Here is a 115343-nt window from a genome sequence, read left to right as displayed (position 1 = left end):
GATTTTGTACGCACTGGATAAAATGGTGGGCGGCACCAACAAAGCCACGCTGGACCAGCAGACTTTGCCAGGCGGGCACCGGATCGATCAACACCTGTCCCTGCCGCTCCTGCTGCCAGTCACGCATATCGGTAATCTGAATCAGCGATCCGTCGCACACGGCCGTCACCGATTCACGCTGGCTACCGGCACGGCGGTGCATGCTGGTGGTAATGCGCGTGTTACCGGCGGCAAAATAGTGCTCAGCATAGCGCATCGCCCCCTGCTCATTGCTGTCGATAAACCCCTGCAGCAGGTCCGCCTGTCCGCCCCCCAGCCAGAGCGCGGTATCCACCAGGTGGAGATAGTCATCCAGCAGAGTAAAGAGGGTATCCTGCGGACCGATGCTGTTACTGCGATGCTTATCTATCCGTAGCGAGGCGGCATGGCCCATCTCTGCCTTCAGCTGCTGGTAACGTGGCGCAAAACGGCGATTAAAAGCCACCATCAGCCTACGCTTGCGCCGTTCTGCCAGCTCTACCAGCTCTTCCGCCTGGCTCAGGGTGGCTGCCAGCGGCTTATCGACACAGACATCTTTATCTGCCAGCAGCAGCGCTTTCACCACTTCATAGTGGCTGGCGGTGCTGCTGTGGACAAATACCGCATCACAATCGGCCGCCAGCGCCTCCAGCCGGGCGTAATAAGGCATCCGGTAGCTGTCACACAACGGCTGCGCTTTAAGCTGATTCGGTGAAAATGCCCCAACCAGTTGCCAGCTTTCCGCCTGGCTTAATACCGGCAACCAGGCTTTTTGCGCGATACCGCCCAGCCCGACCACACCAATTCGTAACACCATTTTCAGACTCCTTTTTCTGGCAGCTGAGCCTGCGCTAAGCGTGCTCTGTTTGTTATGTTTGTGTCTTTAAGGTCCACGGCGATCGGGCGTCCATTCGCGCCAGGTCAGTGCAGTCAGGACATGATCCTGCCAGCGTCCGTCGATCAACAGATAATCTTTGGCGTAGCCCTCTTTTTCAAAGCCGAGGCGCGCCAGCAGATTACCGCTGCGCTGATTATGGGGCATATAGTTCGCCATGATGCGATGAATATGCTGCTGACGCTGAATATAGCGAATCGCGCTCTGTAGCGCTTCGTACATCAGCCCCTGCCCCTGCCACTTCTCGCCCAGCGAATAACCGAGATAGCAGGCATGGAAGGATCCGCGCAGCACGTTACTGAAGTTCGCTACGCCGCGCACTTCCGTTTCTTCCGGATCCAGCAGGATAAAATAGAAGGCCGATCCCTGCTTGTGCATATCGTTGATCAGCCCCAGGCGCGCCTGCCAACCCGAAGGATAACAGTGACTCTCATCGCGCACCGGTTCCCAGGGCTTGAGAAACAGCCGGTTTTCCGCATAGTAATCGGCCAGACGCCAGGCATCACGTTCGTGAACCAAACGCACCACCAGCCGGTCAGTGGTTAATCGCACCCTGGGCGCGGCAGAACGATAGCCAAACATCAATTTCTCCTGAAATCCATGGCTGAAAAAAGAGAGTAGCGTGCGAGCCGCTCAGGTTCGCTCTTATTCACTATAACTGTCCCCTGCGCTGCGGTAAAACGTTACGCTTTACTGTTGTCTGCGTGGCGGGAACTGTCACGTCGGGTAACGAAGTTTGCCCACCCGGGGGATCTCTTCCATACTTTCCGCTAGTCCGGAAAACCACGTTAGTCAGTCGCACGCGGCGGTCGCCGGGATGACGCTGACTCAACTTATAAGGAGAAGCGGGATGAAACTTTATATCTATGATCACTGCCCTTTCTGTGTAAAGGCGCGCATGATTTTTGGTCTGAAAAATATGCCCGTTGAACTGGTGGTGATGCTCAATGATGACCATGACACGCCGGAACGGCTGGTCGGGCAGAAAGTCGCCCCTGTCCTGCAGAAAAAGGATGGCAGCGCGATGGCGGAAAGTCTGGATATCGTGCGTTACGTCGATAACCTGGATGGCCAGCCTTTGCTCACCGGTAAAACTAACCCGGCGATTACCGACTGGTTGCGCAATATCAACGGCTATGTCAATAAACTGCTGCTGCCACGTATTGCTGATGCGTCATTTGCTGAATTTGCCACGCCGCAAGCGCGCGACTATTTCCGCCAGAAAAAAGAGGCCAGCATCGGTGATTTTTACGAGCTGAAACAGCATGCCGCGGGACTGATTAAAAACGTCAGCGGCGATTTGCGCCAGCTTGACAAGCTGATCGTGAAACCCAACGGAGTGAACGGTGAACTCTCTGAGGATGATATTCATCTTTTCCCGCTTTTGCGCTCGTTAACTCTGGTCGCCGGTATCGACTGGCCCAGCAAGGTGACGGAATATCGTGACAATATGGCGAAACAGACGCAGGTCAATCTGCTGTCGTCGATTGCGATATAACAGGATCGTCTGGCCGTTATGCAGCAATGTGCCCTTTCTCATTTTTCCGCCTGGTGACACCTGGCTGTCACTCAGGCAAGCTATAGCCTTTGACAGGATTGTTCAGGCTTTAGAGGAATCATGAAAAAGTTTTTTTCCGGGCTTCTGGCCCTGACAGGCATATTGTTGCTGACTGGCTGTAATCAGCTGACCCAGTACACCGTCACGGAACAGGAAGTCAACCAGGCGCTGCAGAAGCGCATCAATTATCAGAAAGATGTTGGCGTGGCGGGACTGGTTAACGCCCATATCGTTCTCAGCGAGCTGAACAGCCAGATTGGCCGCGAAGCGCCTGGCGAAGTGACCTTGTCCGGCAAGGCGCAGGTGAATGTCAGTTCGCTGTTTGGACCGCAGCAGGCGGAAATGCTGCTGAAGATGAAAGCGCAGCCTGAGTTCAATCAGCAACAGGGTGCCATCTATCTGCGCGGTCTGGAGATTGTGGATGCGCAGGTGGTGCCGGAAAAAATGCAGCCGGTACTGCAAACCCTGACGCCTTACCTCAATCAGTCGCTGAAAAGCTACTTCAACCAAAACCCGGCCTATCTGCTGAGCGAAGATCGCAGCAAAACCGAAGCGCTGGCGAAGAAATTAGCCAAAGGGCTGGAAGTGAAACCCGGCCAGCTGATTATCCATTTCACCGATTGAGCTGCCTTTTACCGCGCCGCTGGCGCGGTTTTCAGTCGCAGGCGATAAAAATCGAGTGCAAACGGTTGCCTGAATGCTTATGCTTGGTACCCGGCCAAAACGTGCCATTCGTTTCCTTTCAAGCCGGAGCACCACTGATGACTGCACAACCCCAGCAACTGACCATCCGCCGCCCTGACGACTGGCATATCCATCTGCGTGACGATGATATGCTGCAAGCCGTTTTGCCTTACACCAGCGCGGTAAACGGTCGTGCTATCGTGATGCCCAACCTGGTGCCGCCGGTAACCAGCGTCGCGGCGGCTGAAGCTTATCGCCAGCGTATTCTGGCAGCCCTGCCCGCCGGCCAGCGCTTTACGCCGCTGATGACCTGCTATCTGACCGATTCACTGGCTGCGGATGAAGTGGAAGCGGGCTTCCGGCGCGGCGTCTTTACTGCAGCGAAACTTTATCCGGCTCATGCCACCACCAATTCCAGTCATGGCGTTACCAGCATCCAGACGATCGCCAGCGTGCTGGAGCGGATGCAAAAAATCGGCATGCCGCTGCTGATTCATGGTGAAGTAACTGACGCTCATATTGATATTTTCGATCGTGAAGCGCGCTTTATTGAGACGGTAATGGACCCGCTGCGTAAACAGTTCCCGGAACTGAAAGTGGTGTTTGAACATATCACTACCCGGGAAGCGGCGGAGTATGTAAAAGAAGCGAATGACCTGCTTGGCGCGACCATTACCCCGCAGCATCTGATGTTTAACCGCAACCATATGCTGGTCGGCGGCGTACGTCCGCATCTTTATTGCCTGCCGATACTGAAACGCAATGTGCATCAGGAGGCGCTACGCAACATCATTGCCTCCGGACACCCGCGCTTTTTTCTCGGCACTGACACGGCGCCGCATCTGCGCCAGCGTAAAGAAGCGAGCTGTGGCTGTGCTGGCGTGTTTAACGCCCCCTCCTCACTGCCGGCCTACGCGACAGTGTTTGAAGAAATGAACGCGCTGCAGCATTTCGAGACTTTCTGTTCGGAAAATGGCCCACGTTTTTATGGCCTGCCGCTCAATGAGGACACCATCACGCTGGTGCGCGAGCCCTGGACAGTAGAAGAAGCCATCAGGGTGGGTAACGATACGCTGGTTCCTTTCCTGGCTGGCGAAACCCTGAACTGGCGCGTACAAGCCTGATTCGTTATTTTGCTTGCCTCCGGACCACTTATACTGTACATATAAACAGTATGATTACCGGAGGCTATTATGCGTGTCGAAGTTACCGTTGCCAAATCCAGACCCCTTCCTGCAGGTGCCATTGAAGCCTTAAGCCAGGAACTTGCCAGACGCATCGATAAAAAATTTCCTGAAAGCGAAAACCGCGTCAGCGTCAGGTATGCCAGCGCCAATAACCTGACGGTGATGGGCGGTAGCAAAGAGATCCGCGATCAGGTCAGCGACATTCTCCAGGAAACCTGGGAGAGCGCTGATGACTGGTTTATTACCGATTAACCGCCACTGTGCTGTTTTGCCGGGTGTCGCCATCCGGCTTTTTTGTTTTTATCTTCTCTTGCCATTGCAGGCACCTGCATCCAGACTCTGTTCAACGTATCCCGATAAGAATAATCCCTCTGCTGAACAGGAGATGTTTCTATGACCACTGAAAAACCGGAAGAGGCCATGACCTTTGGTGAGCTTCTGGCGCTGATAAGCGAACAGCAGCGCCGTCTGGTAGCGCTGGAACACGCGTTTACCGGCGTCACCGCGGCACTTGATTCAGATGCCCATCAGGCGCTGCTGCAACAGTTGCAGCGGGCTGCACAGAATCAGGACCACGACGCGCTGCTGCGGCAGCAGTTTTCCCGCCTGGCCACGGTGATAGAAAAACAAGCTGGTCGCGACGCTTCACCGCAAACGTAAGTTTTTACTTATCACGCTAATGCTTTCAACGCTTAGCGTGCTTCAACCTTTTTCTACCTGATTTTTCCTCCTTCTCTGATAGCATTTTTCTTCCCTCTTTATTACCTTTTTATGTCATTATGGTTTGCAGCCAGATTTTTTTATCTGTTAAAAGCGCGATTTTAAACGCATTAATGTTACAGTTTTGCTGCTCTGAATGCTTTTTATCTAATGTCCGGCCTGTCACATGTTATAATAAGTCCGCTCTTTGAAGAAAAAGCCGCATTGAACCTCGACATGCACTTCGTTTAACGAGTAATAAGGAGGTTATAATGGACAGAAATAAAGGTGTCATCCAGACCTATCCGCTGGTGGGCTGGGATATCAGTACTGTTGACAGTTATGACGCCATGATGATCCGCCTGCATTCTCTTTCCTCGCAGGATCAAAAAGAAGAAGATGCCGACGTCGGCCCTACTTACTGGCTGACAACGGATGTTGCGAGACAGTTTATTTCTATTCTTGAAGCTGGCATCGCGAAAATAGAGTCTACCGATCTGCTCGATCGAGATAAACAGAAGCATTAAATTGCATGTTGATGAAGGCACCCCAACGGGTGCCTTTTTCATAGGGACATTATTTTGCTATGCTGCTGATTGATATGACGGTTCCAGGAGTTCAGGCGCAATGATTTATGATCTGATTGTGGTAGGCAGCGGCTCTGTGGGCGCAGCGGCCGGTTTTTATGCCACACAGGCTGGCTTAGATGTCTTAATGATTGACAGTGCTCATCCCCCTCACCAACAGGGGACGCACCACGGAGAAACGCGCCTGATTCGTCATGCCTATGGCGAAGGCGAACGCTATGTCCCGCTGGTATTGCGGGCCCAGACGCTCTGGGATGAACTGGAGCAGCTGAGCGGTGAACGCATTATGCACCGCAGCGGCGTACTCAATCTCGCCCCGATTGGCTCCTCCTTTATTCAGAATGTGATCGACAGCGCCCGCCGCTGGCAGCTCAACGTGCAGATTCTGCAGGCAGATGAAGCGCGTAAGCGCTGGCCTGAGTTTAACGTGCCGGAGGGGTATATCGGCGTGTTTGAGCCGCAATCGGGCTATCTGAAATGTGAGCAGGCGGTACGCAGCTGGATCCAGCTGGCGGAACAAGCGGGCTGCGCCCAGCTGTTTAACTGTCCGGTGACGCATATCGCGCGTGAAGGCGAACTGCAGCAGGTCACAACCCTGGATGGCGTCTATCAGGCACGTAAACTGTTGATCAGCGCCGGTACCTGGGTAAGCCGTTTGGTTGCCGATCTGCCGGTGACACCGGTACGTAAAGTTTTTGCCTGGTATCAGGCGGACGGCCGCTACAGCGAAAATAATCAGTTTCCGGGGTTCACCGTGGAAATGCCTGACGGCGCGCATTTTTATGGTTTTCCGGCAGAAAATAATGCGCTGAAAGTGGGTCGTCATGATGGCGGGCAGATAATAACCCGTCCTGAAGATCGTAAACCTTTTGGTGCGATTGCGGCCGACGGCGGTGAAGCTTTTGCGTTCTTACGTCAGTTTATGCCCGGCATTGGCGTCTGCCTGCATGGCGAGGCCTGCAGCTATGATAATACCCCCGATGAAGACTTTATTATCGATACCTTACCGGATGATGCGAATCGCCTGTTGATTAGCGGCCTGAGCGGGCATGGATTTAAATTCGCCAGCGTGCTGGGAGAAATTGCCGCGCAATTTGCGCAGGATAAACCTGCGGCTTTTAATCTGGCCCCCTTCTCGCTTGCGCGTTTTTCCCGCTGATGTTTGATAAGCGCCGTGTCTGAGGCGGTGCTTGCTTACACTGATTGACACTACATAACACAGACTGAATTTAATTACGGTTGTTGCTCCCCCGCCGTCTGTTTTTGTTTTATTTTTAATGCCGCTGTTACTGCCATTCAATTTTACTGAAATAAGCCGCGTTTGTTCAGCAAATATTTCTTGTGGGAGAGTATTTATTTATAGAAAAGTAAGCATGATTGCTTTTCTGTATCATAATGTAGATGCTCAATAACTCTTATTTAAGTGAAGCTGAATGGTATGGCATGGCGTAACTCTTCGCAAACATATGGACATATTTCACTTTTACTGCACTGGCTGATGGCACTGGCGGTCTACGGGATGTTTGCCCTGGGCTTATGGATGGTCGGTCTCGGCTATTATGACAGCTGGTATCACAACGCCCCGGAAATACATAAAAGTTTTGGGGTGTTGCTGTTTGCACTGCTTATCCTGCGTCTTATCTGGCGCATTATTTCCCCTCCGCCAGGGGCGTTAGCCAGCTATACGCCGCTGGTTCGCTACAGTGCCACAGCTATGCACTGGCTACTTTATGCTCTGCTGTTCGCCATTCTGATTAGCGGTTATCTCATCTCTACCGCTGATGGACAGCCCATTTCAGTATTTGGCTGGTTTAACGTGCCCGCAGTGTTCACCGGTGCCGGCGCTCAGGCCGATCTGGCAGGCGACATTCATCGCTGGCTCGCCTGGGCGGTGGTGATCCTGTCACTGCTGCATACTCTGGCCGCCCTGAAACATCACTTTATCGATCGCGACATTACCCTGAAAAGGATGCTGGGTCATCGCATCCCTTAACTTATGAAAGGAAAGAACCATGTTAAGAAAGAGCTTACTCGCCCTGACCGTCACTACCCTGCTGATGGGTTCTTTGTCGGCTCAGGCCGCTGACTATAAAATCGATAAGCAAGGTCAGCATGCCTTCATTCAGTTCCGTATTCAGCATCTTGGTTACAGCTGGATTTACGGCACCTTTAAAGACTTTGATGGCAGCTTTACCTTTGATGAAAATAATCCTTCAGCGGATAAAGTGAATGTCACCATCAACACTAACAGCATCGATACCAATCATGCGGAACGCGATAAGCATCTGCGCAGCGCTGATTTCCTGAACGTCAGCCAATATCCCCAGGCCACCTTCAAGTCGACCTCAGTGAGAAAAGATGACGATGAACTGGATATTACCGGCGATTTAACGCTGAACGGTGTCACCAAACCGGTGAGACTGGAAGCGAAACTGCTGGGCCAGGGGAAAGATCCCTGGGGCGGTTACCGTGCTGGTTTTGAAGCGGAAGGCGATATTATGCTGAAGGACTTTAATATCACCAAAGATCTCGGCCCTGCGTCACAAAAAGTGAAACTGATGATCTCAGTGGAGGGCATACGTCAGTAACAGCGCGACTTAACGCGCCTGAAGGGGAGCTTCAGGCGCGTCAGATTATTTTTTCAGCGGTGCCGGAATGGTCATCGCCAACAGGCCGCGCGATTTATTAAAAATCTTGTTGCCGTTTTCTCTGCCGGCCCGACGGGCACGCTGCTCTTCCGGCGGCAGCGCCGCTTCTTCCATACAGAGCGGGCTACAGCAGTGCTGATATTTTTCGGCACATGCCGGACACTGAATAAACAGCAGATGGCAACCGTCGTTCACACAATTAACGTGTGTATCGCAGGGCGTGCCGCACTGATGGCAGTGTGCCAGTACATCATCGGAAATGCGTTCGCCCATGCGCTCATCAAACACAAAGTTCTTGCCTTTAAAGCGTACCGGTAAACCCTGTTCACGCGCCCGGCGGGCATACTCGATGATTCCCCCTTCCACGTGATACACATTTTCGAAGCCGTTATGGCGCATCCAGGCACTCGCTTTCTCACAGCGAATACCGCCGGTGCAGTACATGACAATCTTCTTATCTTTTTGCGCCTGCAGCATCTCAACGGCCATAGGCAGCTGATCGCGGAAGGTGTCCGCCGGGATCTCCATGGCGTTTTCGAAATGGCCCACTTCATATTCATAGTGGTTGCGCATATCAACAAATACCGCGTCGGGATCGTCCAGCATGGCGTTAACTTCTGCCGCTTTCAGATAGTCACCGACTTTGCTGGCATCAAACTGCGCATCTTCAATTCCATCCGCCACAATGCGATCGCGCACTTTCAGGCGCAACACCCAGAAAGATTTTCCGTCATCATCCAGCGCGATATTCATGCGCAGATTATCCAGCGCCGGATCAAAGCCGTAGAGGAAGGCTTTCATCTCCTCATACCGGCTGGCAGGCACGCTGACCTGGGCGTTAATTCCCTCGTGCGCCACATAAACGCGGCCAAACACCTTGAGTCTGGTTAAACCAAGGTAGAGCGCGTCACGAAAAGCTTTGGGATCGGCAATCTGAAAATACTTGTAAAAAGAGACTGTGGTGCGCGGCTCGGTTTCAGCCAGCATGCGCGCCTTCAGCTCTTTATTGGAAACAAGGTTATGTAACACTGGCATGGTGTTCGTTCCTGTTATCAATAAGAAATTTTTGCGCGCACATGATACCTGATTCCGTCGCGATGCAAAGCGCCACAGGAAAAATGTTACCAATCGCACAAATTAGCTGGCTGGATCTGGCGTTCTCTGCAAGGCTGTAAGATTGCCCATGTATGGTAAACCAAGGAGAAATCATGAGTCTGTTGTTCTCACCCCTGTCATTAGGCGAGCTGACGCTGGAAAACCGCATTATTATTGCGCCGATGTGTCAGTATTCCGCAGAGCAAGGTTGTGCAACCTCCTGGCATCGCATTCATCTTGGTCAGCTGGCCCTCTCTGGCGCAGGCCTGCTGATTGCTGAAGCCACAGCCGTTGAGGCAGAAGGTCGTATCACACCGCATGATCTGGGCCTCTATGATGATGACTGTGAACAGGCGCTTGCCGAAGTCGTCAGAGATATCCGAGAGTGGAGCAACATCCCGCTGGGTATCCAGCTGGCCCATGCCGGACGTAAAGCCTCCTGCGACGTTCCCTGGCGCGGCGGCAAAAATCTGTCACCGGAACAGGGTGGCTGGCTGACCTCTGCACCTTCTGCGGTTCCCTTTTCCGATTCCGATACGCAGCCCATCGCCCTGACTGAAGCGCGTATTGCGGAAATCAAAACGGCCTTTGTTGAGACCGCCCGCCGCGCTGACCGTCTCGGCTTTGATCTGGTGGAGATTCATGCGGCTCATGGCTACCTGCTGCACCAGTTCCTGTCACCGCTGTCCAATAAGCGCACAGACAGCTGGGGAGGATCGCTGGAAAACCGTATGCGTCTGGTGCTGGAGATCTATCAGGAAGTGCGGCGCGTTTTCCCTCGTCACAAAGCGGTAGGCGTGCGCATTTCCGCTACCGACTGGGCGCAGGGCGGCTGGGACATTGAACAGTCTATTGAACTCAGCAAAGCGCTGGATGCGCTGGGCTGCGACTATATCCATGTCTCCAGCGGCGGCCTCTCTACCGCGCAACAGATCAAAGTCGGCGCTAACTATCAGGTGCCTTTTGCCACCGCGATTAAAAAAGCGGTGAAGACACCGGTGATTGCCGTGGGTCTGATCACTGCAGCACAACAGGCAGAATCGATCCTGCAACAACAGGAAGCGGACGCCGTCGCTCTGGCGCGAGCCATGTTATGGGATCCCCACTGGCCCTGGCATGCAGCCGCCGAGATGGGGGCGCAGATACAGGGCCCGAAACAGTACTGGCGCAGCGAGCCGCACGGGGTAAAAGGGATTTTTAAATCCTGAACATAAGCCGCCTGTTACGGCAGGCGGCTTCACTATTATTTAAGCCCGGACCAAAAGCTGGCACAATAGAGCGCTATCAATGGAATATGCGCGCCCTACGCGCCAAGCAGGATACTGCCATCTCTTATGACCCAGCTGCCTCAATTTAGTCGTGAACTCCTCCATCCCCGCTTCTGGTTAACCTGGCTGGGCATTATCGTGCTTTACCTGCTGGTATTATTGCCTTATCCGCTGCTCTCTGTGCTGGGCTGTAGCCTGGGGCGTCTGGCGATGCGCTTTATGAAGCGCCGCGTTGAGATTGCGCGGCGTAACCTGGAGCTCTGTTTTCCTGAGATGCCGGGCAGTGAGCGTGAATCAATGGTGAAGCACAACTTCGAGTCCGTGGGCATGGGGCTGATTGAAACCGGCATGGCCTGGTTCTGGCCCGACTGGCGCATCCACAAATGGTGCCGCGCCAGTGGTCTGGAACATATTGCGCAAGCGCGTCAGGAACAACGCGGCGTGCTGCTCATCGGCATGCACTTTTTAACCCTGGAGCTGGGCGCGCGTATTTTCGGCCTGCATAATCCAGGCATCGGGGTTTATCGTCCTAATGACAATAAGCTGATCGACTGGCTGCAAACCCGTGGACGTATGCGTTCCAATAAAAGCATGCTGGATCGCAAAGATTTGAAGGGCATGATCCGTGCTCTCAAAGGCGGAGAGATTATCTGGTATGCCCCCGATCACGATTACGGCCCGCGCAGCAGCGTGTTTGCCCCCTTCTTCGCGGTTGATAAGGCGGCAACAACCGTCGGCAGTTATCTGTTAATCCGCAGCGCAAAACCTGCGGTGATCCCCTTTGTACCGCGTCGCCTGCCACATGGCAGAGGGTATGAGCTGACCATCCTGCCCGATGTAAGCGCTACCATGCCGCTGGACAGCGAGCTGGCGACCGCCACGCGTATGAATCAGGTGGTAGAAGAAGGTGTCTTGCTGGCACCGGAACAGTATATGTGGCTGCATCGCCGTTTTAAAACCCGCCCGGAAGGCGAGCCTTCGCGCTATTAATCACAGCGCCGGATAACATCCTCTGTCCGGCGCTATCCAAACTGCCTGAAAATACTACTTTTCTTGTTGTGCCTGATAAATCTCCTGCATGTCGCCTCAGCCAGACCGCTTATTTCACTGGCTTTAACAGGACCTTGTTCACCATACCAGTCATTATTATCGGTAAATAATGCATTGCAGCCAGATTAAAATAAAGCGGTGCTAATGAAAATAAAGTAAAACTCTATAAAGCATTAACAGATCTAACTCTATTTCTTGTCATTTTCGTTTCTTCAGTCACTTAGCGTCAAAATGCACCTTCATTGTTGATATATTAAATTATGAGCAACTGGACCGGATATTTTCTCTTGCCAGGGCTTTTCTTAATTCATTTAGCCCAATAGATGCCGCAATCTGAACAATCCAGGAAATTTAACTTAATTAACAAGGAATTGTCCGAGCCATAAGTCGTTATATAACTTTTTAAAATTTATTTATGCTTTTTTAGATTATTATGGAATTTGAATAAAAGCAGCGATGTGGGTAGCTTCAGCATTGTCAGCCAGTTAACTGACTTAAAAAAATAAAAAAGATTACACACAGCGCAAATCTCGCAGGAACTCCTAACATGAATAAAGGTATCTATTATTATGTAACAATCGGCACCGATCAGGATAATTACCATTATCTTCACCGTAAAGAATGTAAAAAAATGCCCGAAAAGGAGGAAGTAATCTTTATCGGCACTCTCTACAATCTCAATCAGGCCTTATCGATCGCCCGCATTAATTTTAAAAAGGTCAAACCCTGTATCAAATGCTGCATTCGCTACTCCGCGCCGGTTATCAGGGAAACGGTTAAGCCGGTTCTGCATTTCCCGCAGAAAATGCATTGATGCTGCCGGGCGGGAAAAGGAGCTTCCCGCTGGTCACTCAGACTTTCCTCGCCAGATTTTTTACCCCTTTCAATTTTCGACTATCCTTCTCTGGAATCCCGTTAAACAGGCAAGGAGAGAACAGATGAGCATGTACAGTACCCTGGAAGAAGCCATTGAAGCTGCGCGTGAGGAATTTCTGGCCAATCATCCGGAGATGGAAGAAGAGGATGCCGCTGTCAGCCACTTTGGCCTGCAGAAATATGTGATGCAGGATGGCGATATCATGTGGCAGGCGGAGTTTTATGCTGATGAGAATGAACCGGGTGAATTTCATCCGGTACGTACTGGCGAAGCCGCGCAGGCGATTTGGGAAGGCAATTTTGACGAGCTAGAACTGCGTCAGGAATGGCTACCGGAAAATACGCTGCACGAATGGGATGAGGGAGAGTTTCAACTGGAGCCGCCCATTGATACCGAGGAAGGAGAAACCGCTGCCGCCGAATGGGATGATGACAACAGTGATTCCGATCGCTGGGCCTGATCCTTATTCATAAGGACCGTGTTGAGCATCCACCGGTAACAGCAACGTATCGATGACCAGCGACAGCGGCAAATCAAGGATAGTCAGGAACCGCCACGCGCTGTCGCGCACGTCCCACTGTACGCCCGGATAATACTGATTGTCGTATCCCTGTCCGGGCACGGTGCGGCTGATAATACTGCCGCAGCCACTCAGTAACAGGATGCTGCCGACAAACAGGCTGATTTTCAGAAAAGATTTCACGACATCGACTCGTTACAGGACTGATGCCATTTTACCCGCGCGTCAGTCTGACAATCCAGACGTTTCTGTCTGGTACAGAAACGGATAAGAGAAAAAAAGCGGCATCTCTGCCGCTTTTTCTTTTATTGCTGGTGAGAAAGCGCCAGCGGATTGAGTTTCAGCTTCTGATAGCTTTCTACCCACATATGATACTTATCCGCCTGCTCCCACAGGCGCGTATGGACGCGCGCCAGTACCACCGGGTCGCTGATCAGTTGCAGACGCTGCTCCCGATTCAGTTTTTCCGGCGACTCGCTGAGCGCCTGATCCACACGGCGATCGCGTGCATTATCCAGCAGCGGGCTTTGCTTATGACGCGAGGTCGCCATAGCCGTGGCCAGCGCGTTAAAGGCCGGATGGAACAAGGCGTGCATAAAGCCGTTTTTCAACGCACGCGCCCGGTTCTGCTCGAGATAGCGATCGGTATCCAGCAACTCCTGCGGCGGTTCATACTCTTCCGGTATCAGGAACAGATTAGCCCGCCTGCTTTTCAGACCAATGGTCGCACGACTCGAAATTACCGAGACAAAGGGCGACAGAATCAGCGAGAAGACAATCGGCGACAGCCACCAGAGGAAGTTAAGATCCAGCAGACCCATCCCGATGGCCCACACCAGGCCAAGCAGCATTTGCGAGCCATGGCGGGCAAAGGCTTCGCTCCAGGGCGTCGCATCATCATCGCGCTGCGGCGAATTCCACACCACTTCCCAGCCAAGGAACGCGCTGACCACAAAAACGGTATGGAACAGCATACGTACCGGCGCCAGCAGCACGGAAAAGAGCATTTCCAGCAGCAGCGAGGCGAACAGACGTAGCGGTCCGCCGTAGGCTTTGGAACCTTTAAACCAGATCAGCACCACGCTGAGCAGTTTAGGCAGGAACAGCAGCACCAGCGTGGTTGAGAACAGCGCAATCGCCAGCTCAGGTCGCCACTGCGGCCACACCGGGAACAGCTGACGCGGCTGCAGGAAGTACTGCGGCTCCATCAACGTATGCACCACCTGCAGCGCGGTAGAAAGCGCGAGGAACATAAACCACAGCGGTGCCGACAGATAAGACATCACTCCGGTAAGGAACACCGCACGGTGTACCGGGTGCATCCCTTTCACCAGAAACAGGCGGAAGTTCATCAGGTTGCCGTGACACCAGCGGCGGTCACGCTTCAGCTCATCCAGCAGGTTTGGCGGCAGTTCCTCATAAGAGCCCGGCAGATCGTAGGCAATCCAGACGCCCCAGCCGGCACGACGCATCAGCGCCGCTTCAACAAAGTCGTGTGACAGGATCGAACCGGCAAAGGAGCCTTCCCCTGGCAGCGGTGCCAGCGCACAGTGCTCAATAAAGGGCTTCACGCGAATAATGGCATTGTGTCCCCAGTAGTGGGATTCCCCGAGCTGCCAGAAGTGCAGACCGGCGGTAAACAAAGGACCATATACGCGCGTGGCGAACTGCTGACAACGGGCGTAAAGCGTATCCATTCCCGACGCTTTCGGCGAAGACTGGATAATACCGGCGTTGGGGTTGGCTTCCATCATGCGCACCAGACCGGTCAGACACTCCCCGCTCATCACGCTGTCCGCATCCAGCACCACCATATAGCTGTACTGGCTGCCCCAGCGACGACAGAAGTCATCGATGTTGCCGCTTTTACGCTTCACGCGACGGCGACGACGGCGGTAGAAAATTTTACCGGCTCCGCCTACATCACGCACCAGTTCCATCCAGGCCTTCTGCTCGGCGACTGCGATATCGGCATCGTAACTGTCGCTGAGAATATAGACGTCAAAATGTTCGCTGTTACCGGTCCGTTTTACCGATTCCCAGGTCGCCCGCAGGCCAGCAAACACCCGCTCCACATCTTCGTTACAGATGGGCATGATCAGCGCGGTGCGATGTTCCGGGTTTAGCGGCTCATTTCCGGCAGTGGAATAAGAGATGCTGTACTTATCGCGGCCAATCAGCAGCTGCAGGAAGCCCATCAGCGCCGTCCAGAAGCCAGCAGATACCCAGCAAAACAGGATGGCGAACAGGAACAGGATGCCGGTCTGCAGGATATAGGGCAGAATCTGCAGGAAAGATTGCTGCCAGTTCTGGTTGATCATCGCCATCGGATCAAGCAGCGTCCAGCCCTGGTAAGGCAGGATGGTTTTCATGTACCAGGTGGCCACTACCGTCTGGAACAGCGTCAGGATCAGCAGGATATAGCGGCGCAGCGAGCCGACGTGACGCCATTTCTCTTCGCTCCGCTGCTCCTCGGCCGAGGCGTAGCGCGGCGCAGATTTCTTCCCGCGCAGCGAATCCCAGGCGCGCACCAGTGGGTTAGTGCGCCACTCTTCCGGAAACATCAGCGAACGCTTCACCGGCGGCATCGCTTTCAGCGTGGTACGGTCAAGATCATCTTTGGCAAACTGCTCCCCGTCCGCCACTGAGTCTGGCCAGGCCAGCGCTACGCGCGAGGAAACCGATTTTAACGGTGCATCATCGGCGCGCTCGCTGGCCGCTTTATCCTGACCCAGCACATCATGCAGCGCATGAAACGCCTGCGCATTGGCCAGCGAGGCGCTGAGTCGGGTTTTACCTGCCGCATCCAGCGGCAGGGCTTCAACATAATTTTGAGGTGTTAATGTAAGATTATTCATTGGCAGGTAACTGATAGCTCCAGGTTTCCGTCAATGTTTTGTTGTCACTGGCCAGGGCGGCCCGCATTTCGGTGGCCTGCTTGTTATCTTTCACACGCAGACGCAGCACCAGACGCCACCCTTTGGTTACCGGGTTATAGCGCACGCTCTGTTCCACCACTTCGCCATTGTCGCCCACGCTGACCTGCGGCGTCACCTGGCTGTTCTCCGGCATTTCACTCATCGCCTTGCCGACAAAATCAACGGTAAAGGCGATAGTGCCGTCAGGCTGACGTACAAGATTAGACTGTTTGACATCGCCTGCCGAACGCAGGGTGTTTTTCACCCAGGCGGTATCGTCCGAGTGCAGGTTCGCTTCGTCACGGCTGAAGTGCAGGCGATAGTTAAAACTCATCTCCTTGCCCGGTTCCGGCAGATTTTCCGGCGTCCAGAAAGCCACGATATTATCGTTGGTTTCATCTGCCGTAGGAATTTCTACCAGTTCAACGCGCCCTTTGCCCCAGTCACCCACCGGCTCAACCCAACCGCCCGGGCGCAGATCGTAACGATCATCCAGATCCTGATAGTGGCTGAATTCGCGATCGCGCTGCAGCAGACCAAAGCCTTTGGGACTTTCGATGGTAAAGGTGCTGACCGCCAGGTGACGCGGGTTATTCAGTGGACGCCAGATCCACTCGCCGTTACCGTTATGAATTGAAAGGCCATCAGAGTCATGCAGCGACTGACGGAAATTCATTACCGACGACGGCTGGTTAGATCCAAACAGGAACATACTGGTCAGCGGCGCGACGCCCAGCTTGCCCACTTTGTCACGCAAATAGACGCGCGACTGGACATCCACCGTGGTGGCTTTGCCCGGATGGATAACAAAACGGTAAGCGCCAGCTGCGCGCGGCGAGTCGAGCAGCGCATAGATCACCAGCTGCTTCTGCTGAGGTTTCGGCCGTTCAATCCAGAACTCTTTGAAACGCGGGAACTCTTCGCCACTGGGCAGCGCGGTGTCAATCGCCAGGCCACGGGCAGAGAGACCATATACCTGGCCTGCGCCTATAACACGAAAATAGCTGGCGCCCAGGAAGCTGGCGATTTCGTCATCTTTATCCTTCTTATTCAGCGGATAAAGCACTTTAAAGCCGGCGAAGCCGAGATTTTTCACCGCTTCCGCGTCGTGGCTGACGTTACCAAAGTTGAAATAGTCGGGGCTGTATTTGATTTCACGCACCGTAGTGGCCGTCACCTCGTTGATTTTGACCGGCGTGTCAAAATACATCCCCTGATGATAGAACTCGAGCTTGTAAGGCGTGCGCAGCTTGCTCCAGTACGCTTTATCGTGGTTAAACTGGATCTGCTGGTAGTCGGCAAATTTCATTTCACGAAACTGAGAGGGTAAATTGCTTTTTGGCGCTTCGAAACTCTTACCTGCCAGTGCTTTGGCTTGTTTTGCCACATCATCGATGTTAAACGCCCAGCTGTTATTTGCATATAATGCAACCAGAACTGCCGCGCCAACCCAGCGCATTTTTACCAGTCCGGTTTTATATTTCACTTTATTCAGCACATCCCCCCCTTTCGTGTGCTCGGATCAAACCTGATTATCTTAAAGGATAATTCCGTGTTCCGACAGCGTACACAGAAGATTGTTCCCTTACAGCTCAACTCCTGAGCGCCCTTTTCAGATAATTAAACGATCCGGATACAACTGATAGTATACCTTGCCGTCAGCTTGTAGAATCCTCTGCACGCATCGGCGGGTTTCAGGGTGAAACCGTGTGTAAGGTACTGATTACTGGAAATTTATGAGTACAATAAAAACTGACCGCGAATACTTTCTCGACTCGATCCGGGCTTATTTGATGCTTTTAGGCGTGCCCTTTCATGTTTCCCTGATCTATTCCAGCCAGCGCTGGGCCGTTAACAGCAGTGACCCGTCGCTCTGGCTGACGGTACTGAATGACTTTATTCATGCTTTTCGCATGCAGGTGTTTTTTGTCATTTCCGGTTACTTCTCCTACATGCTCTATCTGCGTTATCAGCCGCAGCGCTGGCTGAAAGTGCGTCTTGAGCGCGTCGGTATCCCCTTGCTTACCGCGGTGCCGCTCATCACGCTGCCGCAGTTTTTTATGCTAAAGGAGTGGTCGCAAAAAATTGGCGACTGGAGCAGTTTCACCCTCTATCAAAAATATAATACCCTGATGTGGGAGTTGATCTCCCATCTGTGGTTCTTGCTGGTGCTGGTGCTGCTTACTGTGCTGGGCAGAGTCACCTTCCGCTGGCTGCGTGACCAGCATCACCACAGAGATTATGCCCGGGTTGGCTGGGGCAAAGTGGCACTGGCGCTGCTGGGTTGGGCCCTGCTCTGGTGCCTGTTCCGCCGCCTGATTTTTATCTTTCTGCCCGCGTGGCTGATGGATGGTCTGTTCAGCATCGCCGTGTTGCAGACCCTGTTTTATCTGCCCTTTTTCATGCTGGGGGCGCTGGCCTGGAAACATCCGGCGCTTAAAACGTTGTTTGTGCGTTTTAATCCGCTGATGTTCGGCGGCGCGCTGATTATGTTTTTCATCTACATGGCAAACCAGCGTTTCAGCAGTGGCGAAGGCTGGCTCTATGAACTCGACGCGCTGATCACCACGCTGATGGGGCTCTGTATGTTGAATGTCTGTTTCTGCTTTGGTCATAAGTGGCTGAACTCGCATTCACCCCGCATTATCTATTTAGTCAACGCCTCGCTGTTTATCTACCTGGTGCACCATCCACTGACGCTGCTGTATGGCATTTTCATTACGCCCCATATCGCCAGCAATACGCTGGGCTTTTTCGCTGGCCTGGTGCTGATCTTCGCGCTGGCTTTTGCTCTGTATGAGATTCATTTGCGCATTCCGCTGCTGAAATTCCTCTTTTCCGGCAAAATCAACCGCCAGTAAGCGCAGGCGGTCAGTCTCGCCGGGCTGACCGCCTTACAGCAGCCACTCCACCGGCAGCCGCCACACCAGCCTGACCAGCAGCCGCTGCCACAGGGTGCAGCGCGGCTCATGTTTATGCACCACCTCGCCCGCTTCGCCGGGAAATTCAACCCAGTTGACCCGCCCCCATTTATCCAGCCGCAAAGCCCAGGCGCGATCGCGCAGCGACTGGCTAAAGCGCTGATGCATCTCCTGCGCCAGCTCCTCGCTCTCGATCACCAGGCCCATTTCCGTATTCAGTTGCGCTGAACGGGGATCAAAATTAAACGAGCCGATAAACAGCTTATCGCCATCCACGGTAAAGGTTTTCGCATGCAAGCTGGAACCGGAGTTACCGGTGAGTCCCCGGTCGTGCGGCGCCTCGTTAATGCTAAACTGCGGCTTCAGTTCATAGAGCGCAATGCCGTGCCGCAGCAGCTTTTTACGCCATTTGGCATAACCGGCATGCACTACGGCCACATCATTGGCCGCCAGCGAGTTGGTCAGAATCGCGATATCGACACCGTTACGCCGCAAAGCGAGCAGCTGAGCTACCCCGGCGCGCGTCGGAACGAAATAGGCTGAGATGATATCGAACTGGCGTTGCGGCTTGCCAATCACCTCCAGCATCCGCTGCGGCAGCAAACTGCCGCGCCGCGCTTTGCCCAGGCCTTTGCGCGGATCGTCACTCAGTAAACGCGTTTTCGCCCAGGTCATATTCAGGGTACCGCTGGCCAGCTGACTGACAAAATGGGTATCTTCCAGCCGCTGCATATAGCGCAGTACCGGCTCGCTATGTTGCCACGCCTCCGGCAGGCGCACTGCTTCGCGGGGATCGCCGTTGCTCTCCACCACGGTTTGCAACGGCGCGACTGCCTTGCTGTGCCAGTAGCGCTCGAAATCATCAGAGACTTCCTGAACCACCGGGCCAATCGCCAGCACATCAAGATCGGCAAACAGCGGCTCGTCTCCCGTGCCGAAATATTCATCACCGATGTTCCGCCCGCCAACCAGCGTGGCGACGCCATCCACGGTGAAACTCTTGTTGTGCATCCGGCGGTTCAGGCGGGCGAAATCGGTGAGATAGCCCAACGCGCGCAACATGCGGAAGGAGAAAGGATTAAACAGCCTGATAGCAATATTGGGGTGGCGATTCATCTCCGCCAGGGTTTCATCCAGCCCCGGCGTATTATTGTCATCCAGCAGTAGCCGGACTTTAACGCCCCGGGTGGCGGCCTCCAGCAGCGCACTAAACAGCAGACGACCCGACATATCGTTTTGCCAGATGTAATACTGTATATCGATAGTACGCTCAGCCAGGCCAATGAGCAGATAGCGCGCCGCAAAAGCATCCAGGCCATCGTTCAGCGGATGAATACCGCTCAGCCCGGGATGACAGGCGGTACGCGCTTTCACCGCCTGGCTCAGCCAGTCCGGTGTCAGTGCCTGCTGATTAAAATCCAAAGCTTCTGTCATTCCCGTTCCCTGTTTCAGTCTCGCTTTTTTATTATTTCTCGTCCCGCGCCTGCGGGCTATACGACCCTTCCGAGTGTGGCCTTTTCACCAGCAAACGTTCATAGAGCGCGAAGGTCTCCTCATCAAAGCAGACAAACCACACCTGCTGCGGCCATTCGCTCTGCTGCAGCATCGCCAGTACCGTTGTAAAAGCAATCTCTGCCGCCTGTGCCTTAGGATAACCGTAAATCCCGGTGCTGATGGAAGGGAAAGCCACGCTGGCAAACTGATGTTCCCGGGCGCGCAGCAGGCTATTGCGATACGCACTGGCCAGCAGCTGCGCTTCGCCCTGCAGCCCCCCGCGCCAGACAGGTCCCGGGGTGTGGATCACGGCGCGCGCCCTGAGATTGCCCGCTTCCGTCACGACCGCGTCACCCACCGCGCACTCCCCCCGTTCAGCCACCACTCTGCGACAGGCGGCGAGCAGTGCGGGACCAGCGGCACGATGAATCGCGCCATCTACCCCACCGCCGCCCATCAGGGAGGGGTTGGCTGCATTCACAATGGCATCCACCTGCAAACGTGTGATATCGCCACGCACAATACGAATACGGTTTGTCATCCGTTTCTCCTTCTGCAAAACGTTGCTGACGGCGTTTGTTCATGGCGGGAATGTCCGCTCTGCTTTTTAGTCTAGACTTAGCGGGACATTCTGTGTCCGGCGATCGCCCGGAAGGAGAGGAAAATGAACCATCAGCCCCTTACCGCCAGACCGCAACGCTATCACCCGCGCCTGTTCCGCAGTTTTTTTCAGGGCAGCTTCCCCTGCTCTACTGCGCGCCGCGCGGAAGGGAAACGGCTGGATATGGTGATCAGCAGCGGACACGATATGTTACTGGACAAAGATTATGCTGCGCTGGCAGATCGGCATTTACTGACGGCGCGCGATGGCGCGCGCTGGTATTTGATTGAGAAAAATCCGGGTGAATATCAGTGGGAGACGTTTCTGCCGATGATTCATGCCGCCGAACGCCACGGTATGGAGATCATCTGGGAGCTGGCCCATTTTGGTTATCCCGATCATCTGAATATCTGGAAAGCCGCTTTCGTCGACCATTTTGAGCGTTTTGCCCGCACCATGGCACAACTGATGCGCGATGAGGGCGTGACGCACCCCTTCTTTACGCCAGTTAATCAGATTTCTTTCTGGTCATGGGCAGGCGCGGATGTGGCCTGGCTGAACCCCAACAGCGCTCAGCGCGGTAAAGAGCTGAAGCGGCAGCTGGTGCGCGCCTCGCTGGCCGCGATGGCGGCGATCCGTGAAGTTTTTCCCGATGCGCGTTTCGTATTAACCGATCCTCTGGTTCAGGTGGCGACCCATCCGCAAAATCCTGACAGCAAACCCTGGGCGGATGCGCAGCATCAGGCGCAGTTTGAGGCCTGGGACATGCTGGCGGGCAGGCAGGCTCCTGAACTGGGGGGACAGGAAGCGAATCTGGATATTATTGGCCTCAACTATTATCCGGATAACCACTGGTTCTTCCCTGACGAGACGCTGGAGGAGGATCATCCGGCACGGCTGCCATTACACAAATTACTGGAGCAATACTGGCAACGTTATAGCCGCCCGATGCTGCTGGCGGAAACCGGTGCCGAGGGGGAAGCGCGCGCGCCCTGGCTGCGAAAAGTCAGTGATGAGGTGTCGCTGGCCCTGAATGCCGGCATTGCCATAGAAGGTATTTCGCTCTATCCGGTGGTGGAATACCCGGCCTGGGCGGACGATCGGCGTTTGCCCGGCGCGCTGTTTGGACTGGGCGATCCTAACGGCAATCGCCCGTTACATGAGGCGCTGGCGCTGGAGTTGCGCAGCCAGCAGATAAAAATGCAGGACCGCTATCAGGAGCGTTGAGAAGGCGGCGCCTGCAGAGGGCAGGTGTACACATCCAGCTCTGCGTCGCTGGCGTGACGCACATCGGTCAGCCAGGTGATGGTGAACAGGAACACGACGCCAATCAGACAGGCGGAGAGTAATCCGATAATCGCGATTAAGAGGTCATCTCTGGCTTCCATCGATATCTCCTTGCGGGTGTACGGCTCCATGATCCGACAGTCAGCCCATCCATAGGGTCAGCATCAGAACGCCGATTATAAGCGTCCCGGCACGGGCTGCAAGCACCAGCAAGGGAAAACGCCTGTGAAGTCGATCAGTTAACTACCCTGCCAGCCGCCGCCCAGTGCGCGATAGAGATCGATCTGCGCCTGCAGTAAGTTGTTTTTCACGGCGACCAGATTCAGCCGGGTGCTGAACAAGGTGCGCTGGGCATCGAGTTCATCCAGATAGGAAGCATAGCCGTTCTGGTAGCGGTTATGGGCGATGCGTAACGCTTCGGCGACAAACTGTTCCTGCTTTTGCAGTTCCGCCAGCTGCTCTTCGCCGTGCCGGATAGCATCTACTGCCGTATTCACCTCGGAAAAGGCATTGCGTACCACCCGCTCGTAACCGTAGAGCGCCTGATTGCGCGCAGCCATGGCGACATCCACCTGTGCTGTGAGCGCTTCGCGGTTAAAGAGCGGTGCCAGCACGCTGCCGCCGATGCTCCAGAGACGAAACGGATTATCCACCAGCTGATGCAGGACGGAACTTTGCAAGGTACCGCTGGCGGTCAGATTGAGCGAAGGCAGCAGCTGCGCCCGTGATGAAGCGAGCGACGCATCGGCCGCGATCAGCTGACGTTGCGCCTGAACAATGTCAGGGCGCCGATCCAGCAGCTGCGAAGGCAGCAATGCCGGTAACTGATGCGGCATAATCTGATCAAAACCGGGGCTGCGGGCGATGTTGCGCGGGTTCATGCCTACCAGAACGCTCAACGCATTTTCCTGTTCAGCGATCTGATGTTCCAGCTGCGGCACCTGCGCTTTCGCCGTCTGATACTCGGAAGCCGCCTGCATCCACTCCAGGCGCGAGGTATAGCCGGTCTGGAACTGGCGCTCCGCCAGACGCAATGAATTTTCCCGTGTTTCCAGCGTCGCGCGCGTCACGCGCAGCTGTTCATCCAGCGCGCAGAGATTGAGATAACCGGAGGCCACGGAGCTGGCAATGGTCAGTTCCGCAGCGGCGGCGGCCGCCTGCTGCGCCGCCAGCGAAGCCCGGGCGGCATCGACGCTGCTGCTGCGGGCTCCCCAGAGATCAACATCGTAATTCGCCTGCAGCAGTCCCTGAAAAACCGCGGTTTCATAAGGCTGGCCGGTAGCGGCGGAAAGCGTACGTTCACGGGTTGCGGCGACACCCGCACTCAGCGCGGGGAAATCATCGCCGCGCGTGGCACGTAAGCGGGCACGATACTCATCCACCCGCGCCCGCGCCGTAAGAATATCCGGGTTATGGCGCAGCGCCTGCTCCACCAGCTGGCTCAGGGCCGGATCGCGGAAGGCGCGCCACCAGTTCGCTTCTGGCGCAGCCCCCGGCCCCGCCTGATTACGCCATGCAGGGGGGATCGGCAGTGAAGAAGGCGCTTTTTCCACATGGGTCACGCAGCCGCTGAGGGTCAGGAGCAGCAACATCGTCATCAGCGCTGGCCGACTCATGGCGCATCCCCGGCATTTATCGCTGAAGAAGTATCAATATGCACCTGCACTGACATACCGGGGCGCAGCAATGCCTGCTCTGACGAGGTAATTTTGATCCGCACCGGAATACGCTGGGCGATTTTCACAAAGTTGCCGGTGGCATTATCGGGCGAAATGGCGCTGAATTCCGACCCCGCCGCTGGCGAGATATACTCCACGCTGCCGGTAAATTCTCTGCCGTTCAACGCATCGACGGTAAATCTCACCGGCAGGCCCGGTCGCACCCAGGCCATCTGCGTCTCTTTCAGGTTAGCGATCACCCATTTGCTGTCGGGCACAATAGAAGTGAGGCGCGTCCCGGCGGTGACATAAGCGCCCTTACGTACCGAAAGCTGCCCCAGCTGGCCGGTTTCGGGGGCAAGAATACGTGTATTCGCCAGATCAATCTCCGCCAGCTCCAGCGCGGCTCGGGCGCTTTCTACATCTCCTTCCAGCGCGGCGCGATTCACTGTTACCGTTTGCAGATTCTGCTGTGATACCGCCAGCGTCGCCTCCGCCTGACGCACCTGCGCCTGCGCCTGCGCATTGGCGGCGCGTGCGGCATCGCGCTCGCGGACAGAGAGTGAACCATCTGCCGTCAGATTTTCGACCCGTTTCAGGTCAAGACTGCTTTTTAACGCCTGCGCTCTGGCATTCTCAATGGCCGCTTTGTTGCTCAGAATGGTGGCTTCGGCACTGCGCCGCTGTTGCAGATTGTTGTTAAGCGCCGCCTGTTTCATCGCCAGCTGCGCCTGCGCCTGATGCACGCGCTGACGGTAGATACGATCGTCAATCGTCATCAGCAGCTCCCCTTTTTTCACCGGCTGCAGGTCGATCACCTTAACCTCGGTCAGATAACCATTGACCTGCGGGCTGATAAAGGTCACCTGGCCGCGCACATAGGCATTTTCTGTGCTCTGTACCGCGCTGGTAAAGGGCCACAGCTGCCAGGCATAAAGAATGACCAATATGCCAACGATGGCGATGCCGCTGCCGACAATAATCGACAACATCTGTCGCCGCCTGATGCGTTTGCGTTCTGCTGTCTGGTTTTCATCCTGCTGACTCATTGTTGCTCCGTTGTGGTGACTGAAGTGGCTGCCTGCGGAGGTGTGGCCGGATTAAGACGTGCCTGACGCCAGTCAAGAAAGCGTCGGCGACCCAGGCGCCACAGCACCCACATCAGCGTGATGCTGGCTAAACTGGCAGTCAGTAAATAGGTATCGTTATAAGCAAGAATGTTAGCCTGCTGCGTCGCCACCTGCTGCAGCTGCGCCGTGCTCTGCGCACTCAGCAGAGCAGGATCGCTGAGCTGACTGTTGAACAGCGCGCTGTACTGGTTAAGGCGTTCTGTGACGTTGGGATTCAACAGCGACAGTTGATCGGCCAGCTGGCTGGAGTGATATTTTTCCCGCACCACCTGGAAGGTGCCGAGGATCGCGGCTCCAATCAGACCCCCCAGGTTCTGACTGATGCCAAACAGCACCACAAAACTTACCAGATTCTTCGGCTGGGTTACCACGGTGCCGATATTCAGCAGCAACGCGGGCGTCAGGAAAAAGGTACTGCTGAAGCCGAGCAGAAACTGGCTCAGGTACATGTTATTGCCACGGGTGAGAGGACTGGAATGGGCATCCATCAGTGAGGCGACAACGATAATCGCCAGCGAGGTGACAATCGGCCAGTTAAAATGGTCGCGCCTGAGGGTCAGCGCACTCACTATCATGCCCGTCAGAACGCCGGTAATAATCGCCAGCGCCAGGCCACGCATCTGATCGTTCTGCAGACCAAGCTGCTGTAAAAAGCCCACCGCACCGGTATTCTGCTCCGCGAGGACGATACGTATCATGATCATCACAATGCCCAGGCGCACCATCGAGCCGCTGCTGAGCCAGCGTGTATTGATCAGGGGATTCTGCCGGTTGTGTTCCACCAGCACGGCAGCCACAATCAATACCAGCGCAATCATCAGACAGATACCAAGCCACGGGGTGGTAAACCACCAGTCGATACGTCCCAGCGACAGCACACCGCAGAGCAGCCCCAGCCCCGGTGCCATCAGGATAAAGGTTACAAAATCGAGTTTTTCGAAGGCTTTAACGCGATCTCCGGGCGGTAATTTCAGCATCAGCACGCAGCCCAGTGCAATCAACGCCAGCCCCAGTTCAAACAGATAGAGCCCGCGCCACTCCTCCAGCTGCAGCAACTCGGTAGAAAAGAGACGCGCCAGCGGGATCGCCAGTTGCGAGGCGGTCAGGCCAATCACCAGCGCCTTCAGCCGGTGCTGCGCGGGCCAGGCCTGAATTTGATAATAGATGCCGAGCGAGCTGAGCGCCGCCGCCGCCATCCCGTGCGCGGTACGCACAATAATCGCCGACTGCAGGTCGTTGGAAAAGATGTGAAAGAAGGCCAACAGCGTGTAGAGCACCAGAAAGGCTTCGGTAAACAGGCGCAGGCCAAACTGCTGGCGGAATTTCACCAGCAGCAGATTAATCGAGATATTCCCCATCACATAGACCGCCGGCAGCCAGGCGATCTCACTGGAATAGGCGGCGAAGGTGCCCTGCAGATTCATCAGATTGGCGCTGACCAGCGCGTTGCTCAGCGCACCGGTCAGGGAAATGAGCAGGCCCGTGAGCCCGAAGGCGATACGTTTCGGTGTCGGATGTAAGGGCGTTGAGGGCGAGCCGGGCAGCATCGGTTTTTCATGCGGCAGCCACTCGCGGGGTGCGTAAGGATTACGTTTCGCCACCGTTTATACCGTCCCGAGAGAAGTTAACAGCTGCTGCAGTACCCGTCGGGTTACTGCCAGATCGTCGGGATTAATCTGGCTGAGCAATTCGTTGCGCAAGGCGTCTGCCTGCGCTTCCACCTCACCGAAGGCTACATTGCCCGCCTCCGTTAAGACCAGCAGACGCTTGCGGCGGTCATCTGCCGGCTGAACGCGCATCAGCAACCCATTTTTCACCAGGCGGTCTACCAGCGTCACGACGCTGGCTTCTTCCAGCCCGAGCAGCTGCGCCAGCGCCTTTTGCGTCAGGGGAGCCGGCTCATTAGCCAGCGTGGCGATTGCCATCCAGCTGCTCATGCTCAGCCCGCTCTCTTTCAGACGACGGTTAATCGCCAGGCGCCAGGCATGGGCAGTTAAATGAAGCAGACGGGAAAAATGTTGCGATTGCGGCATCAAAACATAGCGCTCTAATGGTTAGATATCTAACTAAATAGTGCTGGTATTATACGCATTAAAAAATAGCAGGGAAAAGGGGTTCCGCCAGGGAATTTTTCCTCTCTCCTGGCTTACGCTTGCCCGCAACGCCGGGAAATGTTAGACCTTTCCTGTTCGCTGCAAGAGAAGCTGCAAAAGTTATGATAACCACGCCTCAAAGCTGGATCGACCTGCGCCGCGACAGCGCCAGCGGTATTGAAGCCATTCGCGCCCACTTTACCGGTCATGCTTATGACCCGCACTGGCATGACAGTTATCTGATCGGCGTGACGGAACAGGGTATCCAGCAGTTTCATTCCCGTCGTCGGCAACATCGCAGCCGTCCCGGTACGGTGTTCATGCTGGAACCGGAAGAACTCCATGATGGGGACGCCATTGACGCCTGCGGCTTTACCTACCGCATGCTCTACTTTTCACAGGCGTATGTGCAACAGCAGCTCAGCGAGCTTTTTGCTGCTGCCCCGGCGGGCCAGGAGTTGCACTTTGCCGCCACGCTACAGCAGGATGATCAGCTGGCGCATGCCGTCTGGAACTGCTTCGATGACCTCTGGCAGGATGAAGTGACGATGGTAAAAGAAGCGGCGCTGGATCGCCTGTTTCTGCTGCTCAGCCAGCATCCGCTGTGGCGTAACAGCGCCCCGTCCTTTCGCCCTGATAAGGCTCTGGCGCAGCGGGCGCGCGACTGGCTGATAGCACATCACACGGCGAATCCGGGTCTGCAGGCCATGTCTCAGGCGCTGGATGTCGATCGTTTCCGTCTGTCGCGGGAATTTCAGGCGGCGTATGGCCTGCCTCCCCACGCCTGGCTGATTCAGCTGCGGCTATGTCAGGCCCGACGTTTACTGGCACAGGGCCAGCCACCTGCCGATGTTGCTGCACAGCTCGGCTTTGCCGATCAAAGTCATCTTGGCCGCTGGTTTAAGCGTGCCTGTCATCTCACCCCTGCCCGTTATCAGCTCGCCTGCACAAATCTTCCAGACCCGCGCTAAACGTTTCGCCATGATACGATTTTTGCACGGAGAAATGGCGATGCAGGAACAACGATGTGTGATGATTTTGAATGAAGACTTAGCGCCCGGCAAAGCGGCGAATGCTGCGGCAGTGATTGCGCTGACCCTTGGCCAGCGCCATCCGGGCTTTGTTGGCGAGCCGCTGTATGATGCCGGGCAGCGTGACTATCCGGGTCTGATCCCGGTGGGTATTCCGGTACTGGCAGCCAGTCAGGCGGAATTCAGCGCGCTGCGCGATCGCTGCGATGGTGAAGCGTTTGACCTTATTCTGTTCCCGGAAGAGGGTCAGACAACAACGGATTATCAGGCTTTCAGCGCAGCCATGCGTCAGTTGCCGGGCGAAGCCTGGCGCCTGCTGGGGCTGGCGATCGTCGGCGAGAAAAAAGCGCTGCGTAAACTGACGGCCAGACTGCGTTTGTACGGTCAGTAAGCAAAACCGGGACCGCCAGCGTCAACTGGTCAGCAAAAGCGCTTTTGACGTCTGTTCCCCCTTAGCGATAGCGCGCCCACCCACGGGCGCGCTACTCCCGGTTGCCGCCCCGTTCTGATACGCAACACAGCCCTCTCCAAAGCCGTTCATATGGCCTCCTCTGGATCCTCCCCGCACAATACTGAGGATGCGCTGGCGTAACTCCCTATTTCCTTTGCTTATTTATGCGCCTGAAGCACATCTGCAGGCACCTTTACTACAACAGCAAAAAAATAATCAACAGTAACTTGTACAACTTTTCACGCTGTTCATAACAATCTGAAGCAGTTATAACTATATGTATATAAAGGATTAGCACAAAATGATCATGAAAATATTGTACATGTTTAACAGTTTTGTATAGCTTTATGCCCCATGAATCCTGTAAAGATTCTGTAACGAATGACGTCATTGCGTCGCCTCTGAAGGTGTTGTGGATTTCCACCTTCAGAGGTCATTTTTTATCCTGACAATGATCAGTGCCTGACCTGGTTCTTCTCCTGCACTTCACGCTGGCTTCCGGCGGCGTTGCCCGGTAACATCGGTGACGATTTTCATCTCCTTCATTTTTCTCTGCCTTTACCGTGCAGAGAGCGAAAATAAAAAGAGCCTGCAACAATCTATGAGTCATTCAAACGACGTCACTACGCATGAGCCCGTGGATAGTGAACTGAGTGTGGGACGCGTATTGCGTTCGCCTGCACTGCTCACCCGTGAATGTCTGGCCGGTGTCATTACTGCGCTGGCCCTGATCCCGGAAGTGATCTCCTTTTCTGTTATCGCCGGTGTTGATCCTAAGGTGAGCCTGATCGCCTCCGTGGTGTTGTGTCTGACATTATCGATTCTGGGCGGCCGCCCGGCGATGGTGACCGCCGCTGCGGGTTCGGTCGCGCTGGTTATCGGTCCCATGGTGCATGTTTATGGTGTTGAATATATTTTGCCCGCGGTCGTGATGGGTGGCGTTATTCAGATAGTCTTTGGTCTCGCTGGCCTGGCGCGCATGATGCGTTATATCCCCCGCTCGGTGATGCTGGGCTTTGTGAATGCGCTTGGAGTGTTGATCTTCTTTGCTCAGGTCCCCCATGTCTGGGGACAGTCCGGTCTGGTGTGGGGACTCTTTGCCGTGACGCTGGCGATTGTCTTGTTGCTGCCGCGCGTGCTGAAAAGCGTGCCCTCGCCGCTGGTGGCGATTGTGGTGGTGACCGCCGTGGCGTTACTGATGGGTTATCCGGTGCCAGACGTCGGCGATGAAGGCCCGATGAGCGCGGGTCTGCCGGGCTTCACCCAGCTGTTGGTTCCGTTAAATCTGGCTACCTTACAGATTATCTGGCCAACCGCCCTGAGTATCGCCTTTGTCGGGCTGATGGAGTCGCTGCTGACGGCGAAACTGGTGGATGATCTTACTGATACCCCTTCCAGTAAGCGTCGCGAATCCTGGGGGCTGGGCATCGCAAATATCTTTGCCGGTTTTTATGGCGGCATTGCCGGTTGCGCAATGATCGGCCAGACCATTGTAAATGTTGAACTGGGCAAAGCGCGTACCCGGGTTTCTACCGTGGCTGCCGCGCTGGTTCTGCTTCTGCTGGTGACCGGGTTGAGCCAGATTATGGCAAAAATCCCGATGGTAGTGCTGGCGGGGATCATGATGGTGGTAGCGGTGAAAACCGTCAACTGGCATAGCCTGCAGCCCGCCACCCTGAAACGCATGCCCTGGTCCGAAACTTTTGTGATGGTGCTGACCGTTGCTGTCACCGTCTGGACCAGTAATCTGGCCCTGGGCGTGCTGGCGGGCGTGATTATCGCCATGGTTCTTTTTGCCCGCCGCGTTGCGCATGTGATCCACGCGGAACGCCAGTTGAGTGAGGATGGCGAGCAGGTGCGCTATAACGTTCGTGGTCCGCTGTTCTTTGCCAGCAGCAACGATCTTTTTGAGCATTTTGATTACGCCCATGACCCGAAGCAGGTGATCATCGATCTCACCCATGCGCAAATCTGGGATGCTTCTACCGTTGCCGCCCTGGATGCAATTGAACACCGCTATCAGCGTTATGGCGCAACCGTTAAGATTGAAGGCCTCGACCTGCGCAGCACCGACTTTCACCGTCGTCTGACGGGTAATTTAGGCTAAGCGCTACAGCCTGCGTCAGCAATGACGCAGGCGGGCTTCCTGCCCCTGTTTTCTGTCGCCATCCAGTTATAAAAAGCATTCCCCTGCAGCGCCCTGTTTAGTTTGCTGCAGAGGGACTGTCTGTTTCTTACTCTTTAAGTATGTTGTAATTAAACAACGCTGTTTTTAAGCTGCAAGATCACTTTTTGCCGCGATAAAGGCACAATCATCACAGTTTCGGCAAAAAGATGACCGTTTTTTATTTAAAGCGCAGCTGAACGCTCAGTACGATAATACCTGGTAAAATGAAGCCCGATCTGAGACCAATATAATCATTTACGTCGTATTTTACGCCGTGATAAATGTAGGGCGCAAAGCCAATACCCGTCGCTTTTTTCAGGTCGTGATAGGCACCGCTGTCGCCGCAATGGGAAAAGGTATCAAAAAAGAACTCGCCCGTATAAGCATAGAGTCCTTCAAAGCTCCACTTTTTATACTCCCCCCACTTTTTACCCAGAGCAAAAAGCATACAACGATTGCCTTCGCTGTTTTTCAGCGTCCCCAGCGACAAACTGTAATCTGAGTCTTGATCCATCCGGCGCTCGATAGCAATAAATTCATTCTTGAAATATTGCGTGAATTTTTTATCCGAGCCATAAGGATGATAAACAAAAGAAGCCGTATGCAGTGAATAGAGGTCCAGTTCATCAGCAGAAGCCCGGGAGAAAAAGCCTGGTCCACAAAGTATGCATAGCGTGACAAACGCCCTGAAATGATTCCTCACAGTGCCCCCGACCTTAATGAATGTTATTGTGTCTTTCCTTTCAGTTTGATGCAGCTGCTGTTAACCGACAGGTTACAGAGGATAATCCCAACCTGAGGAGCAGATGATAGAATTATGCGTTTCCCTGAAATAAACTGGTCTGCAGATGTCAGGTTTGCAGATAATAAAGCGAGGTTTTAAAAAGCACAAATGAAGTTTACATCGATTTATCTTTACTGATTTCCCTGCGCTTAATGGCACTATTCCGAAATAATGTTTATTTCTTTCAGCAAAAAGCAGTACGCACCAAACTTTTTTTTAAGAATAAATAAGAAGACAAGGGCTGACTGCGGGAAAAACCGCGCGCATAGCGCTGACGCGGGAAAAGAATGTTTAGTCAGGACCAGGCAAGCTGCATCAGCCATCTGTTAATATTTCTTTATCAAAAAGCCGCTCTCCGGTAGTAAACCGCTATCAAAAGAGACCAGACGTTAGCGCAGCCGCCACTTGTTGCATAGTCTCAGCACGCAGGAATGCGTGAGCAGGAAAGAGAAAGCACAAATACCCGGCTTCAGAACAGAGATCAGAACTGATGACATGGTCTGCAGCGGTCAGCGATGGCCGCAGGCCATCGCCTCTGATTTCAACCGGTTCAACAGGGAGTGGAACTTCCTATTTTGCCGACAGCACCCGTATTACCGCTTCGTAATATTTATCTTCCAGCTTATCATTCCTGTCCCGTCGCTCCTGAGACAGACGCCGGACAATGGTCTCCTGACTGACAGAGCCACCTTCACGATGGATGTTAAACACCGCATCGCCGAGAATAGTACAGAGCGCAGCGTAATTTTCTTCCGTATTAAATGCATCAAAATGGTCGCTCATCTAGCCCTCCTGTTAGCCACCTCCTCTAAGCCTGGTACAGCTCCTGAATCAGGACAGAGAAAATTGTGCTAAAAGTCACATATTTTCGGCCAGGCCAATGCAAAGGGTTATTTTTTGGCCGTTTTGTCCGCTGACATCTGCTTCGACAGACAGGAAGCGACAGTAAGAGCTGTTCCACAAGCGCTGCAAACAGCACCATGACGGGTTTTTTTACTGTTGCAGTTTGTCGTAAATATAAACTGACGACATCCACACTTTGGGCAGCGAAAGTTAAGGTGGCACATATCACTGTTTGTTTCGCTTATCAGAGTATATTGATCTACAATATTGAGTAATTATCTTTTCCGTGCAAGCTTTTATCCCATGGAATCTCTTCTTTTTGGGATTTTCCTCACGACAATTTTCAGCTTCAGCCTCGTCCCTACGCGGCTGCTTTGTTTGAAGGTATAGTTTTTGTTCAGCTGCTGTCGCTTAGCCAGTAGCCCGGGGCAATTAACAAGCTGGTGATGTCATTATCCTGGCGCTGCCATACTTCATCAGGTTGTCATCAGAATCGAGATTTTTTCGCTGATGATGATCACATGCGTTACAATTACCCGCGCAGACATTATTAATGTTCGGGCGCTTGCTTAAAAACAGGAAAATAACAGTGCGCATCCGCTCTTCAGCTTGCCCACGGCCATTTTATGAACGTAAATAAATATCGCAGGTCAGAAGCAGCAACCTCTGCCGGGAGAAAGAAAAAAATTAACGCTGATGAAAAGCGGGCAATACTTGTTATCTGTCAGACTGTCACAGCACTCACTTAATAAAGCGGCTGTTTTATTTATGACATCTCTTTGATATGGGAACGAATACTCTGATTCAGAGAAATACGCTAACCCCCGTTAGCGTATTTTTGCTGTCAGTCAAAGTCAGTCGCAATGGAAAGGTGACGCCATTGATCAATATCTTGTCGGAAACTCGCCAGCTTGCAATCAGCAATAGCATGTGCACGCGGACCGAGGGGCAAATGCAACGGAGGCTCATCACTGTCAATGGCGTTAAGCATAACGGCAATTGCTTTCGCCGGGTCGCCCGCTTGCCTACCATCGTTGCTTTCCCGGTAGAGGCGTCGCTCACCCGCAGTCTGCTCATAAATCGCCATCTGTTGTTTTGCTACGGTCATTGAACGTCCCAGGAAGTCGGTTCTGAACGGCCCCGGTTCAACAATAATGACACGTAAGCCTAATGGCGCGACTTCCTGATTCAGGGCTTCCGACATCCCTTCAACTGCAAACTTGCTGGCATTGTAGTAGCCTGAACCCGCCGAGCCTGCGATACCCGCCCCGGAAGAGAGGTTGACGATTCGGCCTCCCCGCCGCCGGCGCATAAGGGGTAAGGCCGCCCGCGTCATCTCGATCAGCCCGAACACGTTGACCTCGAACATGGGTCGGTACTCTTCCGCCACTGCTTCTTCCAGCGCGCCAAATAAGCCATAACCCGCATTATTGACCAGTACATCTAAGCCGCCAAATGCCTCGTCCGCCAGCGAAACAGCGCGCTGGATCATCTCTGGTTGTGTGACATCCAACTCGCAAACCCGCACCCTGTCGGGGAACTGATCGACCAGGCTCTGCAGAGTGGCTGTATTACGCGCGGTGGCTATCAGTTGATCGCCTCTTTCCGCCACGGCGCAAGCCAGATAGTAGCCAAAACCACTTGAGCAGCCGGTGATTAACCAGGTTTTTTTCATCACTTATCCTCCGCATTTACTCTGTGTGGGCATGCATTTTTGTAACCACTGCAAAACGGGTTGCAGCGCTTCGTCAGAATTCTTCTCGTAAATCAGGCCATGCCCGTTGCCGTGTACCCCCAGATCCGGCAGATGCAGCAATTCTGCCGCGGCCCCTGCCGCGTTCAGGAATTCCGCCGTAGGTGGGCTGGCAGCAGCAAATTCTGATGCTTCGGCGGTAACAATCAGAATGGGCAGTTCCGCCAGCGCGGGTAATTTCAACGCGCCCGGCCGGGTCTGACGGACAGCCTCCGCGCAGGTTACCGGCGGTTCAAAGCCCAGCGGCGCAGCCGTGATCCCCCATGCCATCAGGCCGATATCAGGAATATGGGCAAACGGCGGTCCCATCGGTTCGATGGCAACAATCGCTTTAACCTGTCCGGGCCGGCGATCGGCAATCAGCCAGCCGTCCGGACCCGATGCGGAATGTGTAACCAGGATGGCGGGACCAATACGATCCAGTAAAGCCGCCATGCGGTCGGCATCCAGCGTCTGGGAAAAAGCCAGATCGGCCGGGAGCGGGCCGTAGCCTGCGATAAATTCATCCATGGCCTGTTTATCTTCCGCAGCAAAGGGCCATTGCGTGTGACGCTTATCACTGCCCGGAAAATAGATCTGCTGCCCCCCTTCGTAGGAAAACGGTGGCCCCATTTCGCCCAGCGTATCTACATGGAATGGCGAGCGGCCATGGCCGGGACGATCAATAACCAGCACAACATAACCCTCCTCAACGAACCGTTGCGCCCAACCCGGTCGTCCATCTGGCGTGTCGAACCACTCGGTGCCCTGAAAGCCGCCGCCATGCATCAGTACCACAGGGTAAGCCTGGCTGATGGTCTCAGGCGCTTCCCATTCCACATACATCGGACCGCGCTGACAGGTCAGGCCGTTGTGTTCAATACGATCGCCAGGGATCCAGAAATGCCCACGTCGTACCGTGCGCGCTGGCGTCTTGCTCCAGGGAGCGTAAGGTTGATGACTGTTCATGGTATAACCCTTATCGATAGCAGAGGTTAATAACGCCAGCACGCGCCAGGGGGTAGCGCTGGCTGGCACAACAGAAACGGTTTCCTTACCGATGACCAGGCTTAGTGCCCATCAAGGAAGGTGATCACCGCACTGTTCAAGGCAAAGGAACACTCTTCCGGCAGCCAGTGGCCGCAACCCGGCAATACCTTGCCCGTTACATTGGTTGCGAAATGACGAATCTGATTCACTTGTAACTCACCCATACCGCCGTGACCGCCTCCGCCAATGGCCAGTACTGGCAGGGAAATTTTGCTCTGCGACAAACGCTTATTGTCTTCGACCCCCTGATTCAGCACGTGGTAATAGGCAAAAGCGGCGTGCAGGCTGTGGGGTTTGGCGTAAGCGTTGGCATAGAGATCCAGCAACTGCGAGGTAAATACCGACGTATTGGTGGCATGCTCTTTAATAAAGTGCTCGAAAAACAGGCGCTCTTTGCCTGCAATCAGGGTTTCAGCGAGGTTGTTTTTGGCGGTAAAGAAGCTGAAATGCCAGACCAGCGACTCCCCCTGCGGGGTGAAAGCCGGGAACGCGTAAAGCGTATCATCAGGAATCGGTGCCTCCATAAAGACAACCCGCCGCAGGTTGTTTTCATGCGTCACCACAAAGGGATAGGTATTCCAGTTACCGATATCATGCGATACCAGATCAAAAGGCTTACCGCCACTGAACTGCATGGCAAGCTTATACAGCAGCGGTGCGACATCAGTCGCCCGGTAAGAAGGCGGGACCTCTGAATCCCCCAGACCAGGCAGATCGGGGGCAACGACGGTGTGATTCCTGGCCAGTTCCGGCATCAGATGATGCCATTCATACCAGGTCTGGCCGAAACCGTGTACCAGATAGACCAGCGGTCCCTGCCCTCCTTTAACATAGTGCATCCGCACACCATCGATGACTTTGTATTCGCTGGTAAAGCCCGCCGGGACGGGAAATGTGTTAGCAGCAAAAACAGGGGCGGCCAGGAACAGAGAAAGCACCACACCCAGAGATTTCATTACGTTGCAAAACATAGGTTATTTCCTTTCACAATAAAGCGTGGGGTTCAGGGAGCGATATCGCTGCTGGTCACCGCGGTCTGACGTGGTCCGGGCGTAAAACCGGCTCTGCGTGCCAGCCAGGTAATAAGGAATCCTCCACTCAGCAGGATGAATAACACCGGGGGAAAGGCTGTGACTCCCAGCTTATTCAGCAAAATGCCGCCAACAATAGCGCCACCGGCAATCGCACTGTTCCAGGCAACCACGTTCATCGACAAGGCGATATCCGCGCCTTCCCCGGCAGTATCAGCCAGCGCTGTTTGCAGCAGCGTGGCGGCACCACCAAAAGTGAATCCCCAGATAGCCACGCCGAGGCAGATAGCCAGCGCGCTCTGTGCCATCCAGACAAACAGTAAGGAGACCACGGCAAAGGTGGCCAGGCTGAGCAGCACACTTCTCCGCAGGTGATGGTCGACAACGCGCCCGATAATCCCGATAGCGCATAACGCTGCGAGACCAAAGATCAGCATTACCCGATCCACATGGGCCGTTAAACCGGCCTGAGCGACAAAAGGAGCAATAAAGGTGTAAAGAATGTTGTGAGCCAGCATCCAGGTGATAACCACACTCAGCACCGGTTTTACGCCAGGAGTGTTAAACACGCTGCCTAAAGGCAGTCGTTCATGCCTGGCCTGGCCAGGGTAATCGGGAACTTTGGCAAGCACCCAGACCATCAGGAGCAGCGTTAATCCGGATATGATGCCAAATGTGCTGCGCCAGCCGATGGAAATACCCAGCCAGGTTCCCAGCGGTACGCCTGCCGATAGAGCGATGGGCGTGCCGACCATCGCAATTGCCATCGCTTTGCCTTGTTGATTAACAGCAACCATACGACGCGCATAGCCTGCGAGCAGGCTCCAGGCTAATCCCGCAGCGACACCGGCAAAAAACCGCGCAATAAGGGTGAGCCGATAGTCGGCAGATAGCGCGGTGATTGAGTTGAATACAAGAAACCCGACGATGGTCAATAACAGCACGTTTCTGCGTCGCCAGCCCTGGGTGGCGATGGTCAGCGGAATCGCGGCCAGTAATGAGCCCAGTGCATAGGCAGTCACCAGTTGCCCTGCCAGCGCAGAAGAGATTTGCAGGCCCGCAGCGATTTGCGGCAGCAAACCTGCAGGCAACGTCTCAGTGATGATGCAGATGAAACCCGTCATTGCCAGTGCCAGCAGGGCCATAACCGGCAGTTGCGGTTCAACGGCGCTGCGGGATGGCGTTATCTTAGCCGTTTGGGGTGCGTCAAAGACGATGTGCTTATCCATAATTTTGCCAGACACATATATACCGATTGGTATATATTTAAATGTAAAGATTATCCCCTGCCTGGTTGTACAGGGGTACGGGGAGTAATGGCGGGCCGGGATCACCAGACATCACATTAAGTCAAAACACCTCATATGTACCGATTGATACACTAGTGTGTGAGCAAACCTTTGTCAACGACTTATGTATCGATTAGTATGTTAGTGTTAAGATGCAGGTTAAAAGCGGAGTAAAAAATGGCGACAATGGGACGCCCGAGAACCTTTGATCGGGACAAGGCAATCGAACAGGCGATGTACCTTTTCTGGCAGAATGGTTATGAGTCAACATCACTCAGTCAGTTGAAAGCAGGCATCAATAACGGTATTTCTGCCCCCAGCTTTTACGCTGCCTTTGGCTCAAAAGAGGCTCTCTTCCGGGAATGTGTGCAACGTTATCTGTCCACTTACGGACAGGTTACGGCATCTTTATGGGATACCAGCCTGGCGCCACGCGACGCTATCGAAACCACATTACGGCGTTCCGCAAAGATGCAATGTGACCCTGGTCATCCCAAAGGATGTATGGTCGGCTTAGGCGTAATGAGTGCGCCATCGGCAGAAAATGCTGCTGTCGTTGAGCCCCTGACAAAATCACGTGAACGTACCCGTGCCGGCTTCGCCAGCAATATTCAGCGCGGCATTGACCGTGGCGAACTGAGTGAAAATACCGACATTCAGGCTCTGACAGCGACGTTTGATGCCTTCCTGCTTGGTGTATCTACCCTGGCGCGCGACGGTGCCGCTCTCACGGATATCAATAATTCCATTACCTCGATTATGTCCCTGTGGGATTTGTGCAAAGCCAGGAAATAAAGATTTTTATTACACGCTGAAATGGGGATTGTGCTGCCGGATACGGCAGATGTGAGAGAAAAGGTAGCACCAGCCCCTGGCATTCTGCATCAAACTGGCGGTCTTCGGCTATCTGCGCTCGCGCAACGGTTAACCTGGCTGCGTGTTGCCAGTGATGGCGGAAGGAGGTTACTGCTGACACCGCCAGTGAGTAGCAGCCCGCAGAGCCACACCCCGGCGAGCAGACAGGTTAATCGCATAAAGCGAGCCGCCAGGTGTGATGACATTCAGAAAATGTTTCATACTGGAATCGCACACTGCAGCGATGACAAGATCCACATTCTGTACGGCAATCTGGCGGCTTCGCGGGTGTAATCTATAAACGCTTCAGCATTCATTTCATGTAATATAATTTTTCTGATCAACCATCCCGGGTTCGCCGTCGTGTGAACGCTTAAACCTGCGTCATTCCGCCATCAACACAAATCTCTGCACCTGCAATATAGCGGCTCTCGTCACTTGCAAGGAAAAATGCCGCGTTTGCAACCTCTTCAGGCTGGCCCATTCTGCCCAGGGGTATTGTGCTAATTAACCCGTTACGCACTTCATCAGAGGTTGCGGCCATCATTTCGGTTTCGACAGGACCGGGCGCGACAACGTTAACACGGATACCGCGCGCGGCGAGCTCACGTGTCCAGGTGCGGGCAAAAGAGCGCAGCGCAGCCTTACTGGCCGCATAGACGCCATATCCTTTAATGCCGATAACATCAGCAATTGAACCGATCAGAACCACACTGCTGCCGGGTTTCATCAGAGGCAATGCTGCCTGCAGAGCAAAGACGGGGGCGCGAACATTCAGGCCAAAAGTCTGGTCAAAATGCAGCTCATTTATTTCTTCAAGCGTGGCGTATTCCGACATTCCGGCATTGATTACCAATACATCTATCTGACCTGATTTTTCTGCAATTATCTGCATTATACGGTTCAGTTCGTTCTTCTGACTGACATCTGCCCGTAGTGGCATAGCGGTCCCCGCTATTTTGCTTCTGGCTGTCTCAAGATCTTCTTCTCGTCGCGAAGTAAACCAGGTGACTGCCCCCTCGGTTGCTAAACGCTGGCTGATAGCCAGCCCAATCCCTTTAGCACCGCCAAGAACCACAGCTACTTTTTTCTCAATTTTGCCCATCTGATTTCTCCCATTTAGTTAGAAAACAGATGGTATAAAATCTATACTTAATATCAATTACGCACTTTGACTATACTGAAGTGGTCAACAAAAACTGGCCACCGAGTTAGAGTTTTTCCAGTATCGGTTTTCCGATTCGTTTGGGGGTAACCCACCGTTATAGCCATGCGGCCTTAGCGAGCTGTAATACCCGACGATATAGTCCGTGATCGCATGAGCAGCTTCGCTAAAGTTTATATAACCTGTCACTGGCACCCACTCGTTTTTCAGACTCCGGAAGAAGCGTTCCATCGGGCTGTTGTCCCAACAGTTTCCACGTCGGCTCATACTCTGCCTGATTTGGCAACGCCACAGTAACTGCCGGAACTGCCTGCTCGTAAAATGACTGCCTTGATCGCTATGGAACATTACTCCGACGGGCTTACCGCGAGTTTCCCATGTCATTTCCAGCGCTTTCATGGTGAGCTTCCTGTCCGGCGAGAACGACATGGCCCAGCCCACTGGTTTTCTTGCGAACAGATCGAGAACAACGGTGAGGTACGCTCAGCGCTTACCCGTCCAGATATAGGTCACATCACCACGCATGGTTGGGCTCCGTTACGGCGAACTGTCGCTCAAGATTATTCGAGATAGCGACGTGCTCATGACCGCCATGTTTATACCGGTGAGTCGGCTGCTGGCCACTAATCAGTCCCAGCTCTTTCATAAGCCTGCCAGCAAGCCAGCACCCCATCTTGTAGCCTCTCCGGGTTGCCATTGTGGCGATGCTTCTTGCCCCAGCCTAACCATGGCAGATGCCATGCAGCTCAAGTACCTGCGTAATACATCCCATCTGCCGTCTGGCTTTTAAGGACGGTTTTTCCAGTATCTGTAGCTGCTGCGATTAATCCCGAACACATGGCAAAGTGTGACCATCGGATAATGCGCTCTGAGCTCCCCCGGTTATTGAGAACTGTTCAGGGAGTCTGACATCAAGAGCGCGGTAGCCTTTTTTAATATTTCTTTATCAATTTTAATACGTTGCACCTTCTTCCCGAGCTCACGTATTTCGATTTTTTTGGTGTCATCGGAGAGGCTTTTGGTATTTTGCCCTGACGCTCATTACGCAGTTGTTTGACCCCTCTTGTCATTGTGGAAAGGCCGACATTCGTAGCTTTGGCGGCATCTGCCACCGTGTAGTTCTGGTCAACAACCAGTTGAGCAGATTCGCGTTTGAACTCTGCACTGAAATTTTTTCATTGGAGCACCTATGTTGTTCTGAAGTAAGCATATCACCTCTATTCAGGTGGCCAAATTCAGTGAAACACTACACTGGATGTAAAAATCAGCAGGCGAAGACACCGCTTATTTTTCCATTAACTTCAGCAACATCCGCTACTGCTACAAAACTTACTGAGGGAAAGGCTAACGTCTGTGTAGTGTTTGCCTGTCTGCTTAGAAAACGCATGTACCCATGATTTTTTAAACGTTTTTAAGGCAGCCTTCATCAGTAAGTGCTTGGCTTACAAACGCCTTGGTACTCTGGTAAGGAACATCCAGATCGTCCCTCCACCGTTCGCACTATCTGTCATAGCAGCTAAGCTTGATTGATACCCCAACCCGCCGGGCAGCAGTTCGCTTCCGGATTCCGGATGTAAGAAGGAGAAAAACATGAAAGCAGTAATTTATAATGGTCCTTACGATGTCAGGATTAAAGACGTACCTGATGCAAAAATTGTTCGTCCTACGGATGTCCTTGTTCGCATTACCACCACCAATATTTGTGGATCGGACCTGCATATGTATGAGGGCCGGACTAGCTTTGAACAGGGACGTATTCTGGGCCACGAAAACCTGGGTGAAGTGGTAGAAATTGGCTCGGGCGTTGAACGTATTAAGGTGGGTGACTATGTTTGCCTGCCGTTTAACGTAGGATGTGGTTTTTGCGAAAACTGTGAAAAAGGTCTGACTGGCTTTTGTCTTACCACCAATCCGGGGGCGACTGGAGCAGCCTATGGATTTGCTGAAATGGGGTCTTGGGAAGGCGGTCAGGCGGAACTGCTTCGGGTACCATTTGCCGACTTTAACTGCCTTGTTCTTCCCTCCGACGCGGCAGAAAAAGAAGATGATTATGTTATGCTCTCTGATATTTTTCCTACCGGATGGCATGCAACAGAACTTGCCGGATTAAAGCCTGGCGAAAGCGTGGCCATCTATGGCGCAGGCCCAGTTGGTTTGATGGCCGCTCATTCAGCGATCATTAAAGGCGCTTCACAGGTGTTTGTAGTGGATACGCATAAGGACCGGTTGGCTCTGGCAGAAAAAATGGGGGCTATAGGCATTAATGCTATTGGTGATGAAGCAGTCCAAAAAATTCTCGACCTGACGGATGGACGCGGTACTGATTGTGGCTGCGAATGTGTTGGCTATCAGTGCTGTAACAAGCATGGTCATGAAGACAATTCGGTCACCATGAACAGTCTTGTTGCATCAACGAAAGCAACAGGGGGAATTGGTGTGGTTGGCGTTTTTATTCCTCAGGATCCGGGCGCTGAATCTGACCTTGCAAAAGAGGGTAGGGTGCCATTTGATTTTGGCAGCTTCTGGTTTAAAGGACAGGCAATCCGTACCGGACAGGCTAATGTCAAGGCCTATAACCGTCAGCTTTCCCGCCTCATCCATCACGGGAAAGCCACCCCGGGTCAAATAATTTCACACCGTCTTTCGCTTGAAGAGGCTCCAGTGGGATATAAACACTTCGATGATCGAGATGAGGGATGGACAAAGGTTATCCTTAAGCCTTAAATAACGTTGACCGGTAAGCGAAAGCAAAAATCGGGAAAACGCATCCCTTTTGACAGGGTGCAAAAAAGTACCCTGTCAGGTAATTATTCTTCATATATTCAGTTGCCAAGCGCGCCCATGCTGGAGTTTTACCGAGTGGCGCGGCCTGCCCCGACGCTGAGTGTCGGATCACTATATCTGTTAGGGGTCAGTTTGGATATCGAAAATTATTGTACGTTAAGGTCATTTTTTGGCCTTCTTACTTTAGCTGGCCTCATCCGACGAAACTGGTAATGGTTCCAACTTACTGATAGTGTTTTATGTTCAGATAATGCCCGATGATTTTGTCATGCAGCTCCACCGATTTCGGCAGGCTATCGCCACGCAGAAGCCGTTTATTTCGGCGCCCTTTACCTCGGCGACGGGCAACTACGTGGTTTCTGTCGCAGCCGCTCTTCACGCCGCACGGCAGTTACCTGGGCTACATTGGCGGCACCATCTACCTCAAAAAGCAGAGCATGCTGAGCGACATCCTGAGCCAGCATTTCTATGCTCGCGGCTCCATCGTCAGCAATGACGGCCTCATCATCTTCAACCACGATCCGTCACGCGTGGGAACAAAAATGGCGCTGAACTCCGCGCTGCGCAAGCGCCTGGCCACCACAGACAGCGGGCGGTTCAGCTCGGAGGCGGACGGGCAGCAGTTCCTGACGGGCTACGCCAGCCTGCACAAAACGGACTGGAACATTTTTATCGCCGGGACCTCTGAGACGGTCCGGCATATTCTGGTGCGCACGGCAGTAAATGCCCTGTGGTTCCTGCTGAGCATCGTTATCCTGACGGTCGCCGTGGTGACCCTGCTGGCCGGGCGCATTGCCTCTCCCCTGGAGACGCTGGCGGGCATGGTGCGGGATGAGGGGAATGACGCGTCGCTGGCATCGGTGAAGGTCTGGTACTTTGAGGCCGACCGTCTGAAGCAGGCCGTGGAGGAGTACCGCCACGCCATGGCAGGCCGTATGGCCGCGCTCAGCGACGAGGCCATGACCGACCCGCTGACCGGGCTCTGCAACCGGCGTGGCTTTACTCTGCTGGCGGACAGGAGCCGCGAAGATGCCTCGCAGTGCGTGATTGCACTTGATATCGACCACTTTAAAAAAATTAACGACTGGTACGGGCACGATGCGGGTGATGCGGTGCTGGTCAGCCTGCTACGGCAGGCCTGCCGCACGGGAGACGTGGTCAGCCGCTTCGGCGGCGAGGAGTTTATTCTCCTGCTGCTGCAGACGGCGCTGGAGGATGCGGCCCGGACGGCGGAGCGCATCCGCGAGGTGGTGAGCACCACGATGTTCCCGTTCGTCGGTGCCATGACGGTGTCGGCCGGCGTGGCGTCCCTGGCAACTGTGGCAGCGGGTCAGCACTGGCCGCGCAGCTCCACGAAAGCCACTCGTCAAGCTCCGCCTCCGGCAGCGGCCGGAAATAGAAGAATCCCTGCGCCTGGTCGCAGCCGTACTCCGTGAGCTCGGTAACCGTATCGGCATCCTCAACGCCTTCGGCCAGCACCGTGTAGTCCAGATCCTTCAGCATGGCGATGATGCGTGAAGCGGTGTCTGACAAGATTTCGCTGATGAGCGTGCGGTCGAGCTTGATAACGTCCAGCGGCATGCACCGCAGGTAGCTGATGTTGCTGTAGCCGGTGCCGAAGTCGTCCAGCGAAACCCCGAACCCCCGCAGCTTCAGCATCTCCAGCCCTCGCGGGCAAAGCCCCGGCTGCTGGCGTTTATGGTCACCGGGAGCTGGATGCAGCTGTTGCGCAGGCGGGCAAGGCGGCCGATGGTGCGGTCCGTAACCCATACCGTCAGCGCGCAGAGCAGCTCGGTCTGCTCTGCCAGGGGTAAAAACAGCGCGGGCGAGACTTCGCCCCGTACCGGATGGCACCAGCGGACCAGCGCCTCCAGCCCCACCGGCAGGCCAATATACAGGCAGATTTTAGGCTGATAGGCGAGCCACAGCCCACGGTCTTCCCGCAGCGCGGCGCGGACACCCCGCCATCGAAGAGGTGCCCTGCGCGGGCTGTAGCGAGCTGGCGGAGGCCGTTTTCTAGGCACGTTTTACTCGCTCAGGCATGCGCTTCAGTCCGCCCGCCTGCGGCACCCTGACTGCGTCATCTGCCTGCGGTTCGCCTCCCTGCAGCGCTGACCGTGGCCAGGAATGGTCCTGAAATAACGTTTTCGTGATGTCCCGGTAGCAGGGCGTCACTGTTGTCCCTGACCCCGCCCGCAGCGGGGCGTCAGGTACTTCTACGGCCTCGCCTGATTGAACGTATCCCCTTTTTGCTGTGTCATGCCGGCCACAGCTTATTCCACCTGGGGGACCGACCCTGAAACGCCCGACATCAGACCACGAGCCCGCCCGCCTTGCGGCTCTGGCACCCTATCAGCAGGCGGATGCGCTGCCGGAAAGCGCGCTCGACAGACTCACTACGCTCGCCGCGCGCCTTTTTCGCGTACCCACCGCCTTCGTTTCGCTGATTGATGACCAGCGGCAGTTTTTTGCATCCCGCTACCGCAACGAGCTGGATCGCCTGACGGCCGACGAGGCGGCGATTTCACTACCGCGCACGCTGCAGATATGGGGGCTCAGGCGCGACGGCCAGGAGTTTCCGGCCGAGGTGCCATTCTCGGGCTGGCGGGAGGGCGGCGAACGCCTGGTGGGATGATCGTGCGTGACGACACCGCCCGGCATGAGAGCGAGGCCCGCCTCTGCGAGCTAGCCTCGCGGGACATGCTGACCCGCCTGGCGAGCCGCGGTGCGTTTATGCAGCAGCTCAGTCAGCTAACCGAAACCGGCGTGCCGTATACCCTGCTGATGACCGACCTGAACGGCTTCAAGGAGGTCAATGACACTCTCGGGCACGCCGCCGGCGACGCGCTGCTCTGTCACGTGGCGGATCAAATCCGGCTGGTGTGCGCGGACGTGGTCACCGCCGCCCGGCTCCTGTTATGTAATTGGGGACGGACAGAAGATAACAGGAACCAGTCATCCATTTAATGGCATAGTGTGGATTATATAATTCCAAAATTAACACCAATCAGATATATCGTTGGGATGCCTGACGTGTTTTCAGTTAATGTGGGTTTGTGAAAATGGAATGCAGGTCGACAGGGATAAATGCAGGCTCATTTGCAGGTATTGTGGGTTTGAGAGCTGCGCTGGTTGCAGCTAATGTGAGCTGATAATCAGCGGTAAATGCAGGTCGTACCTATTTCAAATGCAGGTCGCTACACCTATAGACATGATCAGCGCAAGCACGTCTCAGATGTCCAAACGGTACGGATTTATACATGTTGACCAGGATAATATGGGGAACGGAACACTAAAACGCTCCCGTAAGAAAAGCTTCCACTGGTATAAAAAAGTCATCGCCACGAACGGAAAAGACCTCAGTAGTTAACACAGCACAGCCCTGGCAGCACTGTGCTGTCAGGGCGTCCCACAATTCCGCGCGGATACCTCCCGGTCCTACTGTGCATTATTCCCGGGTACGGTCTTTCACCCAACGGCGGTATAATGCCGGATTCATACCGGTCATCCGGCTGAAGACCCTCCTGAAACTGCCCTCATCCGCGTAACCTGCATCAGCTGCGATCTGCTTTATGGTTTTAGCGGATGTTTCAAGTGCCAGCCTTGCCATTTCACACCTGATCCTGTCGATAAACTGTTTCGGTGACTCGCCTGTTTCCGCCTTTATACGCCTGTGAAAGGTTCGCTCCGAAATGGCAAGGCGCCGGCACAGCTCTCTTGTGGTAAGCAGCGTTGATGCTTCCTGCCTTATAAAAAATTCTGCACCGGGCAGAATACTGTCCGGCCGGCTGAGGTGCGCGGTGGGCATATAAACAGCCCTTGCGGGAGGCGTTGTATCCACTACAGCAAATTCTGCTGCAATGCGCGCAGCCTCCGTCCCCTCAAGCTGACGCACAACGTGTAAGGCCACATCAATCCATGAAAGCGGCCCGCCAGCCGTAACTATACGGTTATCCTCAGTCAGAGCATTGCCCCAGATGGCGTTTGCCCGGGGATAACGGCGCTTGAGCTCATCGTACAGCCACCAGGTTGTCGTACATTTTCTGCCGTTGAGCAGCCCCGCCTCGCCCAGCATAAACACTCCGCTGCACGAGCCACAAGCCAGCGCGCCATGCACGTACTGTTGCCGTATCCATGACGCTATGCTGCCCAGCTTACCGAGCTGTGGCGGTGTGTTTGATGCATCGGGTACAAACCCGGGGATCAGAACCGCATCGCATGATTTGATATCTGCCAGTGCCGCATCGGCGGTCAGTAACCGCCCGCTTCCGTCGGTCACAGGCCGCCCGTCCGAACTTGCTGTCATGATATTAAAGGGTGACGGCTCCTTGCGAGCAGCTGATATGGCTCTTCCGGCAAGAGAGAACATATCAGCCAGCCCGGTATAGCCTGAAGCAAGGCATCCCGGGGAAGCAATAATGACTATCTTTTTCATCTCAGTCCTGTAATTGGCCGAAAATGCCGGTTTAATGGCAGATTCGCCACAGTGCCATGTTGCCTAACCCTGATACAATAATTCTCATAAGAAAGCCATGATTATTACAACAGGAGAAAGAAACAATGAGTACAACAGCAGGACTGATTTCATTTAAAGCGAGAGAAGGAAAAGGCGCTGAAGTAGCAGAGCGCATAGCCGCTGCTTTGCCTCATGTTAATGCAGAAGAGGGCACCACTCACTGGCTGGTGATCCGCTCAGAAACGAGTCCTGAAACGGTTTTCCTTGTAGATCTGTTCAGTAGTACAGACTCAAGGGAACTCCATATGTCCGGTGAAGCAGCTAAACAAATATTCGCTACCGTACCCGCTCTGCTGGCAGAAGAGCCACACATTCATCCTGCGGTTTTGATTGCGGCAAAAGGTATTTAATTCGGTACGTTATGAGTTCAGCTCACATCTCATAGCGCACATAGAAGGCTGTAAATTTTACATGTCCGCTTTTCGCGGACATTTTTGATGAAAATTCTAGAGTGGTAACCCTAAGCAGCCAAATCTGACCGGGTATACCCAAAAGTCACCCCTGAATCGCCACGGATAATCTAGACACTTCCGAGCCGTTGATGGACTGACCCCGCCCCGGTAGACGATCCTGCCCTATAGTTTGGACTGACCCCACGCCTGTAGACAAATCCTGTCCTCACGACGAGGCCTGTTCGAAGGCCTCCGGACTGACGCCGCCGAGGTGGCTGTGGCGCCGGGACCGGTTATAGAAGACTTCAATGTAATCGAAGATATCCGCCCGGGCCAGATCCCTGGTTTTATATATGCGTTTTCTGATCCGTTCTTTTTTCAGCGAACTGAAGAACGATTCGGCCACCGCATTATCCCAGCAGTTGCCACGCCGGCTCATGCTCGGCGCCAGGTTATTGGCCCGGTAGAAGCGCTGCCAGTCGTCACTGCCGTACTGGCTGCCCTGATCGCTATGTACGATAACCTCGCTGTCTGGTTTTCGGCGCCAGACCGCCATCATCAGCGCGTCGAGCGCCAGTTCGCGTGAGGGAGTGGGTTTCATCGACCAGCCGACCACATTACGGGCGAAGAGATCGATAACCACCGCCAGATACAGCCAGCCCTGCCAGGTGCGGATATAAGTAATATCGGTGACCCAGACCTGGTTGGCCCGGACAACGGTGAACTGCCGCTGCACGCGATTAGGAGCAACGACTGAAGGCCTGCCAGCGATACGACGTGGCGCTTTATAGCCGCGCACAGCTTTAATCCGGTTCAGTTGCATGATCCGACCCACCCGGTTTCTACCACAGGTTTCCCCGATTTCGTTCAGATCGCCATGAACCCGCCGGTAACCGTATACGCCTCCGCTCAGGGAATATGAGTCGCGGATAAGCATCAGCAGGCGCTGGTTATCTTTATCACGCGCCGAGACAGGGTTATGCAGCCACGCATAGAACCCGGCCCGGGCGACATTCAGTACCCGACACATCGTCATCACACCCCATACAGTTCGGTGCTCATTGATAAAGCGGTACTTCAGTCGGGCTCCTTTGCAAAGTACCGCGCGGCCTTTTTCAGGATATCCCGTTCTTCTTCGGTGCGTTTTAGCTGCGCCCGGAGTTTCAGGATCTCGCTTTTAGCTTCCAGTAAATCCCGGGCATTCTGCTCGCTGTTATCAGGTTTGATAGCCCGTAGCCACTTGTAGAGGCTGTGTGCAGAGACGCCCAGACGCTCAGATACTTCGGCGACGGAATAACCGCGTTCCGTTATCTGACGGACGGCTTCTTCCTTAAATTCAGGTGTAAATCGTAGTGTGCCCATACGCTCCTCCTATACTCAAACTATAGGGCAGGATCGTCTACCGGGGCGGGGTCAGTCCAGGGAGCCGTTAACGACCTGATGGCGGTTGTTCTGGAAAGCTATCTTCGGGAGGAATTCCCCGATACGGGCAAACGAAATGAGTCGCAGAAGAGGTCAATCGACGACACCATTTCGATAGTCCGCTCCTATCTCCGTTAACTCTGCCAGGCAGATGTTTGATGGGGTCTAAAACTGTAATGAAAGGAAATGACATATGAAATCACGTGCATTATTCATCTGTATTTTTTAATTGGTACCCGAAACCGCCTGAGTGTCGCCATCAGCTGGGTCTGGAACCACAGCGTCGCGTACCGGGGAGCCCGCATTATCACGGGAGCCAAATCTCCGGTCCCGGGTACGCCGCCAGCCAGTTCTCATACAGAAGGCGGATCCGCAGGGTACCACCGGGCCCAGCTTCAGCAATCTGTTTCCGGTCACACAAACGCTTTTTTCGACGGGCTTTCTGATCGAGCGGTCCGGCACACCAGATACCGTCACAAGAGGTGGCCTTATTAAGAGCGGACACACCTAACACAGGAAATTCTATGGCAAAGAAACTTTTCGGTTATCATCCCATCCTGACTGACGACAGCAATTCAGTTGTGATTCGCGGTGCTCGCGAGAACAACCTTAAAGAGGTGGATGTTTCCATTCCGCGCAACGCATTGGTTGTTTTTTCGGGTGTGTCAGGCTCAGGTAAGTCTTCACTGGCCTTTGGCACCATTTATGCTGAGGCGCAACGGCGCTACTTTGAATCGGTTGCCCCTTACGCTCGTCGCCTCATTGATCAGGTCGGGGTTCCGGATGTGGATGCCATTGACGGACTGCCGCCAGCCGTTGCGCTTCAGCAACAACGCGGTGCCAGTAACGCGCGATCCTCTGTCGGCAGCGTGACCACCTTATCCAGTCTGGTGCGAATGATGTACTCACGGGCGGGCGCTTATCCTGCCGGACAACCGATGCTGTATGCCGAGGATTTTTCTCCCAACACGCCGCAGGGGGCATGCCCTTCTTGCCATGGTCTGGGCCATATCTATGAGGTAACTGAAACACTGATGGTGCCCGATCCCTCACTTAGTATCCGTGAAAGGGCTATTGCTTCCTGGCCCCCGGCCTGGCACGGACAGAATCTGCGGGATATTCTGGTGACGCTGGGGTATGACATCGACACTCCCTGGAAAAATCTGCCAGCGGAAGACCGTCAGTGGATCCTTTTTACCGAAGACACCCCCACGGTACCGGTTTTCCCGGGACTGAGTCCGGAAGATACGCGCGAAGCCGTCAGGAAAAAAATGACCCCGGGTTATATGGGGACCTTCACCGGGGCACGTCGTTATGTGCTACATACCTTCGCCAGCACGCAAAGCGCGTTGATGAGAAAACGAGTCTCCCGTTTTATGGAAGGCAAGCTCTGTCCGGTCTGTCACGGGAAAAGACTGAAGTCAGAATCATTGTCCGTCACCTTTGCCGGTGTGGACATTGGTGAATTTATGCAGATGCCCTTAGACCAGCTGGCGGAATTGCTCCTTCCAATCTCCCGGGGGGATTTCAGTGCTCACCACGCCGGCGCAGATGCCGACAGGGATATCACCCGTCGGGATCGGACAGAGCGTGCTGCATCCGGAAAAGCGGTCCATTCCGTGACACCCGATGTCCGCCGGACATCGGCGTTATCGGAAGAGAAACGACTGGCGGCACAACGGCTGACCGGTGGTGTCATGGCCCGGTTGTATCAGTTGCAGAAGCTGGGGCTGGGTTATCTTACGCTGGACAGAGCAACCCCAACTCTATCTGCCGGAGAGCTTCAGCGACTGCGTCTTGCCACGCAACTAAGTTCGATGCTGTTTGGTGTGGTCTATGTTCTTGATGAACCGTCTGCGGGTCTGCACCCCTCAGACAGTAAAGCGCTTTACGATGCGCTTGAGAACCTTCGTGATGCCGGAAACTCGGTGTTTGTCGTTGAACATGATCTTAACCTGATGCGACGGGCGCAATGGCTTGTTGATGTGGGACCGTCGGCTGGTGAACAGGGAGGACATGTTCTCTACAGTGGAATTCCTGAAGATCTGAAAGCCGTCACCCAATCTCGTACCGCGCGTTATTTATTTGATGAAGTCCGGCCACCACAATCTTTTGCCCGTATCCCATCCGGGTGGCTGAAACTGCAGGGGATCCATCGCCACAATCTTAAGTGGATCGATGTTGATATTCCTCTGGGTGTGCTGACAGCCGTGACGGGAGTCTCTGGCTCCGGTAAATCCAGTCTGATTGCCCAGGCCTTACCGGAACTGGTGCTTTCTTCACTTGGCGGTGAGCCAGAAGACGTGCTTTCCGAAGCCAGCGACGCTGAGGGGCCATCCGTAACGGAGAAAACGTACGGTACCCTGACCGGTGATACCGGACTGGTAAAGCGTCTGGTTCAGGTTGACCAGAAACCGATAGGCAGGACCCCCCGTTCAAACCTGGCGACATATACCGGGTTGTTTGATCCTGTTCGTAAGCTCTTTGCCGGAACGACTGACGCCAAACTCCATCATTACGATGCGGGTCAATTCTCTTTCAATGTGGCAAAAGGCCGCTGTGCAACCTGTGAAGGTGAAGGATTCGTCAGCGTGGAGCTGTTGTTTATGCCGAGCGTGTATGCACCGTGCCCGACCTGCCATGGCGCGCGGTATAACCGGGATACTCTCAGGATCTGCTGGCAGGGCAAAAATATCGCGGAGGTCCTGCATATGACGGTGGATGAAGCCAGTCAGTTCTTTGCGACTGAAGAACCAGTGGCTCGTCCCCTCCGTCTGCTGAGTGAAATTGGTCTGGGCTACCTGCGTCTGGGACAACCAGCAACCGAGTTATCCGGAGGGGAGGCGCAAAGGATCAAGCTGGCAACCGAACTACAACGTAGCCAACGTGGCCAAACGTTGTATATCCTAGATGAACCGACAACCGGCCTGCATGCTTCAGACGCCGACCGCCTCCTTGTGCAGCTGCAGCGGCTTGTTGATGCAGAAAATACGGTGATAATGATTGAACACGATATGCGGGCGGTTACTCAGGCAGACCAGGTTATCGACATCGGTCCTGGAGCGGGACATGAGGGAGGACGCCTGGTTGCCGCAGGAACTCCCGAACAGGTATCGCAGGTCAAAGAAAGCCGTACCGCACAGTATATTGCCAGGGAACTCTCACGGAACGGTTAAAAAGGGCTGTGTCGTCATTGCGTCAATGGCGGCACATTCCCGGCGTGTTCTGTATCAGTAATCTCCCGCAGGTATATTATATTTATTGTGATACTTGGACTAACGAGAAATTTGTCAGTAATGGATAACAAAATAGCGTGCCGGGATCATGATTTTCATACGGCGCTTATTAACACTGTTGTGAACAGGTAAAAGATAATCTGATGAGAATATTCACCATTGGCTTCACACAATCTTCTGCGGAACACTTTTTTACCCGACTAAAAAACTCAGGAGCGAAACGTATTATGGATGTTCGCTTCAATAATCGTTCTCAGCTGGCTGGTTTCGCAAAACGGGACGATCTGAAATACTTCGCCCGTACATTGTGTGGAATGGATTATGAACACTGGCCTGATCTTGCCCCGACACGGGAAATGTTTGAGCAGTATAAGTTAAACAATGGATGCTGGGACACCTATGCGGCTGATTTTATCAATTTGATAACACAAAGACAGATTGAACATCTCATCAAAAAGCAATTTTCTGATGCATGTTTACTATGCAGTGAACATAAGCCTCATCACTGCCACAGAAGACTTGTTGCAGAATATCTGGCAGGAAAATGGTCTGATGTCAGTATCATCCATTTATAGTAATGCTCGCACTTACGTATCTGTTTTTTTTCACTATTTGGGGTTGTATAAAAAGAAGTGACCCGCCGGCGCGCTCAGGTCTACCGTGTCGCCTTCACTGACGACATTATGGAGGGTTGATGAGACATAACTAGGATCCTGTCCTTCCGCATACGTATCTTCGCGTTTCACGGAAATATACAGGTAACCGGCCCGGGGCATGCCGGATAAGCTATAGCCCAGTTCAGGGACAAAGACACGGAGCGCCACGTACTGTCCCGATCGGTAATCAGGCAGGGCCTGTCCGTCTTCGACCGTCAGATAAAAAGACGTGAACTCCTCGCTTTCTTTTATTTTTTTGCTGACGTTAAAAGCGCGTCAGCTCAGCCAGCGGCCGGGTGTGGTACGGCGCTCATCATAAAGCCTTTTCTCGGATCCGATAAATATGTTGTCCAGATGCTGGTACGCGACAAATAGGCACCGATGAGTGAGTTATTCATCGGGACGGAAAGCACTTTGCTAATGGAATGGAGTACATTGTCACCGACAATACTGTAGTTCGCGGCCTTAATATTCAGGCTCACATGTTTGTGGCAAATCAGCTCAATGACCGGAGCCAGAATACCGCGCCACTGCCTACCAAATATAACTGACTATATCGCTATGCAAGAAAATAACGGCAACGCACTGATAGACGTGGGAAAAATTCAGCCGGTGTTAGAATATATCACCAATAAATGGTCGATATTAATTCTTACGGTGCTGTGTACTAAACCTTACCGGTTCAATGAACTTCGCAGACGCCTGGATGGGATTACCCATAAGGCTCTGGCAGACGCGCTGAAACGGCTGGAGCGAAACGGTTTAGTCAATCGCCACGTTCTGTCTACTTATCCTGTGAGTGTGGAATACACGATTACGCCGCTGGCGAAATCATTGCAGCAACCTGTCGTTGCTCTGGCGAATTGGGCACTGGAATTTGGTCCGGCCATTGAATCAGCCCAGCTTGAGTACGATCGTGCTCATGCAGGTGAAAATTAATGCGGAAGTCACGTTGAGGCCTGAGCAATGCCTGCACCGACGGCTTGTCGGCCAGCCCATGATTCCAGGCCGCGCCATATTCTGCTTTTCCTGTACTGAAAGCATGCGGTAAAAGTCTTGCCAGGCCGGAGAATTTTTCAGTCTGGTCATTGTGGGCTTCTCCGTATTTTCTCCCCTGGCTGCATCAGGCGGTATTTTTCCGGCGCTGAGCACGGCCTGACGGAACTCATCAGTTTGCATCAGGCTTTGCTGTTGTAATTTTACAGTCCGCTTTGGGCCAGAAGCGTTCCTTCGCAAGGTCTGCGCCCTGCAGCCTGGCGAGCGACTGCTTCGGATCCATTCTGTCGTCACGCGTAGAGAATGTATCAGCTCGCGACTGTCTACAGACGGGCATATATGGGCACACTTACGGTAAAGCTCGTTCCCCGTGCTTCAGCAATGTTAACAATGACGCTTTTGCCGCGACTTTCTGCAACACTTCGAACAAAAATAGTCGAGGTCGCAGGATTGCGTGCCCACCGAAAAAACTGTTTACTGACCTGCTGGCATTGACATCTGCTGGGCGGATTTCAGGTGCTGCTCAACAACTGGCGTATGCGCGTCGGCCAGCATCTTCACATCTGGATCCGTAATCTTTTTAGCGTCACTCTGCAACGTTGACAGCACCATCTGATGGTCTTTGGTGCCGGCGTTTTCCATATACATCTTGTCAAATGCGTCGCCGCTCTGTTTTTCCAGACTGGCGGCAGTCGCCTTATGCATGGCGTCCGGCTCAGTCGGCAATGCCACGCCTTTTTGCCGGGCGACCGTCTGTACTTTGGACAAGGCATCTCCGTGGTCGTTGACCATCTGCTGAGCGAATGCTTTGACTTCGCTGCTTTGCGCCTTGCTCAGCGCGATCTTAGCGGCAGCGATTTCATTGATATTGGCCTGCGCCATGTCCTTCAACGCTTTTTCGTCACCGGTGCTGAGCCGGGCGTTTGATCCGGTCTGGCCTGCAGCGCCATTTTGCGCAGCGCTCGTCGGTGTCTGGGCTTGCACGCCAACAGCACTGAACATAGTTACTACTGCTGATACGGCTAACAGCCCTTTCAAGGTTTTACTCTTTTGCATTTTGTTCTCCTGCGGGTCATGGGTACAGCTGATGTCAGGTAATTAATCGTGCGCAGCCTCGTAGGTAAATTACTACTGCAATGGTCAGTATAGTGGATGAACGCTTTTGAGACGGGAGTTTAGGTTCTGACCCTTAACGGAGCACGGCAGGAATAACGAAAGCAAAGATGTAGGAATTGCATAGCGCGGCATTCAAGGCAAAGGAAGTATTGGAGACATCCCGCTCACGCTACCTGCCTTGTGCCAGAAGCGGACATAGCAAACATCACTGCATGCTAATTCGTCATTGAATGGTTCCCCATATGGCCTGCGCGTGTCTTGTCCGCGCTTGCCATGCATCGCGATCAACGTTTCATCTCTGCCAGGGACAGGCTCTCAGGACCTGAGTTGCAGCGTATCGGCGAACTGGAGGTAATATTGCTCGATCAGTTTCTGTCCATTGTCCGGAGAGAACAGGTACAAGCGCATCAGTCCCTCAAAAACGAGGGAAAGTCGCTCTGTAACAGCGTCTGGATTGAGATCAGCAGATATCTGACCGCTGTTCTGGGCCGCGCATATCTTGCTGTGAACACTGCTGATCAGGCCAGACTCCGAATCGCGCAGGAGTTTGGCGACATGTGTATTACGCGCACCTTCGCTGGCGATCTCGGCACGTAAAACCGCCACCGCGTGTCCCTCGGGGGTGAGGAAGATCTCTGCCAGCAGCTCTTCAATCGCTTTGCGACTGAAATCAGTACTCCAGAAACGGCTTATCAGATTGTGATGCCGCTGCAGGTCGAGTTCGATAAGCGCAGTGATGAGGGCTTCCTTGCTCGGGAAGTACTGGTAGATGTTCGCAACGCTGACCCCTGCCGCCGCGCTGATCTCGGAAATGGATGAGGCGTGAAACCCGCGTTGTATAAAGCAGTTTCGGGCCCCGTTAAGGATCTGAGTCATGCGTTCTTCACGCGCATGCGCATTCACGGGACGCCCGCGCAGGGGTTTGACTGCATCAGTTTTCATTTTCACACTGTATTCCATTCAGGTAACACAAGGACGACACCGGGCTGGTGCGTCCTCAGTTTGCAGGTAAGACTGACTGCGAAGCGATAGACGTCAGAGTGGCATCGGTGTTGCCTCAACGCTCACATAGACCTTGATTTCCTGAAACTGCTCAATCGCACGCGGCCCACAAAGGACGCCGATACCACTTTGCTTGAAGCCGCTCTGTTCGAAGTGCTCGGACATGACGCCCCAGCAGTTTAGCCAGATATGACCGGCTTGAATAGCCTTGCCAACTCGCCGGCAGCGCGCCGCATCGTCCGAGAACACCGAAGCGGCGAGACCAAATTCGGTAGCATTTGCGCGCATGATTGCGTCGGCTTCGTCTTCAAAAATCTCGAAAGTCTGAACTGGCCCGAAGACCTCGGACTGGATGACTCTGGTGTCCAGGTCCTGTAATTCGATCAAGGCGGGACGGTAGAACGCGCCTGCAGCCAGAGGGCCTTCATCGACCGGGCCGCCGCGCACCAGAATGTTTGCATAGGATCCGGCTTCAGCAACCACGGCATCAACGCGTTGAACACTGGCCTTGTCGATCAGTGGACCAAGCTGCGCCTGCGGATCCTCGCTTTCGCCGAGCCGCACGTTCTGATAAGCCTCGATCAGCGCGGCGCGCAATCGGTCGGCAATGCCACGCTGGACCAGTACACGCGAACCGGTGCAGCAGAACTGGCCGTTCATCGCGACCAAAGCCATGACGATCTGAGGTACCACCACATCAGGATTGGCATCATCGAATACGACCAGCGGCGCCTTGCCACCCAGTTCCAGGTTCAGACGCTTGAGCGTTTTGGCACCGTTGGCGGCAATGAGACGGCCCACCTTCGTGCTGCCGGTATAGCTGATCATATTCACCAGAGGGGAATCGACCAGCATGGAGGCGCCAATACTCCCGGTTTCGGTGATCACATTCAGTACACCCGGCGGCAGCGATTTGACTGCGGCAATTGCCCGGGAAAACAGTGCATTGGTAAGCGCGGTTTGATGCGGCAGTTTCAGTACCACCGTGCATCCGGCAGCCAGGGCGGGAGCAACAGCGCGTACTGACAGGATGATGGGTGAGTTCCAGGGCGAGATCACCCCCACAACGCCAAGAGGTTCGGGATCGGAATGAAAGTGCATTCCCGGCGCGGCCTCAAGGGCGCGTCCACCGGTCTGCAAGAGTGCGGTGGCGGCACCATAACGCAGCCACTCTACCGTTAATGCCAGTTCCCACCGGGTCTGCGCCAGCAGCTTGCCCCCTTCACGTGCGAGCTGGATTGCCATCTCGTCCATCCGTTTGGCGACTTCATCAGCCAGCTCGGACAGGGCACGCGAGCGCAGGGAGCGTTCTTTGGACCAGCTTGTTGTGTCGAAAGCAGTGCGGGCAGCCTCAATCGCCTGGCGCGCTTCATCTGCGCCGATGTCGAGGTAACTTCCCAGCGGCTGGCCGGTCGAAGGGCTGACCGCCTGCCTGATCGTGCCTCCGTTGTTCCAGCTACCGTTGATCCAGTTCTTTGCAGCTTCAGTCAAATTCGAGCGTTCCATAATATTTCCTTTCAGAGTATCCCGCGGATTGATCGATGCAGACACGGAGCGGGTAATCCCTGGTCTGATCGGTTGACGCCGAAGCTAAAGGCTGCTCGTTTGCTTCGTGTTAATATAAAAGTAAGCGATCGCTTATATATATACAATGTTTATTTTCCGGGGAGTGCTCAGACTTTAAGCAGGTGTCCCGATGACGCCGTCTGCCCGTGCCGTGCTGCTTAACCGCGCTTGATTATCCGGCACGCTTCTTATTTCTGTCACCCTGTCCGTTTTATTACAATGGTTTACATAATTCTCTGGCTGCATCATTCGGCTGAGGTTACGCAGAGCATGCCTGGTAATAACCCTCTTTCTCAGGGAAAAGGTTTGGCGCTAACTTTATTTCCGTGCTCTGGAAAGACAGGTTCATGAAGATCATTGGGTTGAAGTGCTGTAATCAATGCGTTTCGTAAGCTGGATCCTGTGCCCTGCTTCAGCATCTACCCGGAATTCGTCAGTGCTGTTCATGCGGACATGGAAAATGTGTAATTCTGATCGACAGGCCATTATCCTGTCTTACATAACGCATCTGCGAAGTGAGTAATGCTGAGGATTTCGACATGACCACTTTTCATCAATTTACTGCCACCAGTCTGAGCGGCCAGCTTATTCCTATGGCCGACTACGCTGGCAAGCTGGTTCTCGTGGTTAATACCGCCAGCCATTGTGGATTTACGCCACAATATGCAGGCCTTGAATCGCTCTACAGGAAGTACGCCGCCCGGGGTCTGGTGGTGCTTGGTTTTCCCTGCAACCAGTTCGGTAAGCAGGAACCCGGTGATGCTGACGAAATCGCGCAGACCTGCCACATCAACTATGGTGTGAGCTTCCCGATGTTCGAGAAAGTGGAGGTCAATGGTGCCTTAACGCATCCGGTGTTTCGTTACCTGAAAGACGAATTGCCCGGCATGCTGGGCGGGCGGATCAAATGGAACTTTACGAAGTTTCTGATCGGACGCGACGGTAAACCAGTCAAGCGTTTTGCACCGATCACCACCCCGGAGAAAATGGAAGCCGTAATCCTTGCTGCACTTGAAAACTAAGCGCTTCTGTAACTTGAACCAATTATCTTTAGGCTCCTGCACCCGGCAGTCGCCGCTTCCCGGTTACTGAATCTGCACAAAGCCATCCGCCTCGCGCCAGAGGTAAAATTACCGGGGTGGCGGTGGTGACAGGCAAAAAACAGACAATGGATATCAGGAAACCGGCCGCAGACACAAAAAAACCGCCATATAATAAAGTGTCCAACAAATGGGATTCACTTCATCTCGGCGGTCACGACATCACTGCTTTATTGCTTTGTTTCATTTGGGATTTTTAATCGGTAACGCGATGGTGCCCGGGGCGGGACTTGAACCCGCACAGCCATACAGCCGAGGGATTTTAAATCCCTTGTGTCTACCGATTTCACCACCCGGGCAGGGTGTAAAGTGGAGGCGCGTCCCGGAGTCGAACCGAGGTGGACGGATTTGCAATCCGCTGCATGGCCACTCTGCCAACGCGCCTTAATTCTGCAGTACTTCAGGCTATGGCCTGAAACATAAATCTGGAGCGGGAAACGAGACTCGAACTCGCGACCCCGACCTTGGCAAGGTCGTGCTCTACCAACTGAGCTATTCCCGCTTTATAACAGCGATGCTGTCGAACCTGCTGATTTACTTTATCTTCTGGCAGACTCGCCGCCGTTTGATGCGATGCATTCTACTGACCTGACGCAATGAGTCAATAAAATTATCCGCACGTCGCGTGCGTTTGCTGCTTTTTAAATCGCATCGATCACCGTTCGAACAGATCGCCACGTGCGGCGTTGAGATACTGGAACATTGACCAGAAGGTAAGCACCGCAGCGATATAGAGCGCCAGCACTCCGACACCTGTTACCGTGCTGTCAGGTCGCCAGAGCAGCGCGACCAGCGACAGCATTTGTGCCGTGGTTTTCACTTTGCCTATCCAGGAGACGGCGACGCTGCTGCGCTTGCCGATCTCAGCCATCCACTCACGCAGCGCAGAGATAATAATTTCGCGGGCAATCATGGTCGCTGCGGGCAGCGTAATCCACCAGGAATGGAAATGTTCTGCCACCAGCACTAATGCGATTGCCACCATCACTTTGTCAGCAACAGGATCGAGAAAGGCTCCGAAACGGGTTGTCTGTTTCCAGCGGCGCGCCAGAAACCCATCAAACCAGTCAGTCACCGCCGCGACCACGAAGATCAGGGCGGTAACAAAGGGCGCCCAGTGAAAGGGTAAGTAGAACGCCAGGACAAAAAACGGAATCAGAACGACACGAAACAGGGTAAGACACGTCGGAATGTTAAATTGCATATGCCGGTAACTGTCTGGAATGGGTATAATTTAATGTATGTTCCTACATTGCCCCCCCTGTTTCAACGTTAGTTTTTCAGGGAGTAGTAGATTTTTTCAGCCAGAGCGAATGAGATACCCGGAACTTTGGCAATCTCTTCCACGCTGGCGTTCAGTAAGGGTTGCAGGCCACCCATGTATTTAAGCAGTTGCTGACGCCGTTTCGGTCCAATTCCTTCGATACTTTCCAGCGCGCTGGTGTTTTTCACTTTTGCCCGTTTTTTACGGTGACCCGAAATTGCATGATTGTGAGCATCATCACGAATATGCTGGATCACATGCAGCGCTGGCGAGTCGGACGGCAGCGAAAAGCCCTCCCCTTCCGGCTCAAAAAAGAGCGTTTCCAGTCCCGCTTTGCGATCGCTTCCCTTCGCCACGCCCAACAAAATGGGCCGATCTTTATCCCAGGGCACATTCAGTTCGGCGAAAACATTTTTCGCCTGCGCCAGTTGCCCTTTGCCACCGTCGATCAGAATGACATCAGGCACTTTATTTTCTTCCAGTGCTTTGTCATAACGTCGACGCAGGACCTGATTCATCGCTGCATAGTCATCGCCCGGCGTGATGCCAACGATATTGTAGCGACGGTAATCTGCACGCAGCGGTCCGTTATGGTCAAAAACCACACAGGAGGCGATGGTTTGCTCGCCCATGGTATGGCTGATATCGAAACACTCCATGCGGTTAATCTGATCCAGATGCAGGAACTCGGCTAACGCCGCCAGACGCTGCTGGATAGTGGACTGCTGAGATAGACGGGTAACCAGTGCCGTTCCGGCATTAGTACGCGCGAGTTTAAGATAGCGAGCCCGATCTCCGCGCGGTTTGCTCTGAATATTGACGCGTCGCCCCGCCAGCTCGCTGAGCGATTCCGCCAGCAATTCGCGCTCAGGCAGGTCAAAATCTAACAGTATTTCCCCCGGTAAGGTGCGTGCTTCACTGCCCTGCAGGTAAAATTGCCCTACAAAGGTTTGCACCACTTCTGCCAGCTCGGTATCTGCCGGGACTTTAGGGAAATAGCTGCGGCTGCCCAGTACCTTACCCTGACGAATAAAAAGCACATGCAGGCAGGCCATGCCCGCTTCATAGGCCACGCTCATCACATCCAGGTCATCCCCCTGATTAGAGACAAACTGTTTCTCTGTGATACGTCGTACCGCCTGAATCTGATCCCGCAGTCGTGCCGCCTCTTCGAAGCGCAATCCCTGGCTCGCCTCCTCCATACGCTTCACCAGCATATTCAACACCTGATCGTCTTTACCGGCGAGAAAGAGCCGCACATACTCAGTCTGTTGCACATACTCCTCTTCGCTCACCAGACCGGCCACGCAAGGGCCGAGACAGCGTCCAATCTGATATTGCAGGCAGGGACGCGAGCGATTGCGGTACACGCTATTCTCGCACTGGCGAATGGGAAAGACTTTTTGCAGCAGCGCCAGCGTTTCACGCACGGCGTAACCGTTAGGAAAGGGCCCGAAATATTCGCCTTTGGCATGTTTTGCGCCACGATGCATTGCCAGACGCGGATGGGGATCGCTGCTCAGGAAAATATAGGGATAAGATTTATCGTCCCGTAACAGTACGTTATAGCGCGGCTGATAGAGCTTAATATAATTATGCTCAAGCAGAAGCGCTTCCGTTTCGGTGTGCGTTACGGTGACATCAATCTGGTGAATATTCGCGACCAGCGCTTCCGTTTTGCGGCTGCCTGGTTGCGCGCGGAAATAGCTGCTGAGGCGTTTTTTGAGATCTTTGGCTTTACCGACATAGATAACGGTGCCCGAGGCGTCATACATGCGGTAGACGCCAGGCTGGCTGGTCACGGTGCTGAGAAATGCTTTGGGATTGAAAACTTCACTCACTACTGATTAACGGCTCCGCATTGAACAAGCCATGGCGAATGGCAAGATGCGTTAACTCTACGTCGCCACTGATATGCAATTTACTGAACATACGGTAACGATAGCTGTTAACGGTTTTAGGACTGAGATTAAGCTGCTCAGAAATCTCTGTCACCTTTTGGCCTTTGGTGATCATCAGCATAATCTGCAATTCCCTTTCCGACAAACAGCTGAAAGGAGATTCCGCTTTTTGCGGCTCAATCTGACTCAGCGCCATCTGTTGCGCGATATCCGACGCGATATAGCGCTGACCCGCATGCACAGAGCGGATCGCGTTAACCACCTCCTGCGGCGCGGCGCCTTTGCTTAAATAGCCCGCCGCGCCTGCCTGCATGACCTTCGCCGGCAAGGGATTTTCCGTATGGATGGTTAACATAATGATCTTAATGTCCGGATTAAAACGCACAATTTTGCGCGTGGCTTCCAGCCCGCCAATGCCCGGCATGTTCATATCCATTAAAATTACATCAACCGGCTGGCTACGACACCATTTAACCGCATCCTCTCCGCAGCTGGCCTCTCCGGCGACCAAAATACCTTTCATGTCCTCCAGTATGCGGCGAATACCGGCACGTACCAGTTCATGGTCATCAACAAGAAGCACACTGATCAACGAGGAGTACTCCGAATGCTAAAAGTGAAGGGAAAGCTTATTTCAGAATACATAGCATACCTGTTTTTAACTAAAAAGAACATCAACAAGCATCAGGTTTGGCTATTTTTGATGTTTTTATCCCCCCCGCTGTTAACACATACTTTTAACGGATTTTTGCAAATAAAACGCCAGAAAAATATATAAGATATTAAAATTCAATAAGTTAATAAAATTTCAATTTTTTAGCATTTATTTGCTAAGCATGAAATGAATTTTCACATTCTAAATAAGAACCGCAATGAATTAATAAAAATCCCTTTACACCATAACAAGAAATTTCCGAGGAAAAGTTTGAGACAAAAAAATTTTTAACGCGCTGTGATATACTTATTGAGTATGAGTCAGGGTAAATGTCCCTGTTTTTATTGCACTATTACCAAGGAGAGAAAATGAGCGACGAAGATTTTTTTACCTCACCGGAAACGCAGGCGCTGGCGGATGAAGTCGCTTGTCTGAAGATGATGGTGACCCTGATTCTGAAAGGCATGGGGCAAGCGGATGCCGGAAAAGTGATTATCAATATGGAGCGTTATGTTAAGACGTTAGGCGAGAATCCGAAGGCCGAGGTGTTTAGTAACACCATCAAACAAATCAAAAAGGCCTATCAGCAGTAAGCGCCACGCCCCTGTATGCCGTGCTGGCCAACGGGGCGTATTCACGCTTCCCCATTAGCCATGGGTTTGCCAGTTAATGGAAACACCCAGAGAAGGAAGAACCTCTTCCGGACTGAAACGACGCGCGCCGCGATATTTTTCGGCCAGGGCGGGCTGAATAACCGGAATGCGGATAGCGAACAGATTATCTTCGGACTGGATTAATCCTGGCGTCAGCGGTTCATACACTACCTGATGCTCTTCAAACATCTTTTCCAGCATTGGAGTGGCCGAGCTGAGAATGTACTCCATGCCATGCAACTCCGCTAACTGCACGGCGTGCCAGAGAATCGTCAGCGGTAACTCACGGTCTACCTTCAGTCGCGCTGAGAAACGTGACATTTCCCATACTTTTTCATGGCTGAACGGCAACACGATATTCTCGCTGTTCTCAGGCTCTTGCCAGGGCATCAGTCTGGCACAACCGCTGATGCCATATCGGGCGCTCCAGGCTATTAACCAGGTGACGTCAGATCTATCATAGCGATCATATTCCTGTCCCGGAGTACTGAGTCGTGGCGGTAAAGACCAGCCTTCGCCGCGCGCAAATACACTGTAACGGTAGCTTCCCAACTCCGCCAGCAGGGAGGATGGCATATCCTTTAACTGGGTCTGAATTATTTTCATCACGCGCCCCTGACTTCCCCATGTTTGCAATGATCTCTTTGCGCCAGCCTGGCAAAGCCCCGGCGCAGGGTAGACAACTGACTTCTGCGATGAAACTACTAATATTAGTAGTTGCTTTTTATAAAATTCCTATCGCTGCTGCATAGCAGGCAATTTGCGTCTTATTAGAAACGTTAAAACGCTTTTGCATGTTTTTTTGATGAAAATTCACCGTATGTTCAGAGATGGATAAAATAAGCGAAATCTCGGCGGAGGTTTTCCCCTCTGCGGTCCATTTAAGGATTTCCAGTTCACGCTGACTGAACTCGTTCGCCAGAATGATCATTGAGTCATCAGCAAAGCGTTCCAGGGTGTAGAGACTTAGTTCCGCCAGTAAGTGTAGTTTTACTTCCAGCTCAACACGTCGCTGTTGAGCCGGATAGGGTTGTCTGGCTGACAGGGATAATATGCCAATAGCACGATTCGATGCCATCGCTGAGCAGGAAAAACCGCTCTTTAATCCATGCTGCGCTGCATCCGCCCAAAGCTCATCGGCCCCGACAAACAGTTCGCGCGTCCACTCAATGCCCCGTCCCGGTTGTTGACAGTACGCCAGTACCGGATCAATCGCAAAATAGTTCTGCGCTTCATAGCGTTTAATCCAGGCTTCCGGATAAGAGCTGTAAAGAAAAATTCGCGGCCGGGTAAAAGGAACCGGATGCTGAATCAAAAAAGAGTAATGATCAAAACCCAACGCTTCAGTGTGCAACTGCAGAAGTGTTTTTAAATGAAAAATCTCTGTTAAGGACTGAAATTGTTTTTCTGTTTCGCCACGCCAGACGAAATAATTATCGGTCGTCATTATTACCTCAGCGTTATCCCACGCCCTTACGCCGTGCTATTCGTTCCAGATATCATAAAAATAAATCAATTAGAGCAAAAATATTGATTGAAGAAAAAGCCGGCCACAGTGGGAAAACAAATGCTTTCGCTGTTAGTACTTTTCCAAATCGGAGAAGCGCCTGCGCTTCTCTACCATGTTAAGCTCTTTACAGAGTCTTGCTGCGCTTAAGTTTAGAATAGGATTTTTCCCATGGAGATTCAATCGTCATATTCATTGGAAATGCTCAACTAAGCATTCACAGTTAAGCTGCGTTATTAAGCAAAAATGCAAACCTGAAAATATCTCTTTGTAAACAGTAGGTTAAATGAATAAATGCTTTCGCACCTGGTGGGAAAAGGGGATATTTGAAGGAAACTATTCCGTTTTTTTATGTTCCGTGGTGGATAAGTTTTCCGCTATCGCACTTTCACGCTACTCTTAACGTAAGCCATGCTACAGCAACAACGGCAAAAATTGAGGTCCACAGCGCCGCTGTCTTGACTGGCAAGCCTTGTTACGAACGCCATTTTTGACCAAAGCAGGATGAATCATGTTGAACTCATGGGCTCTACCTTTGCTGGTTTTAGGGGGCTGCACCGCCCTGATGATAATAAAAGATGTTGTTCGCCACCCTCACCCTGTGGCAGTGATGAATATCGTCTGGCCACTTACCGGTTTGTATATGCCTTTTCTGGGATGGCTCGCGTGGTGGTATCTGGGACGCAAACCCGGTTATCAGTTAAAACTTTTCCTTATTATGTCGCCAAAATTACCTCGCTACGCCAGTTGGCAAACCATTTTTATTTCTACTTCTCTTACCGCTGCGGCCTGCATTGCTGGCAATGTCATCACTCTTTTCCTCACAGCGCTGTTTGATCATTACCTCTTTTTTGTTCCGCTCTGGTCAGAAGCTATTTTTGCTTTGTTACTGTCTTTGTTTATCGGCCTTTTTTTCCAGTTTCTTATCATTCGACAACGTGAAAATATTTCATCGGGACGATCGTTTTTGCTGGCGATAAAAACGGGAATGTTTCCGTTGCTGGTTTATCAGACAGGCATTTTTATCTTTATGGCACAGGCATTAAAATTTGTTTTGAACCAGCAAATTAATCCACTCCTGATCACCTTCTGGTTTATGTTGCAGCTGGCGATGATGGCTGGCTTTTTATTCTCCTGGCCCGCCAACCATTTTCTAATTAAGCGCGGACTTAATCCTGCTGTCTGAATCTAGCGACAATAACCCGCTCCGCGCATGCCTAAATGAAAATGCGTCGCATGCGCCGCGTTATAATCAGGACCAAGAGTATTGCCAAAACTTTGACATCCGTTACGCCACAGATCATGCAGCAACCGCGATGCAGGATCGGGTTGCCGCCAGTGTTTTTTCACCTCAAGCCACTGGCCGTTACGCAGCTGAAACGCAGTGACGTCCCAGGCATCGGCGGTAGCGTGTTCGCTTAACCGTCCTTTCTGACGATGATAGATATTCCGGCAGGCATAGCTGCCGACATGAGCTATACGGGCAAGAGGACTGTTAAATTCACTTTGTTGGGTCAGCGCGCTACTGCGCAGGACATACATCGTACTGGCTACCGCCAGCGGGCAACTGGCCAGAAAACTGCTGCTGAGAGTGACGCTGCCGAAGCGTTGAATCCGCAGTGGTTTTTCCAGCGGGCAGCCTCCGCTCAGCGGGGGGACTTCGCGCCAGGTGACCCATCCTGTTTGCTGCGCCTGTTGCATAACAGCAAGACAGGCCGCCGGATCTTTCTCCAGCCGCTCCAGCTTAAAACGCGTCATCCAGCCCGGCGGATCGGTAACAGAAAGCGGAGTAAAAGGATTGTAGGCGGCGGGAAGATGCTGCTTAAGCCAGGGCAGGCTCCACCAGCCGGCAACGGCTAAAACCAGTAGTAAAACAAGGGATCGCATCACTTACGCCTTTTATCTGTTCCTTTTCCTGAACTGAAAGTGTAGAGCGGTTGCCAGTTTCGCGCGTTGCTTTATCATGACGCGTATTTGGTAAATACCGCACCGCGCGCCAGCTGGCGGCAGATGTAAATTTTTTCTGCCAGCGCAGCGCAGGCTAAAGGCGGACATCGTTTAAAAAAAGTTACCGGACAAAAGCCTACTTCCACTATCTTATGCCCTTTGGGCCGCACCCGCAGACGTCAATGAACAGCCAGCAGAGCTGACACCACATCACAACAGGAAAGACATTTTTATGGTTGATCAATCGAAAGAGGCACTTCTGACGCAGGAGAGCCCCGCGAAGCTCCAGCGTAATCTGCATAACCGTCATATCCAGCTTATTGCCATCGGCGGGGCTATCGGAACCGGACTGTTTATGGGATCGGGTAAAACCATCACTCTTGCCGGTCCGTCGATCATTTTTGTTTATATGATTATCGGCTTTATGCTGTTTTTTGTGATGCGCGCCATGGGCGAGCTCCTGCTTTCTAATCTGGAGTATAAATCCTTCAGTGATTTTGCCGCCGACCTGTTAGGTCCCTGGGCGGGTTACTTCACCGGCTGGACCTACTGGTTTTGTTGGGTGGTGACCGGTATTGCCGATGTGGTCGCCATCAGCGCCTACTTCCAGCTATGGTTTCCTTCTTTCTCCATTGTCATGAGCGCGCTGCTCTGCGTGGCGGTCTTCCTGACATTAAATATCGTCACCGTAAAGCTGTTTGGTGAAATGGAGTTCTGGTTCGCCATTATTAAGATCGTGGCGATTGTGGCGCTCATCGTGACAGGTGTTGTACTGGTCACGCTGCATTACCCTTCTCCGGGCGGCGGCGGCGCGGCATTAAGTAATATCTGGGATCAGGGCGGGCTCTTTCCGAAAGGCATGAGCGGCTTTTTTGCTGGCTTCCAGATCGCGGTGTTTGCTTTTGTGGGTATTGAACTGGTGGGTACCGCCGCCGCTGAGACACATAATCCTCATAAAGTCCTGCCCCGCGCGATTAACGCTATCCCATTGCGCGTGATTATGTTCTATGTGCTGGCGCTGCTGGTGATTATGGCTGTGACGCCGTGGACGGAAGTAAAAGCCGATCGCAGTCCCTTTGTTGAGATGTTCGTCCTGATTGGTCTGCCTGCCGCCGCCAGTATCGTTAACTTTGTGGTCCTGACTTCGGCCGCCTCCTCAGCCAACAGTGGCATTTTTTCTACCAGCCGCATGCTGTACGGTCTGGCGCAACAGGGGGTTGCTCATCGCCGCTTTGGTCGTCTTTCTGCCCGCGCGGTACCGACCACTGGCCTGTTTTTCTCCTGTCTCTGCCTGTTAGGCGGTGTCGCTCTGATTTACCTGATCCCCGATGTGATGACCGTTTTCACCCTGGTGACCACGGTGTCCGCGATACTGTTTATGTTTGTCTGGACCATTATTCTCTGCAGCTATCTGGCCTATCGCAAAAAACATCCGCAGCGTCATGCCAACTCACAATTCAAAATGCCGCTGGGTAAAGTGATGTGCTGGGTCTGCATGGCCTTTTTCGTTTTCGTGCTGGTACTGCTGACGCTGGAAGAAGATACCCGCCAGGCGCTGATGGTGACGCCGCTCTGGTTTGCATTGCTGACTATGGGTTGGCTCTTGCGCCGACGTCATCAGGGTTAACAGGCTAAGCCCGGCTGTCAGGCCGGGCTTTTTATTGCCAGCTTAAAACCACGTCCTGCGGGCGTGGTCATCAATACGTTTTGGCTCTGCCTTATCGTCTCTGGATTTGAATCTTACGGAACAGGCAGAGACTGCTTTTTAAGGTTTTTGGTACACCCCTATGGGGTGCAATCAAAGCCGCCTTCTATGAAGGCGGATTTTTACTACAGTCGGGAGCGGAGTTTGTTAAAGGCATTGCTGAAATCGGGACGCGGTGAAGGAATGCGTTCAGGATGGACAGCAGGCTGCTCCGGCGATCCCAGATCGAAAGTAAAGGTATAAGCAGGCTCTTCTCCCATACGCAAATCGGCAATCAGCAGACGCCCGTCCCGTTCACGTAACGCGTAAAATCCGTGGCTGAACCAGGCGACGCGCTCTGCATACCAGTCCCCTTTCACTTCACGAAATAAACTTTCTCCCCGCGCCTGCCAGCTCACCTCCAGCGCACGGTGCGGCGACAGCAACGACCAGTAGCCTTCACCATAGCGCCCGGGCACCATCACCACAATACGCCATACCAGAGTGTTAAATGCCGTGGGCGTGACCAGCACTTTGTCGGCAGGGATCCCCTGACGTACCAGTTCATTCCTGACCTGCCAGGTGGCGACCCCCTGGACCAGCACGCTCCAGACCAGATAAAGCGTGCTCAGCGTCAGGCCGATACGGTTCCAGCGCAGACCGGCAGCACCTCTGCGCCACAGCGCGACAACGAGACAAATCAACAGCGGCAACGTGTAGAGCGGATCGATGATGTAAATACTGCCGATGGCGTAAGGGTAATCCGTCACGGGCAGGCCGAGCTGAGTGCCATAAACAGTCATCAGGTCCAGCAAGGGGTGCGTAATCAGCGCCAGCCAGACAGCCAGCCACCACGCCTGCCAGCCCGATTGCTGACGGAACACGCCAGCAATAAGCCAGGCCAGCAACGGTGATACCAGCGTCAGCCAGAGCAGCGCATGGCTTTCCGTACGGTGCAGCGTCATGTTCCGGATGGCATCGCCATGATCCAGAAACACATCAAGATCGGGCAAAGTGCCACAGGCCGCGCCCACTAACGCCGACTGCCATAGCGGGACGCGCCGTCCCATCGCGGCCATGCTGACCGATGCGCCAAGTACCAACTGCGAGACTGAGTCCATGTTTCCGCCCTGTTTCCCTTGCTGTGAAGATGCGTTATCGGTTGATAATCGTAATTTATTCGCGTTACGCATGGCATTCAATCGCTATGCGCGGCACAGCAGGGTGCTGACACTCAGATGGCCCTGCTGGCGGCGGAAAATAGACAAAAAATCAGGCTAATGCGCAGGGATAACTCAGCAGGCAGTGTCATTATTCACGGCTGGAAAATGGCAAGAGAAACGTTACCGCCGGGAAAACCCGGCGGCTGAAGAGCGTCAGGGGTGGATTCCCCTCAGACAGCATTAAGATTTACCGCTGCTTTTTCCTCCTTTGGCACCCGCTACTGACGCGCGCTGTGGATTATTTTTAAAATTACCACCGCTTTTCTGGCCGCCTTTACGGCCAGCCTCGGCTGCTCTTTCCCGATTTTCTGCGAAATTACCTGATCCTCCACGATGTTGTGCCATCTTTTCCTCCCGTAGAGTATGAACCTCATGCGCAGGCGCTTTTTATCTGGCCGTTCAGTAAAAAGCGATGGCTGAAGCAGGCATGAGAGCAGCTTCAGTCATACTTTCAGGGTAGCCAATATCTCTCCATCCCGGCAGTCAGCGCGCTTAAAACGCAAGCAATGCACTATAAAATCATATCAACTCCATATTTTATTTCGGCGAGTCACCCTGTCGCTGCTACGCCGCCGGGCATCTTATATTTCTGATGGCACAGGCGTTCAGCCACACCGGCAAAGCTCTTCTATACTTCTGTTACGTTTTTCACTCTGTCAGGAAAAGAACTATGGCCAAAATTCTGGTGCTCTACTATTCAATGTATGGACATATTGAAACCATGGCACAGGCAGTGGCGGAGGGCGCCCGTAAAGTGGAGGGTGCCGAAGTCACCGTAATGCGTGTGCCGGAAACCATGGATGCAGAACGTTTCGCTCAGGTGGGCGGTAAAACCCACCAGGCCGCGCCTGAAGCCAAACCAGAAGATTTGCCGAATTACGACGCCATTCTGGTAGGCACCCCTACCCGCTTCGGCAATATGTCCGGGCAAATGCGCACCTTCTTCGATCGCACCGGGGGTTTATGGGCCGCTGGCGCCCTGTATGGCAAACTCTCCAGCGTATTTACCTCTACCGGCACGGGCGGCGGTCAGGAACAGACCATCACCTCTGTCTGGACCACGCTGGCCCATCACGGCATGGTGATCGTTCCTATCGGTTATGGCACTCCGGAACTTTTTGACATTGCACAGGTACGTGGCGGTACGCCCTATGGCGCGACAACGCTGGCAGGCGGAGACGGCTCGCGTCAGCCTACGGAAGCAGAATTAAATATTGCCCGCTATCAGGGTGAATACGTCGCCGGACTGGCGGTAAAACTGAAAGGATAATCCCACAACAGGAGATCTTTATGGCTACAGATCCATCGAAAGCGCATAAAATTGGCGAATGGGCGACTTTACGCCAGACATCCCCGGAAATTGCAGAAGCCATTTTTGAGGTGGCGAATTACGATGAACAGCTTGCCGAAGGCATCTGGGAACAACAAGGGAACGATGAGGTTCTGTTCCGCGCCTTTGATAAAACGGATGAAGACGTGCTGATCTGGGATGGTAAACAGGTAGAACGGAAAAATGTTTAAGTCTGAGGCGGGATTTTCCCGCCTCAGCCCTTTTATTCGCTGACCAGGGAGTGCTGTATGTCAACGTATCAGAGTATCAATCCCGCCACTAATCAGCTGTTGAAAAGCTGGCCTTCCCACGATGCCGCCTGGGTGAGTCAGGCGCTGGATCGCGCCGACCGTCTCTTTCACTCCTCCTGGAGCAAAGGGGATATCCAGCCGCGCCTGCAGGTACTGCACAAACTGGCTGAGCTGTTAGAGAGCCGGGTAGAAGAACTGGCCACTATTGCCAGCCGGGAAATGGGCAAGCTGATTGGACAGAGCCGGGGAGAAGTTAAAATCTGTGCGCAGATCGCCCGTTACTATGCTGAACACAGCGCCACGTTTTTGCAGCCGCAGCGTTATCCCAGCGAGCTGGGCGAAGCCTGGGTGGAATACCATCCGGTGGGGACACTGGTTGCAGTCGAGCCCTGGAACTTCCCTTACTATCAGCTGATGCGGGTGTTAGCGCCTAACCTGGCGCTGGGTAATCCGGTTCTGGCGAAGCATGCCAACAATGTGCCGCATTGCGCTGACATGTTTGAAAAACTTGTCAGAGAAGCGGGCGCGCCCGAAGGTGCCTGGACCAATCTGTTTGTTTCGAACGAGCAGATCGCTGAACTGATTGCCGACGATCGGGTACAGGGTGTGGCGCTCACCGGATCGGAGCGCGCCGGCAGCGCTGTTGCTGAGCAGGCGGGCAAGCATCTGAAAAAGTCGACACTGGAGCTGGGCGGTAACGATGTTTTTATGGTGCTGGATGATGCCGATCTTGCCGAAGCGGTGCGCCAGGGGGCGCAGGCGCGGCTCAGCAACTGTGGTCAGGTCTGCACCGCCGCCAAGCGTTTTATCCTGCATAAAAACATTGCAGAGCCTTTTATGGCGCAATTCACCGCGGCCCTGCAGTCGGCCGTGCCTGGCGATCCGCTGGATGAAAAAACGACGCTGGGCCCCCTCTCCTCGCAGGAAGCGCGCGATCGGCTGGTGAAACAGGTGGAAGACGCGATTCAACATGGCGCAGAAGTGGTGTGCGGCGGTAAGGCTATTGAGGGAGCAGGCTGCTATTTTCAACCGACCATCCTTACTCATATCACCCGGGATAATCCGGCGTTTTACCAGGAGTTTTTCGGGCCGGTCGCCCAGGTCTACGTGGTTGACAGTGATGCTGAGGCTGTGGCGCTCGCGAATGACTCCCGTTACGGTCTTGGCGGCTCCGTCTGGACACGCGATATTGCCCGTGGCAAGAAAATCGCCTCGCAGATTGAAACCGGAATGGTGTTTATCAATTCCCAGAGCGATACCGCCGCTGAGTTACCCTTTGGCGGTATCAAACGCTCAGGTTATGGCCGTGAGCTCTCTGATTCAGGCATTAAGGAGTTTGCGAATCATAAGCTGGTGGTGATTGCCAGACAATAAATGGAAAAGCCCCGCCATAGCGGGGCTTTATTCCCTGCGCGCTTAACTTGCTGATGCTTCAGCAGACTGCGCTTGTTGCCCGCTCTTCTCTTCTGCTTTTGGCTGCGCTTCAGCTTTTGGTTGTACTTCGGCTTTTGGTTGTACTTCGGCTTTTGGCTGCGCTTCAGCCTTTGGTTCCACGGCTTTCGCCTTATCTGCGCCCTGCGCTTCTTCCTTTTTAGCGGGCGTCGCGGCTTCTTTGCCCGCTGCAGCAGGCTTTTCTTCCGCCGGTTTGTCAGCGGCCTTGTCCTGTTGCTGTGCTTTTTCATCGCCAGGCGCGGCAGCAGGCTGTGGCGTTACCTCAGCAGTAACGGACTGCAGCGGCGTGCCCTGCAGCGCTCCGTTGAGCACCTGCACAAACTGATCCCAGCTGCAATAGCCGTTGGCATCGGTCGGGCAGCCTTCCAGCTGCAGCGTGACGCGTTTCGGCGGATTCTTCAGGCTCAGCACCTCAGCGTTACGTAGCTGTTCTGCAGTCTGGTAGACATACTCGATTTTCAGCAGGTCTTTATCCGTTTTGCCATCATGCCAGCGTTCGAAAACCACCTGACCACCAACAGGCGTATTTTCATACTGCCCCGGCAGCTCCCAGGGTTTCGCCTGTAGCGCCGTCATCAGTGAGGCAATGTTGGAATCGTGTCCGACCATCAGGGTGACTTTCGGCGCACTGTCTTTATCCTGATCCACCAGCAGGCTACGGATATAATCCACCAGCGGCGCCGCAACTTCACGTGCTACCTCAGGCGTGGTAAAGAGCACGTCCTGATAGCTGTTTTTGATGGCTGATAACGTTTTCCACTGCTCCGGGGTTTTAATCTGGCCCCAGGCGACCTGCTCCAGCGGAAAGCCCTCGTAATATTGCAGCGTAAAGGCATCCATTAAAGAGTTACCGGTTTTCAGCGGCCCGCTGACGTTCGGCTCTTTGCCGTTATCTGCCGTAAAGATGTTCTTACCGCTGCTCAGGTCACACTGCTTTTTGTTATTGCAGGCTGGCGCAGATTTATAATCAACCATCTTCTCCAGCTGCTGAAAAGCGGGTTTTAACGCCAGCTTCTCATTAGCAGCGGTCATTGCCGCCAGCGCTTTTTTATTGAACGCTTCACTGTCGTTGGTGATCACCGGATTAAATACCGGATCCATGGTGCCCATGGCATCCTGATGAGTCACCGGGATATCGCATCCCGGAAAAGCGCCATTGATAAAGAACTGAGCCGTCGCCACCGTGCGTTGCAGGCTATTGGCATACACGAAAACGTTACGGGGATCGGGACAGCTGCCGTTCTGTACCAGTCCCTGTCGGGCCAGCCACTGGCGCGTATAATTACCCATATACACTTCCAGCACGCCGCCTTTGGTAGTGAGCTGACCGCCCGGAACGTCCCACTGTGGCCAGTTTTTCTTCGTTGACTGCTCCAGCACGCTGCCATTATCAGCGAGCGGTGCGCGTAAATTGTGTCGGCTGAGCAGCAGAACCTGCTGCAATTGCATATCCCCTTCAGCCGCCTGTGCGGAGACGCCAGGCGTTAACGCCGCTATCACCGATAATGCGCAAAGACTCAGTTTCTTGATCATTGTGCCTATTCCATTAATTCATTAGAGAAACATTCTGGCTTTCAACCGATTAGCTCGCCACAGAGCAGGTTATGCCACAGTGTAACTCAGCTCGCCTCGGAAAATCGCCAGATGTTTGCAAAAACAGTGACAGGACTATAGCAAAGATGCCAGCCAGCCGTTGAGACACGGCAGCAGTCGGAAAAGTGACAGGATGTTTTTCGGAATTTCTACCGCAGCGGGCAATACAGAAAACAAAAAGGCCAGCACGCTGTGCTGGCCCTGAATATGATGGCGGAGGAGGAGAGATTCGAACTCTCGGATGGTTTCCCATCGGCGGTTTTCAAGACCGCTGCCTTAAGCCACTCGGCCACCCCTCCGTATGCTGGCAATGCCAGTTGTTGCTGCACGGGCAATACCCGTGAGCGCGCAAATGCATCTCATTTGCGGCTTCATTATCCACACTGCGATAAGAAGTGGCGGAGGAGGAGAGATTCGAACTCTCGGATGGTTTCCCATCGGCGGTTTTCAAGACCGCTGCCTTAAGCCGCTCGGCCACCCCTCCGCAATGACGCGCACTATAAACATCCCCCCGGAAGATGTAAAGCCTGCCGCGCTTCATTTGCCTGAAAAACAGCCAAAAAGTCACCTTTCGCCGTCAAATTCACCATTCTGATTAACCTGACAGCAGATCAGCGCGTAAAGAAGGGTAAAACGGCTTTCCCCTTACCCGGCCGCTTCGTATGCTCAATGCATAAAATTGTGTTCTGAGCACAGGAGCGCCTTATGGACAGAATAATTACTTCTTCACGTCAAGATTCGCTACTCAGCACCCATAAAGTGCTGCGTAACACCTATTTTTTACTGGGCCTGACGCTGGCCTTTTCCGCCGCCACCGCCACCGCCAGCACCCTGCTTGCCCTGCCCGCGCCGGGTTTAATCTTAATGCTGGTTGGCTTTTATGGTCTGATGTTCCTGACCTATCGTCTGGCTAACAGCCCGGCAGGTATTCTGGCGGCCTTCGCCTTTACCGGTTTTCTCGGCTACTGCCTCGGCCCCATTCTCAGCGCCTACCTGACGGCGGGTATGGGTGATGTCATTGCCCTGGCATTAGGGGGAACCGCGCTGGTGTTCTTCTGCTGTTCCGCTTATGTCCTCACCACCCGTCGCGATATGTCTTTCCTCGGCGGTATGATGATGGCGGGCTTTGTGGTGCTGTTAGTTGCGGTGATTGCGAACCTGTTCCTGCAATTGCCTGCTCTGCATCTGGCGATCAGCGCACTGTTTATCCTGTTTTCCGCCGGTGCCATTCTCTGGGAAACCAGCAACATTATCCACGGTGGTGAAACCAACTATATTCGCGCGACCGTCAGCCTTTACGTCTCGTTGTACAATATCTTTGTCAGCCTGCTAAGCCTGCTGGGCTTTTCCCGCAATGACTGATAGCGTCAGTCACCGCTAAAATGCTTTTCCCGGCCCCGCTTCGGCGGGGTTTTGCTTTTTCTGCCCCGCCATTTTGTTACTATAGACCCCGGTAATTGAGTGAGGTACTAACGTGAATTTTGCGGGTAAAGAGATTGCGGTTGACGCAGAAGGTTATTTAAAACATCGGGAAGAGTGGAGCGAAGCGCTGGCCGTTTATCTTGCGGCCCAGGAAGGTATCGAGATGAGCGAAGCGCACTGGGAAGTGGTTCGTTTCGTTCGTGACTTCTACCTCGAGTTTAATACCTCACCAGCGATTCGTATGCTGGTGAAAGCGATGGCGCAAAAATATGGCGCGGAGAAAGGCAACAGTCGCTATCTGTTCCGCCTGTTTCCGGAAGGGCCCGCCAAACAGGCGACGAAAATTGCCGGTCTGCCTAAACCGGCAAAATGCCTTTAACTCAGTGCGTGCTGAAGCCGCGCGGCGCTTCGTCAGGCTGATGCGGTTCCACCAGCACCTTGTCAACGCGTGCGCTGCCCGGCCCACCGGCCCTCAGCCATGCCAGGAGCGCATCCACCTGCTCCTGTTCGCCACAGGCCATCACTTCGACGCTGCCATCATGTAAATTACGCGCGTATCCCTGCAAACCAAGCTGCCTGGCCTGCGACTGGGTGCTGTAGCGAAAACCCACGCCCTGGACTATGCCGTGCACCCAGGCTTTAATACAGGTTTGTGCCATCCTGTTCTCCTTTAGCTTGCTCGTTGCTTTTTTCAGGTATCCGCCGGACAATGGCGCCTCTTTTTTTCAGGTAAGCATAGCAAAATATGACCGCTCGATTGATTCTCGCCAGGGGACGTGAAAAATCCCTTCTCCGCCGCCATCCCTGGGTCTTTTCAGGTGCCGTTGCGCGTCTTGAAGGTAAAGCCCAGTCCGGCGAAACCGTAGACATTTGTGACAGCAACGGAAAATGGCTGGCGCGTGCCGCTTATTCACCTCAGTCGCAAATCCGGGCGCGTGTCTGGAGCTGGCAGGCAGAAGAATCGATCGACATTGCGTTTTTCATTCGGCGCTTCGGGCAGGCACAGCAGTGGCGCAGCTGGCTGGCGCAGCAGGATGGTCTCGACAGCTATCGCCTGATTGCAGGCGAATCAGATGGACTGCCCGGCGTCACTATCGATCGCTTTGGTCACTTTCTGGTCTTACAGCTGCTGTCCGCAGGCGCGGAGTATCAGCGTCCGGCGATTCTCACTGCCTTGCAACACTGCTTTCCTGACTGCGCTATCTATGACCGCTCTGACGTCGCCGTGCGCAAAAAAGAGGGGCTGGAACTGACCCATGGCCCGGTCAGCGGCGAACTGCCGCCGCCACTGTTGCCCATCACCGAGCATGGCATGAAGCTGCTGGTCAACATTCAGAGCGGCCATAAAACCGGTTATTACCTCGATCAGCGTGACAGCCGCCTGGCCACGCGCCGTTATGCCCAGAATGCCCGCGTGCTGAACTGCTTCTCTTATACCGGGGGATTTGCGGTTTCCGCGCTGATGGGCGGCTGCCGTGAAGTAATCAGCGTCGATACCTCACAGGATGCGCTTGATGTGGCGCGGCAGAACGTGGCGTTAAATGGTATGGATGTAGCGCGTGCGCAGTTTGTGCGTGATGATGTATTTAAGCTGCTGCGCAACTATCGTGACAGCGGTGAAAAATTCGATCTGATCATCATGGATCCGCCAAAATTTGTCGAAAACAAGAATCAGCTGGCGGGCGCCTGTCGCGGTTATAAAGACATCAATATGCTGGCCATGCAACTGCTCAATCCGGGCGGTATTCTGCTGACCTTCTCCTGTTCCGGTTTAATGGCGACCGAGCTTTTTCAAAAAATTGTCGCGGATGCCGCTGTGGATGCCGGACGTGATGTACAATTTATAGAACAGTTCCGTCAGGCCGCCGACCATCCGGTCATTGCCAGCTATCCGGAAGGCTTGTATCTGAAGGGCTTCGCTTGTCGCGTACTGTGACTTGAAAATACTTGCCTTGCCCCCATACAGGAGACAGGGCAGTTCTTTTCGGAGGTCACTATGATTGCCAGTAAATTTGGAATTGGTCAGCAGGTAAGGCATAAACTTTCTGGCGTGTTGGGTGTGATAATTGACGTCGATCCCGAGTATTCACTCGATACGCCGAAACTGGAAGAGGTTGGTGGTACCGAAGCGTTACGTACCACGCCCTGGTACCATGTCGTGATGGAAGATGAAACCGGTGAGCCTGTTCACACCTATGTGGCGGAAGTGCAACTGGCGGGAGAAATCAACAGGGAGCACCCCGAGCAACCCTCGATGGATGAGCTCGCTGCTTCAATCCGTCAACAGCTTCAGGCGCCCCGTCTGCGCCACTAACCACCAGTAGCAGAAGTGTCCGCGCGCGTTACGCCTGCGGCTTTGTTAATCCCAGTCGCGGTATCTCCATTTTTGGGCAGCGATCCATAATGACCGTCATGCCCGCATCCCGGGCCAGTACCGCGGCCTGTTCATTTACCACGCCCGATTGCAGCCAGAGCGTTTTTGCCCCGATGGCAATCGCCTCTTGCGCTACCCCCCACGCAGCTTCGGAATGACGGAAAACGTCCACCATATCGACCTGGCCCGGAATATCCGCCAGGCTGGCGTACGCGGTCTGCCCCAGCAAGCTTTTCCCCGCCAGTTTCGGACTGACCGGGATCACTTCATACCCCTGACCGAGCAGATATTTCATCACCCCATAGCTGGGACGTTCGGGTCGATCGCTGGCACCTACCAGCGCGATGCGTTTGGTGGAGGTCAGCACATCACGAATCAGTTGATCGTTCATTATTGGCTCCTTCTTACATTCGCCTCAGTGTAGATGATCAGGCGCACAGGTATGAAACTACCTGTGCAGAAAACTTTGCGCTAATGCACGAACAGATATGTTAAAATGTAAATGCGCTGCCATAATGTAAGAATTTGATACATTCACCTGTTCTCTGACGCCCTCTTCCCGGGAGATGAAATGAAGCTGTCACTGGCTGCTACGTGTTTATTCACTTTACTCGTAACAGCACCCTGTCACGCCATTACGTTAAAGCTTGATCCCGAGATCGAGCTGCTGGTGCTGGATGGGCGTAAAATTTCCGGCTCGCTACTGAAAGGCGCAGACAGCCTTGAACTCGAGCGCGGAGAGCATCAGTTTCTGTTCCGGGTGGAAAAGGTACGCGAAAATCAGCAGCGCCCGACACCAGATTACCGTTCCGTGCCGTTGATCGTCACCTTTACTGCCGAAGCAAAATCGATCCGTATTCGCCTTCCGGCGCTGGAAAACCGCCGTGAGCGCCTGCATTTCGATCGTGAATTCGCGTTTCAGGTGGTCGATGGCGACGGGAAAGAGATCCGCAGTAAACGCGATCGACTCTATAACGACCTGCAGGGGGATTATGAACGGGCAATGGAACGCTACAACCGCACCGGGAAAATCGCTTCCGTGCCGCGTTTTGCAAAAAACATTACTGCCGCCCCTGATACCCGCTTAGCTGCCGATCTGGACTGGGCACAGAGCAGCGAGCTGGCTTCGCTGCAGATGTGGTTCCATCGTCTGGATGAAGCGACCCGCCAGCGTTTTCTCGCCTGGGTAAAAACGTTACGCACAAGTTGATGAAAAGTAAACGACAGGGGTAAACTCGTCCGCTACAACTCTATCCAGATAACTTTCATTTTTTATTCAGGACGACGTTATGGATCAAACCCTCCGCACCCTTGGCGAACAAAAACATATCGCACTTGTCGCCCACGATCACTGTAAAGCGGCATTGCTGGAGTGGGTCAGCCTTAATCAGCCAGCGCTCATTCAGCATGTACTGTATGCCACAGGCACCACCGGCAATCTGATTAATCGCAGCACCGGTCTGGAAGTCAAAGCGATGCTGAGCGGTCCGATGGGCGGAGATCAGCAGGTCGGCGCCATGATTTCGGAAGGTAAAATCGACGTCCTGATCTTCTTCTGGGATCCCCTCAATGCCGTTCCGCACGATCCCGATGTGAAAGCCCTGTTGCGCCTGGCCACCGTCTGGAACATTCCGGTGGCCACCAATCGTGCTACCGCCGATTTTATCATCCAGTCACCGATGTTTTCCCGGGCGCTGGATATCAGCATCCCCGATTATCAGCGCTACCTGGCGGAACGTCTGAAATAGTCTGACCTCAGGCTTTACGCAGCAGCGGAACGCCCAGGTCGCGGAAATCATCGACAAAATCAGAGGGCTGTTCACGGTCGTAAAGCAGCCAGACCTGCTGACGCGCCCGCGTCAGCGCCACATAAGCCAGTCGCCGCTCCTCAGCGTGCGGAAAATCTTCCGGTTGCGGCAACAATCCCTGTTCGATAATGGATTCGCGCGTCGCCGCCGGAAAGCCCTCATCCCCCTGCTGTAAGCCCAGCAAAATCACGAAATCAGCCTGTTGTCCTTTGCTGGCATGAATGGTCATAAAGTCCAGCTGGAGCTTCGGCCATTTGGTCCGGGCTTTCTCCATGATCGCCGGCCGCAAATAGTGATAGCGGGCCAACAGTAACACGCGCTCATCCGGTCTGGCGTAGCCGCTGAGCTTATTTAACAAAGGTTCAAGCTGCTCCTGCGGCAGCAGCGCAATCGCTTTTTTTGTTCCTTTCGTCACGCTGTTCAGCGGCTTACGTAGCTGATGGGGATTCTGCTGAATAAAGCGGTTAGCTATCTCCCCAATACGATCGTTAAACCGGTAGGTGGTATCCAGCACGCAGCGGTCGCCTTCACCAAAGTAGTGATGAAAGGCGGTGGTGAGCGTCATCTCGGCACCGCTGAAGCGATAGATCGCCTGCCAGTCATCGCCCACCGCAAAAAGCGCCGTCTGCTTGTTTTGCTGACGCAGTGCCTGCAGCAACGCAGCCCGCTGCGGGGAAATGTCCTGGAACTCATCCACCAGAATCTGTTTCCAGGGACTGATAAAACGCCCTTTTTCCAGAATGTTAATCGCCTGATGGATCAGGCCGGAAAAATCGACCGCCCCCTCCTCTTTTAATGCGTTTTTCCAGGCTTTCAGCAGCGGTGCCATCAACCTGATACGTTTACTGAAGAGATCACGCACCTCATCCGGCACGTCGGCAATCATTGCGGCCTGGGCGCCGCCATGCATGCGCATCAGGCCCAGCCAGCGTTCAAGACGGCTCGCCAGACGTTGCGCCAGCGCCTGATCCTGCCAGAAAGCGCCTTCCGGCACCGTCCACTGCAGTTCATCACGCAGCCACTGCCGCCAGCCGTTCGCCTGCGCTTTTTTCTCGCTGCACTGCTGCCGCCAGGTGTCGATCAGCAGCGTGCGCCGCGCCTCCGCATCGCTCTCCAGCTTGCTGATCGCTGGCTGCTTGCTGCTGCCTTCACGAATGATATGCAGCGCCAGCGCGTGAAAGGTTCTCGCCTGAATCGCGCAGTCGCCCAGCCGCGTCCGGATGCGATCGTTCATCTCTTCCGCCGCCTGGCGACCAAACGCCAGCAGCAGTATCTGTTCCGGCGCCGCCAGCTTACGTGTCATCAGCCAGCCCGCCCGGGCCACCAGTACGGAGGTTTTGCCACTGCCGGCACCGGCCAACAACAGCAGCGACTCTTCGCCGTTAACCACCGCTTCGCTTTGCGCCCGGTTCAGTGGCGTTGACTCAACGCGGGCAAAAAAGTCGTGATATTGTGTCAGCATATTATCCGTCCAGCGACGATTGCGCTCACGCAGCGCGGCTTCGCCCTGCTCCAGCCAGTACTGGCAGGTCTGCCAGCTGGCACGGCAGTTCTCAAAAGAGGCTATCCTCGCAAGCGGCAGCGGTAAGGCGTCAAACTGTTGATGGATCATCTCAGTGATCGCCCGCAGTTCGCTGCGTCTTAACCAGCGATCCTGCTGTTCGAAGGCCTGAATGCGCGTCACCACGCTGGTTAATACCTCGCTGCAGACCTCGCTCATCTCCTGACTCCACTGTTGCCAGGCCTGCTGCAGATAATGATAAAAACGCTGGGTTTCCTGCCATTCCGTGCCGTGCAGGCGCACCACTTTTTCCGCCGGCAGGGTGAACTCCAGTTCCCCCCAGACCACGCCGCGCTTACAGGCGATATCCAGCAGTTGGTTAAAAGGGATGAGATATTCATGTTTATCCCCGCTGACCTCAACGCCAGCAGCCAGCAGACGCACACGATGATAAGGATGTTGAGCAAGACGTTTGCCCATTGAGGTTGCTTTGAGTTCCATGAACGCGAGCCATCACCAGGGAAGTAGAATTAAGGTCAGTTTACCCGTCAGACCTTTGGCACTCCAGCCTTAAAACAAGCTACACTAGGCGACACATCTTGCGGAATGCAAAAGGAAAAGATCTTTATGCGCACGGTCTTAAACATTCTTAACTTTGTCCTCGGTGGCTTTTTTACGACGCTGAGCTGGCTGTTTGCCACGCTGATGAGCATCGTGCTGATTTTTACGCTGCCGCTGACCCGCTCCTGCTGGGAGATCACTAAACTTTCGCTGCTGCCATTTGGCAATGAAGCCGTGCATGTCGATCTACTGCGCCCCGAAGGAAAAAATGCGGTAATGAACGCCGGTGGTACGCTGCTGAACCTGTTCTGGCTTATCTTTTTTGGCTGGTGGCTCTGCCTGGCGCATATTTCTGCCGGGATTGTGCAGTGTTTATCGCTGATCGGCATTCCGGTGGGCATTGCTAACTTTAAAATCGCGGCCATTGCCCTCTGGCCAGTAGGACGTCGAGTGGTGTCAGTTGAAGAGGCGCGTGCCGCGCGTGAAGCTAACGTCCGTCGCCATTATTGAGGCCACGCCATGATGAGTAATGCCTTACCGGGTTGGCGCCGTTACCTGTTTAACAGTGCATGGCGCTATTTACTGCGTATTTTCTTTGCACTAACCGGCTGTACTGCTGTGCCCTGGTTTTTAGGTCAGATCACCTGGACTATTCCGTTAACCCTCGGGGTCGTTGCCGCCGCGCTGGCCGATCTTGATGACCGCTGGACAGGACGGTTACGCAATTTGCTGATTACCCTGTTCTGCTTCTGCATTGCATCGGTCTCGGTGGAACTGCTGTTCCCCTATCCCGTGTGGTTTATGCTGGGACTGGCTCTCTCCACCTGGGGCTTTATCCTGCTGGGCGCGCTGGGACAGCGCTACGCCACTATCGCTTTTGGCGCCCTGTTGATCGCCGTCTACACCATGCTGGGAGTCACCCTGTTCAGCCAGTGGTATCTGCAACCCATACTGCTGTTGATCGGCGCGCTCTGGTATAACCTGTTGACCCTGATCGGCCACTTTATATTTCCGGTGCGTCCGGTACAGGAGCAGCTGGCAGGCAGTTTCTCTCAGCTTGCCCGTTATCTGGATGCCAAAGCGAATCTGTTTGATCCCGATGCCGGGAAGCAGGACGATGCCGCGCTGATTGAAACGGCAATGGCTAACGGCCTGTTAGTGGCGCAGCTGAACCTGACGAAAACCACCATCCAGAGCCGGTTGCGTGGCGATCGGGGCTCACGCAGCACGCGCCGCAGCCTGCACTACTATTTTGTCGCGCAGGATATCCATGAACGTGCCAGCTCCTCGCATCTGCAGTATCAGCTATTGCGTGATGACTGGCGCTATAACGAAGTGCTGTTTCGCTTTGAGCGGCTGTTAAATATGCAGGCCAGCGCCTGTCGTGAGCTGGCCCAATCGATTCTGCTGGGAGAACCCTGGCATCACGATGCCCGTTTCGAGCGCGCGTTCACCCATCTGCAGACCGCGCTGGAACGTTTGCAGCAGGCCGCTCCAGAAGAAGCCAATATACGCGCCCTCTTCTGGCTGCTGCGTAATTTACGCGCCATAGATGGGCAACTCGCCTCGATTGAATCAGAACAGGCCCTGAGCGTCACCTCGCCACAAAGCGATACCCTGCTTTCCCGGGAAGGACTGACAGGCTGGAGCGATGTCCGACTGCGGTTAAGCCGTCATCTTTCGCCCTCGTCGTCGCTGTTCCGCCATGCGGCGCGAATGACTATCGTACTTTGTATCGGCTATGCCTTAATTCAGCTGGCTGGCCTGGAACGCGGTTACTGGATCCTGCTGACCTGTCTGTTTGTGTGTCAGCCAAACTATAACGCCACGCGCCGACGGCTGGCGTTGCGTATCATCGGCACCCTGGCCGGTGTCGCCATCGGGCTGCCGGTACTCTGGCTGGTGCCCTCCTATGAAGGCCAGCTGATACTGATCGTCCTGACTGGCGTGCTGTTCTTTGCGTTTCGCCAGATACAGTATGCTCAGGCTACGCTGTTTATTACCCTGCTGGTCCTGCTCTGTTTTAACCTTCTTGGTGAAGGTTTTGAGGTAGCCTTGCCGCGTATTGTGGATACGTTGATCGGCTGCGCTCTGGCCTGGCTGGCCGTGGCCTTTATCTGGCCTGACTGGCGTTTTCGTCGTTTGTCGGTGGTTGCCGATCGGGCGCTGAAGGCGAACTGCCGCTATCTGGATGCCGTGCTGGAACAATATCATCAGGGCAAAGATAACCGCCTGGCCTACCGTATTGCCCGACGTGACGCGCATAATGCCGATTCGGAGCTGGCGACGGTGGTGTCCAACATGAGCAGTGAACCCCATACCCGGCAGGGGTTGCGCGAGGCGGCCTTCCGTTTACTTTGCCTGAATCACTCCTTCCTCAGCTATATCTCTGCGTTGGGCGCGCATCGCGAGCGATTAACTCAGCAGGATCTGCTGGCGTTGCTGATTGATGTGATTCGTTATGCTGAAGATGTGTTGCAGGCGCACATTGATGAGGAACAGGCCGAAACGATGCGGCAAGCGCTGGCCAGCCGCATCAGTCAGACTGACGTTGATCCTGAAACCCGGGCTCCGTTAGTGCTGCAGCAGACAGGGCTGCTGATTGGTCTGCTACCGGAGATTGCCCGCCTGCAGAAAACCTTGTCCGACGCCTAGCGCTGTAGCGGCTCCTGGGGTGTCTGTTGCCCGATGGTCTGCTGATACCATTCACTCAGTTCCGCCTTGATCGCTTGCGGCAAGGCGGCCTGATGCTGGCCTGATATGGCACCCTGCAGCGCAAACAGCGTTTTTAGCCCCAGATGTTTATTCAGCGCTTTCAGCTTCAGCCAGCTCTGCCGGGCCCCGACTTCGTGCAGGTGCTTAACGGTACAGATCCCTACCTGTCGTAACATCATCTCCATACGCAAACTCAGATTGGGGAGATCTTTGAGCCGCAGAGAACGCGTTTTCGCCTCGCGACTGGCGCGTGCCTCCTGCAACGACGCCCGGGACAATGCCAGTAAACGGTCCGGGTTTTGCCACAGACTTTCATCCACTTTGTAATAATCCAGCATCACCGGCATGCCGCGCTTGCGTGATACCAGCGGTACCAGCCTGCGATTAGCCCCGTAGCTGCGCAACGCCTCACTGGCACGCAGATAGAGCTCGCCTTCATTGACCAGTGCAAACACCACCTTCTCTACTGAAAGCGCATAGCCGCCAAATTGCGTACGTGACTCTATCTTGCCCAGCGCAGATAACTGCTGCCTGGACTGTTCAATGACCTGATGCGCCTTTTTCATGCCATCACCTCCCTGTCATAAAAATTAACCAAAACTCTGAAAAATCAGCCGGTTAAAAGATAGAAAAAACACGTTAGAGGTTCAATGAATAAATACGATTCTCATGGTTTTACTGCAGAAATTGCGAGACGTTTTCAGAAATTGAGGTTGATCTTTGGATATTAAGTCAGTACTGTATATTCATACAGTTCATCATTGAGTGATAACCCTATGCGTACTGAACTTATGAAAAAAGCTGGCCCCCATGCCCATTATGCATCGCCTTCCAGCCCGCGTTTATCCGCTGGATGGATCACTGAACTGAGCTATAGCGATCAACAACCGGGTATGATGCAAATGCTGCTTTTGCCGCTGCTGCAGCAGCTGGGTTTGCAATCACGCTGGCAGCTCTGGCTGACACCGGCCCATAAGTTAAATCGCCAGTGGCTGGTGCAATCAGGCCTGCCGCTGGAAAAAAGTATGCATATCGCTCATTCTGATCGTCACAGTACGGTGGATGCAATGAGCAAAGCATTACGAACCGGTAACTACAGCGTAGTGCTGGCATGGATTCACTATGAACTGAACGATGATGAACGTCGTCAGCTGGAGAAGGCGGCGGCGGAAGGTCAGGCGCTGGGGTTGATTATGCGCGCGACCGATTCCGTTAATCTGACCACACGACCAGCAAATCAGCTGAAAATTCACTCGACTTTGTTTCATTGAGTAAAATTGAGATTTATCTCAGGTCGTTTTTTTCCTGCGTTGCCGCTAACCCACTGATTCTTTTCCCTCCAGCTTTGACAAGGGGTTAGCGGAAATCCAGCGCTTTAATCTTTAATTTTTCCCCTGCCGCTTTGCTTAAAAGTGCATATAAACGGCTGTTTTTTTGCTGCGCTACATCACATCATACTTGTAAGTTTCCAATCTCGTTGTAGACTTTACCTCGCCAGGGTGCTCAATAACCTCCGTTTTTTCGGTAGAGTCATAAGCGAGCGTTTGGACCCGGCGAAGGATTACAACCAAGAGCAACGTTTTTGCTCATTGCCTATTTGGATGATAACGAGGCGCAAAATGAAAAAGACAGCTATCGCAATTGCAGTGGCACTGGCTGGCTTCGCTACCGTAGCGCAGGCCGCTCCTAAAGATGACACCTGGTACACCGGTGCAAAACTGGGCTGGTCTCAGTATCACGATACTGGTTACTACGGTAATGGTTACGTTGGCAACGATGGCCCGACGCGTGACGAACAGCTGGGTGCTGGTGCGTTCGTAGGCTATCAGGCTAATCCTTACCTGGGTTTCGAACTGGGTTATGACTGGCTGGGCCGTATGGCTTATAAAGGCAACAACGTCAACGGTGCGCTGAAAGCACAAGGCGTTCAGCTGGCAGCGAAACTGAGCTACCCGATTTATGATGACCTGGACGTGTATACCCGTCTGGGTGGCATGGTATGGCGTGCTGACTCCACGCAGAACAACAACGGTACCCGCATCAGCGACCACGACACCGGCGTTTCTCCGCTGGCTGCTGTAGGTGTTGAATATGCGCTGACCCGTGACTGGGCTGCCCGTCTGGACTACCAGTGGGTGAACAACATCGGCGACGCTGGCACCGTAGGTACCCGTCCTGATAACACCATGCTGAGCCTGGGTGTGTCTTACCGCTTCGGCCAGGATGAAGCTGCGCCTGCTCCGGCACCGGCGCCGGCTCCGGCTCCGGTTGTTGAAACCAAGCGTTTCACTCTGAAGTCTGACGTACTGTTCAACTTCAACAAATCGACCCTGAAACCGGAAGGTCAGCAGGCGCTGGATCAGCTGTACAGCCAGCTGAGCTCTATGGATCCGAAAGATGGTTCTGTTGTTGTTCTGGGCTTCACCGACCGTATCGGTTCTGACCAGTACAACCAGGGCCTGTCTGAGAAACGTGCACAGTCTGTTGTTGACTACCTCGTTTCTAAAGGTATCCCGGCTAACAAAATTTCTGCACGTGGCATGGGTGAATCCAACCCGGTTACTGGCAACACCTGTGACAGCGTGAAAGGCCGTAACGCCCTGATCGACTGCCTGGCACCGGATCGTCGTGTTGAAATCGACGTGAAAGGTATCAAAGACGTGGTAACTCAGCCTCAGGCTTAAGTTATGACGGATAAAAAACCCCGCTGCGGCGGGGTTTTTTTATGGCTGTGATACAGAGAAACAACAGGCTGCACAGCGTTTATTTCTTATCGCCATCCGCATTACCCAGGATGGCTTGCAAGTCCTGTTTCAATGTCGACATCTGGCTGGCATATTTTTCTTTGCGTTCCGCATCTTCAATTAACTGCACGATGGTTTCTGACAGCGTACTGTTACGTCGCTGCGCCAGCCCGGCCAGCCGCTGCCAGACCAGATACTCCAGATCGATCGACTTTTTACGCGTGTGCTGGTGTTCAGCATTAAAATGGCGTTTCCGCCGGGCGCGGATCGTCTGTTTCAGCCGGTTGGAGAGATCGGGATTAATATGTTGCGCTATCCACTCGCTGACGTCGGCGGGATGATTCTCCATCGCCAGCAGCGCGTTCACCGCTTCCTGCGCAGCGCTGCGCTCAATATGTCGCGTGATCAACTCACCTTCCCGATGTTTTTTCACCAGGTATTTCCATTTCCATCCGCTTTCAAGATTTTCGAGTTGCTGGTATTTCATCGGAATCTCATCGTGATCACGTAACAAGCTAAGAATAACAGCTTTTTTCTCTGGTGCAGTAAGGAAAAACATCTTGCCTGCGTTACAGTATCGTTGAGATCTCTACAGTGCTTAACGAGGCTGATTACTGTATAATCTCGCTTTTCTCATAATCAGATAAATGCGATAACATTGACCAGCTCTCAACTTACGTGGCAAGCCCTGCAGCCTGATATAACGCGTTACCAGTCCGTTTTCTCTCAACTGTCTGAAGACGATAACGATAGCCTGGCGTCGGTTCAACCCCGATTGCTGAATGCGCTGGCTCATTTGCATCATCAAACGCTCGGCTTTCCCCTTCTGCTGGTTCGCAGTCAGGAAAACAGTGATTACCTGGCGCGTATCGCGCAGGCGGCGCAGCACGTTGCCGGCCCGTCAACCGCCCTTTATGGCGGTGAATACCATGTTATGGCAGATAACGTCACGCTGCTGCCACCCGCCGATAAAAACCGACCTTTTACCGGCAGTGGCGCGGTGCATTACGCTGAATGGATTGAATTCGAGCAACTGTTTGGCTGTGTGCGTCTGCATAAGAATCGTATTCAGCTGGAGCCCGGACTGCTGCATAAGGCCAATGGCGGCACGCTGGTTCTCTCCCTGCGCACCTTACTGATGCAGCCAGTGATGTGGATGCGTCTGAAGCAGTGCCTGATCAACCGGCGTTTTGACTGGCTCTCTCCTGATGAAACGCGTCCGTTGCCGATCTCTGTCCCCTCCCTGCCGCTTCAGTTACGCCTGGTGCTCTGTGGCGAGCGCGATGCACTGGCTGAATTCCAGGAGCTGGATCCCGAGATCCACGAAATGGCCATCTACACTGAATTTGAAGAGAATATTCAGGTGCTTGATGAAGAGGATATGGCTAACTGGTGTCGCTGGACCACCGCGATTGCCCATGACGCGGGCCTCGCGACGCCACATCCTGACTTCTGGCCGGCGCTGATCCACGAAGGTGTACGCTATAGCGGCGATCAGGAGACCCTGCCGCTCTGCCCGCGCTGGCTGCTGCGTCAGCTTCAGGAAACCTCATTGCACGGCGAGCATCTCAACGCAGAGGCCTTAACCAACGCTTTAGCGGCGCGCGGCTGGCGGGAAAATTATCTGGCCGAGCGGATGCTGGATGAAATTCTGCTCAAACAAACCCTGATCGAAACCGAAGGGGAAGTGGTAGGCCAGATTAATGGCCTGTCGGTGGTGGAATTTCCTGGCCATCCGCGTCCGTGGGGCGAGCCCTCACGCATTACCTGTGTTGTGCATCCCGGTGACGGTGAGTTTACCGATGTAGAGCGTAAAGCAGAGCTGGGCGGCAACATCCATGCCAAAGGCATGATGATTATGCAGGCTTACCTGATCGCGGAACTGGAACTGGAGCAACAACTCCCCTTCTCCGCCTCGGTGGTATTCGAGCAGTCCTATTCCGAAGTGGATGGCGACAGCGCCTCGCTGGCCGAGCTGTGTGTGTTAATCAGCGCCCTCGCTAACCAGCCCGTTAACCAGCAAATTGCGGTTACCGGCTCGGTCGATCAGTTCGGCAATGTTCAGCCCGTGGGCGGCCTGAATGAAAAAATCGAAGGCTTTTTCCAAATCTGTGATGAGCGTAGCCTGACGGGCGAGCAAGGGGTGATTATCCCGGCCTGCAATGTACGTCATCTCAGTCTGAATACTGCAGTCACCGAGGCTGTTAAGCAGGGCAAGTTCCATATCTGGGCCATTGAACGGGCTGATGAAGCGCTGCCGCTGCTGACCGGCGTTGCGTGGCGAACTGATGAGGGACCCTGCCTGTTACGGACTATTCAGGAACGTATCACACAGCTCAATGAGCAAGAGGCCCGTCAGTTGCCCTGGCCACTCCGTTGGCTAAACTGGTTTAACCACAGCTGATCGGATTTGTTCAGCTTACAACTGTTAGCTAAGATTATTGATTCACTAAAATAAGGCTTACTGAAAACATGGTAGATAAACGCGAATCCTATAGCAAAGAAGACCTGATTGCCTCAGGTCGCGGCGAACTGTTTGGTGAAAATGGTCCACCGCTCCCGTCAGGCAATATGTTGATGATGGACCGCGTGGTCAAAATGACCGAAGACGGCGGAAAGTATGATAAAGGCTTTGTGGAAGCAGAGCTGGATATTCATCCCGACCTTTGGTTTTTCGGCTGCCATTTTATTGGCGATCCGGTAATGCCGGGCTGTCTGGGCCTGGATGCCATGTGGCAGCTGGTCGGTTTTTACCTGGGCTGGCTGGGCGCTGAAGGCAAGGGCCGTGCGCTGGGCGTGGGCGAAGTGAAATTCACCGGTCAGGTCCTGCCGGACGCGAAAAAAGTCACCTACCGCATTCATTTCAAACGCGTGATTAACCGTAAACTGGTCATGGGCGTGGCAGATGGTGAAGTCTTTGTCGACGGTAACCTGATCTATAACGCCAGCGATTTAAAAGTGGGTCTGTTCAAGGACACCACAGCGTTCTGATTTTTTTTCTACAGCACGCAAGAAGGCAAAAAGGCGCTGAGGAGTTACTCCCGGCGCCTTTTTGTATGCACCACGACGTTGACCCGCAGCTGCAGGTGATCGCCATTTCCCTTCCCCTGAGATTTCACCGGTTTATCGCTTTCCCGATTGCATCGTGGGGGATCTCTTCTAGCCTTAAAGGGCCACTTAACAACCCCTGGAGGGACTATGACTGAGCAATACCGCAACTGTATTGAAGCCTGTTATCGTTGTGCCGCCGCCTGTGACTATTGTGCGGCTTCCTGTCTGCAGGAAGAGAATATCGACATGATGCGTGAATGCATTCGTCTGGATATACAATGTGCCAATATTTGCCGTCTTGCGGCGCAGTTCATGGCGCAGAACAGCGAAAACGCCAGAGCGCTCTGCCAGTTATGTGCGGAAGTGTGTCAGAAATGTGGTGAAGAATGTGGTAAGCATGAGCACGATCATTGTCAGGCTTGTTCCAGTGCCTGTCTGCAATGCGCGCAAGCGTGTCGGGAAATGGCCGCCTGATATGAAAACCTCCGCACACAGCGGAGGTTTTCATCCTTTTCCTGACATTCGGTTAAGCAATAACCGACCTGTCCTCCATGGCTTGTCGCCAGCCTCCCAACCAGTGAGATTTTGCGTCGGTTAACTGATACGGACACATCTCTTTAGAGCGTCCCGAAATACCGGCCTGGTAGCCTCGTGAATGTGCTCGTTCCAGGCGGTCTCGTTTTTGTCTCTTCATACCTCGTTTCCCTCATTTCAGGTCTGGTGGAATCTGGTGGAAAGAAAAGAGCGGCGAAATAATATTCAACCACACTAATGTTCTACCGCCTTTGAAAGGAAAAAGCAATGTGCAAAATTCATACAATTGCAATAAAAGTAAACGCGCCAGGAGCGGCATGGGCAGAGAAAAAAGCGTGTAAAAGCCGGCATCTGGCTGATTCGTCAATAAAAAAATCCCTGATTCGTTTGCCGTACCGCTGCAAAAAATCAGGGGCTTAACGGGAAAATCAAACTATTCCTAATCTGGTCTGGCGAGGATTTGCGCAATTTGCTGCGCCTGCTGTTGCCAGCCTGCAGCCAGGGTTCTGACCAGCGCATCATAGCCATCTTCCTGCTGCGGTAACGCCAGATCAAAAGGTTGTTTGATTAGCTTTCCTTGATGTTGCAATACCCACTCACCGCTGATCACCGCCTTACCATCATAGCGGCCGTGAAAAGCGGTCACGTTGACCGTCAGAATGTCATGCTGCTCGTTCAGTGGCGACGCAGAAACCAGGCGATCGGGCAGCGCCCGACTCAGATTAGTCACCAGCGTTTGCTGCAATTGTTGATCCAGCGGGCTTGCCCAGACATTCTGGCTTGCGATCACATATTTCACATCGCTGGTCTGATAAACCACCCCGCTGCCCGCCAGATAGTCCGGCACCGTTACCTGCTGCACCCAGAGCATCGGTTGCCCGGCACCCTGCGAGTGACTGATGCTCAGCGCGCCGCTGCCTGCCGGCAACTGATAGGTAGTTGTTTCAACCGTATTGCTACAGGCACTGACCGCGAGCGTTGTCAGCGCAATTATCCATTTTTTCATGGTTTAGCCCTCTTTGGCTGCGGATCCTGACCCGGCTTAGCTTCAAATATCAGCGCGTTGCTCTTGTTGTTGAGCGTTTTCAGCACCGGCTGCAACTCACGTAACACCTGATCCAGACGCTGCATATCTCCTACCAGCTTGTTATAAGCGGGCGAACCTGGCTGCAAACCTTTCATACTGCGGTTCAGCTCACGCAGGGTTTGCTGCATATCTTCCGGCAGAGTTCTCATCGCCGGGCTGGCAGTAATCTGGTTCAGGTTATCCAGGGTTTTCTGCAGCTGACGCAGCGTACGCTGGCTCTCTTTCAGGGTACCGGTCGCTTCATTCAGCATCGGGTTAAGCGGCAGGTTGTTGATTTTATCCAGCGCGGTCATCAGTTTCTGCTGAATCTGGCTCAGGCCTCCGCTGATGGTCGGGATAATCTCATAACCAGCGATCTTATCGAGTCCCTTATAGGGCGGCTCATGTTCATAGAAATCCAGATCAATATAGAGCGAACCAGAAAGCAGGTTGCCGGTTTTCAGAGTGGCGCGCAGTCCACGCTGTTTACCTTCCTGCAGATGCCGCTCAAGGTCAAAATCGCCGCCGATACGGCTGACAAAACGATCCGGCTCAATCCGTATCAACACTGGCACGCGGTAGTCGGGATTCAGCGCCTGGCTGGTTTCCGGCAACAGGAAAGGCGCCTCGGCGACAGTCCCGAGACGAATGCCGCGAAACTCTACTGGCGCACCGGGCTGCAGACCGCGGATGGAATCGGTAAAGAACATCAGGAAATCAATATGGCGGGTGTAAAGCGAATCCTGAATGCTGCGCTGATCGTCGTATAAGTGATATTCCGCTTTGTTCATGGCCGCCTCGCCGCGCTCCCAGCCATCCGGGATGTCAAAGCTGACCCCGCCGCTGAAGAGTGTGGTCAACGAGCCCATCTCCACCCGCATGCCGGAAGCAGACATATCCACGGCGATGCCGCTGTCCTTCCAGAAACGCACATTGGTGGTCACCAGCCGATCGTAAGGCGCGGCAATAAACAGCTGATAGGTCATCATGCGTTTCTCGGTATCAAAAACGCTGGTTTCCACCGTGCCGACACGATAACCGCGAAACAACACCGGATCGCCCGGATTCAGTTGCCCCGCTTTTTTACTGTCGAGGGTAATACGGATGCCTTTCGCATTGGGCGGCGCGAGCGGCGGCGCATCCAGCAGCGGATACGTTTCCGGCTGTTCGCCTTTGCTGCCGGGCTGCAACTCAATATAGGCGCCTGACAGCAGGGTGCCGAGCCCCGTGACCCCTTCGCGCCCGATTTGCGGTTTCACTACCCAGAAGACGCTATCACCATGCAGCAGTTTCTCCATTCCCTCATGCAGGCGCGCTTTGATCTCCACGTGGTGCAGATCGTCGGTCAGTACCGCACTCTCAATTACCCCCACATCAACGCTGCGACTTTTGATGGTGGTTTTACCCGCCTCAATGCCCTCGGCGTTCTCTGTAATCAGAGTAACCTGCGGTCCCTGATGGGTGTAATGGTAAAACAGAATCCATGCGCCAATCAGCAGAGTGACAACAGGTACGATCCATACCGGCGACCAGCGTTTTATCTGATCGACTTTAGCGGTGCCGTGATTATTCTCCGTCAACGCGCGACTCCTTAAGGCTAGTGGTTCGAATCCGATCCCAGGTCAGGCGCGGATCAAAGGTAATGGCGGCGAACATGGTCAGGATCACCACCAGCGCAAACAGCAGCGCCCCCAGTTCGGGATAAATACTCATTAAATGTCCCATACGTACCAGCGCAGACAAAACGGCAATGACAAACACATCGATCATGGACCAGCGGCCGACAAACTCCACCACCTCATAAATGCGGTGCATCTTTTCACTGTCAGCACGACCGCGTCCGCTGGCATCCCAGCACAGCCAGCCAATCGCCAGCATTTTGAGTGACGGCACCATAATGCTGGCGATAAAAATCACCAGCGCCACCGGATAAGAGCCATCGCTCCAGAGCAGAATAACGCCTGCCATGATTGTCGACGGGTATTGCGTACCCAGCGTCTCGGTCACCATGATGGGCAGGATGTTGGCCGGAATATAGAGCATCAGCGAAGTGAGCAGCAGCGCCAGCGTCCATTGCAGGCTGTGCTTACGGCGCGCGGCGGCCACCACCCCACAGCGCGGACAGCGGCGCTGTTCTGCCGGCAGAATCGCGGTACAGCAGGGACAGGCGCGCAGCCCCTGTTGCAGCCCGCTGAGGCCCGGTTGCGCGCGCTGCGTCAGCGCGGGCACTGGCGCGATACGTTGCCAGACCCAGCGGCGATCGACGCACTGAAAAGCGCGTAGCTGCAGCAGGCAGAACAGGCACCAGGGCCAGAAGCTGGTTTTCAGGCCGATATCGCCATAGGCGATGAGCTTCACCATGCTGACCAGCACCCCGGCCATAAAGATCTCTGCCATGCCCCAGTTGCGCAGCCGGAACAGAACGCGCGCCAGCCCCAGACGCACGCCGTGCGGTAGCGGAACAGGATTAACCAGCAGCAGAATGCTCACCATACAGAAGGCGGGGATCGCCTGCACAAACAGCAAAAAGAGCGTGGCGAGGCTACGATAATCTTCAGACACCATCACGCGCGGGATTTGCATCAGCGAGGTCTGGCTGCTGATGCCGGCAACATGCATATCGATAAAGGGAAACAGGTTTGCCAGCAGCAGCATAAACAGCGCGGCCAGCGCATAGCCCGTCGGGCGTCTGCGCGGTTCAGGCCAGTGCGTCAGCAAGGTGGTGTGGCAACGCGGGCAGCTTGCTTTACTGCCTGCGGGAACCGCAGGCAGACGGGTCATCAGATCGCACTGCGGGCAGAGCATCCATCCTGCTGCTTCTGCCGCAGAATCCTCCTGATGGTGGTGACGGCTCACGCACCCGATTTCAGTGATTCGAGATATTCCCATCGTTCAAAGGCGCTTTCCAGTTCTTGCTCGACCCGTGCCAGCTCATCCAGTACCGGCTGCGTTTTCTCGTGCGGCTGGCTGAAAAAGTCAGGATGACTCATCTGCGCCTGCAGCTCACCGATACGCCCTTCCAGGGTTTCCATTTTTTCCGGCAGCTGCTCCAGCTCCCGTGCCAGGTTATAGCTTAGTTTGCCTGCGCTACGTTTGGCGGATTCATTTTTCTCGCTGGCCGGTTTTTCGGTGCCAGCAGCGGATTTCGGCTGGGCACTGGCGCGGGACTGCCGGTAAGCCGCCCGCTGCTGTTGCGCATCGTGATAGCCGCCGACAAACGCGCCAATCTCGCCGTTGCCTTCAAAAATCCAGCATTCGGTGACGGTGTTGTCCACAAACTGACGATCGTGGCTGACCAGCAGGACGGTGCCCTGATAGCCATCAATCAGCTCTTCCAGCAGCTCCAGCGTCTCAACGTCGAGGTCGTTGGTAGGTTCATCAAGAATCAGCAGGTTGCTGGGGCGCAGAAACAGACGCGCCAGCAGCAGGCGATTGCGTTCACCGCCAGAAAGCGCGCGCACCGGGGTCATCGCCCGTTTGGGATGAAAAAGGAAGTCCTGCAGATAACCGAGCACATGGCGCGGTTTGCCGTTTACCATCACTTCCTGTTTGCCTTCGGCGAGGTTATCCATCACCGTACGATCGGGATCAAGTTCGGCACGATGCTGGTCGAAATAGGCGACTTCCAGTTTGGTGCCGCTGTGAATGCGGCCGCTGTCCGCTTTCAGCTGACCCAGCATCAGACGCAACAGCGTGGTTTTCCCGCAGCCGTTCGGCCCGATCAGGGCAATTTTATCGCCGCGCTGAACCTGCGCCGAGAAGTCTTTTACCAGCGTTTTGCCCGCTACCGCGTAATTAACATGCTCCATTTCGAAGACAATTTTGCCGGAGCGCGATGCCTCTTCCACCTGCATGTTGGCTTTGCCCATCACTTCGCGTCGTTCAGAACGTTCACGGCGTAGCGCTTTCAGCGCACGCACACGCCCTTCATTACGGGTACGGCGTGCCTTGATGCCCTGGCGGATCCACACCTCTTCCTGCGCCAGCTTGCGGTCAAATTCGGCATTCTGCAGCTCTTCCACACGCAGCGCTTCTTCTTTGCCAGCCAGATAGGTATCGTAGTTGCCCGGCCAGGAGACCAGCTTACCGCGATCAAGATCGACGATACGCGTCGCCATATTGCGGATAAAAGAACGGTCGTGGGAGATAAAGATAATGCTGCCGGAAAAGCTTTTAAGAAAGGTTTCCAGCCAGTCAATGGTTTCGATATCAAGGTGGTTAGTCGGCTCATCAAGCAGCAGCACACGCGGGTTACTCACCAGCGCGCGACCAAGGGCAGCCTTACGCAACCAGCCGCCTGACAACGACGAAAGTTCCGTATCGGGCTGCAAGCCGATTTGCTGCAGCACATCGTTAATACGGCTCTCCAGCTGCCAGAGATTGTGATGGTCCAGCAGCCCCTGCAGACGCGCCATCTCGTTCAGGTTTTTTTCGCTCGGATCCTGCATCACCGTGTGCGAAATGGCGTGATACGCTTTCAGATACTCCGCCTGCTCTTCCACACCCTCAGCCACAAAATCATACACCGAACCTTTGATGTTGCGCGGCGGATCCTGCTGCAGGCGCGCCACAACCAGATCCTGTTCATAGATGATGCGGCCATCATCCAGCGGCTGCTCACGGTTGATGATTTTCATCAGCGTCGATTTGCCTGCGCCGTTACGGCCAACCAGACAGACGCGCTCATTTTCTTCGATATGCAGTTCGCTGTTATCCAGCAGCGGCGCATCGCTGAAAGAGAGGTACGCCCCATGAATACTGATCAATGACATAAAACTTATTCCTTACTGGCGTGGGTAACCAGCCAGCAGTTATGAATGTGACGATTACGGGCAAAATCCTGCGACTGCGTTTTTGCAGTGATCTCCTGCGCCTGCAGGCCCAGCGCCTGCAGCCCCTCATGATCCATTTTGAAACCGCGTTTGTTATTCGAGAACATAATGGTGCCGCCCGCGCGCAACAGCCGCTTCAGCTGTTTCATCAGCTCAGGATGATCGCGCTGCACGTCAAAGCTCTCTTCCATGCGTTTGGAGTTAGAGAAAGTCGGCGGATCGATAAAAATCAAATCGAACTGCTCGTTGCTTTCACGCAGCCAGCTCAGGCAGTCCGCCTGCAGCAGACGGTGCTGACGGCCGGTCAGGCCATTCAGGCGCAGGTTGCGTTCTGCCCATTCCAGATAAGTGCGCGACATATCTACCGTGGTGGTGGTGCGCGCACCGCCCAGCCCGGCGTGGACGCTGGCGCTGCCGGTATAGGCAAACAGGTTAAGGAAATCTTTCCCTTTGCTCATTTTGCCCAGCATCTGACGCGCAAGACGGTGATCGAGGAAAAGACCGGTATCGAGATAATCGGTCAGGTTGACCCAGAAGCGCGCGTTATATTCCTGTACTTCAAAAAATTCGCCCTTCTCGCTCAGCTTCTGATACTGGCTTTTGCCTTTCTGGCGCTCGCGGGTTTTCAGCACCAGGCGGTTCGCCGGCAGCTCCAGCACGCTCAGGGTGGCGCTGATCACATCAAACAGGCGCTGACGCGCTTTGTTGGCATCGATGGTTTTGGGCGGCGCATATTCCTGAATCACTACCCAGTCAGCGTAACGGTCCACCGCGACGTTATAGTCCGGCAGATCGGCATCATAAATACGGTAACATTCAATGCCTTCCTGACGAGCCCATTTATCCAGCTTCTTCAGGTTTTTACGCAGACGGTTAGCATAATCTTCCGCGATCTGTCCGCCGCTTTCCGTTGCACTGGCCGCCAGCTGATAGTTTTTCTGCACGCAATCCAGCGGGCCGTTTTTCGCTTTGAACTGACGATCGGCACGCAGCTGCAGGCAGCTCAGCAGTTCCGGCGAGGCGCTGAACAGCGACAGATTCCAGCCGGCAAACTCGCGTTTCATGATGCGACCAAGCTGGCTGTGCAGCGCGATCAGGGCCGGTTCACTTTCCAGACGCTCGCCATAGGGCGGGTTACTTAATACCGTGCCGACGCTTTCTGCAGGCAGCGGGTTTTTCAGCTGCAGCAGATCCTGCCGCTGCAGCGTAATCAGATCCGCCACCCCGGCACGGCGCGCGTTGGCGACTGCGTGCTCCAGCACCCGTCCATTATTGTCATAACCGTAAAAGCGCGCCGTCGCCGCAGCGGTGCCGGCGCGGGCACGCTGCTGCGCCTCTTCTTTAATCTCGCGCCATAGCGCCTCGTTGTGCTTTTTCCAGCTGCTGAAGCCCCAGCGGCTGCGCAACAGTCCCGGCGCGCGATCGCAGGCCACCAGGGCCGCCTCAATCAGCAAGGTACCGGAACCGCACATGGGATCCAGCAGCGGGGTGTGCGGCTGCCAGCCGGAGCGCAACACAATGGCCGCCGCCAGGTTCTCTTTTAACGGCGCCTGACCGGTTTGCTGGCGGTAGCCGCGCTGATGCAGCGCATCGCCGCTGAGATCCAGCGCGATACTGGCGCGATCCCGGCTCAGCCAGACGTTAATCCGGATATCGGGCTGCTCACGATCCACATCGGGACGCGTTTTACCCTGGCGGGTAAAGCTGTCCACGATGGCGTCTTTTACCCGCAGCGCGCCAAACTGGCTGTTACGAATCACGTCGTTGGTGCCGCTGAAGTGCACCGCAAAGGTTTTATTGCTGTCAAACAGCGCGCTCCAGTCGATGCTTTGTGCACCCACGTAGAGATCAAGATCGCTCCAGACGCCGAATTCTCCCAGCGGCAGCAATATGCGCGACGCCAGGCGACTCCACATCAGGCTGCGGTACATCAGACGGTCATCACCACGATAGTGGACGCCGCCCTGTGCCACCTGCAGATCCTGCGCGCCCAGCGCGTCCAGCTCACTTTTTAACAGCTCTTCGAGCCCACGCCCCGTACTGGCAAACAGAGAATTCATATCGTCACTTCTACTCTTGAGAAAATTGTTGCGCATTATAGCGAATCAGCGTCCTATGTCATAAAGTTAGCTTCTTTTTGTCCTGAGCGACCGGTTTCAAGGAGAACCCGATGATTACGCTGTCACGTCTGTTTATTCATCCTGTGAAATCGATGCGCGCTTTACAGCTCTCCCATGCCCAGGTGCAGGAGAGCGGTCTCGCCTTCGATCGCATCTTTATGGTCACAGAAACAGACGGCACCTTTATTACTGCTCGTCAGTTCCCGGAGATGGTGCGTTTTACGCCCGCCATGCTGCCGGAGGGACTGTTTCTGGTCGCGCCGGATGGCAGTAAAGCGCTGATCCGCTTTAGCGATTTCGCGCCGGAGGCTGAGTCGACTGAGGTGTGGGGAAATCGCTTCAGTGCGCGCATCGCGCCGCCAGCAATCAACCGCTGGCTGAGCGGCTTTTTCCCGCGCGGGGTGCAGTTGCGCTGGATCGGTAATGAGCCAACGCGCCGCGTAACCTCGTATCCGCAGGTGCCGCTCGGCTTCGCGGACGGTTATCCGTTTCTGCTGGTTAACGCGGCCTCCCTCACCGATTTACAGCGCCGCTGTCCGGCCAGCGTCCGCCTGACACAGTTTCGCCCCAACCTGGTGGTGAGCGGCGCTCCCGCCTGGGATGAAGACAGCTGGGCGGAAGTGCGATTCGGCGAACTGACCTTTGAAGTTGCGAAACCCTGCAGCCGCTGCGTCTTTACCACCGTGAGCCCGGAACAGGGCAATAAACACCCGGCAGGCGAACCGCTGGCAACGCTGCAGCAATTCCGTTCGGCCCTTGACGGCAGTGGCGATATCGATTTCGGCCTTAACCTGGTTGCCCGCGGCAGCGGTATTCTGCGCGTCGGCGATGAGATGGAGGTCGTGCGACGTCAGACGCCCCGTCCCTATGGCGCGGGCGAAGTGGTGGCGAGCCTCTCACCGGCAAAAAGCGCAGTGCAACCGCTCTCCATTAGCTGGCAGGGGAAAACCTTTCGCGGGAATAATCAGGATGTGTTACTGGAGCAGCTGGAAATGGCCGGAATGCGGGTGCCCTACTCCTGCCGTGCCGGACTGTGTGGCAGCTGTAAAATGACGCTGCTCTCTGGCGAGGTGAAAGCGCTGAAACAGAGCGCCATCCGTGAGGACAGGACCATTCTGAGCTGTAGCTGCATACCTGCCAGCGATATCACCCTGGCCTGATCCCGGCTTCAGACCGCGCGGGCGTAATGCAGCTGTGCCTGATAGTGCAGCTGCAGCCGGTCGTTCATGATCTTGATCGCATCTCCCAGCACCATGTGCTTGCCAGCCAGCATCAGGGCGGGCTGCGCCAGTAAGCAGAGGGAGGCGCTTTCGCTGCTTTCCACCACCAGCAGGCAGCCCTGCTCGCCGTTTTCGTCCAGGGTAACGCTGACCAGCGTACCCGCTTCCGGCTGCCAGGGATGATAATGCGGGGTAAAATGCCAGCTCTTCGGCATCAGCGGCTTGAGAAAACGGCTGGCAACCAGCGCATTCAGTACCAGTTCGGCACGCTGATCGCGACTGAGTTCGCTCTGGCGACATTTTTCATCGAACTGATAAAACAGCGCCGCATCGTCAACGCAAAAGCGGGGAGCCTCAAAGGCGTCCGGCGTGAGCATTTTGCCCGGGAAGCGCGAGCGGAACAGCATACCATCGGCCAGATCGAGCATCATCCGGTCATGCTGTGCGTCGTAAAACCAACGCCAATTATCGTCAGGTTTGAATTTCATAATCTGCCCTGTTGAATACCGCCCGGTTGAAATAGTCAAACATGAGTCAAACATGTCGCGTGAATACACAAAATGTGGCCGTAAAAAAGCAGGGAAAAAGCTGATTTTGTGTTTTCAGCTCAAAATATAAACGAGCCAGAGGGATAAATAAACCCCCTGGCGAAATATTGTCAGCGTAATTCAGGCGTGAATTTAGAGATAAGTCACGATATCTTTAATCAGTGATGGACCTTTATAAATAAAGCCTGAGTAAATTTGCACCAGCGAGGCACCCGCGGTGATTTTTTCCCGCGCCGCCACCAGCGAATCAATGCCGCCGACGCCAATAATCGGCAGACGTCCCTGTAACTCCTGCGCCAGGCGACGAATCACTTCCGTACTTCGTGTTTGTAACGGGCGACCGCTCAGTCCACCGCTTTCCTCGCTGAACCTTAATCCATTCACCAGAGAACGATCCAGCGTAGTATTGGTGGCAATCACGCCATCGATATGATGTCTGACCAGGCTGTCAGCAATCTGGATCAACTCCTCTTCTGAAAGATCTGGCGCAATTTTCACCGCGACCGGCACATATTTCAGATGGTGCTGTTCCAGCGCTTTTTGTTTCTGTTTAATCGCGGCTAAAAGATCGTCCAGCGCTTCGCCATATTGCAGCGTGCGTAATCCTGGCGTGTTGGGTGAGGAGATATTTACCGTAATATAACTGGCATGGGCATACACTTTTTCCATGCAGGTCAAATAATCCTCTTTGCCCTGCTCAACCGGCGTATCTTTATTTTTGCCGATATTAATCCCCAGAATGCCGGTGAAACGCGCTTTTTTTACATTCTCGACCAGCTGATCGACGCCATGATTATTAAAGCCCATGCGGTTGATAATCCCTTCCCCTTCCACCAGGCGAAACAGGCGCGGCTTATCATTACCCGCCTGGGGACGTGGCGTAACCGTGCCCACTTCCACAAAGCCAAACCCCATGGCAGCAAACGCATCGATACATTCGGCATTTTTATCCAGCCCAGCCGCCAGTCCCAGCGCATTTTTAAAGGTTAGCCCCATACAGGTGACCGGGCGGGCGGGTAAATGCTGACGGATCAGCGCTTCTAACGGGGTACCGCAGATCAGACGCAGCTGCTGAAGGGTCAGTTCATGGGCGCGCTCGGGATCGAGCTTAAACAGCGCCGGACGGGCAATAGGATAAAACATGCACTCTCCTGAATGGCGGAAGCGTTCGTATGGTCAGGTGCACGTGAATTGTGCGTCAGAATGGTAAAGAGCTTTGACGCAAAAGTAAATTAGCAGGGAAAGAGGCAGGCGCAGGCGCGCCCGCCTTCAGAGATTTGCGTTCTCTTTTACCGCGGAGGAGGAAGGACGCGGCGCATGCAGGTAGTCACGCAAAATGCCATGACGTACCATGACCCAGAAAATCCCTATGCAGACCATAAACTCGGCGAAAACCATCGCACAGGCGGCACCCAGCGCACCATACTGCCAGACCAGCAGACAGCAAATCGGCACGTTGAGCAGGCCGGCGCCCACCATTACCTGCATACGTTGACGCGCCAGCCCATGAGGAATCAGGATCTGTAATCCCGCCGGGTAGGAGACATTGCCAAACAGAAAACAGAGCACAAAGACACGCAGAACATCGGCTGAAGCGATAAAGTCTTTGCCCAGCAACAGTGCCACCACTTCGTCGGCAAAGAAGAAGGTGAAGATGACAATAAACAGACTGATCAAAAAGGAGAAGGTCAGGCTTTTACGCGTCGCGGCGATGGCTGCCGCCTTGTCACGCGCAAACAGATAGCTGACGCGGGGAAAAAAGGCGTTGCCAATCTGTTCAGGCACCGAGTTGGCCGCTTTACGAAGCCGATCAGCACCGTTATAGATGCCGATCATAGCGTGCGAGGTAAAGGTCGCCAGAATGAGTACGTTGACGCTGTTAAACAGGTTAGCACCCGCAATCGCAATAAAAACATGCACGCTGTCGGCGAGACGTCGCCAAATCTCTTTTGGCTCAAAGCGGTAACGGCCAATCACCTTCATCTCCAGCACATACTTCAGGGTCAGGCTAGCGCTGATAACAGAAACAAGCCCGGGGATCATCGCCGCCAGCCAGGTATCGGCCGGGCTTTTCACCAGTAAAAAAGTGAGCGGGATAGCACAAAAGTTACCGAAGGTAGAGATCAGTGCGGTTCTGCCGAGCCTTTCAAAGCCCTGCATCAGCCAGCCAAACGAAAAAAGCGATCCCACCAGCGTGGTGCAGTGCGCCAGTATCACCCAAAAGAGATAGTGCCAGCGCACGTTAAGCCAGGTCACCAGCAGCAGACAGCCGCTGGTGAGCAGGATCAGCATCAGTTTGGCATTAAAGGTGGACCAGAAGATCTGACTCACCCGGGCGTGATCGTCCCGGTGGTGAGCAATATCTTTGGTGGTATAGACATTAAAGCCCCAGTCTGAAATGGTACTGCAGTACAGCACGCAGGCAATCGCCAGCGCCAGCACCCCCATCTGTTCGACTCCCAGAATGCGCGCCAGATAAGGCAAGGTAACTAACGGGAACAGAAAGGAGGTTCCACGATAGGCCAGTAACGACAGAATATTTACCGCCAGCCGTTTATCAACTACTTTTGCCATGACGCAGCAACCTTAATGCTCATTCCAGAAAATGACTCTCGCATGTTCACCTGGTACAGGCAAATCTCCCGGCGCATTTTAAGAATCATACGGCTTTATTCATCTCTTTTAATGCCTTCACGTTCTGCAGGCGAATAAAAAGCTCCGGCATATGTAATAACAACCACTCTTTATAATTACGCGTTTTTACATCGCGTCCCAGTACGCGAATCGCGTTCAGCACATACTCTGGCACTGGCGTCCGGTTATACAGCGACAGATAAATCATTAAGCGAAAAGAGTGCAGCAAATAATATTTCTGTAACTCTCTGCGCCATGGCCCTTTTTCCACAGATGTCAGTAATACATGATAGGCATGCATAAAAGCGTCATAACGCTGATAAAAGAAATCGTCGCCTTTCTGGCTGTTGGTCAGCGAGCCATGACGAATACGCTGCTTGTAATAAACCTGTTTACTTACCCACGCCTGATGACATTTAACAAAAGCGGCAAGAGAAAAATGGTGGTCCTCATGCAGACGCTTCACAAAGCGCAGCTGATGCTGCTCGATAACGCTTTTTTTTAAAACATAGTTCCACACGGCCGAGGTATATCGGCCATTGTGTAGCAGAGATAAAAAAACCTGCTGCGGGATCTGTAACCCAAAGCGGGTATGCTGCACTTTAGGATGGGTGCGCTGGCTGTCGCCATCCAGAAAGGTACAGGAGTTAAAACAGAAGAGATCCACCTGCGGATAGTTTTTTACTACCGATTGCAGTTCGTCAAACAAGCCCTCAACCACAATGTCATCAGGGTCGCAAAAGAACAGATACTCCCCCTCTGCCAGGGCAATGCCGGTATCACGCGCATTACCCAGCCCCCCGTTCGGGATAGTAATAATTTTGACCTGCGATAAATGACCATAATGTTGTTCGGCAAGTTGTAACGTTCCGTCTGTTGAGCCGTCATTAACAATAATGATCTCGCTGGGGGAAGGAATCTGTTTCAGTAAGGAATCTACACACTCAACAATATAGTTTTCGACATTATACGTCGGGATGATAACGGACAAAAGTTTTTCAGGCATAAGTCATTCTCATTGTATGGTGCTGTCATCGCATATGGCTCCGCGTACTGAAAAACGACAGGCGTTTCAGACCCGCTGAGCGGGGACACCCAGGTAATAATCAGCGCTGGCACAGTTTGCGAATATCTTAGCGGTACCTGTCCCGTGATTTCCACGCCTGTTTTTCTTTCTCCGACAACCGGTAAAAGATTATCGTTACCACTACTGATGGATTAACGCGAAAACTCTCCTGCCGGAATGAACTATTCCTGAAACGCCTCTATTTAAATAACGCTGTCGCGCTTTCCCTCAGGTTTTTTTCCCTTATCCGGCGAAAAAATTAAATGATTCACCGGTTCACTCCGTGCTCCGAATAAAGCCTTTATTCTGATGTCCGCTAAAAGGTGCCAGCATTTGTCTGCTGTTTTCAAAGCAATTTATCACGCAGGGCGTTTAACGCTACGCCATCGCAACACGTTTAATGCCTGAAAGGCGTGCCGGTAAAAGTTAAAAAACCGGTGCGCGCTGGCTTTATCCGCTGCGGTAATATATTGACGTTTCTTTACTTCAGGATCCTGCAACTTTCTCTTACCTGCCCGCGCCTGTTTTCAGATTTGTCGTAAATCCGGTTACCGCAGGGCACCGCCACAAACGCCCTGATAAGCAGCTATTTGCACTTTTTGGTTATGGATTACCGGATAAATCATTTAAATGCCGGACGCGGCTCTGTCAGGATTGAGTCATCGGTTCTCAATCTCAGACAATTAATAACTTTCAGTTATAAGGAGTCGCGATGCGGGTTATTACACTGGCAGGCAGCCCCCGGTTTCCTTCACGTTCAACGGCGCTGCTGAGGCTGTGTCAGCAGGCGCTGGAAGCGCGCGGCGCAGAAGTGAGTCCCTGGAATATTCATAATTTTCCACCGGAGGATCTGCTGTATGCGCGCTTCGATTCGCCTGCTCTGCTGGCATTACGCGAAGATTTAGCTGCCGCCGATGGCGTGATTGTCGCTACGCCAATTTATAAGGCTTCTTTTTCTGGCGCACTGAAAACGTTGATCGATCTGCTGCCGGAACGCGCCCTGGAACATAAAGTGGTGCTTCCGCTCGCCAGTGGTGGCAGCGTAGCACATATGCTGGCCGTGGATTACGCCCTGAAACCGGTGCTGAACGCGTTAAAAGCGCAGGAGATCCTGCATGGCGTGTTTGCCGATGACAGCCAGATTACCCACTACGACCGTCATCCGGAACTGCATCCAACCCTGGCGGCGCGTATCGACCAGGCGCTGGACACCTTCTGGATGGCGCTGACCCGCCATCATCATCCGGTTGCACCTGTTATGTTGCATAGGGAAGCATCATGAAGCGCCAGATTGCCGCCTTCGCCGGCCTGATGCTCACGGCCGTGCTTAGTCTGACCCTGCCCGTGCAGGCTGCCGAAACGGGCCCAAAGACATTCCGTATCGGCTATCAGAAAGGCTCGGTAAGTATGGTACTGGCAAAAAGCCACCAGATGCTGGAGCAGCGCTTTCCCGCTACGCAAATCAGCTGGATTGAGTTTCCTGCCGGGCCGCAAATGCTGGAAGCACTGAACGTAGGCAGTATCGATCTGGGCAGCACCGGCGACATTCCGCCGATTTTTGCCCAGGCGGCGGGAGCGGATCTGCTTTATGTGGGCGTTGAGCCGCCGAAGCCAAAAGCGGAAGTGATCCTGGTACCGGCAAACAGTCCGCTGCGCAGCGTGGCCGATCTGAAAGGGAAAAAAGTCGCCTTTCAGAAAGGTTCCAGTTCACACAACCTGCTGCTGCGTGCGCTGGCTAAAGCTGGCCTGACGTTTAACGATATTCAGCCCACCTTCCTGACGCCAGCGGATGCGCGCGCGGCATTTCAACAGGGCATGGTGGATGCCTGGGCCATCTGGGATCCCTACTACTCTGCGGCTTTACTGCAGGGCAACGTGCGGGTACTGGCCGATGGCACTGATCTGAATCAGACCGGGTCATTTTATCTGGCGACGCGCAGTTTTGCGCAGGCCAATGGCGCCTTTGTTGAACAGGTGCTCAACACCTTCAGCGCTGCGGATGCCCTGACGCTCAGTCAGCGCAACCAGAGTATCGATCTGTTAGCCCAGGCGATGGGACTGCCGAAACCGGTGATCGCCAGCTATCTCGATCATCGTCCCCCGACCACCATTACGCCGGTCAGCGCCCGGGTCGCACAGGCCCAACAGCAAACCGCCGATCTGTTTTATGCCAACCATCTGATGCCGGTAAAAGTCGTGATCCAGGATCGCATCTGGCATCCCAATATGGCCACTGAATAAGGAGTAACAAAATGAGCGTATCCGTTTTCTGGTTTTTGCCTACCCACGGTGATGGTCACTATCTTGGTACTGGCGAAGGCGCCCGTCCGGTTGATCATGCCTATCTGCAACAGATTGCCCAGGCGGCTGAGCGACTGGGGCTTGGCGGCGTCCTGATCCCCACCGGACGCTCCTGTGAAGATGCCTGGCTGGTGGCCGCCTCGTTGATTCCGGTTACGCAGCGGCTGCGTTTTCTGGTCGCGCTGCGTCCGGGCGTGGTGACTCCCACCCAGGCGGCACGGCAGGCGGCCACCCTGGATCGTCTCTCCGGTGGCCGGGCGCTGTTTAACCTGGTCACCGGCGGCGATCCGGAAGAGCTGGCGGGCGATGGCGTCTTCCTTGATCACCGTGAGCGCTATGTGCAGTCGGCTGAGTTCACCCGCGTCTGGCGGCGTGTGCTGGAAGGGGAAACGGTGGATTATGAAGGTAAACACATCAACGTCCGCGGCGCACGTCTGCTGTTTAAACCGGTGCAGCAGCCGCGTCCGCCGCTGTGGTTTGGCGGCTCGTCTGACGCCGCCCAGGATCTGGCTGCCGAGCAGGTAGATGTCTATCTCACCTGGGGCGAACCGCCGGCGCTGGTGAAAGAGAAAATTGATCAGGTACGGGCAAAAGCGGCGGCACAGGGACGCAAGGTGCGCTTTGGTATCCGCTTGCATGTCATCGTGCGCGAAACCAACGCCGAAGCCTGGCAAGCGGCAGAGCGTCTGATCTCCCATCTGGACGATGAAACCATCGCCAAAGCGCAGTCGGCTTTTGCCCGCGCCGATTCGGTGGGGCAACGGCGCATGGCGGCGCTTCATAATGGACGACGCGATCAGCTGGAGATCAGCCCGAATTTATGGGCGGGCGTCGGCCTGGTACGCGGCGGCGCAGGCACTGCGCTGGTGGGCGATGGCCCGACGGTGGCGGCGCGGATGCAGGAGTACGCTGACCTGGGGATCGAAACCTTTATTCTTTCTGGTTATCCCCACCTGGAAGAGGCCTATCGCGTCGGCGAACTGCTGTTCCCGCATCTCGATCTGGCGCCCGTGGAACAGCTGCAACCCCGCGACCTGCAGGCTCATGGCGAAGCGGTAGCAAACGATTTCCGCCCGCAAAAAGTGGCACAGCGTTAAGGAGCAGATCATGGTAAAAGTCCAAAAACGGCTGACCAGGCAGCTTACCCCCTGGCTATTGCCAGTCTTATTGATTGTTATCTGGCAGATCGCTTCCCAAAACGGTCTGCTCTCAACACGCATTCTGCCCGCGCCGGAAAATATCCTGATCACCTTCTGGCAGCTCTCATTCAGCGGTGAGCTGTGGCAGCATCTGACCATCAGCGGCTGGCGCGCGCTGACTGGCTTCAGTATTGGCGGTTCGATTGGCCTGATCCTCGGCCTGATTACCGGGCTGTCACGCCCCGGCGAACGGCTGCTGGATACCTCGATACAGATGCTGCGTAACGTCCCGCATCTGGCGCTGATCCCGCTGGTGATCCTGTGGTTCGGCATTGATGAAGCCGCAAAAATTTTCCTGGTGGCACTGGGCACCCTGTTCCCGGTGTATCTGAATACCTGGCACGGCATCCGCAATATCGATCGCGGATTGCTGGAAATGGCGCGCAGCTACGGTCTTTCCGGCTGGAGTCTGTTCATTCAGGTGATCCTGCCCGGCGCCCTGCCCTCCATTATGGTCGGCGTGCGTTTTGCGCTGGGGCTGATGTGGCTCACCCTGATTGTGGCGGAAACCATTTCAGCCAACTCCGGTATCGGCTACCTGGCGATGAACGCGCGCGAATTCTTACAAACCGATGTGGTAGTGGTGGCCATTATTCTCTATGCCCTGCTCGGTAAGCTGGCTGACGTCACCGCACAGCTGCTGGAGCGCCTCTGGCTGCGCTGGCACCCCGCTTATCAAGTGAAGGAGGAAAACGCATGAGTAACCTGCACGCGACGCCGGCACGTCTGAATACCGGTACACCGGTGGTGATCAACGGCGTCTCCAAACAGTACGGCAGTAAAACTATTCTGCAGCATATCGACCTGCATATCCCGTCCGGCCAGTTTGTGGCCGTGGCAGGCCGTAGCGGTTGCGGCAAAAGCACCCTGCTGCGCCTGCTGGCCGGTCTTGAGCAGGTCAGTGAGGGCCAGCTGCTGGCAGGCAACACCCCGCTGCACTCCGCGCGGGAAGAGACGCGCCTGATGTTTCAGGATGCCCGTCTGCTGCCGTGGAAAAGCGTGATTAACAACGTGGGCCTCGGGCTGAAAGGCCGCAACTGGCGCAGCGCGGCGCTGGACGCGCTGGAAGCCGTAGGTCTGGCGGAACGCGCGAATGACTGGCCGGCCGCCCTTTCCGGCGGACAGAAGCAGCGCGTGGCGCTGGCCCGCGCGTTGATCCATCGTCCCGGCTTGCTGCTGCTGGATGAACCGCTCGGCGCGCTGGATGCCCTGACACGCATTGAAATGCAGACGCTGATTGAGTCGCTCTGGCAGCAGCATCACTTTACCGTGCTGCTGGTAACCCACGACGTCAGTGAAGCGGTGATGATGGCCGATCGGGTGTTGCTGATCGAAGAGGGTCAGATTGGCCTGGATCTGCAGGTGGATCTGCCGCGTCCGCGGCGACGTGGTTCGGCGCATCTGGCGGAACTGGAAGCTGAGGTGCTGGATCGGGTGATGAAACGCAGCGAGAACGAACAGCAAAAACGTTACGCGCTGCGTTGAACCCCGCCTGCGGTGATTTCGGCTGCAGGCAACAGAACGGCGGGAGCGATCCCGCCGTTGGCGTTTATCAGGCGTTAAGCGCCCGGGTAATTTTCTCGTAGAGATCGCCGGAAAGATTTTCCAGCCCTTTCAGCGTCTCCAGCGCCTGACGCATCAGCGCCTGACGTTCGGCATCATAGCGTTTCAGGCGGATCAGCGGCTCAATCATGCGCGCAGCCACTTGTGGGTTGCGGGTATTGAGATCGATTAACATCTCTACCAGGAACTGATAGCCGCTGCCATCTTTGGCATGGAATGCCGCCAGATTGCCGGAAGCAAAGGCTCCAATCAGCGCACGGATACGGTTCGGGTTACTCATGCTGAAGGAGCGGTGGTTCAGAAGCGCACGCACCTGGCTCAACACATCTTCCGCCGGGCTGGTGGCCTGCAGAGTAAACCATTTATCCATCACCAGCCCATCCTGATGCCAGCGCTCATCGTAAGCGGCCATCAGCGCATCACGACACGGCAGTTGCGCCATCATCGCCGCCGACAGCGCTGCCAGCGCATCGGTCATATTGTTGGCCTGCTGATATTGGGCCTGCACCAGTTTATCCGCCTGCTCAACGTCACCAAACGCCAGGTAGTTGAGGCAGATATTTTTCAGCGCCCGCTTGCCGATGTCGGCGTGGGTAATGCGATATTCACTGCTCTGATGCGCGCGGTAAACCGCCAGGCACTCATCCGCCAGCTCTCTGGCAAGGGTACGCAGCAGTGCATCACGCACCGCACGGATCGCCTGCGGATCGATTACCTCAAACAGCTCGGCGATCTCATTCTCGGTGGGTAGCGTCAGGATTTGCGCCATCAGCGCCGGATCGCTGTTTTCATCCAGCAGCACCGCCCGGAAGGCATCCGCCACATGCAGCGGCAGTGACAGCGGCTGTCCCTGCTGCTGACGGGCAACATTCAGCCGGATATAGGTCGCCATCAGGCTTTGCGCCGCGTCCCAGCGGGAGAAATCGTTGCGCGCATGGCGCATCAGGAAGGTGAGTTGCGCATCGCTCCAGTTGTAATCCAGCTTCACCGGCGCGGAGAATTCGCGCAGCAGCGAAGGCACCGGCTGGAACGGTACGTTATCAAACACGAAGCTCTGGAACTCTTCGGTGACGTTCAGCACATGATGCACCGGATGGCCGTTGTGCTGGAGTGGGATCACCTTGCCTTCGCCATCATAAAGTTCGATATCCAGCGGGATATGCAACGGCAGCTTCTCTTTTTGATCGGCCGTGGGCGGCGTGTGCTGGGTAACATGCAGGGTGTATTGCTCCATCTCCGGACTGTAGTCATCACGTATCGAGAGCACCGGCGTACCGGACTGGCTGTACCAGCGGCGGAACTGGGAGAGATCGATATTCGAGGCATCTTCCATCGCCTGCACAAAATCGTCACAGGTGGCGGCGCTGCCATCGTGACGTTCAAAATAGAGCTGCATCCCTTTCTGGAAGTTCTCTTCACCCAGCAGCGTATGCATCATGCGGATCACTTCCGACCCTTTTTCATATACCGTCAGGGTGTAGAAGTTATTCATCTCGATCACCTGATCCGGACGGATCGGATGCGCCATCGGGCTGGCATCTTCGGCAAACTGCGCGCCGCGCATAATACGCACGTTATCGATGCGGTTCACCGCGCGGGAACCGAGATCGGAACTGAACTCCTGATCGCGGAACACGGTCAGGCCTTCTTTCAGGCTCAGCTGGAACCAGTCGCGGCAGGTCACACGGTTGCCGGTCCAGTTATGGAAATATTCGTGGCCGATCACCGCCTCAATGCCGAGATAATCTTTATCGGTGGCGGTTTCCGCCTTCGCCAGTACATATTTGGAGTTAAAGATATTAAGCCCTTTATTCTCCATCGCGCCCATATTAAAGAAGTCGACCGCAACAATCATAAAGATATCAAGGTCATACTCGAGGCCAAAGCGCTGCTCATCCCAGCGCATGCTGTTTTTCAACGAGGTCATCGCCCAGTCGGCACGGTCGAGGTTGCCGCGATCGACAAAAATTTCCAGCGCCACATCTCGACCGGAACGCGTAGTGAAGCTGTCACGCAATACATCAAAATCCCCGGCAACCAGGGCAAACAGATAGCAAGGCTTCGGGAAAGGATCCTGCCATTTTACCCAGTGACGGCCATCTTCATATTTACCGCTGTCGAGACGATTGCCGTTTGAGAGCAAAAAGGGATAACGCTGTGCATCCGCAATAATGGTGGTGGTGAAGCGCGCCAGTACATCCGGGCGGTCCAGATACCAGGTAATATGGCGAAAGCCTTCCGCTTCACACTGGGTGCAGAGCGCTTCGCCTGACTGATAGAGGCCTTCCAGCGCGCTGTTTTTCTCCGGATGGATATCGTTGACGATCTTCAGCGTAAAAGTATCGGGCAGATCACTTAACACCAGCGCGCCCTGCTCCTGCCGGTAAGCGTGCCAGGGGGTGCCGTCCACCTCCAGCGACACCAGTGTCAGCTCCTCACCGTCCAGATGCAGTTCCGCCTGGCTGTCACCTACGCGTTTGACGGTGCTAATCGCGGTAACGCGCGTCGTAGCCGCATTCAGATCAAAAGTCAGATCAATATCGGTAATGGTGTAATCTGGCGCACGATAATCGTGGCGATATTTAATTTGCGGCTGTTGCGTCATAAATCCTTCTCGCATCGTTAAAAGTTTACCGGCAAAGTCTAAGCTTCTTAGCAGAAGCTTGCCATGCGCAATGCGTGCGCGAGGTCAAATTGCGTCATAACATTATTAATGGCACAGATTAACCTCGACCAGTGAGGAGCATTATGCTGTGATCAACTTCAATTACCTATAATTCAGGTTATACTCCTGCGTCTTTATGACGTTATTAAACACCGGGCTCTGCTCCGCGGAAGAGGATGCTGAAACGCACCATGACAGGAAAAACTTCCCCGATACTGACCACGCTGCTGGATACCGATGCGTATAAACTCCACATGCAGCAAGCCGTTTTTCATCGTTATTACGATGTGACGGTCACGGCGGAATTTCGCTGCCGCGGCGACGACTTGCTCGGCTTCTATGCGGATGAGATCCGCGCCGAAATTGCGGCCATGCAGTCACTGGCCCTGAACGATGAGGAGTACCGCTACCTCGCTGCACTGCCGTTCTTTCAGCAGGACTACCTTAACTGGCTGCGTGATTTTCGCTATAACCCCGACCATGTTGAAGTGCGTAATCACAACGGCAATCTGGATATTCGCATTCAGGGCCCGTGGCGCGAAGTGATCATGTGGGAAGTGCCGCTGCTGGCGCTGATCAGTGAAGTGGTCCATCGTCACCGCTCGCCGGATGCCGGCGTGGAACAGGCCGTAGCGCATTTACAGCAGAAAGTGGCCGCGTTCCGTCAGCAGATTGGCGGGCTCGATATGTCGCGCTTCCGGCTGATGGATTTCGGCACGCGCCGTCGTTTCTCGCAGAGCGTGCAGGAAGCGATTGTACGTACCCTGAAAGAAGATTTTCCCTGGCTGATGGGCAGCAGTAATTACGATCTGGCCCGCCGCATTGATATCAGACCGGTCGGCACCCAGGCGCATGAGTGGTTTCAGGCGCACCAGCAAATCAGCCCGGTGCTGGCAAACAGTCAGCGAGCTGCGCTACAGGCATGGCTCGAGGAGTATGACGATCAGCTCGGTATTGCCCTGACGGATTGCATCACCATGGATGCCTTCCTGCGCGATTTTGGCATTAACTTCGCCAGCCGCTACCAGGGGTTGCGCCACGACTCCGGCGATCCGGTGCAGTGGGGGGAAAAAGCGATCGCCCACTATAAGCAGCTGGGGATCGATCCGCAGAGCAAGACGCTGGTGTTCTCCGATAATCTGAATCTGGATAAAGCGCTGGCGCTCTATCGCCATTTTGGCCATCGGGCCAACGTGGTATTTGGCATCGGGACACGTCTGACCTGCGACATTCCTGGCGTCACGCCGCTGAATATCGTTATCAAGCTGGTGCAGTGTAACGGCAAGCCGGTCGCGAAACTCTCGGACAGTCCGGGGAAAACCATCTGCCAGGATAAAGCCTTTGTACGGGCGCTGCGTAAAGCCTTTGATCTGCCGCTGGTAAAAAAAGCGAGCTAAACACTTCCCCCGGGGCGTTGCTGCGCCCCGCTCTGCAATATATCTCTGACAGCGACAGGAATTTTGCTTGTTTCCTGGTTGCCCGCAAGTAACATAGCACTACCCCGAGTGCGGGGAGTTATCTGTAAATTCACTTCATCTATATAGAGAGACAGTTATGAGCGTAGTGCCTGTAGCGGACGTACTGCATGGCCAGGTTGCGGTTGACAGCGAAGTCACCGTACGTGGCTGGGTGCGTACCCGAAGAGATTCAAAAGCCGGTATCTCCTTTATCGCCGTTTATGACGGTTCCTGCTTTAATCCCGTTCAGGCTGTGGTCAATAATTCTCTGAATAATTACGAGCATGACGTGCTGCGTCTTACCACTGGCTGTTCCGTGGTGATTACAGGTAACGTCGTGGAATCTCCCGGCCAGGGCCAGGCGTATGAGATCCAGGCGACCCGGGTTGAGGTGACGGGCTGGGTTGACGATCCTGATACCTATCCGATGGCGGCCAAACGACACAGCATTGAATATCTGCGTGAAGTGGCGCATCTGCGTCCGCGCACCAACCTGATCGGCGCGGTAACGCGTGTACGTCACACGCTGGCGCAGGCACTGCACCGCTTCTTCCATGAAAACGGCTACTTCTGGGTATCCACACCACTGATCACCGCCTCCGATACCGAAGGTGCCGGTGAAATGTTCCGCGTCTCTACGCTGGATCTGCAAAACCTGCCGCGTACTCCGGAAGGCAAAGTTGATTTCGATGAGGACTTCTTCGGTAAAGAAGCGTTCCTCACCGTCTCTGGCCAGCTGAACGCGGAAACCTACGCCTGTGCGCTGTCCAAAGTCTATACCTTCGGCCCGACTTTCCGCGCTGAGAACTCCAATACCAGCCGTCATCTGGCGGAATTCTGGATGCTGGAGCCGGAAGTGGCATTTGCCAACCTGAATGATGTGGCGGCACTGGCCGAAGCGATGCTGAAGTATGTGTTTAAAGCCGTACTGGAAGAGCGCGCCGACGATATGGCGTTCTTTGCCGAGCGTGTCGATAAAGACGCTGTTTCACGCCTTGAACAGTTTATTACCGCAGATTTCGCCCAGGTAGACTATACCGACGCCGTTGACATTTTGCTGAAAAGCGGCCAGAGCTTCGAGAACCCGGTCTCCTGGGGCGTGGATCTCTCTTCCGAGCATGAACGTTATCTGGCGGAGAAACATTTCAAAGCGCCGGTGGTGGTGAAAAACTATCCGAAAGATATCAAGGCGTTCTATATGCGCCTGAACGAAGATGGCAAAACCGTGGCAGCGATGGATGTACTGGCGCCGGGCATTGGTGAAATCATTGGCGGTTCACAGCGTGAAGAGCGTCTTGACGTGCTGGATCAACGGCTTGAAGAGATGGGCCTGAGCAAAGAGGACTACTGGTGGTATCGCGATCTGCGTCGTTATGGCACCGTACCGCACGCTGGCTTTGGTTTAGGCTTTGAACGTTTAATCGCCTATGTTACCGGCGTACAAAACATCAGAGACGTGATCCCCTTCCCGCGTACCCCACGCAACGCAAATTTCTAACTGCTGAAAATAAACATAAGAAATTCATATATATAAAAAGGTCGGCTCTGTCGGCCTTTTTTTATTTTTGTAAATTTAGAGATAGTTCACAAAGCTCCCTTTTATTTACATTTAGAAACACATTATTTCTTTATGAAACACGATTACGATATTTGTAGCATTTTCAGGGTAGAATTACCGTTGCGGTAATGGAAAGATGCCTGCAGACACACGAAGACACCAAACTTCTTTCAAGGTTCCTGTAAAAGTTTCTTGACGGCAGTGGCAGGTGTCCAAATAACTCCAATGAGGGTAATAAATAATGATGAAGCGCAACATTCTTGCTGTAGTTATCCCTGCTCTGTTAGCCGCAGGCGCAGCAAACGCAGCAGAAATCTATAACAAAGATGGTAACAAGCTGGATCTGTACGGCAAAGCGGTTGGTCTGCATTACTTCGCTGATGAAGATGGCTATGCTGGCGATGGCGATCAGTCTTATGTTCGCTTCGGCTTTAAGGGTGAAACTCAGATTACTGACCAACTGACCGGTTTCGGCCAGTGGGAATACAACATTCAGACTAACCACTCTGAAGGTGGTTCGGACGCGCAAGACGGTAACAAAACCCGTCTGGGCTTTGCCGGTCTGAAATTCG

General features: G+C 54.1%; 102 protein-coding genes, 5 tRNA genes and 7 pseudogenes (2 of these 114 running past the window's edge). 56 read left to right on the top strand and 58 right to left on the bottom strand.

Going from position 1 to position 115343, the window contains the following annotated elements; all coding sequences use genetic code 11:
• Positions 1-835 carry the 5' portion of a Gfo/Idh/MocA family protein gene (locus tag E0E17_RS14320; protein WP_130834694.1) on the bottom strand. It extends 86 nt beyond the left edge of the window, so 835 of the gene's 921 nt are visible here — the first part of the coding sequence; the start codon lies at positions 833-835; its stop codon lies beyond the left edge, outside the window.
• 66 nt (positions 836-901) lie between these two features.
• Entirely contained in the window at positions 902-1495 is a 594-nt protein-coding gene (rimJ, locus tag E0E17_RS14315; protein WP_130834693.1) for a ribosomal protein S5-alanine N-acetyltransferase, read from the bottom strand.
• A gap of 268 nt (positions 1496-1763) precedes the next feature.
• On the opposite strand from rimJ, the gene grxB reads away from it, so the two are divergent.
• The 9 genes from grxB (at position 1764) to E0E17_RS14270 (ending at position 8216) form a co-directional block, all read left to right on the top strand.
• Positions 1764-2411 (top strand): glutaredoxin 2, encoded by a 648-nt coding sequence (gene grxB, locus E0E17_RS14310; protein WP_130834692.1) that lies wholly within the window; start codon positions 1764-1766, stop codon positions 2409-2411.
• A gap of 120 nt (positions 2412-2531) precedes the next feature.
• Positions 2532-3095, top strand: a complete 564-nt coding sequence (locus E0E17_RS14305; protein WP_130834691.1) for a lipoprotein — start codon at positions 2532-2534, stop codon at positions 3093-3095.
• 137 nt (positions 3096-3232) lie between these two features.
• The gene (gene pyrC / locus E0E17_RS14300; protein ID WP_130834690.1) at positions 3233-4279 is read left to right on the top strand and encodes a dihydroorotase; all 1047 of its coding nucleotides are present in this window, start codon (positions 3233-3235) and stop codon (positions 4277-4279) included.
• 69 nt (positions 4280-4348) lie between these two features.
• The gene (gene dinI / locus E0E17_RS14295; RefSeq protein ID WP_130834689.1) at positions 4349-4594 is read left to right on the top strand and encodes a DNA damage-inducible protein I; all 246 of its coding nucleotides are present in this window, start codon (positions 4349-4351) and stop codon (positions 4592-4594) included.
• 141 nt (positions 4595-4735) lie between these two features.
• Positions 4736-5002, top strand: coding sequence for a hypothetical protein (locus E0E17_RS14290; protein WP_130834688.1), 267 nt, complete (start codon positions 4736-4738; stop codon positions 5000-5002).
• A gap of 311 nt (positions 5003-5313) precedes the next feature.
• On the top strand, positions 5314-5568 hold the full coding sequence (gene bssS / locus E0E17_RS14285) for a biofilm formation regulator BssS (RefSeq protein WP_130834687.1): 255 nt from the start codon (positions 5314-5316) through the stop codon (positions 5566-5568).
• Between the two features lie 100 nt (positions 5569-5668).
• A complete protein-coding gene (gene solA / locus E0E17_RS14280; RefSeq protein ID WP_130834686.1) occupies positions 5669-6787 on the top strand; it encodes an N-methyl-L-tryptophan oxidase in 1119 nt (372 codons plus the stop codon).
• Positions 6788-7066: 279 nt separating this feature from the next.
• Positions 7067-7621 carry a cytochrome b gene (locus E0E17_RS14275; RefSeq protein ID WP_130834685.1) on the top strand — a complete coding sequence of 185 codons (555 nt, stop codon included), beginning with the start codon at positions 7067-7069 and terminating at the stop codon, positions 7619-7621.
• Between the two features lie 19 nt (positions 7622-7640).
• Positions 7641-8216: a YceI family protein gene (locus tag E0E17_RS14270; protein WP_130834684.1), complete on the top strand. Its 576-nt coding sequence runs from the start codon at positions 7641-7643 to the stop codon at positions 8214-8216.
• 45 nt (positions 8217-8261) lie between these two features.
• On the opposite strand, the gene trhO is transcribed toward E0E17_RS14270, so the two are convergent.
• Complete coding sequence (trhO, locus tag E0E17_RS14265; protein WP_130834683.1) at positions 8262-9311, bottom strand: oxygen-dependent tRNA uridine(34) hydroxylase TrhO; 1050 nt, start codon at positions 9309-9311, stop codon at positions 8262-8264.
• 173 nt (positions 9312-9484) lie between these two features.
• On the opposite strand from trhO, the gene E0E17_RS14260 reads away from it, so the two are divergent.
• From E0E17_RS14260 to E0E17_RS14245, 4 genes are all read left to right on the top strand, one after another.
• Positions 9485-10579 carry an NADH:flavin oxidoreductase/NADH oxidase gene (locus tag E0E17_RS14260; protein WP_130834682.1) on the top strand — a complete coding sequence of 365 codons (1095 nt, stop codon included), beginning with the start codon at positions 9485-9487 and terminating at the stop codon, positions 10577-10579.
• Between the two features lie 126 nt (positions 10580-10705).
• Positions 10706-11629, top strand: coding sequence for a Kdo(2)-lipid IV(A) acyltransferase (locus tag E0E17_RS14255; RefSeq protein WP_130834681.1), 924 nt, complete (start codon positions 10706-10708; stop codon positions 11627-11629).
• A gap of 607 nt (positions 11630-12236) precedes the next feature.
• A complete protein-coding gene (locus tag E0E17_RS14250) occupies positions 12237-12503 on the top strand; it encodes a hypothetical protein (protein WP_130834680.1) in 267 nt (88 codons plus the stop codon).
• Between the two features lie 124 nt (positions 12504-12627).
• Positions 12628-13026, top strand: a complete 399-nt coding sequence (locus E0E17_RS14245) for a MysB family protein (protein WP_130834679.1) — start codon at positions 12628-12630, stop codon at positions 13024-13026.
• Between the two features lie 3 nt (positions 13027-13029).
• Here E0E17_RS14245 and E0E17_RS14240 read toward each other — a convergent pair whose 3' ends face one another.
• The 3 genes from E0E17_RS14240 to E0E17_RS14230 all read right to left on the bottom strand — a co-directional run bounded on the left by E0E17_RS14240 (position 13030) and on the right by E0E17_RS14230 (position 17472).
• Positions 13030-13269, bottom strand: a complete 240-nt coding sequence (locus tag E0E17_RS14240) for a YceK/YidQ family lipoprotein (RefSeq protein WP_237680790.1) — start codon at positions 13267-13269, stop codon at positions 13030-13032.
• A 122-nt stretch (positions 13270-13391) separates the two neighbouring features.
• Entirely contained in the window at positions 13392-15944 is a 2553-nt protein-coding gene (gene mdoH / locus E0E17_RS14235) for a glucans biosynthesis glucosyltransferase MdoH (RefSeq protein WP_130834678.1), read from the bottom strand.
• Positions 15937-17472 (bottom strand): glucan biosynthesis protein G, encoded by a 1536-nt coding sequence (locus tag E0E17_RS14230; RefSeq protein ID WP_207302089.1) that lies wholly within the window; start codon positions 17470-17472, stop codon positions 15937-15939. The genes mdoH and E0E17_RS14230 overlap by 8 nt, the downstream gene beginning before the upstream one ends.
• Positions 17473-17740: 268 nt before the next feature.
• Between E0E17_RS14230 and mdoC the strand changes: the two genes are divergently transcribed.
• Positions 17741-18865 carry a glucans biosynthesis protein MdoC gene (gene mdoC / locus E0E17_RS14225; RefSeq protein WP_130834677.1) on the top strand — a complete coding sequence of 375 codons (1125 nt, stop codon included), beginning with the start codon at positions 17741-17743 and terminating at the stop codon, positions 18863-18865.
• 33 nt (positions 18866-18898) lie between these two features.
• Here mdoC and E0E17_RS14220 read toward each other — a convergent pair whose 3' ends face one another.
• On the bottom strand, positions 18899-20359 hold the full coding sequence (locus E0E17_RS14220; protein ID WP_130834676.1) for a phospholipase D family protein: 1461 nt from the start codon (positions 20357-20359) through the stop codon (positions 18899-18901).
• Positions 20360-20390: 31 nt separating this feature from the next.
• Positions 20391-20960 carry an O-acetyl-ADP-ribose deacetylase gene (gene ymdB / locus E0E17_RS14215; protein ID WP_130834675.1) on the bottom strand — a complete coding sequence of 190 codons (570 nt, stop codon included), beginning with the start codon at positions 20958-20960 and terminating at the stop codon, positions 20391-20393.
• Between the two features lie 123 nt (positions 20961-21083).
• On the opposite strand from ymdB, the gene E0E17_RS14210 reads away from it, so the two are divergent.
• A complete protein-coding gene (locus E0E17_RS14210; RefSeq protein ID WP_130834674.1) occupies positions 21084-22247 on the top strand; it encodes a glycoside hydrolase family protein in 1164 nt (387 codons plus the stop codon).
• Here E0E17_RS14210 and E0E17_RS20240 read toward each other — a convergent pair.
• The 5 genes from E0E17_RS20240 to E0E17_RS14190 form a co-directional block, all read right to left on the bottom strand.
• A complete protein-coding gene (locus E0E17_RS20240) occupies positions 22235-22408 on the bottom strand; it encodes a hypothetical protein (RefSeq protein WP_165446233.1) in 174 nt (57 codons plus the stop codon). The genes E0E17_RS14210 and E0E17_RS20240 overlap by 13 nt on opposite strands.
• Before the next feature lie 138 nt (positions 22409-22546).
• Positions 22547-23923, bottom strand: a complete 1377-nt coding sequence (locus tag E0E17_RS14205; protein ID WP_130834673.1) for an efflux transporter outer membrane subunit — start codon at positions 23921-23923, stop codon at positions 22547-22549.
• Positions 23920-25014, bottom strand: a complete 1095-nt coding sequence (locus E0E17_RS14200) for an HlyD family secretion protein (RefSeq protein ID WP_130834672.1) — start codon at positions 25012-25014, stop codon at positions 23920-23922. Before E0E17_RS14200 ends, E0E17_RS14205 begins: the two co-directional genes overlap by 4 nt.
• Positions 25011-26696, bottom strand: a complete 1686-nt coding sequence (locus E0E17_RS14195; protein WP_130834671.1) for an MFS transporter — start codon at positions 26694-26696, stop codon at positions 25011-25013. Before E0E17_RS14195 ends, E0E17_RS14200 begins: the two co-directional genes overlap by 4 nt.
• A gap of 3 nt (positions 26697-26699) precedes the next feature.
• Positions 26700-27128, bottom strand: coding sequence for a MarR family winged helix-turn-helix transcriptional regulator (locus tag E0E17_RS14190; RefSeq protein ID WP_130834670.1), 429 nt, complete (start codon positions 27126-27128; stop codon positions 26700-26702).
• 182 nt (positions 27129-27310) lie between these two features.
• Between E0E17_RS14190 and E0E17_RS14185 the strand changes: the two genes are divergently transcribed.
• The 3 genes from E0E17_RS14185 to E0E17_RS14175 all read left to right on the top strand — a co-directional run bounded on the left by E0E17_RS14185 (position 27311) and on the right by E0E17_RS14175 (position 30777).
• Positions 27311-28159, top strand: coding sequence for an AraC family transcriptional regulator (locus E0E17_RS14185; protein ID WP_130834669.1), 849 nt, complete (start codon positions 27311-27313; stop codon positions 28157-28159).
• 40 nt (positions 28160-28199) lie between these two features.
• Positions 28200-28610 carry a DUF2000 domain-containing protein gene (locus tag E0E17_RS14180; RefSeq protein ID WP_130834668.1) on the top strand — a complete coding sequence of 137 codons (411 nt, stop codon included), beginning with the start codon at positions 28200-28202 and terminating at the stop codon, positions 28608-28610.
• A 661-nt stretch (positions 28611-29271) separates the two neighbouring features.
• A complete protein-coding gene (locus E0E17_RS14175) occupies positions 29272-30777 on the top strand; it encodes a SulP family inorganic anion transporter (RefSeq protein WP_165446232.1) in 1506 nt (501 codons plus the stop codon).
• Positions 30778-31015: 238 nt separating this feature from the next.
• Here E0E17_RS14175 and E0E17_RS14170 read toward each other — a convergent pair whose 3' ends face one another.
• The 6 genes from E0E17_RS14170 to E0E17_RS14145 form a co-directional block, all read right to left on the bottom strand.
• Entirely contained in the window at positions 31016-31540 is a 525-nt protein-coding gene (locus E0E17_RS14170) for a hypothetical protein (protein ID WP_237680789.1), read from the bottom strand.
• Between the two features lie 651 nt (positions 31541-32191).
• Positions 32192-32404 (bottom strand): DUF2767 family protein, encoded by a 213-nt coding sequence (locus tag E0E17_RS14165; protein ID WP_130834667.1) that lies wholly within the window; start codon positions 32402-32404, stop codon positions 32192-32194.
• A gap of 904 nt (positions 32405-33308) precedes the next feature.
• A complete protein-coding gene (locus E0E17_RS14160) occupies positions 33309-34139 on the bottom strand; it encodes an oxidoreductase (protein WP_130834666.1) in 831 nt (276 codons plus the stop codon).
• Positions 34140-34142: 3 nt separating this feature from the next.
• A complete protein-coding gene (locus E0E17_RS14155; RefSeq protein ID WP_237680788.1) occupies positions 34143-35234 on the bottom strand; it encodes an alpha/beta hydrolase in 1092 nt (363 codons plus the stop codon).
• A gap of 32 nt (positions 35235-35266) precedes the next feature.
• The gene (locus E0E17_RS14150) at positions 35267-36217 is read right to left on the bottom strand and encodes an alpha/beta fold hydrolase (RefSeq protein WP_130834665.1); all 951 of its coding nucleotides are present in this window, start codon (positions 36215-36217) and stop codon (positions 35267-35269) included.
• A gap of 32 nt (positions 36218-36249) precedes the next feature.
• Positions 36250-37422 carry an MFS transporter gene (locus E0E17_RS14145; RefSeq protein WP_207302088.1) on the bottom strand — a complete coding sequence of 391 codons (1173 nt, stop codon included), beginning with the start codon at positions 37420-37422 and terminating at the stop codon, positions 36250-36252.
• A gap of 321 nt (positions 37423-37743) precedes the next feature.
• On the opposite strand from E0E17_RS14145, the gene E0E17_RS14140 reads away from it, so the two are divergent.
• Positions 37744-38361, top strand: a complete 618-nt coding sequence (locus E0E17_RS14140; protein WP_130834663.1) for a TetR/AcrR family transcriptional regulator — start codon at positions 37744-37746, stop codon at positions 38359-38361.
• A 433-nt stretch (positions 38362-38794) separates the two neighbouring features.
• Here the strand turns inward: E0E17_RS14140 and E0E17_RS14135 are convergent, their stop codons facing one another.
• Positions 38795-39526 (bottom strand): SDR family NAD(P)-dependent oxidoreductase, encoded by a 732-nt coding sequence (locus E0E17_RS14135; RefSeq protein ID WP_130834662.1) that lies wholly within the window; start codon positions 39524-39526, stop codon positions 38795-38797.
• A gap of 84 nt (positions 39527-39610) precedes the next feature.
• Positions 39611-40722 (bottom strand): annotated as a pseudogene (locus E0E17_RS14130) (IS3 family transposase).
• A gap of 454 nt (positions 40723-41176) precedes the next feature.
• On the opposite strand from E0E17_RS14130, the gene E0E17_RS14120 reads away from it, so the two are divergent.
• Positions 41177-42310 (top strand): glutathione-independent formaldehyde dehydrogenase, encoded by a 1134-nt coding sequence (locus tag E0E17_RS14120; RefSeq protein WP_130834660.1) that lies wholly within the window; start codon positions 41177-41179, stop codon positions 42308-42310.
• A 283-nt stretch (positions 42311-42593) separates the two neighbouring features.
• On the opposite strand, the pseudogene E0E17_RS14115 reads toward E0E17_RS14120, so the two are convergent.
• Positions 42594-42665, bottom strand: a pseudogene (locus E0E17_RS14115) (IS1 family transposase); the annotation flags it as partial.
• A gap of 142 nt (positions 42666-42807) precedes the next feature.
• Here E0E17_RS14115 and E0E17_RS14110 point away from each other — a divergent pair.
• Positions 42808-43629: pseudogene (locus tag E0E17_RS14110) on the top strand (GGDEF domain-containing protein); the annotation flags it as partial.
• A 71-nt stretch (positions 43630-43700) separates the two neighbouring features.
• Here E0E17_RS14110 and E0E17_RS14105 read toward each other — a convergent pair.
• Positions 43701-44319, bottom strand: a pseudogene (locus tag E0E17_RS14105) (EAL domain-containing protein); the annotation flags it as partial.
• A 326-nt stretch (positions 44320-44645) separates the two neighbouring features.
• Here E0E17_RS14105 and E0E17_RS14100 point away from each other — a divergent pair.
• A pseudogene (locus E0E17_RS14100) lies at positions 44646-45283 on the top strand (diguanylate cyclase domain-containing protein); the annotation flags it as partial.
• Positions 45284-45572: 289 nt separating this feature from the next.
• Positions 45573-45740 (top strand): annotated as a pseudogene (locus tag E0E17_RS14095) (family 1 glycosylhydrolase); the annotation flags it as partial.
• Positions 45741-45818: 78 nt separating this feature from the next.
• Here the strand turns inward: E0E17_RS14095 and E0E17_RS14090 are convergent.
• The gene (locus tag E0E17_RS14090) at positions 45819-46805 is read right to left on the bottom strand and encodes a GlxA family transcriptional regulator (protein ID WP_130834659.1); all 987 of its coding nucleotides are present in this window, start codon (positions 46803-46805) and stop codon (positions 45819-45821) included.
• Positions 46806-46930: 125 nt separating this feature from the next.
• On the opposite strand from E0E17_RS14090, the gene E0E17_RS14085 reads away from it, so the two are divergent.
• The gene (locus E0E17_RS14085) at positions 46931-47236 is read left to right on the top strand and encodes a putative quinol monooxygenase (RefSeq protein WP_023328886.1); all 306 of its coding nucleotides are present in this window, start codon (positions 46931-46933) and stop codon (positions 47234-47236) included.
• A gap of 268 nt (positions 47237-47504) precedes the next feature.
• Here the strand turns inward: E0E17_RS14085 and E0E17_RS14080 are convergent.
• A protein-coding gene (locus E0E17_RS14080) for an IS3 family transposase (RefSeq protein ID WP_130834658.1) occupies positions 47505-48640 on the bottom strand; the annotation gives its coding sequence in 2 pieces (ribosomal slippage) (positions 47505-48394 and positions 48394-48640; 1137 coding nt in all).
• Positions 48641-49224: 584 nt separating this feature from the next.
• Between E0E17_RS14080 and E0E17_RS14070 the strand changes: the two genes are divergently transcribed.
• From E0E17_RS14070 to E0E17_RS14055, 3 genes are all read left to right on the top strand, one after another.
• Complete coding sequence (locus E0E17_RS14070) at positions 49225-51876, top strand: excinuclease ABC subunit UvrA (RefSeq protein ID WP_130834656.1); 2652 nt, start codon at positions 49225-49227, stop codon at positions 51874-51876.
• A gap of 203 nt (positions 51877-52079) precedes the next feature.
• Positions 52080-52511 carry a DUF488 domain-containing protein gene (locus E0E17_RS14065; RefSeq protein WP_130834655.1) on the top strand — a complete coding sequence of 144 codons (432 nt, stop codon included), beginning with the start codon at positions 52080-52082 and terminating at the stop codon, positions 52509-52511.
• A 642-nt stretch (positions 52512-53153) separates the two neighbouring features.
• On the top strand, positions 53154-53531 hold the full coding sequence (locus E0E17_RS14055) for a winged helix-turn-helix transcriptional regulator (RefSeq protein ID WP_130834654.1): 378 nt from the start codon (positions 53154-53156) through the stop codon (positions 53529-53531).
• Between the two features lie 531 nt (positions 53532-54062).
• Here E0E17_RS14055 and E0E17_RS14050 read toward each other — a convergent pair.
• The 3 genes from E0E17_RS14050 to E0E17_RS14040 all read right to left on the bottom strand — a co-directional run bounded on the left by E0E17_RS14050 (position 54063) and on the right by E0E17_RS14040 (position 57212).
• Positions 54063-54644 carry a DUF4142 domain-containing protein gene (locus tag E0E17_RS14050; RefSeq protein WP_130834653.1) on the bottom strand — a complete coding sequence of 194 codons (582 nt, stop codon included), beginning with the start codon at positions 54642-54644 and terminating at the stop codon, positions 54063-54065.
• 375 nt (positions 54645-55019) lie between these two features.
• A complete protein-coding gene (locus E0E17_RS14045) occupies positions 55020-55646 on the bottom strand; it encodes a TetR/AcrR family transcriptional regulator (RefSeq protein WP_237680832.1) in 627 nt (208 codons plus the stop codon).
• Positions 55647-55739: 93 nt separating this feature from the next.
• Positions 55740-57212 (bottom strand): aldehyde dehydrogenase family protein, encoded by a 1473-nt coding sequence (locus E0E17_RS14040; protein WP_130834651.1) that lies wholly within the window; start codon positions 57210-57212, stop codon positions 55740-55742.
• A gap of 599 nt (positions 57213-57811) precedes the next feature.
• Here E0E17_RS14040 and E0E17_RS14035 point away from each other — a divergent pair.
• Complete coding sequence (locus E0E17_RS14035; protein ID WP_130834650.1) at positions 57812-58294, top strand: glutathione peroxidase; 483 nt, start codon at positions 57812-57814, stop codon at positions 58292-58294.
• Positions 58295-58584: 290 nt separating this feature from the next.
• Here E0E17_RS14035 and E0E17_RS14030 read toward each other — a convergent pair.
• The 6 genes from E0E17_RS14030 to uvrY all read right to left on the bottom strand — a co-directional run bounded on the left by E0E17_RS14030 (position 58585) and on the right by uvrY (position 62129).
• Positions 58585-58671: transfer RNA gene (locus tag E0E17_RS14030), tRNA-Leu, on the bottom strand.
• A gap of 11 nt (positions 58672-58682) precedes the next feature.
• A tRNA-Cys gene (locus tag E0E17_RS14025) sits at positions 58683-58756 on the bottom strand.
• A gap of 42 nt (positions 58757-58798) precedes the next feature.
• Positions 58799-58874: transfer RNA gene (locus E0E17_RS14020), tRNA-Gly, on the bottom strand.
• A gap of 153 nt (positions 58875-59027) precedes the next feature.
• Positions 59028-59576 (bottom strand): CDP-diacylglycerol--glycerol-3-phosphate 3-phosphatidyltransferase, encoded by a 549-nt coding sequence (gene pgsA / locus E0E17_RS14015; RefSeq protein ID WP_130834649.1) that lies wholly within the window; start codon positions 59574-59576, stop codon positions 59028-59030.
• 68 nt (positions 59577-59644) lie between these two features.
• The gene (uvrC, locus tag E0E17_RS14010) at positions 59645-61477 is read right to left on the bottom strand and encodes an excinuclease ABC subunit UvrC (RefSeq protein WP_130834648.1); all 1833 of its coding nucleotides are present in this window, start codon (positions 61475-61477) and stop codon (positions 59645-59647) included.
• Entirely contained in the window at positions 61470-62129 is a 660-nt protein-coding gene (gene uvrY / locus E0E17_RS14005; RefSeq protein ID WP_130834647.1) for a UvrY/SirA/GacA family response regulator transcription factor, read from the bottom strand. Before uvrY ends, uvrC begins: the two co-directional genes overlap by 8 nt.
• A gap of 431 nt (positions 62130-62560) precedes the next feature.
• Between uvrY and E0E17_RS14000 the strand changes: the two genes are divergently transcribed.
• Entirely contained in the window at positions 62561-62785 is a 225-nt protein-coding gene (locus E0E17_RS14000) for a DUF2594 family protein (RefSeq protein WP_130834646.1), read from the top strand.
• A 54-nt stretch (positions 62786-62839) separates the two neighbouring features.
• Here E0E17_RS14000 and E0E17_RS13995 read toward each other — a convergent pair whose 3' ends face one another.
• Together E0E17_RS13995 and E0E17_RS13990 are read right to left on the bottom strand one after the other, a co-directional pair.
• A complete protein-coding gene (locus tag E0E17_RS13995; protein ID WP_130834645.1) occupies positions 62840-63451 on the bottom strand; it encodes an acyl-homoserine-lactone synthase in 612 nt (203 codons plus the stop codon).
• Between the two features lie 118 nt (positions 63452-63569).
• Positions 63570-64292, bottom strand: a complete 723-nt coding sequence (locus tag E0E17_RS13990) for an autoinducer binding domain-containing protein (RefSeq protein ID WP_130834644.1) — start codon at positions 64290-64292, stop codon at positions 63570-63572.
• Positions 64293-64863: 571 nt separating this feature from the next.
• On the opposite strand from E0E17_RS13990, the gene E0E17_RS13985 reads away from it, so the two are divergent.
• On the top strand, positions 64864-65538 hold the full coding sequence (locus E0E17_RS13985) for a DUF4396 domain-containing protein (RefSeq protein ID WP_130834643.1): 675 nt from the start codon (positions 64864-64866) through the stop codon (positions 65536-65538).
• A 2-nt stretch (positions 65539-65540) separates the two neighbouring features.
• Here E0E17_RS13985 and E0E17_RS13980 read toward each other — a convergent pair whose 3' ends face one another.
• A complete protein-coding gene (locus E0E17_RS13980; RefSeq protein ID WP_130834642.1) occupies positions 65541-66239 on the bottom strand; it encodes an extensin-like domain-containing protein in 699 nt (232 codons plus the stop codon).
• Between the two features lie 292 nt (positions 66240-66531).
• On the opposite strand from E0E17_RS13980, the gene cycA reads away from it, so the two are divergent.
• Positions 66532-67926: a D-serine/D-alanine/glycine transporter gene (gene cycA / locus E0E17_RS13975; protein ID WP_130834641.1), complete on the top strand. Its 1395-nt coding sequence runs from the start codon at positions 66532-66534 to the stop codon at positions 67924-67926.
• Positions 67927-68129: 203 nt separating this feature from the next.
• On the opposite strand, the gene E0E17_RS13970 is transcribed toward cycA, so the two are convergent.
• Together E0E17_RS13970 and E0E17_RS13965 are read right to left on the bottom strand one after the other, a co-directional pair.
• On the bottom strand, positions 68130-69104 hold the full coding sequence (locus E0E17_RS13970; protein ID WP_130834640.1) for a metal-dependent hydrolase: 975 nt from the start codon (positions 69102-69104) through the stop codon (positions 68130-68132).
• Positions 69105-69386: 282 nt separating this feature from the next.
• A complete protein-coding gene (locus tag E0E17_RS13965) occupies positions 69387-69551 on the bottom strand; it encodes a con-10 family general stress protein (protein ID WP_130834639.1) in 165 nt (54 codons plus the stop codon).
• 325 nt (positions 69552-69876) lie between these two features.
• Between E0E17_RS13965 and wrbA the strand changes: the two genes are divergently transcribed.
• From wrbA to E0E17_RS13950, 3 genes are read left to right on the top strand one after another with little or no spacing between them, the layout of a single operon-like run.
• Complete coding sequence (gene wrbA / locus E0E17_RS13960) at positions 69877-70476, top strand: NAD(P)H:quinone oxidoreductase (RefSeq protein ID WP_130834638.1); 600 nt, start codon at positions 69877-69879, stop codon at positions 70474-70476.
• A 20-nt stretch (positions 70477-70496) separates the two neighbouring features.
• Positions 70497-70727: a YccJ family protein gene (locus E0E17_RS13955; RefSeq protein WP_130834637.1), complete on the top strand. Its 231-nt coding sequence runs from the start codon at positions 70497-70499 to the stop codon at positions 70725-70727.
• Positions 70728-70784: 57 nt separating this feature from the next.
• Positions 70785-72161: an NAD-dependent succinate-semialdehyde dehydrogenase gene (locus E0E17_RS13950; RefSeq protein ID WP_130834636.1), complete on the top strand. Its 1377-nt coding sequence runs from the start codon at positions 70785-70787 to the stop codon at positions 72159-72161.
• Between the two features lie 42 nt (positions 72162-72203).
• Here E0E17_RS13950 and agp read toward each other — a convergent pair whose 3' ends face one another.
• The 3 genes from agp to E0E17_RS13935 form a co-directional block, all read right to left on the bottom strand.
• Positions 72204-73772 (bottom strand): bifunctional glucose-1-phosphatase/inositol phosphatase, encoded by a 1569-nt coding sequence (gene agp, locus E0E17_RS13945; protein WP_130834635.1) that lies wholly within the window; start codon positions 73770-73772, stop codon positions 72204-72206.
• 271 nt (positions 73773-74043) lie between these two features.
• Positions 74044-74131, bottom strand: a tRNA-Ser gene (locus E0E17_RS13940).
• Positions 74132-74228: 97 nt separating this feature from the next.
• Positions 74229-74316 (bottom strand) — tRNA-Ser (locus tag E0E17_RS13935).
• A 221-nt stretch (positions 74317-74537) separates the two neighbouring features.
• Between E0E17_RS13935 and yccA the strand changes: the two genes are divergently transcribed.
• Entirely contained in the window at positions 74538-75194 is a 657-nt protein-coding gene (yccA, locus tag E0E17_RS13930) for an FtsH protease modulator YccA (protein ID WP_130834634.1), read from the top strand.
• Between the two features lie 112 nt (positions 75195-75306).
• A complete protein-coding gene (gene tusE, locus E0E17_RS13925) occupies positions 75307-75633 on the top strand; it encodes a sulfurtransferase TusE (protein ID WP_130834633.1) in 327 nt (108 codons plus the stop codon).
• A 1-nt stretch (position 75634) separates the two neighbouring features.
• On the opposite strand, the gene yccX is transcribed toward tusE, so the two are convergent.
• Positions 75635-75913, bottom strand: coding sequence for an acylphosphatase (yccX, locus tag E0E17_RS13920; protein WP_130834632.1), 279 nt, complete (start codon positions 75911-75913; stop codon positions 75635-75637).
• A gap of 86 nt (positions 75914-75999) precedes the next feature.
• Here yccX and rlmI point away from each other — a divergent pair, with 86 nt between their 5' ends.
• Together rlmI and hspQ are read left to right on the top strand one after the other, a co-directional pair.
• Positions 76000-77190: a 23S rRNA (cytosine(1962)-C(5))-methyltransferase RlmI gene (gene rlmI, locus E0E17_RS13915; RefSeq protein ID WP_130834631.1), complete on the top strand. Its 1191-nt coding sequence runs from the start codon at positions 76000-76002 to the stop codon at positions 77188-77190.
• A gap of 60 nt (positions 77191-77250) precedes the next feature.
• The gene (gene hspQ / locus E0E17_RS13910; protein ID WP_130834630.1) at positions 77251-77568 is read left to right on the top strand and encodes a heat shock protein HspQ; all 318 of its coding nucleotides are present in this window, start codon (positions 77251-77253) and stop codon (positions 77566-77568) included.
• 28 nt (positions 77569-77596) lie between these two features.
• Here hspQ and E0E17_RS13905 read toward each other — a convergent pair whose 3' ends face one another.
• Positions 77597-78019 (bottom strand): CoA-binding protein, encoded by a 423-nt coding sequence (locus E0E17_RS13905; protein ID WP_165446230.1) that lies wholly within the window; start codon positions 78017-78019, stop codon positions 77597-77599.
• 180 nt (positions 78020-78199) lie between these two features.
• On the opposite strand from E0E17_RS13905, the gene E0E17_RS13900 reads away from it, so the two are divergent.
• On the top strand, positions 78200-78838 hold the full coding sequence (locus tag E0E17_RS13900; protein ID WP_130834628.1) for a DUF2057 family protein: 639 nt from the start codon (positions 78200-78202) through the stop codon (positions 78836-78838).
• A 79-nt stretch (positions 78839-78917) separates the two neighbouring features.
• The gene (locus tag E0E17_RS13895; protein ID WP_130834627.1) at positions 78918-79376 is read left to right on the top strand and encodes a methylglyoxal synthase; all 459 of its coding nucleotides are present in this window, start codon (positions 78918-78920) and stop codon (positions 79374-79376) included.
• Positions 79377-79383: 7 nt separating this feature from the next.
• Here E0E17_RS13895 and helD read toward each other — a convergent pair whose 3' ends face one another.
• Positions 79384-81438 carry a DNA helicase IV gene (gene helD / locus E0E17_RS13890; protein WP_130834626.1) on the bottom strand — a complete coding sequence of 685 codons (2055 nt, stop codon included), beginning with the start codon at positions 81436-81438 and terminating at the stop codon, positions 79384-79386.
• Positions 81439-81564: 126 nt separating this feature from the next.
• Here helD and E0E17_RS13885 point away from each other — a divergent pair, with 126 nt between their 5' ends.
• A complete protein-coding gene (locus tag E0E17_RS13885; protein WP_130834625.1) occupies positions 81565-82008 on the top strand; it encodes a YccF domain-containing protein in 444 nt (147 codons plus the stop codon).
• 9 nt (positions 82009-82017) lie between these two features.
• Positions 82018-84153 (top strand): YccS family putative transporter, encoded by a 2136-nt coding sequence (yccS, locus tag E0E17_RS13880; RefSeq protein WP_130834624.1) that lies wholly within the window; start codon positions 82018-82020, stop codon positions 84151-84153.
• Here yccS and E0E17_RS13875 read toward each other — a convergent pair.
• Entirely contained in the window at positions 84150-84779 is a 630-nt protein-coding gene (locus E0E17_RS13875; RefSeq protein ID WP_130834623.1) for a TfoX/Sxy family DNA transformation protein, read from the bottom strand. The two genes, yccS and E0E17_RS13875, sit on opposite strands and share 4 nt — an antisense overlap.
• A gap of 210 nt (positions 84780-84989) precedes the next feature.
• Between E0E17_RS13875 and sulA the strand changes: the two genes are divergently transcribed.
• Together sulA and ompA are read left to right on the top strand one after the other, a co-directional pair.
• Entirely contained in the window at positions 84990-85484 is a 495-nt protein-coding gene (sulA, locus tag E0E17_RS13870) for an SOS-induced cell division inhibitor SulA (RefSeq protein ID WP_130834622.1), read from the top strand.
• 348 nt (positions 85485-85832) lie between these two features.
• Positions 85833-86897, top strand: coding sequence for a porin OmpA (ompA, locus tag E0E17_RS13865; protein ID WP_130834621.1), 1065 nt, complete (start codon positions 85833-85835; stop codon positions 86895-86897).
• Between the two features lie 79 nt (positions 86898-86976).
• On the opposite strand, the gene matP is transcribed toward ompA, so the two are convergent.
• Positions 86977-87444 (bottom strand): macrodomain Ter protein MatP, encoded by a 468-nt coding sequence (gene matP, locus E0E17_RS13860; RefSeq protein ID WP_165446229.1) that lies wholly within the window; start codon positions 87442-87444, stop codon positions 86977-86979.
• Positions 87445-87551: 107 nt separating this feature from the next.
• Here matP and E0E17_RS13855 point away from each other — a divergent pair.
• The 3 genes and pseudogenes from E0E17_RS13855 (at position 87552) to E0E17_RS13845 (ending at position 90482) form a co-directional block, all read left to right on the top strand.
• Positions 87552-89361: pseudogene (locus tag E0E17_RS13855) on the top strand (AAA family ATPase).
• Positions 89362-89429: 68 nt separating this feature from the next.
• Positions 89430-89948 carry a bifunctional 3-hydroxydecanoyl-ACP dehydratase/trans-2-decenoyl-ACP isomerase gene (gene fabA, locus E0E17_RS13850; protein WP_130834618.1) on the top strand — a complete coding sequence of 173 codons (519 nt, stop codon included), beginning with the start codon at positions 89430-89432 and terminating at the stop codon, positions 89946-89948.
• A 207-nt stretch (positions 89949-90155) separates the two neighbouring features.
• Complete coding sequence (locus tag E0E17_RS13845; protein ID WP_130834617.1) at positions 90156-90482, top strand: four-helix bundle copper-binding protein; 327 nt, start codon at positions 90156-90158, stop codon at positions 90480-90482.
• A 52-nt stretch (positions 90483-90534) separates the two neighbouring features.
• Here the strand turns inward: E0E17_RS13845 and rmf are convergent, their stop codons facing one another.
• The 6 genes from rmf to rlmKL form a co-directional block, all read right to left on the bottom strand.
• Positions 90535-90702 (bottom strand): ribosome modulation factor, encoded by a 168-nt coding sequence (gene rmf, locus E0E17_RS13840; protein WP_130834616.1) that lies wholly within the window; start codon positions 90700-90702, stop codon positions 90535-90537.
• A gap of 279 nt (positions 90703-90981) precedes the next feature.
• Positions 90982-91548, bottom strand: coding sequence for a membrane integrity-associated transporter subunit PqiC (gene pqiC / locus E0E17_RS13835; protein ID WP_130834615.1), 567 nt, complete (start codon positions 91546-91548; stop codon positions 90982-90984).
• A complete protein-coding gene (gene pqiB / locus E0E17_RS13830; RefSeq protein ID WP_130834614.1) occupies positions 91545-93188 on the bottom strand; it encodes an intermembrane transport protein PqiB in 1644 nt (547 codons plus the stop codon). The genes pqiC and pqiB overlap by 4 nt, the downstream gene beginning before the upstream one ends.
• Positions 93175-94413, bottom strand: coding sequence for a membrane integrity-associated transporter subunit PqiA (gene pqiA / locus E0E17_RS13825; RefSeq protein WP_237680830.1), 1239 nt, complete (start codon positions 94411-94413; stop codon positions 93175-93177). Before pqiA ends, pqiB begins: the two co-directional genes overlap by 14 nt.
• 47 nt (positions 94414-94460) lie before the next feature.
• The gene (locus E0E17_RS13820; protein WP_130834612.1) at positions 94461-96380 is read right to left on the bottom strand and encodes an ABC transporter ATP-binding protein; all 1920 of its coding nucleotides are present in this window, start codon (positions 96378-96380) and stop codon (positions 94461-94463) included.
• Positions 96381-96385: 5 nt separating this feature from the next.
• A complete protein-coding gene (rlmKL, locus tag E0E17_RS13815) occupies positions 96386-98500 on the bottom strand; it encodes a bifunctional 23S rRNA (guanine(2069)-N(7))-methyltransferase RlmK/23S rRNA (guanine(2445)-N(2))-methyltransferase RlmL (protein WP_130834611.1) in 2115 nt (704 codons plus the stop codon).
• Positions 98501-98610: 110 nt separating this feature from the next.
• On the opposite strand from rlmKL, the gene E0E17_RS13810 reads away from it, so the two are divergent.
• Positions 98611-99720, top strand: a complete 1110-nt coding sequence (locus tag E0E17_RS13810) for a YcbX family protein (protein WP_130834610.1) — start codon at positions 98611-98613, stop codon at positions 99718-99720.
• A gap of 8 nt (positions 99721-99728) precedes the next feature.
• On the opposite strand, the gene E0E17_RS13805 is transcribed toward E0E17_RS13810, so the two are convergent.
• The 4 genes from E0E17_RS13805 to E0E17_RS13790 form a co-directional block, all read right to left on the bottom strand.
• Positions 99729-100268, bottom strand: a complete 540-nt coding sequence (locus E0E17_RS13805; protein WP_130834609.1) for a cell division protein ZapC — start codon at positions 100266-100268, stop codon at positions 99729-99731.
• 192 nt (positions 100269-100460) lie between these two features.
• The gene (gene pyrD, locus E0E17_RS13800) at positions 100461-101471 is read right to left on the bottom strand and encodes a quinone-dependent dihydroorotate dehydrogenase (RefSeq protein ID WP_130834608.1); all 1011 of its coding nucleotides are present in this window, start codon (positions 101469-101471) and stop codon (positions 100461-100463) included.
• 126 nt (positions 101472-101597) lie between these two features.
• Positions 101598-102902 carry a flippase gene (locus E0E17_RS13795; RefSeq protein WP_130834607.1) on the bottom strand — a complete coding sequence of 435 codons (1305 nt, stop codon included), beginning with the start codon at positions 102900-102902 and terminating at the stop codon, positions 101598-101600.
• Positions 102903-102987: 85 nt separating this feature from the next.
• Entirely contained in the window at positions 102988-103968 is a 981-nt protein-coding gene (locus E0E17_RS13790) for a glycosyltransferase family 2 protein (RefSeq protein ID WP_130834606.1), read from the bottom strand.
• Positions 103969-104740: 772 nt separating this feature from the next.
• Here E0E17_RS13790 and ssuE point away from each other — a divergent pair.
• The 5 genes from ssuE to ssuB are packed head-to-tail and all read left to right on the top strand — an operon-like array spanning position 104741 to position 109013.
• On the top strand, positions 104741-105310 hold the full coding sequence (gene ssuE / locus E0E17_RS13785) for an NADPH-dependent FMN reductase (RefSeq protein WP_130834605.1): 570 nt from the start codon (positions 104741-104743) through the stop codon (positions 105308-105310).
• Positions 105307-106269: a sulfonate ABC transporter substrate-binding protein gene (locus E0E17_RS13780; protein WP_130834604.1), complete on the top strand. Its 963-nt coding sequence runs from the start codon at positions 105307-105309 to the stop codon at positions 106267-106269. The genes ssuE and E0E17_RS13780 overlap by 4 nt, the downstream gene beginning before the upstream one ends.
• A gap of 11 nt (positions 106270-106280) precedes the next feature.
• A complete protein-coding gene (ssuD, locus tag E0E17_RS13775; protein ID WP_130834603.1) occupies positions 106281-107426 on the top strand; it encodes an FMNH2-dependent alkanesulfonate monooxygenase in 1146 nt (381 codons plus the stop codon).
• A 10-nt stretch (positions 107427-107436) separates the two neighbouring features.
• Positions 107437-108228 (top strand): aliphatic sulfonate ABC transporter permease SsuC, encoded by a 792-nt coding sequence (gene ssuC / locus E0E17_RS13770; RefSeq protein ID WP_130834602.1) that lies wholly within the window; start codon positions 107437-107439, stop codon positions 108226-108228.
• Entirely contained in the window at positions 108225-109013 is a 789-nt protein-coding gene (gene ssuB / locus E0E17_RS13765; protein ID WP_130834601.1) for an aliphatic sulfonates ABC transporter ATP-binding protein, read from the top strand. Before ssuC ends, ssuB begins: the two co-directional genes overlap by 4 nt.
• Positions 109014-109080: 67 nt before the next feature.
• Here the strand turns inward: ssuB and pepN are convergent, their stop codons facing one another.
• Positions 109081-111696 (bottom strand): aminopeptidase N, encoded by a 2616-nt coding sequence (gene pepN / locus E0E17_RS13760; RefSeq protein ID WP_130834600.1) that lies wholly within the window; start codon positions 111694-111696, stop codon positions 109081-109083.
• A gap of 236 nt (positions 111697-111932) precedes the next feature.
• Between pepN and pncB the strand changes: the two genes are divergently transcribed.
• From pncB to ompF, 3 genes are all read left to right on the top strand, one after another.
• Entirely contained in the window at positions 111933-113153 is a 1221-nt protein-coding gene (gene pncB, locus E0E17_RS13755; protein ID WP_130834599.1) for a nicotinate phosphoribosyltransferase, read from the top strand.
• A gap of 157 nt (positions 113154-113310) precedes the next feature.
• Positions 113311-114711 carry an asparagine--tRNA ligase gene (asnS, locus tag E0E17_RS13750; protein ID WP_130834598.1) on the top strand — a complete coding sequence of 467 codons (1401 nt, stop codon included), beginning with the start codon at positions 113311-113313 and terminating at the stop codon, positions 114709-114711.
• Positions 114712-115012: 301 nt separating this feature from the next.
• On the top strand, positions 115013-115343 hold the start of the coding sequence (gene ompF / locus E0E17_RS13745) for a porin OmpF (protein ID WP_272940794.1). It continues 752 nt past the right edge of the window; only the first 331 of its 1083 coding nucleotides appear in the window; it begins with the start codon at positions 115013-115015; its stop codon lies beyond the right edge, outside the window.

This window comes from [Erwinia] mediterraneensis (assembly GCF_900604315.1).
GTDB lineage: Bacteria > Pseudomonadota > Gammaproteobacteria > Enterobacterales > Enterobacteriaceae > Pantoea > Pantoea mediterraneensis_A.
Note: the sequence above shows the minus strand (reverse complement) of the source record. Positions and strands in the feature narration are given on the sequence as shown.

Bases quoted from the DNA above. Each gene is read 5' to 3' on its own strand.
- cycA (WP_130834641.1), top strand. From the start codon at position 66,532: ATGGTTGATCAATCGAAAGAGGCACTTCTGACGCAGGAGAGCCCCGCG.
- dinI (WP_130834689.1), top strand. From the start codon at position 4,349: ATGCGTGTCGAAGTTACCGTTGCCAAATCCAGACCCCTTCCTGCAGGT.
- yccA (WP_130834634.1), top strand. From the start codon at position 74,538: ATGGACAGAATAATTACTTCTTCACGTCAAGATTCGCTACTCAGCACC.
- E0E17_RS14135 (WP_130834662.1), bottom strand. From the start codon at position 39,526: ATGGGCAAAATTGAGAAAAAAGTAGCTGTGGTTCTTGGCGGTGCTAAA.
- E0E17_RS13795 (WP_130834607.1), bottom strand. From the start codon at position 102,902: ATGGCAAAAGTAGTTGATAAACGGCTGGCGGTAAATATTCTGTCGTTA.
- E0E17_RS14165 (WP_130834667.1), bottom strand. From the start codon at position 32,404: ATGAGCGACCATTTTGATGCATTTAATACGGAAGAAAATTACGCTGCG.
- rlmKL (WP_130834611.1), bottom strand. From the start codon at position 98,500: ATGAATTCTCTGTTTGCCAGTACGGGGCGTGGGCTCGAAGAGCTGTTA.
- E0E17_RS13950 (WP_130834636.1), top strand. From the start codon at position 70,785: ATGTCAACGTATCAGAGTATCAATCCCGCCACTAATCAGCTGTTGAAA.
- E0E17_RS13905 (WP_165446230.1), bottom strand. From the start codon at position 78,019: ATGAACGATCAACTGATTCGTGATGTGCTGACCTCCACCAAACGCATC.
- trhO (WP_130834683.1), bottom strand. From the start codon at position 9,311: ATGCCAGTGTTACATAACCTTGTTTCCAATAAAGAGCTGAAGGCGCGC.
- E0E17_RS13790 (WP_130834606.1), bottom strand. From the start codon at position 103,968: ATGCCTGAAAAACTTTTGTCCGTTATCATCCCGACGTATAATGTCGAA.
- E0E17_RS14085 (WP_023328886.1), top strand. From the start codon at position 46,931: ATGAGTACAACAGCAGGACTGATTTCATTTAAAGCGAGAGAAGGAAAA.
- pqiA (WP_237680830.1), bottom strand. From the start codon at position 94,413: ATGCTCTGCCCGCAGTGCGATCTGATGACCCGTCTGCCTGCGGTTCCC.
- ssuE (WP_130834605.1), top strand. From the start codon at position 104,741: ATGCGGGTTATTACACTGGCAGGCAGCCCCCGGTTTCCTTCACGTTCA.
- sulA (WP_130834622.1), top strand. From the start codon at position 84,990: ATGCGTACTGAACTTATGAAAAAAGCTGGCCCCCATGCCCATTATGCA.
- ompA (WP_130834621.1), top strand. From the start codon at position 85,833: ATGAAAAAGACAGCTATCGCAATTGCAGTGGCACTGGCTGGCTTCGCT.
- pyrC (WP_130834690.1), top strand. From the start codon at position 3,233: ATGACTGCACAACCCCAGCAACTGACCATCCGCCGCCCTGACGACTGG.
- helD (WP_130834626.1), bottom strand. From the start codon at position 81,438: ATGGAACTCAAAGCAACCTCAATGGGCAAACGTCTTGCTCAACATCCT.
- E0E17_RS14175 (WP_165446232.1), top strand. From the start codon at position 29,272: ATGAGTCATTCAAACGACGTCACTACGCATGAGCCCGTGGATAGTGAA.
- E0E17_RS13990 (WP_130834644.1), bottom strand. From the start codon at position 64,292: ATGACGACCGATAATTATTTCGTCTGGCGTGGCGAAACAGAAAAACAA.
- pyrD (WP_130834608.1), bottom strand. From the start codon at position 101,471: ATGTTTTATCCTATTGCCCGTCCGGCGCTGTTTAAGCTCGATCCCGAG.
- pepN (WP_130834600.1), bottom strand. From the start codon at position 111,696: ATGACGCAACAGCCGCAAATTAAATATCGCCACGATTATCGTGCGCCA.
- pncB (WP_130834599.1), top strand. From the start codon at position 111,933: ATGCTGAAACGCACCATGACAGGAAAAACTTCCCCGATACTGACCACG.
- ssuC (WP_130834602.1), top strand. From the start codon at position 107,437: ATGGTAAAAGTCCAAAAACGGCTGACCAGGCAGCTTACCCCCTGGCTA.
- E0E17_RS14270 (WP_130834684.1), top strand. From the start codon at position 7,641: ATGTTAAGAAAGAGCTTACTCGCCCTGACCGTCACTACCCTGCTGATG.
- ssuD (WP_130834603.1), top strand. From the start codon at position 106,281: ATGAGCGTATCCGTTTTCTGGTTTTTGCCTACCCACGGTGATGGTCAC.
- E0E17_RS14000 (WP_130834646.1), top strand. From the start codon at position 62,561: ATGAGCGACGAAGATTTTTTTACCTCACCGGAAACGCAGGCGCTGGCG.
- E0E17_RS14305 (WP_130834691.1), top strand. From the start codon at position 2,532: ATGAAAAAGTTTTTTTCCGGGCTTCTGGCCCTGACAGGCATATTGTTG.
- E0E17_RS14150 (WP_130834665.1), bottom strand. From the start codon at position 36,217: ATGTTTTGCAACGTAATGAAATCTCTGGGTGTGGTGCTTTCTCTGTTC.
- E0E17_RS14210 (WP_130834674.1), top strand. From the start codon at position 21,084: ATGAACCATCAGCCCCTTACCGCCAGACCGCAACGCTATCACCCGCGC.
- E0E17_RS14245 (WP_130834679.1), top strand. From the start codon at position 12,628: ATGAGCATGTACAGTACCCTGGAAGAAGCCATTGAAGCTGCGCGTGAG.
- E0E17_RS14255 (WP_130834681.1), top strand. From the start codon at position 10,706: ATGACCCAGCTGCCTCAATTTAGTCGTGAACTCCTCCATCCCCGCTTC.
- E0E17_RS13780 (WP_130834604.1), top strand. From the start codon at position 105,307: ATGAAGCGCCAGATTGCCGCCTTCGCCGGCCTGATGCTCACGGCCGTG.
- E0E17_RS14055 (WP_130834654.1), top strand. From the start codon at position 53,154: ATGCAAGAAAATAACGGCAACGCACTGATAGACGTGGGAAAAATTCAG.
- E0E17_RS14065 (WP_130834655.1), top strand. From the start codon at position 52,080: ATGAGAATATTCACCATTGGCTTCACACAATCTTCTGCGGAACACTTT.
- mdoC (WP_130834677.1), top strand. From the start codon at position 17,741: ATGAGTACAATAAAAACTGACCGCGAATACTTTCTCGACTCGATCCGG.
- E0E17_RS13965 (WP_130834639.1), bottom strand. From the start codon at position 69,551: ATGGCACAACATCGTGGAGGATCAGGTAATTTCGCAGAAAATCGGGAA.
- yccX (WP_130834632.1), bottom strand. From the start codon at position 75,913: ATGGCACAAACCTGTATTAAAGCCTGGGTGCACGGCATAGTCCAGGGC.
- asnS (WP_130834598.1), top strand. From the start codon at position 113,311: ATGAGCGTAGTGCCTGTAGCGGACGTACTGCATGGCCAGGTTGCGGTT.
- E0E17_RS14290 (WP_130834688.1), top strand. From the start codon at position 4,736: ATGACCACTGAAAAACCGGAAGAGGCCATGACCTTTGGTGAGCTTCTG.
- E0E17_RS13810 (WP_130834610.1), top strand. From the start codon at position 98,611: ATGATTACGCTGTCACGTCTGTTTATTCATCCTGTGAAATCGATGCGC.
- E0E17_RS13820 (WP_130834612.1), bottom strand. From the start codon at position 96,380: ATGTCATTGATCAGTATTCATGGGGCGTACCTCTCTTTCAGCGATGCG.
- E0E17_RS13895 (WP_130834627.1), top strand. From the start codon at position 78,918: ATGGATCAAACCCTCCGCACCCTTGGCGAACAAAAACATATCGCACTT.
- E0E17_RS14200 (WP_130834672.1), bottom strand. From the start codon at position 25,014: ATGAGTCAGCAGGATGAAAACCAGACAGCAGAACGCAAACGCATCAGG.
- E0E17_RS13885 (WP_130834625.1), top strand. From the start codon at position 81,565: ATGCGCACGGTCTTAAACATTCTTAACTTTGTCCTCGGTGGCTTTTTT.
- rmf (WP_130834616.1), bottom strand. From the start codon at position 90,702: ATGAAGAGACAAAAACGAGACCGCCTGGAACGAGCACATTCACGAGGC.
- E0E17_RS14035 (WP_130834650.1), top strand. From the start codon at position 57,812: ATGACCACTTTTCATCAATTTACTGCCACCAGTCTGAGCGGCCAGCTT.
- E0E17_RS20240 (WP_165446233.1), bottom strand. From the start codon at position 22,408: ATGGAAGCCAGAGATGACCTCTTAATCGCGATTATCGGATTACTCTCC.
- bssS (WP_130834687.1), top strand. From the start codon at position 5,314: ATGGACAGAAATAAAGGTGTCATCCAGACCTATCCGCTGGTGGGCTGG.
- E0E17_RS13995 (WP_130834645.1), bottom strand. From the start codon at position 63,451: ATGAAAATAATTCAGACCCAGTTAAAGGATATGCCATCCTCCCTGCTG.
- rimJ (WP_130834693.1), bottom strand. From the start codon at position 1,495: ATGTTTGGCTATCGTTCTGCCGCGCCCAGGGTGCGATTAACCACTGAC.
- wrbA (WP_130834638.1), top strand. From the start codon at position 69,877: ATGGCCAAAATTCTGGTGCTCTACTATTCAATGTATGGACATATTGAA.
- E0E17_RS14160 (WP_130834666.1), bottom strand. From the start codon at position 34,139: ATGAAAAAAACCTGGTTAATCACCGGCTGCTCAAGTGGTTTTGGCTAC.
- E0E17_RS14260 (WP_130834682.1), top strand. From the start codon at position 9,485: ATGAGTCTGTTGTTCTCACCCCTGTCATTAGGCGAGCTGACGCTGGAA.
- E0E17_RS13900 (WP_130834628.1), top strand. From the start codon at position 78,200: ATGAAGCTGTCACTGGCTGCTACGTGTTTATTCACTTTACTCGTAACA.
- E0E17_RS14090 (WP_130834659.1), bottom strand. From the start codon at position 46,805: ATGAAAAAGATAGTCATTATTGCTTCCCCGGGATGCCTTGCTTCAGGC.
- E0E17_RS14190 (WP_130834670.1), bottom strand. From the start codon at position 27,128: ATGCCGCAATCGCAACATTTTTCCCGTCTGCTTCATTTAACTGCCCAT.
- E0E17_RS14185 (WP_130834669.1), top strand. From the start codon at position 27,311: ATGATAACCACGCCTCAAAGCTGGATCGACCTGCGCCGCGACAGCGCC.
- pgsA (WP_130834649.1), bottom strand. From the start codon at position 59,576: ATGCAATTTAACATTCCGACGTGTCTTACCCTGTTTCGTGTCGTTCTG.
- agp (WP_130834635.1), bottom strand. From the start codon at position 73,772: ATGATCAAGAAACTGAGTCTTTGCGCATTATCGGTGATAGCGGCGTTA.
- E0E17_RS13970 (WP_130834640.1), bottom strand. From the start codon at position 69,104: ATGGACTCAGTCTCGCAGTTGGTACTTGGCGCATCGGTCAGCATGGCC.
- E0E17_RS13875 (WP_130834623.1), bottom strand. From the start codon at position 84,779: ATGAAAAAGGCGCATCAGGTCATTGAACAGTCCAGGCAGCAGTTATCT.
- solA (WP_130834686.1), top strand. From the start codon at position 5,669: ATGATTTATGATCTGATTGTGGTAGGCAGCGGCTCTGTGGGCGCAGCG.
- E0E17_RS14250 (WP_130834680.1), top strand. From the start codon at position 12,237: ATGAATAAAGGTATCTATTATTATGTAACAATCGGCACCGATCAGGAT.
- E0E17_RS14180 (WP_130834668.1), top strand. From the start codon at position 28,200: ATGCAGGAACAACGATGTGTGATGATTTTGAATGAAGACTTAGCGCCC.
- yccS (WP_130834624.1), top strand. From the start codon at position 82,018: ATGATGAGTAATGCCTTACCGGGTTGGCGCCGTTACCTGTTTAACAGT.
- E0E17_RS13980 (WP_130834642.1), bottom strand. From the start codon at position 66,239: ATGCGATCCCTTGTTTTACTACTGGTTTTAGCCGTTGCCGGCTGGTGG.
- E0E17_RS14120 (WP_130834660.1), top strand. From the start codon at position 41,177: ATGAAAGCAGTAATTTATAATGGTCCTTACGATGTCAGGATTAAAGAC.
- fabA (WP_130834618.1), top strand. From the start codon at position 89,430: ATGGTAGATAAACGCGAATCCTATAGCAAAGAAGACCTGATTGCCTCA.
- E0E17_RS14050 (WP_130834653.1), bottom strand. From the start codon at position 54,644: ATGCAAAAGAGTAAAACCTTGAAAGGGCTGTTAGCCGTATCAGCAGTA.
- E0E17_RS14145 (WP_207302088.1), bottom strand. From the start codon at position 37,422: ATGGCCCTGCTGGCACTGGCAATGACGGGTTTCATCTGCATCATCACT.
- E0E17_RS14070 (WP_130834656.1), top strand. From the start codon at position 49,225: ATGGCAAAGAAACTTTTCGGTTATCATCCCATCCTGACTGACGACAGC.
- E0E17_RS14220 (WP_130834676.1), bottom strand. From the start codon at position 20,359: ATGACAGAAGCTTTGGATTTTAATCAGCAGGCACTGACACCGGACTGG.
- matP (WP_165446229.1), bottom strand. From the start codon at position 87,444: ATGAAATACCAGCAACTCGAAAATCTTGAAAGCGGATGGAAATGGAAA.
- E0E17_RS14040 (WP_130834651.1), bottom strand. From the start codon at position 57,212: ATGGAACGCTCGAATTTGACTGAAGCTGCAAAGAACTGGATCAACGGT.
- hspQ (WP_130834630.1), top strand. From the start codon at position 77,251: ATGATTGCCAGTAAATTTGGAATTGGTCAGCAGGTAAGGCATAAACTT.
- E0E17_RS14275 (WP_130834685.1), top strand. From the start codon at position 7,067: ATGGCATGGCGTAACTCTTCGCAAACATATGGACATATTTCACTTTTA.
- grxB (WP_130834692.1), top strand. From the start codon at position 1,764: ATGAAACTTTATATCTATGATCACTGCCCTTTCTGTGTAAAGGCGCGC.
- E0E17_RS14140 (WP_130834663.1), top strand. From the start codon at position 37,744: ATGGCGACAATGGGACGCCCGAGAACCTTTGATCGGGACAAGGCAATC.
- E0E17_RS13845 (WP_130834617.1), top strand. From the start codon at position 90,156: ATGACTGAGCAATACCGCAACTGTATTGAAGCCTGTTATCGTTGTGCC.
- pqiC (WP_130834615.1), bottom strand. From the start codon at position 91,548: ATGAAAAAATGGATAATTGCGCTGACAACGCTCGCGGTCAGTGCCTGT.
- mdoH (WP_130834678.1), bottom strand. From the start codon at position 15,944: ATGAATAATCTTACATTAACACCTCAAAATTATGTTGAAGCCCTGCCG.
- ssuB (WP_130834601.1), top strand. From the start codon at position 108,225: ATGAGTAACCTGCACGCGACGCCGGCACGTCTGAATACCGGTACACCG.
- ymdB (WP_130834675.1), bottom strand. From the start codon at position 20,960: ATGACAAACCGTATTCGTATTGTGCGTGGCGATATCACACGTTTGCAG.
- E0E17_RS14045 (WP_237680832.1), bottom strand. From the start codon at position 55,646: ATGAAAACTGATGCAGTCAAACCCCTGCGCGGGCGTCCCGTGAATGCG.
- E0E17_RS14205 (WP_130834673.1), bottom strand. From the start codon at position 23,923: ATGAGTCGGCCAGCGCTGATGACGATGTTGCTGCTCCTGACCCTCAGC.
- E0E17_RS13985 (WP_130834643.1), top strand. From the start codon at position 64,864: ATGTTGAACTCATGGGCTCTACCTTTGCTGGTTTTAGGGGGCTGCACC.
- rlmI (WP_130834631.1), top strand. From the start codon at position 76,000: ATGACCGCTCGATTGATTCTCGCCAGGGGACGTGAAAAATCCCTTCTC.
- E0E17_RS13805 (WP_130834609.1), bottom strand. From the start codon at position 100,268: ATGAAATTCAAACCTGACGATAATTGGCGTTGGTTTTACGACGCACAG.
- E0E17_RS13955 (WP_130834637.1), top strand. From the start codon at position 70,497: ATGGCTACAGATCCATCGAAAGCGCATAAAATTGGCGAATGGGCGACT.